At 69.3% G+C, this 84,653-nt stretch carries 79 protein-coding genes, 1 tRNA gene, 1 pseudogene and 1 riboswitch; of the genes and pseudogenes, 50 read left to right on the top strand and 31 right to left on the bottom strand.

The features are described from left to right. Positions 1-986 (bottom strand): zinc-dependent alcohol dehydrogenase family protein (locus tag TSO221_RS15585; RefSeq protein WP_109119424.1); only part of this gene is annotated, 986 nt, incomplete at its 3' end. A gap of 126 nt (positions 987-1,112) precedes the next feature. On the opposite strand from TSO221_RS15585, the gene atpD reads away from it, so the two are divergent. The 13 genes from atpD (at position 1,113) to TSO221_RS15525 (ending at position 13,322) form a co-directional block, all read left to right on the top strand. Next, positions 1,113-2,546: a F0F1 ATP synthase subunit beta gene (gene atpD, locus TSO221_RS15580; protein WP_109119423.1), complete on the top strand. Its 1,434-nt coding sequence runs from the start codon at positions 1,113-1,115 to the stop codon at positions 2,544-2,546. After that, positions 2,546-2,995, top strand: coding sequence for a F0F1 ATP synthase subunit epsilon (locus TSO221_RS15575; RefSeq protein WP_109119422.1), 450 nt, complete (start codon positions 2,546-2,548; stop codon positions 2,993-2,995). The genes atpD and TSO221_RS15575 overlap by 1 nt, the downstream gene beginning before the upstream one ends. Then, positions 2,992-3,279 carry an AtpZ/AtpI family protein gene (locus TSO221_RS15570; RefSeq protein ID WP_247878069.1) on the top strand — a complete coding sequence of 96 codons (288 nt, stop codon included), beginning with the start codon at positions 2,992-2,994 and terminating at the stop codon, positions 3,277-3,279. Before TSO221_RS15575 ends, TSO221_RS15570 begins: the two co-directional genes overlap by 4 nt. A 3-nt stretch (positions 3,280-3,282) precedes the next feature. Continuing rightward, complete coding sequence (locus TSO221_RS15565; protein WP_109119421.1) at positions 3,283-3,534, top strand: ATP synthase subunit I; 252 nt, start codon at positions 3,283-3,285, stop codon at positions 3,532-3,534. Further along, positions 3,534-4,208 carry a F0F1 ATP synthase subunit A gene (locus TSO221_RS15560; RefSeq protein WP_109119420.1) on the top strand — a complete coding sequence of 225 codons (675 nt, stop codon included), beginning with the start codon at positions 3,534-3,536 and terminating at the stop codon, positions 4,206-4,208. The genes TSO221_RS15565 and TSO221_RS15560 overlap by 1 nt, the downstream gene beginning before the upstream one ends. A 3-nt stretch (positions 4,209-4,211) precedes the next feature. After that, complete coding sequence (locus TSO221_RS15555) at positions 4,212-4,451, top strand: F0F1 ATP synthase subunit C (protein WP_109119419.1); 240 nt, start codon at positions 4,212-4,214, stop codon at positions 4,449-4,451. 10 nt (positions 4,452-4,461) lie between these two features. Further along, positions 4,462-5,208: an ATP synthase F0 subunit B gene (locus TSO221_RS35955; protein WP_199229496.1), complete on the top strand. Its 747-nt coding sequence runs from the start codon at positions 4,462-4,464 to the stop codon at positions 5,206-5,208. Next, the gene (locus TSO221_RS15550; RefSeq protein WP_199229495.1) at positions 5,183-6,649 is read left to right on the top strand and encodes a F0F1 ATP synthase subunit alpha; all 1,467 of its coding nucleotides are present in this window, start codon (positions 5,183-5,185) and stop codon (positions 6,647-6,649) included. The genes TSO221_RS35955 and TSO221_RS15550 overlap by 26 nt, the downstream gene beginning before the upstream one ends. Then, positions 6,649-7,512 carry a FoF1 ATP synthase subunit gamma gene (locus tag TSO221_RS15545; RefSeq protein ID WP_109119418.1) on the top strand — a complete coding sequence of 288 codons (864 nt, stop codon included), beginning with the start codon at positions 6,649-6,651 and terminating at the stop codon, positions 7,510-7,512. The genes TSO221_RS15550 and TSO221_RS15545 overlap by 1 nt, the downstream gene beginning before the upstream one ends. A 238-nt stretch (positions 7,513-7,750) precedes the next feature. Next, positions 7,751-9,352 (top strand): HlyD family efflux transporter periplasmic adaptor subunit, encoded by a 1,602-nt coding sequence (locus tag TSO221_RS15540; protein WP_247878068.1) that lies wholly within the window; start codon positions 7,751-7,753, stop codon positions 9,350-9,352. A 41-nt stretch (positions 9,353-9,393) separates the two neighbouring features. Beyond that, the gene (locus TSO221_RS15535) at positions 9,394-9,918 is read left to right on the top strand and encodes a hypothetical protein (protein ID WP_109119417.1); all 525 of its coding nucleotides are present in this window, start codon (positions 9,394-9,396) and stop codon (positions 9,916-9,918) included. Between the two features lie 35 nt (positions 9,919-9,953). Further along, complete coding sequence (locus tag TSO221_RS15530; RefSeq protein WP_109119416.1) at positions 9,954-13,067, top strand: efflux RND transporter permease subunit; 3,114 nt, start codon at positions 9,954-9,956, stop codon at positions 13,065-13,067. 18 nt (positions 13,068-13,085) lie between these two features. Then, positions 13,086-13,322: a hypothetical protein gene (locus TSO221_RS15525; protein WP_109119415.1), complete on the top strand. Its 237-nt coding sequence runs from the start codon at positions 13,086-13,088 to the stop codon at positions 13,320-13,322. A 165-nt stretch (positions 13,323-13,487) separates the two neighbouring features. Here the strand turns inward: TSO221_RS15525 and TSO221_RS15520 are convergent, their stop codons facing one another. From TSO221_RS15520 to paaG, 7 genes are all read right to left on the bottom strand, one after another. Next, entirely contained in the window at positions 13,488-13,685 is a 198-nt protein-coding gene (locus tag TSO221_RS15520) for a DUF2783 domain-containing protein (protein WP_109119414.1), read from the bottom strand. A gap of 15 nt (positions 13,686-13,700) precedes the next feature. Then, positions 13,701-15,359: an FAD-dependent oxidoreductase gene (locus TSO221_RS15515; RefSeq protein ID WP_109119413.1), complete on the bottom strand. Its 1,659-nt coding sequence runs from the start codon at positions 15,357-15,359 to the stop codon at positions 13,701-13,703. Between the two features lie 244 nt (positions 15,360-15,603). Beyond that, a complete protein-coding gene (paaK, locus tag TSO221_RS15510) occupies positions 15,604-16,914 on the bottom strand; it encodes a phenylacetate--CoA ligase PaaK (RefSeq protein ID WP_199229494.1) in 1,311 nt (436 codons plus the stop codon). Between the two features lie 61 nt (positions 16,915-16,975). Then, positions 16,976-18,178 carry a 3-oxoadipyl-CoA thiolase gene (gene pcaF / locus TSO221_RS15505; RefSeq protein ID WP_109119412.1) on the bottom strand — a complete coding sequence of 401 codons (1,203 nt, stop codon included), beginning with the start codon at positions 18,176-18,178 and terminating at the stop codon, positions 16,976-16,978. Positions 18,179-18,183: 5 nt separating this feature from the next. Further along, positions 18,184-18,633, bottom strand: coding sequence for a hydroxyphenylacetyl-CoA thioesterase PaaI (gene paaI / locus TSO221_RS15500; protein ID WP_109119411.1), 450 nt, complete (start codon positions 18,631-18,633; stop codon positions 18,184-18,186). Then, positions 18,626-20,074 carry a 3-hydroxyacyl-CoA dehydrogenase gene (locus tag TSO221_RS15495; RefSeq protein ID WP_109119410.1) on the bottom strand — a complete coding sequence of 483 codons (1,449 nt, stop codon included), beginning with the start codon at positions 20,072-20,074 and terminating at the stop codon, positions 18,626-18,628. The genes paaI and TSO221_RS15495 overlap by 8 nt, the downstream gene beginning before the upstream one ends. Continuing rightward, positions 20,074-20,865 (bottom strand): 2-(1,2-epoxy-1,2-dihydrophenyl)acetyl-CoA isomerase PaaG, encoded by a 792-nt coding sequence (paaG, locus tag TSO221_RS15490; RefSeq protein WP_109119409.1) that lies wholly within the window; start codon positions 20,863-20,865, stop codon positions 20,074-20,076. Before paaG ends, TSO221_RS15495 begins: the two co-directional genes overlap by 1 nt. Positions 20,866-21,039: 174 nt before the next feature. Between paaG and TSO221_RS15485 the strand changes: the two genes are divergently transcribed. Genes TSO221_RS15485 through TSO221_RS15475 form a run of 3 tightly spaced genes read left to right on the top strand, consistent with a single transcriptional unit; the run spans position 21,040 to position 23,849 of the window. Continuing rightward, positions 21,040-21,549 carry a flavodoxin domain-containing protein gene (locus TSO221_RS15485; protein WP_109119408.1) on the top strand — a complete coding sequence of 170 codons (510 nt, stop codon included), beginning with the start codon at positions 21,040-21,042 and terminating at the stop codon, positions 21,547-21,549. Next, positions 21,527-23,218 (top strand): phenylacetic acid degradation protein PaaN, encoded by a 1,692-nt coding sequence (gene paaN, locus TSO221_RS15480; RefSeq protein ID WP_109119407.1) that lies wholly within the window; start codon positions 21,527-21,529, stop codon positions 23,216-23,218. Before TSO221_RS15485 ends, paaN begins: the two co-directional genes overlap by 23 nt. 10 nt (positions 23,219-23,228) lie before the next feature. Then, the gene (locus TSO221_RS15475) at positions 23,229-23,849 is read left to right on the top strand and encodes a phenylacetic acid degradation protein PaaY (RefSeq protein ID WP_109119406.1); all 621 of its coding nucleotides are present in this window, start codon (positions 23,229-23,231) and stop codon (positions 23,847-23,849) included. Between the two features lie 4 nt (positions 23,850-23,853). Here TSO221_RS15475 and TSO221_RS15470 read toward each other — a convergent pair whose 3' ends face one another. Further along, positions 23,854-24,309 (bottom strand): MarR family winged helix-turn-helix transcriptional regulator, encoded by a 456-nt coding sequence (locus TSO221_RS15470; protein ID WP_247878067.1) that lies wholly within the window; start codon positions 24,307-24,309, stop codon positions 23,854-23,856. A gap of 101 nt (positions 24,310-24,410) precedes the next feature. On the opposite strand from TSO221_RS15470, the gene TSO221_RS15465 reads away from it, so the two are divergent. The 3 genes from TSO221_RS15465 to TSO221_RS15455 are packed head-to-tail and all read left to right on the top strand — an operon-like array spanning position 24,411 to position 27,132. Further along, a complete protein-coding gene (locus TSO221_RS15465; protein WP_109119404.1) occupies positions 24,411-25,538 on the top strand; it encodes a homogentisate 1,2-dioxygenase in 1,128 nt (375 codons plus the stop codon). Next, on the top strand, positions 25,535-26,560 hold the full coding sequence (locus TSO221_RS15460; protein ID WP_109119403.1) for a fumarylacetoacetate hydrolase family protein: 1,026 nt from the start codon (positions 25,535-25,537) through the stop codon (positions 26,558-26,560). Before TSO221_RS15465 ends, TSO221_RS15460 begins: the two co-directional genes overlap by 4 nt. Then, complete coding sequence (locus TSO221_RS15455) at positions 26,557-27,132, top strand: hemerythrin domain-containing protein (protein WP_109119402.1); 576 nt, start codon at positions 26,557-26,559, stop codon at positions 27,130-27,132. Before TSO221_RS15460 ends, TSO221_RS15455 begins: the two co-directional genes overlap by 4 nt. Positions 27,133-27,397: 265 nt before the next feature. On the opposite strand, the gene TSO221_RS15450 is transcribed toward TSO221_RS15455, so the two are convergent. The 3 genes from TSO221_RS15450 to paaX form a co-directional block, all read right to left on the bottom strand. Continuing rightward, entirely contained in the window at positions 27,398-28,447 is a 1,050-nt protein-coding gene (locus TSO221_RS15450) for a 2Fe-2S iron-sulfur cluster-binding protein (RefSeq protein WP_109119401.1), read from the bottom strand. A 127-nt stretch (positions 28,448-28,574) separates the two neighbouring features. After that, on the bottom strand, positions 28,575-29,603 hold the full coding sequence (locus TSO221_RS15445; protein ID WP_109119400.1) for a hypothetical protein: 1,029 nt from the start codon (positions 29,601-29,603) through the stop codon (positions 28,575-28,577). A 376-nt stretch (positions 29,604-29,979) separates the two neighbouring features. Continuing rightward, on the bottom strand, positions 29,980-30,933 hold the full coding sequence (gene paaX / locus TSO221_RS15440; protein ID WP_109119399.1) for a phenylacetic acid degradation operon negative regulatory protein PaaX: 954 nt from the start codon (positions 30,931-30,933) through the stop codon (positions 29,980-29,982). Between the two features lie 259 nt (positions 30,934-31,192). Here paaX and TSO221_RS15435 point away from each other — a divergent pair, with 259 nt between their 5' ends. From TSO221_RS15435 to TSO221_RS15390, 10 genes are all read left to right on the top strand, one after another. Next, positions 31,193-32,014 carry a Phenylacetic acid catabolic protein gene (locus tag TSO221_RS15435; RefSeq protein WP_109119398.1) on the top strand — a complete coding sequence of 274 codons (822 nt, stop codon included), beginning with the start codon at positions 31,193-31,195 and terminating at the stop codon, positions 32,012-32,014. A gap of 13 nt (positions 32,015-32,027) precedes the next feature. Further along, positions 32,028-32,438 carry a hypothetical protein gene (locus TSO221_RS15430; RefSeq protein WP_109119397.1) on the top strand — a complete coding sequence of 137 codons (411 nt, stop codon included), beginning with the start codon at positions 32,028-32,030 and terminating at the stop codon, positions 32,436-32,438. Positions 32,439-32,528: 90 nt separating this feature from the next. Continuing rightward, positions 32,529-33,680 (top strand): ABC transporter substrate-binding protein, encoded by a 1,152-nt coding sequence (locus TSO221_RS15425; RefSeq protein ID WP_109119396.1) that lies wholly within the window; start codon positions 32,529-32,531, stop codon positions 33,678-33,680. Between the two features lie 154 nt (positions 33,681-33,834). Next, positions 33,835-34,710: a branched-chain amino acid ABC transporter permease gene (locus tag TSO221_RS15420; protein ID WP_109119395.1), complete on the top strand. Its 876-nt coding sequence runs from the start codon at positions 33,835-33,837 to the stop codon at positions 34,708-34,710. Between the two features lie 13 nt (positions 34,711-34,723). Further along, positions 34,724-35,662 carry a branched-chain amino acid ABC transporter permease gene (locus tag TSO221_RS15415; RefSeq protein WP_109119394.1) on the top strand — a complete coding sequence of 313 codons (939 nt, stop codon included), beginning with the start codon at positions 34,724-34,726 and terminating at the stop codon, positions 35,660-35,662. Between the two features lie 23 nt (positions 35,663-35,685). After that, positions 35,686-36,492 (top strand): ABC transporter ATP-binding protein, encoded by an 807-nt coding sequence (locus TSO221_RS15410; protein ID WP_109119427.1) that lies wholly within the window; start codon positions 35,686-35,688, stop codon positions 36,490-36,492. 12 nt (positions 36,493-36,504) lie between these two features. After that, positions 36,505-37,206 carry an ABC transporter ATP-binding protein gene (locus tag TSO221_RS15405; protein WP_109119393.1) on the top strand — a complete coding sequence of 234 codons (702 nt, stop codon included), beginning with the start codon at positions 36,505-36,507 and terminating at the stop codon, positions 37,204-37,206. A gap of 21 nt (positions 37,207-37,227) precedes the next feature. Further along, positions 37,228-38,178 (top strand): MBL fold metallo-hydrolase, encoded by a 951-nt coding sequence (locus tag TSO221_RS15400; protein ID WP_109119392.1) that lies wholly within the window; start codon positions 37,228-37,230, stop codon positions 38,176-38,178. Positions 38,179-38,231: 53 nt separating this feature from the next. Next, on the top strand, positions 38,232-39,122 hold the full coding sequence (mmsB, locus tag TSO221_RS15395) for a 3-hydroxyisobutyrate dehydrogenase (protein WP_109119391.1): 891 nt from the start codon (positions 38,232-38,234) through the stop codon (positions 39,120-39,122). Positions 39,123-39,125: 3 nt separating this feature from the next. Further along, positions 39,126-40,019 (top strand): 3-hydroxyacyl-CoA dehydrogenase NAD-binding domain-containing protein, encoded by an 894-nt coding sequence (locus TSO221_RS15390; RefSeq protein ID WP_109119390.1) that lies wholly within the window; start codon positions 39,126-39,128, stop codon positions 40,017-40,019. Here TSO221_RS15390 and TSO221_RS15385 read toward each other — a convergent pair. Together TSO221_RS15385 and TSO221_RS15380 are read right to left on the bottom strand one after the other, a co-directional pair. Then, positions 40,016-41,038 carry a Gfo/Idh/MocA family oxidoreductase gene (locus TSO221_RS15385; RefSeq protein WP_109119389.1) on the bottom strand — a complete coding sequence of 341 codons (1,023 nt, stop codon included), beginning with the start codon at positions 41,036-41,038 and terminating at the stop codon, positions 40,016-40,018. The two genes, TSO221_RS15390 and TSO221_RS15385, sit on opposite strands and share 4 nt — an antisense overlap. Before the next feature lies 1 nt (position 41,039). Continuing rightward, positions 41,040-41,285, bottom strand: coding sequence for a hypothetical protein (locus tag TSO221_RS15380; RefSeq protein ID WP_109119388.1), 246 nt, complete (start codon positions 41,283-41,285; stop codon positions 41,040-41,042). Positions 41,286-41,874: 589 nt separating this feature from the next. Between TSO221_RS15380 and TSO221_RS15375 the strand changes: the two genes are divergently transcribed. Beyond that, the gene (locus TSO221_RS15375; protein WP_109119387.1) at positions 41,875-42,336 is read left to right on the top strand and encodes an RNA polymerase subunit sigma-70; all 462 of its coding nucleotides are present in this window, start codon (positions 41,875-41,877) and stop codon (positions 42,334-42,336) included. A 4-nt stretch (positions 42,337-42,340) separates the two neighbouring features. On the opposite strand, the gene TSO221_RS15370 is transcribed toward TSO221_RS15375, so the two are convergent. Continuing rightward, positions 42,341-42,598, bottom strand: a complete 258-nt coding sequence (locus TSO221_RS15370; RefSeq protein ID WP_146208818.1) for a hypothetical protein — start codon at positions 42,596-42,598, stop codon at positions 42,341-42,343. Between the two features lie 83 nt (positions 42,599-42,681). On the opposite strand from TSO221_RS15370, the gene TSO221_RS15365 reads away from it, so the two are divergent. Next, positions 42,682-43,740, top strand: a complete 1,059-nt coding sequence (locus TSO221_RS15365; RefSeq protein ID WP_109119385.1) for an Ldh family oxidoreductase — start codon at positions 42,682-42,684, stop codon at positions 43,738-43,740. Between the two features lie 3 nt (positions 43,741-43,743). On the opposite strand, the gene TSO221_RS15360 is transcribed toward TSO221_RS15365, so the two are convergent. After that, complete coding sequence (locus tag TSO221_RS15360; protein ID WP_109119384.1) at positions 43,744-44,505, bottom strand: HNH endonuclease family protein; 762 nt, start codon at positions 44,503-44,505, stop codon at positions 43,744-43,746. A gap of 180 nt (positions 44,506-44,685) precedes the next feature. Between TSO221_RS15360 and TSO221_RS15355 the strand changes: the two genes are divergently transcribed. The 5 genes from TSO221_RS15355 to TSO221_RS15335 are packed head-to-tail and all read left to right on the top strand — an operon-like array spanning position 44,686 to position 49,352. Next, the gene (locus TSO221_RS15355; RefSeq protein ID WP_109119383.1) at positions 44,686-45,903 is read left to right on the top strand and encodes a 4Fe-4S dicluster domain-containing protein; all 1,218 of its coding nucleotides are present in this window, start codon (positions 44,686-44,688) and stop codon (positions 45,901-45,903) included. A gap of 1 nt (position 45,904) precedes the next feature. Next, entirely contained in the window at positions 45,905-46,378 is a 474-nt protein-coding gene (locus TSO221_RS15350; RefSeq protein ID WP_199229492.1) for a cyclic nucleotide-binding domain-containing protein, read from the top strand. Between the two features lie 25 nt (positions 46,379-46,403). Next, positions 46,404-47,273: an FAD/NAD(P)-binding protein gene (locus TSO221_RS15345; protein WP_109119382.1), complete on the top strand. Its 870-nt coding sequence runs from the start codon at positions 46,404-46,406 to the stop codon at positions 47,271-47,273. Between the two features lie 2 nt (positions 47,274-47,275). Then, entirely contained in the window at positions 47,276-48,058 is a 783-nt protein-coding gene (locus tag TSO221_RS15340; protein ID WP_109119381.1) for an oxidoreductase, read from the top strand. Then, on the top strand, positions 48,045-49,352 hold the full coding sequence (locus TSO221_RS15335; RefSeq protein WP_109119380.1) for a Ni/Fe hydrogenase subunit alpha: 1,308 nt from the start codon (positions 48,045-48,047) through the stop codon (positions 49,350-49,352). Before TSO221_RS15340 ends, TSO221_RS15335 begins: the two co-directional genes overlap by 14 nt. Here the strand turns inward: TSO221_RS15335 and TSO221_RS35440 are convergent, their stop codons facing one another. Further along, complete coding sequence (locus tag TSO221_RS35440) at positions 49,353-49,520, bottom strand: hypothetical protein (RefSeq protein WP_158284105.1); 168 nt, start codon at positions 49,518-49,520, stop codon at positions 49,353-49,355. A 103-nt stretch (positions 49,521-49,623) separates the two neighbouring features. On the opposite strand from TSO221_RS35440, the gene TSO221_RS15330 reads away from it, so the two are divergent. Further along, a complete protein-coding gene (locus TSO221_RS15330; protein ID WP_109119379.1) occupies positions 49,624-50,070 on the top strand; it encodes a hydrogenase maturation protease in 447 nt (148 codons plus the stop codon). Here TSO221_RS15330 and TSO221_RS15325 read toward each other — a convergent pair. Then, positions 50,051-50,980, bottom strand: a complete 930-nt coding sequence (locus TSO221_RS15325) for an NAD-dependent epimerase/dehydratase family protein (RefSeq protein WP_109119378.1) — start codon at positions 50,978-50,980, stop codon at positions 50,051-50,053. The two genes, TSO221_RS15330 and TSO221_RS15325, sit on opposite strands and share 20 nt — an antisense overlap. A 291-nt stretch (positions 50,981-51,271) precedes the next feature. Here TSO221_RS15325 and TSO221_RS15320 point away from each other — a divergent pair, with 291 nt between their 5' ends. From TSO221_RS15320 to TSO221_RS35435, 7 genes are all read left to right on the top strand, one after another. Further along, positions 51,272-51,502: a hypothetical protein gene (locus TSO221_RS15320; RefSeq protein ID WP_109119377.1), complete on the top strand. Its 231-nt coding sequence runs from the start codon at positions 51,272-51,274 to the stop codon at positions 51,500-51,502. 73 nt (positions 51,503-51,575) lie between these two features. Beyond that, positions 51,576-51,929 (top strand): GcrA family cell cycle regulator, encoded by a 354-nt coding sequence (locus TSO221_RS15315; protein ID WP_109119376.1) that lies wholly within the window; start codon positions 51,576-51,578, stop codon positions 51,927-51,929. Between the two features lie 174 nt (positions 51,930-52,103). Further along, positions 52,104-52,179: transfer RNA gene (locus tag TSO221_RS15310), tRNA-Glu, on the top strand. Positions 52,180-52,265: 86 nt separating this feature from the next. Beyond that, entirely contained in the window at positions 52,266-53,813 is a 1,548-nt protein-coding gene (locus tag TSO221_RS15305) for a DUF6538 domain-containing protein (protein WP_109119375.1), read from the top strand. A gap of 362 nt (positions 53,814-54,175) precedes the next feature. After that, positions 54,176-56,329, top strand: a complete 2,154-nt coding sequence (locus tag TSO221_RS15300; RefSeq protein ID WP_109119374.1) for a hypothetical protein — start codon at positions 54,176-54,178, stop codon at positions 56,327-56,329. Positions 56,330-56,891: 562 nt separating this feature from the next. Continuing rightward, a complete protein-coding gene (locus tag TSO221_RS15295; RefSeq protein ID WP_109119373.1) occupies positions 56,892-57,191 on the top strand; it encodes a hypothetical protein in 300 nt (99 codons plus the stop codon). Then, the gene (locus TSO221_RS35435; protein ID WP_158284104.1) at positions 57,191-57,337 is read left to right on the top strand and encodes a hypothetical protein; all 147 of its coding nucleotides are present in this window, start codon (positions 57,191-57,193) and stop codon (positions 57,335-57,337) included. The genes TSO221_RS15295 and TSO221_RS35435 overlap by 1 nt, the downstream gene beginning before the upstream one ends. 224 nt (positions 57,338-57,561) lie before the next feature. On the opposite strand, the gene TSO221_RS35030 is transcribed toward TSO221_RS35435, so the two are convergent. Next, the gene (locus TSO221_RS35030) at positions 57,562-57,843 is read right to left on the bottom strand and encodes a hypothetical protein (RefSeq protein WP_146208817.1); all 282 of its coding nucleotides are present in this window, start codon (positions 57,841-57,843) and stop codon (positions 57,562-57,564) included. Between the two features lie 339 nt (positions 57,844-58,182). Between TSO221_RS35030 and TSO221_RS15290 the strand changes: the two genes are divergently transcribed. From TSO221_RS15290 to TSO221_RS15275, 4 genes are all read left to right on the top strand, one after another. Then, positions 58,183-58,572, top strand: a complete 390-nt coding sequence (locus tag TSO221_RS15290; RefSeq protein ID WP_109119372.1) for a hypothetical protein — start codon at positions 58,183-58,185, stop codon at positions 58,570-58,572. Between the two features lie 915 nt (positions 58,573-59,487). Beyond that, complete coding sequence (locus TSO221_RS15285) at positions 59,488-59,721, top strand: hypothetical protein (protein ID WP_109119371.1); 234 nt, start codon at positions 59,488-59,490, stop codon at positions 59,719-59,721. Positions 59,722-60,550: 829 nt separating this feature from the next. Next, positions 60,551-61,177 carry a hypothetical protein gene (locus TSO221_RS35025; RefSeq protein WP_146208816.1) on the top strand — a complete coding sequence of 209 codons (627 nt, stop codon included), beginning with the start codon at positions 60,551-60,553 and terminating at the stop codon, positions 61,175-61,177. Between the two features lie 202 nt (positions 61,178-61,379). Beyond that, positions 61,380-61,655: a hypothetical protein gene (locus TSO221_RS15275; protein WP_109119369.1), complete on the top strand. Its 276-nt coding sequence runs from the start codon at positions 61,380-61,382 to the stop codon at positions 61,653-61,655. A 6-nt stretch (positions 61,656-61,661) separates the two neighbouring features. Here TSO221_RS15275 and TSO221_RS35020 read toward each other — a convergent pair whose 3' ends face one another. From TSO221_RS35020 to TSO221_RS15240, 7 genes are all read right to left on the bottom strand, one after another. Continuing rightward, a complete protein-coding gene (locus TSO221_RS35020; protein WP_146208815.1) occupies positions 61,662-62,183 on the bottom strand; it encodes a hypothetical protein in 522 nt (173 codons plus the stop codon). Positions 62,184-62,690: 507 nt separating this feature from the next. Beyond that, positions 62,691-63,935: a DUF262 domain-containing protein gene (locus TSO221_RS15265; protein WP_109119367.1), complete on the bottom strand. Its 1,245-nt coding sequence runs from the start codon at positions 63,933-63,935 to the stop codon at positions 62,691-62,693. A gap of 574 nt (positions 63,936-64,509) precedes the next feature. Beyond that, positions 64,510-66,693: an HlyD family efflux transporter periplasmic adaptor subunit gene (locus TSO221_RS15260; RefSeq protein WP_247878066.1), complete on the bottom strand. Its 2,184-nt coding sequence runs from the start codon at positions 66,691-66,693 to the stop codon at positions 64,510-64,512. Between the two features lie 12 nt (positions 66,694-66,705). Beyond that, positions 66,706-68,112, bottom strand: coding sequence for an HlyD family efflux transporter periplasmic adaptor subunit (locus TSO221_RS15255; RefSeq protein ID WP_109119365.1), 1,407 nt, complete (start codon positions 68,110-68,112; stop codon positions 66,706-66,708). Further along, the gene (locus tag TSO221_RS15250) at positions 68,109-68,936 is read right to left on the bottom strand and encodes an efflux RND transporter periplasmic adaptor subunit (protein WP_247878065.1); all 828 of its coding nucleotides are present in this window, start codon (positions 68,934-68,936) and stop codon (positions 68,109-68,111) included. Before TSO221_RS15250 ends, TSO221_RS15255 begins: the two co-directional genes overlap by 4 nt. Beyond that, positions 68,933-70,906, bottom strand: coding sequence for a TolC family protein (locus tag TSO221_RS15245; protein WP_109119364.1), 1,974 nt, complete (start codon positions 70,904-70,906; stop codon positions 68,933-68,935). The genes TSO221_RS15250 and TSO221_RS15245 overlap by 4 nt, the downstream gene beginning before the upstream one ends. A gap of 130 nt (positions 70,907-71,036) precedes the next feature. Then, the gene (locus tag TSO221_RS15240; protein WP_158284103.1) at positions 71,037-77,876 is read right to left on the bottom strand and encodes an Ig-like domain-containing protein; all 6,840 of its coding nucleotides are present in this window, start codon (positions 77,874-77,876) and stop codon (positions 71,037-71,039) included. 88 nt (positions 77,877-77,964) lie between these two features. Here TSO221_RS15240 and TSO221_RS15235 point away from each other — a divergent pair, with 88 nt between their 5' ends. Both TSO221_RS15235 and TSO221_RS35015 read left to right on the top strand, forming a co-directional pair. After that, positions 77,965-80,397 carry a glycosyltransferase family 41 protein gene (locus tag TSO221_RS15235; protein WP_158284102.1) on the top strand — a complete coding sequence of 811 codons (2,433 nt, stop codon included), beginning with the start codon at positions 77,965-77,967 and terminating at the stop codon, positions 80,395-80,397. A 190-nt stretch (positions 80,398-80,587) separates the two neighbouring features. After that, the gene (locus TSO221_RS35015) at positions 80,588-81,121 is read left to right on the top strand and encodes a hypothetical protein (protein WP_146208813.1); all 534 of its coding nucleotides are present in this window, start codon (positions 80,588-80,590) and stop codon (positions 81,119-81,121) included. Between the two features lie 7 nt (positions 81,122-81,128). Here TSO221_RS35015 and TSO221_RS15230 read toward each other — a convergent pair whose 3' ends face one another. From TSO221_RS15230 to TSO221_RS15210, 5 genes and pseudogenes are all read right to left on the bottom strand, one after another. After that, positions 81,129-81,431 (bottom strand): hypothetical protein, encoded by a 303-nt coding sequence (locus TSO221_RS15230; RefSeq protein WP_109119361.1) that lies wholly within the window; start codon positions 81,429-81,431, stop codon positions 81,129-81,131. Between the two features lie 45 nt (positions 81,432-81,476). Continuing rightward, positions 81,477-81,584: riboswitch (SAM-I-IV-variant riboswitch) on the bottom strand. Positions 81,585-81,634: 50 nt separating this feature from the next. Continuing rightward, positions 81,635-83,290 carry a HAMP domain-containing methyl-accepting chemotaxis protein gene (locus tag TSO221_RS15225; protein ID WP_109119360.1) on the bottom strand — a complete coding sequence of 552 codons (1,656 nt, stop codon included), beginning with the start codon at positions 83,288-83,290 and terminating at the stop codon, positions 81,635-81,637. 188 nt (positions 83,291-83,478) lie between these two features. After that, positions 83,479-83,832 carry a DUF6867 family protein gene (locus TSO221_RS15220; protein ID WP_109119359.1) on the bottom strand — a complete coding sequence of 118 codons (354 nt, stop codon included), beginning with the start codon at positions 83,830-83,832 and terminating at the stop codon, positions 83,479-83,481. Then, a complete protein-coding gene (locus TSO221_RS15215; protein WP_109119358.1) occupies positions 83,832-84,542 on the bottom strand; it encodes an ABC transporter ATP-binding protein in 711 nt (236 codons plus the stop codon). Before TSO221_RS15215 ends, TSO221_RS15220 begins: the two co-directional genes overlap by 1 nt. Beyond that, a pseudogene (locus TSO221_RS15210) lies at positions 84,535-84,653 on the bottom strand (hypothetical protein); the annotation flags it as partial. The pseudogene TSO221_RS15210 and the gene TSO221_RS15215, both read right to left, overlap by 8 nt.

Here is an 84,653-nt window from a genome sequence, read left to right as displayed (position 1 = left end):
TATCCGCCCGTCAGCACCGCCGCTCCGGCCAATTGCCCGGCGCGCAGCCGGTTCACCGCCTCGTTGGCCCGGGCGAGCGGGAAGGTCGTCGTCGTGGTGCGCACCGGCACCTTGGGCGCCAGTTCCAGGAACTCCTCGCCGTCGCGGCGCGTCAGGTTGGCGACCGAACGCACCACCCGTTCGCCCCACAGCAGGTCGTAGGGGAAGGACGGGATGTCGCTCATGTGGATGCCGGCGCAGACCACGGTGCCGCCCTTCACCACCGCCTTCAGCGCCAGCGGCACCAGCGCGCCCACGGGCGCGAACAGGATCGCGGCGTCGAGCGGCTCCGGTGGCGCCTCTTCCGACCCGCCGGCCCACTTGGCACCCAGCGCGCGCGCCAACGCCTGCGCCTCCGCGTCGCCGGAGCGGGTGAAGGCGTGGACGGTGCGCCCCTGCCACACGGCCACCTGCGCCACGATGTGCGCCGCCGCGCCGAAGCCGTATAGCCCGAGCCGCTTGGCCTCGCCCGCCATGCGCAGCGCGCGGTAGCCGATCAGGCCGGCGCACATCAGCGGCGCCGCCTCCACATCGCTGTAGGAGTCCGGGATCGGGAACACGTAGCGCTCGTCCGCCACCGTCAGCTCTGCGTAGCCGCCGTTCACCTGATAGCCGGTGTAGCGCGCCCGGTCGCACAGGTTCTCGCGCCCCGAACGGCAGTAGCCGCACTCCCCGCAGCTCCAGGCCAGCCACGGCACGCCGACGCGGGTGCCCACGCCCAGCCGCCCCACGTCGGGCCCGGCGGCGACCACGGTGCCGATGATCTCATGCCCCGGCACCAGCGGCAGCGCCGGGTGCGGCAGCTCGCCATCGATGACATGCAGGTCGGTGCGGCAGACGGCGCAGGCGTGCACCTTGATGAGCACCTGGCGCGGGCCGGGCACCGGGTCGGGCAGGGCGGTCTCGACCAGCGGCGTGTTGGGGCGCGTGAGGACCATCGCCTTCATCGTGGGGCCTCCTTCCCAATGCCGCACTCTAGCACGGGATGGCTGGGGCGAGCATGCCGCATTCCCGATATCCGGCCCAAGGGTATAGGATAATCGTCATCCCGCCCCGAGCCGTCCGGCCGGCCCATGACCCAGACCATCCCCACAGAGCCCCCCGACGCGCCGCCCCCCGGCCGGGTGGTGGCGGTGCGCGGCTCGGTAGTCGACCTGAGCTTTGCCGAGGGCGGTCTCCCCGACCTCATGGAGGCGGTGGAGATCCTGTGGGACGGGCCGGAGCGCCTGATCGCCGAGGTGCAGCTGCACCTGGACTCCGGCACCGTCCGCGCCATCGCCATGCAGGGCACCTCCGGCCTCGCCCGCGGCACCGCGGCGCGGCGCACGGGGGCGGCGCTGACGGCGCCGGTGGGCGAGGCGGTGCTCGGCCGGCTGCTCGACGTCATGGGGGCGGTGCGCGACGGCGGTCCGGAGCTGCCGGCCGACGTGCCGCGCCTGCCGATCCACCGCGCCCCGCCGCCGCTCGCCCGCCGCAGCGGGCGGCGCGAGCCGTTCGAGACCGGCGTCAAGGTGATCGACCTGCTGGCCCCTCTGGCGCGCGGCGGCAAGGCGGCGATGTTCGGCGGCGCCGGCGTCGGCAAGACCGTGCTGGTCATGGAGCTGATCCGCGGCATGGTCGAACACTACACCGGCATCTCGGTCTTCGCCGGCATCGGCGAACGCTCCCGTGAGGGGCAGGAATTGTGGGAGGAGATGGCGCGCTCCGGCGTGCTGGACCGCACCGCGCTGGTGTTCGGCCAGATGAACGAGCCGCCGGGTGCCCGCTGGCGCGTCGGCCTGACCGCGCTGACCATCGCCGAGCACTTCCGCGACGCGGCGCGGCGCGACGTGCTGCTGCTGATGGACAACGTCTTCCGCTTCGTGCAGGCGGGGGCGGAGGTGTCCGGGCTGCTCGGCCGGCTGCCGTCGCGAGTGGGCTACCAGCCCACCCTGGCCAGCGAGATCGCCGAGTTGCAGGAGCGCGTCGCCTCCACCGAGGGCGCGGTGGTGACGGCGATCCAGGCGGTCTACGTGCCGGCCGACGACTTCACCGATCCGGCGGTGGCCGAACTGTTCAGCCACCTCGACAGCTCCATCGTGCTGTCGCGCGCCATGGCGGCGGAGGGGCTGTACCCGGCCATCGACCCGCTGTCCTCCAGCTCCAACCTGCTCGACCCCATGGTGGTGGGCGAGGAGCACTACCGGCTGGCCGAGGAGGTGCGGCGCACCATCGCGCACTACCGCGAGCTTCAGGACGTCATCGCGCTGCTGGGCGTCGAGGAACTGAGCACCGCCGACCGGCAGGCGGTGAAGCGCGCCCGGCGCCTGCAACGCTTCCTCACCCAGCCGTTCCTGGTGACCGAGGTCTTCACCGGCCATGCCGGCGTCAGCGTGCCGCTGGCCGAGACCCTCAAGGGCTGCCGCGCCATCCTGGCGGGCGAGGGCGACGACTGGGCGGAGGCCTCCTTCTTCATGACCGGCACGCTGGATCAGGTGCAGGCGCGGGAACAGGCGGGGAGGGCGTGATGGACCTCGTGATCACCACGCCCACCGCCGTCGCCGCCCGCGTGCCGGACGTCGTCCACCTGCGCGCCGAGGACGCCAGCGGCGGATTCGGCGTCCTGCCCGGTCACGCCGACCTGCTGACGGCGCTCAGCGTCTCGGTGGTGAGCTGGCGCCGCGCCGACGGGCGCGAGGGACACTGCGCGGTGCACGGCGGCGTGCTGACGGTGTCCGGCGGCGCCCGGATCGCGGTGGCGACGCGCGAGGCGGTGGTTGGCGACGACCTTGGGGCGCTGGAGCACGACGTGCTCGCCCGCTTCCGCCAAGCCCGCGAGGAGGAGGGGGAGGCGCGCACCGGCGCCCGGCGCATGCATCTGGCGGCGGTGCGCCACATCCTCGCCTACCTGCGGCCCGAGCGGCGGCCGACAGGCCCGTTGCAGGCCACCCGCGATGGTCTGGAGGAATCGCCATGACCGATCCCAGCCACAACGGCCACCGCATGGCCGAGCCCATCCGCCGCCGCCGCGAACGGCGCGAACGCTGGGCCAGGGAAGGCGAACGGCCGGTCGGCCGCAACCTCGCGCTGATCGGTGCGCTCGGCTGGCTGGTGGTGGCGCCCACGCTGGCCGGGCTGTTCGCCGGGCGCTGGCTGGACGGGCTGGCCGGCGGCGGGATCTTCTGGACGGCCTCGCTGATCTTCGCCGGGGTGGCGGTCGGCGGCTGGCTGGCCTGGAAACGCATCGAGCAGGAGCGCTGAGCCATGGTCCTGCACGTCCTCCTTGGATTTCTCGCCGGCGCCGGGTTGGGCTACGCGTTCTTCCGCGGGCTTGCGACAGGAACCCGGCTGACCCTGAATGGCGACGCCAGGCGCACCGTCCCGTTGCATCTGCTGCGCATCGGTGGAGCGGTCACGGGCTTCACTCTGGCGGCGATGTTCGGTGGGGCGGCGGCGCTGCTCGGCATGCTGGCTGGGTTTCAGGCGGCCAAGGAAATCGCGGTGCGGAGGGCGTGATGACGGAATCCCCGCTCACCGCCCCCGTCGTCTTCACGCTCGGCCCCGTGCCGGTGACGCTGCCGGTGGTGACCACCTGGGGGCTGATGGCGCTGCTGACCCTCGCGGCCGTGCTGGCGACGCGGCGGCTGACGGTGGAGCGGCCGGGGCGGGTGCAGGCGGTGCTGGAACTGATCGTCCAGACGCTGCAAAAGCAGATCGGCGAGACCATGCAGGCCGACGCCACGCCGTTCCTGCCGTTGCTCGGCACGCTGTTCCTCTACCTCGCCACCGCCAACCTGTCCGGGCTGATGCCGGGCCTGAAGGCGCCGACCGCGTTCATCGAGACCGCCGCGGCGCTGGCGCTGATCGTGCTGCTGGGCAGCCAAGTCTACGGCATCCGGGCGCGCGGGCTGTGGGCATACCTCAAGGGCTTCGCGCACCCCACGCCGCTCCTGCTGCCGCTCAACCTGCTGTCCGAGGTGACGCGGGCCTTCTCGCTGTCGGTGCGCCTGTTCGGCAACGTCATGAGCGGAGAGTTCGTCATCGCCATCGTGCTGTCGCTGGCCGGGCTGTTCGTGCCGGTGCCGCTGATGGCGCTCGAACTGCTGCTCGGCCTCGTGCAGGCGTACATCTTCACCATCCTCGCCGCGGTGTTCATCGGCGGCGCCGTCGGTTCCATCGAGAGGGGATAAGCCATGGACGTCCATGCCATCAGCATCCTGGGCGCGGTGATCGCCGTGTCGGTCGGGGCCATCGGACCGGCGCTCGCCGAAGGCCGCGCGGTCGCCGCCGCCATGGAGGCCATCGCCCGCCAGCCGGAAGCGGCCAACACGCTGTCGCGCACGCTGTTCGTCGGCCTCGCCATGATCGAGACGATGGCGATCTACTGCCTCGTCGTGGCACTGCTGCTGCTGTTCGCCAACCCGTTCGCCTGAGAGGCGCGCCATGCATGTCGACGGCTGGACGCTGCTTCTCCAGGCGGTCAATTTCCTGATCCTGGTGTGGCTGCTCCGCCATTTCCTGTACCGTCCGGTGCTGGCCGTGATCGCCGAACGGCAGGCCGCGACCGAGCGCGTGCGCACCCAGGCCGAGGCCATCCGGCAGGAGGCCGACGGGATGCGCCACGGCCTGGAGGACGCCCGCGCCGGCCTCGCCGCCGAGCGCGACCGCCTGCTCGCCGCCGCCCGCGCCGCGGCCGAGGCGGAACGCGCCGCGCTCCTCGACGGGGCGCGGGCCGAGGCCGACCGCCTGCTCGCCGATGCCCGCGCCCGGCTGGAGGAGGAGCGCCGACAGGCGCTGGCCGCGCTGCACGGGCAGGCCGCGGCGCTCGGCACCGATCTGGCCGGCCGGCTGCTGCGCGCCGCCGGGGGCGACGACGGCCGCTTCCTGGACGCCGCCTGCCGCAGCGTCGAGGACTTGCCGGAGGCGCAACGCCACGCCCTGGCCGGCGGAGAGACGCCGGTCCCGGTGCGCCTCGTGACGGTCACACCGCTCGACCCGGCGCCGTGGCGGGAGCGGCTGGCGGCGGCGCTCGGCCGGCCGGTGGCGCTGGAGGCCGCCGAGGATCCCGGCCTGATCGCCGGGGTGGAACTGCACTTCCCGCACACCGTGCTGCGCCACTCATGGAAGCAGGCGCTGGCCGAGGCGACGGAGGAGCTGACCCGCGATGACGACGCTCACGCAAGCGCTTGACGCCTGGGTCCCCGCGGCGGCGCGCCGGCTGGACGGCGTGCGGGCCGAGCCGCGCTTCGAGTTCGTCGGCCGCATCGTCTCGGTCGGCGACGGCATCGCGCGGGTGTCCGGCCTGCCGGAGACGCGGGCGGACGAACTGCTGCTGTTCCCCGGCGGCGTGGCCGGGCTGGCGGTCGACCTGGACGGCGAGATCGGCTGCATCCTGCTGGGCGAGGACCGCCACCTGTCGGCCGGCGCGCCGGTGCACGGGACCGGCGCGGTGGTGCGGGTGCCGGTCGGCGACGCGCTGATGGGGCGGGTGCTCGACCCGCTCGGCCAGCCGCTCGACGAGGGCGCGCCGGTGGCGGCGGAGCGCTTCGAGCCGGTGGAGCGTCCCGCCCCCTCCATCGCCGACCGCGCCGCGGTGACCGAACCGCTGTTGACCGGCACCGCCATCATCGATGCTCTGTTCCCGCTGGGCCGCGGCCAGCGCGAGCTGCTGATCGGCGACCGGGCGGTGGGCAAGACCTCCATCGCGGTCGATGCCATCCTGAACCAGAGGGACGGCGACGTGTTCTGCGTCTACGCCGCGATCGGGCAGAAGGCGTCCGGCGTGCGCGAGGTCATCGAGGCGGTGCGGCGCGGCGGCGCCTTGGGCCGCACGCTGTTCGTCGTCGCCCCGGCCGACGCGCCGCCGGGACTGCAATGGCTGGCCCCCTACACCGCCTTCACCATGGCCGAGCATTTCCGCGACAGCGGCCGGCACGCCCTGGTGATCGTCGATGACCTGACCAAGCACGCGGCCGTGCACCGCCAGCTTTCCCTGCTGCTGCGCCGCCCGCCGGGGCGGGAGGCCTATCCGGGCGACGTGTTCTGTCTGCATTCCCGCCTGCTGGAGCGTGCCGCCAAGCTGTCGCCCGCCCGGGGCGGCGGCTCACTGACCGCGCTGCCGATCGCCGAGACGCAGGCCGGCAACCTCTCCGCCTACATCCCGACCAACCTGATCTCGATCACCGATGGGCAGGTCTACCTGGACGCCAAGCTGTTCCACGAGGGGCAGAAGCCGGCGGTGGACGTCGGCCGCAGCGTCTCGCGCGTCGGCGGCAAGGCGCAGCCGCCGGAGCTGCGCGCGCTGGCCGAGCCGCTGCGCCTGCAATACGCGCAGTTCCTGGAGCTGGAGGTGTTCACCCGCTTCGGCGGCATGGTCGACGAGAAGACCCGCGCCGCCGTGGCGCACGGCCAGCGCATGCGGGCTTTGCTGGCGCAGCGCCATTCAAATCCGCAACCGCTCGCCTTGCAGGTGGCGCAACTGACGGCGCTCTCCGACGGCACGCTCGACCGGCTGCCGGTGGAGGCGGTGCCGCGCTTTCGAAGCGCGCTGGCGGCGCTGCTGGAGACGCGGCCGGATCCAGACCTGAAGGCCCTGATGCGTGAGGCCGCCGCCGGCCTGGGAGGCTCCTGATGGTCGAACGCCTCTCCGAGGTCGAGTCCCGCCGTGCCAGCGTCGAGGAGCTGGGCACGGTCACCGACGCCATGCGGTCGCTGGCCGCGGTGCGGCTGCAGCAGGCCTCGGCGATGCTGGCCGGCACCCGAACCTACGCCGAGGTGGTGGCCGGCGCACTGGCGCAGGCGGTGGCGCTCCGACGCGGCACGCCCGGCCGCTGGCCGTCGCGCAACGGGCGGGGCAGGCCAGCGCTGGTGCTGTTCGCGCCCGAGCACGGCTTCGTCGGCGCCTTCGCCGAGCGACTGGCCGACACCGCCCGGACCGCCTCGCCGGGGCACGCCCTGTGGGTGGTCGGCAGCCGCGGCGCGGCGCTGCTGGAGGAGCGCGGGCGCCCGGCCGACTGGTGGCTGCCGATGGCCACCCACACCGACGGCGTGACGGCCACCGCCCGCCGGGTCGCCGAGGCGCTCTACCGCGCCGCCGCCGAGGACCGGTTGAGCCGGGTCGAGCTGCTGTACGGCCGCACCGTGTCCGGCGGGGCGCCGGATGTCGTCCGCGAGGCGCTGCTGCCGCTCGACCTCGCGCGCTTCCCGGCGGCGGGCGGGGCGGTGCCGCCCTTGACCAACCTGCCGGCGGCCGATCTGGTGGCGCATCTGGTGGACGAGTACGTCTTCGCCCTGCTGGTCCGCGCCGCCATGGAGAGCTTCGCCGCCGAGAACGCGGCGCGGCTGCTGGTGATGATGGCGGCGCGCCAGAACATCGAGGCGACGCTGGACGAGCTGACCGGCGTCGTCCGCCGCCTGCGACAGGAGCAGATCACCACTGAGTTGATCGAGCTGGCCACCGGGGCCGAGGCGCAGGCCGGCGGCGCGGCGCATTAATCGTCCGGTCACCACTTCCGTCGCACGCTCGGCCGGAGCAGCCATCCCGGTTTGGACAGTTTCGTTCGCACGATATCCTTGCAAGGGACGATTGCTTTGCCCATGAAGGTCGAATGAGGCAAAATCGATCGGGCTAGAAGGGCGGGCAAGAGTGGAGCCGAACGTGTGCGACATGGGTTCCGAGCGACCCTCACGCTCCTGGCGGAGAGGAACCGCCGTCCTGCTGGCGGTTGGCCTGATGCTCGCCGATTCCGCGCACGCCGGGCGCTGGACACAAGGGCCGGCCGAAGACCTCGACGAGACGCTGGCGCCGCCACGCGCCGCGACGGCGCGCCCTTCTGCGGCTCCGACTGCTCCCGCCGTGTCCCTGCCGGCCGTCGCCGGCTGGGTCGGCGGCGTCGCCGGCGGGGTGGCCGGCTGGGTCGGCCAGACCGCGTCGAGCGCCGCCACCACGGTCAGCGACGCCGCGGGCGCCGCGGGGGAGGCGGTCGGACACCGCCTCGGCGTCACCGCCGAGGCGCTCAAGCAGTTCACCTGGGAGGTGGAGTACGTCTTCGGCATCAACGGCACGCCGGTGGCGCCGGTGCACGTGTCCGACGGCGCGCGCGCGGTCGTGGCGGATACCATGGCCACGGACGGAAAGGCCGCTCCCGCCCCGCCTCCGGGCGAGACGGCCGCAGCGCCCACACCGGCTCCCGCCCCCAAGGCTGCCGAGCCGAAGCCGCCGGCGGAGCCGCCACGGCTGCGCACCTCTGAACCGCCTCCAGCGGCGGCACCCGCCCCGGCGCCCGAGCCGGTGGACACGCGCACGCTGGCCGGTCTGGCGCTCGACAAGTCACAGCGCCGCCCCGACGGCTCGTACTTCGTGCCGAAGCCGCTGCAGCGGCTGTTCGAAATCCGCACGCAGAAGGCCGACACCCGGCAGAGCGCGCTCACCGTGCGCCTGCCCGGCCGCATCGTCCCCGACCCCAACGCGCACGGTGACGTCGAGGCCAGCCTGCTCGGCCGCATCGAGCCGCCGCGCACCGGCTTCCCCGTTCTCGGTCAGACGGTGAAGCAAGGCGAGGTGCTGGGCTACGTCACCCCGGCCGTCGGCGTGGTCGACCGCAGCCAGGTGAAGCGCGAGGTCGCCCGCCTCACCAACGAGATCCGCATATCCGCGGAGAGCCTTGAAATCCTTAAGCAGTTCTGGTTCGTACCGTTCCGCGACGGCAAGATCCTGCAGGCCGAGACCAAGCTGGACGGCCTGCGCCGCGAACGCGCCGCGCTGCTGCCGATGCTGCAGACGCAGGAGGTGCTGCGCGCCGCCAGCGACGGCGTCATCAGCCTGTCCAACGCCATCAACGGCCGCGTCGTGCACCCCGGCGAGAAGATCTTCGAGATCGTCAGCCCGCAGCGCCTGTGGATCGAGGCGGTGGCCGCCGATCCGGACATGGTCCGCGACGCCGTGGCCGGCATCTCCGCCCTGGCGGTGACGCCGGAGGGGCAGACGCTCGACCTCACCTACATCGGCAGCGGCCTCGCGCTGCAGCAGCAGTCGGTGCCGGTGATGTTCCGCATCGACACGCCCATCGAAGGGCTGCGCGTCGGCCGGCCGGTCACCGTGTCGGTGCGCAACCGCAACAAGCTTCAGCAGGGCATCCCGCTGCCGCGCGAGGCGCTGGTCGCCGATTCCAGCGGCGCCGAGCAGGTGTGGGAACTGGTGGAGCCCGAGGTCTTCATGCCGCACACGGTCAAGACCGAGGTGCTGGACGGCCGCAACGTGCTGATCGTCGCCGGGGTCGAGCCCGGTGCCCGCATCGTCACCCGCGGCTCGCGCCTGCTGTCACAGCTTCAGTAAACCCGGCGGCCAAAACGGACGCGGGCAGGGGGAGAAACGACATGACGAACAGACACGGTCCGCTGGTCGCCCTGCTGGCGCTGCTGGCCCTGCTCACCGCGGGGGTTACGGCGCGTGCCGAGGCGCCCGGCTCCGCCGTGCCGCTGCCGCGCGTCGCGCTGACGCTGGACAACGCCAGCGTCGTCGTCATCGCCGCGCACAAGAAGCTGTACGCCTTCCTCGACGGGCTCGACGACAACGCCCCGGTGCGCGGGGCCGCGGTGCAGATCGCCACGGCGCGCACCACCCTGCCGCTCCAGGAGATCTCGCCGGGCATCTACGTCTCCGGCCCCTACCTGCCGCCGGCCGTGCGCACGCCGCTGACGGTCAGCGTGGCCCTGGACGGCAAGACGGCGCGCGGCGCCGCCGACCTCGTTCTGTCCGAGGTGCCGGACCCGGGCACCGCCGGCTCGTCGCGGCTGGGCCTGAGGCTGTTCATCCTGGCGCTGGTGGCCGGCGCCGCGTTCGGTCTGTTCCGCTACCTGCGGCCGGGTGCCGTGTGGTGGTGGCCGGGGCGCGCGGCGTGACGGCGCTCTCCCCCGGCGCCCGGGAGGCGTAGCCCATGTTCCAGGCCCTCGTCGGCTTCAGCCTGCGCCAACGGCTGTTCGTGTTCGTCGCCACGCTGCTGATGACGATCTGGGGCGTGTTCGTCGCCCGCGACATGCCCATCGACCTGCTGCCCGACCTGCACCCGCCGATGGTGACCATCGTCACCGAGGCCAGCGGCTTCGCGCCCGAGGAGGTCGAGCAGCTGATCACCCAGCCCCTGGAGCTGGTGCTGAACGGCATGCCCGGCGTGTCGCGCGTGCGCAGCGCGTCGAGCCCCGGCTTCGCGCTGGTCTACGTCGAGTTCCAGTGGGGCACCGACCCCTACCGCAACCGCCAGCTGGTGAACGAGCGCATCGCCATGGCGCGCGAACGCCTGCCGCAGGGCGCCGCACCGCACCTCGCCCCGCTGTCGTCGGTGATGGGCGTGGCGATGCAGATCGTGGTCAGCGGCCCCAGCCTGGACCCCATGGCGCTGCGCGAGATCGCCGACTGGACGATTCGCCCGCGGCTGATGGCGGCGGAGGGCGTGTCGCAGGTCTACGTGGTGGGCGGCGACGTCCGGCAGTTCCGCTTCACGCCCAACCCGGGCGCCATGAACTCGCTGGGCATCTCGCTGTCGCAGGTGGAGCAGGCGTTGACCGCCTTCGGCGCCAACAGCAGCGGCGGCTTCAACGACCTGTTCAACACCGAGTTCATCATCCGCAACGTCGCCCGCAGCCGCAGCCTGGACGACATGCGCAACCTCGTCGTCTCCTACCGCGAGAGCCGGCCGGTGCTGCTGAGCCAGGTCGGCGAGGTGAGCTTCGCCGCCAAGGTGAAGCGCGGCGAGGGCAGCTTCAACGGCGCGCCCGCCGTGCTGATGTCGGTGCTGAAGCACCCCTCGGCCAACAGCGTCCGCCTCGCCGCCGAGGTGGAGGAGGTGCTGCGCGGCCTCGCCCCGTCGCTGCCCCAGGGGGTGCGCGCCGACCGGGTGTCGTACAGCCAGGCCGACCTGATCAGCGCCTCGATCCACAACGTCGAGGACGTGCTGCGCGACGCCATCGTCATCGTTGCCGTGGTGCTCGCCGCCTTCCTGATGAGCGTGCGGACCACCGCCATCTCGCTGCTGGCGATCCCGGTGTCGCTGATCGTGACGGTGCTGGTGCTCCATCTGATGGGCGCCAGCATCAACACCATGACGCTGGGCGGCATCGCCATCGGCATCGGCCAGCTGGTGGACGATTCCGTGGTTTACGTGGAGAACATCCTGCGCCGCCTGGGCGAGAACCGCCGCCGCACCCGGCCGCTGGAGGTGATGCACGTCATCCTCAGGGCGTCGAACGAGGTGCGCTCGGGCATCCTCTACGCCACCGCCATCGTGGTGCTGGTGTTCCTGCCGCTGTTCGCCATGCCGGGCGAGCAGGGGCGGCTATTCGGCCCGCTGGGCATCGCCTACATCGTCTCGATCTTCGGCAGCCTGCTGGTGTCGGTGACGGTCACCCCGGCGCTGTGCGCCTACCTGCTGCCGAACATGAAGCGGCTGGACGAGTCCCACGACGGCCGGCTGATCGGGGCGCTGAAGGCCCTCAACGCCCGCGCGCTCGGCTGGGCGCTGGACAACCCGCGCCGGCTGCTGGGCATCGCCGGCGGACTGGTGGTGGCGTCGGCGCTGGCGCTGCCGCTGCTGCCGCGCTCCTTCCTGCCGGCGTTCAACGAGGGCACGCTGTACGTCCAGCTGCTCAACCGGCCCGGCATCTCGCTGGCGGAATCCAGCCGCATCGGCGCCCTGGCTGAGGACATCATCATGCAGGTGCCAGAGGTGGTCAGCGTCGCCCGCCGCACCGGCCGCAACGAGGACGACGAGGACGCCGATCCGGTCAACAGCTCGGAGTTCCCGATCCGCGTGCGCCTCGACGGCCGCTCGCGCGCCGAGGTGATCGAGGACATCCGCACCCGGCTGTCGGTGCTGCCGGTGGAGCTGACGGTGACGCAGTTCCTCACGTCCCGCATGGAGGTGGCGCAGAACGGCGTGCGCGGCGCCATCGTGCTGAAGATCTTCGGCGAGGACCTCGGCACGCTGCGGGTGCTCGCCTCGACCTTCCGGCAGAAGCTCGATTCCGTGCCGGGGCTGAAGGACCTGCTGGTCGAGCAGCAGGTGCAGGTGCCGCAGATCCGCATCACCATCGACTACGAGCGGGCCAAGCTGTTCGGCGTCACCCCGGCGCAGCTGGCGCAGGCGCTGGAGAGCCTGTCGAACGGCCGCACCGTGTCGCAGGTGATCGACAGCGGCCGCCGCTTCGACGTGGTGCTGAAGCTGTCCGACGCCGACCGCACGCCGGAGACGCTGGCGCAGATGCGCATGGCGACGCCGGCCGGCTACGTGTCGCTGTCCTCGGTGGCCACCGTCGTCAACGGCGGCGGCCCCAACCAGATCATGCGCGAAAGCGGCATGCGCCGCATCGTGCTGACCACCAACACCGACGGCTCCGACATGGCGGCCATCGTCAAGCGCATCCGCGAGGTGGTCAAGGCGACGCCGCTGCCCGCCGGCTACACCACCTCGCTGGAAGGCAGCTTCCGGCAGGAGGAGGAGAGCCGCATGGTGATGGCCGGGCTGTGCGCCATCTCCATGGCGCTGGTGTTCCTGGTGCTGTACCAGCGCTACCAGTCGGTGGTGCTCAGCCTGATCATCATGGCCAACATCCCGCTGGCGCTGATCGGCTGCGTCATCGCGCTGGTGGCGTTCCAGCAGGATCTCAGCCTCGCCGCGATGATCGGCTTCATCGCCGTGACCGGCGTGGCGGTGCGCAACGGCGTCCTCAAGATCAGCCACTTCATCAACCTGGCCCTGCACGAGAGCGTGCCGCCTGGCCGCGCGCTCATCCTGCGCGGCTGCGAGGAGCGGCTGACGCCGGTGCTGATGACCGCGCTGTCGGCCGGCCTGGCGCTGATCCCGCTGCTGTTCACCTCCGACGCGCCGGGGACCGAGATCCTGCACCCGGTGGCGGTGGCGATCTTCGGCGGGCTGATCAGTTCGACGCTGCTCGACACGCTGACCACGCCGGTGCTCTTCCAGTGCTTCGGCCAGGAGGCGCTGAACCGCCTGCAGTTCGCCGCCGAGGGCGAACTGGCTCACGAAACCTTCTGACGCCGCGCGAGGTCCGCCATGGAACCGTCCCTGACCGCCCTGATCGTCGCCGGTTCGATCCTCGGCACCGTCGTGCTCGACATCGGTGTGAACACGCTGCAGAACTGGTACGATACCTTCTACGCCGACGCCTTCTGGTCGAGCCGCCAGATCAGCCCGGAGCTGCAGGCCCAGCTCGCCCGCGAGGAGGCCGAGATCGACCGCCTGATCCGCGACGGTGAGTTCACCGGCGACGAGGCGGCGCAGCAGCCGTAGCGTCGGATTCCAGTCAACCTGAACGCATGCTCATCGTCATGGCCGGGCTTGTCCCGGCCACCCACGACCCGAACCTTTGCGGACGTTCGAGTGCGTGGATGCCCGGGACAAGCCCGGGCATGACGGTAAGGGAGGTTTCAACACCCAAGCCGGGGGCGTCGCGCCTCACCCCGCCTCGCCGCGGGCGACGATCATCGCCTGCTGAAGCACCTCCATGTCGCCGATGTGGTTGGCGAGCAGCAGGATCAGCTTGGCGTTGACCTTGGCGCTCTGCTCCGGCGTCAGATCCCGGTGGGTTTCGATCAGCGCCTCGTAGAAGGCGTCGGGGCTGGAGAAGCGGTTCTCGGTGATGAGCTGGGCCATGGGTGCGGATCCTGATCAGAGGCCGATGGCGCGGGTGAGCGCGGCGGTGGTCCTGGCGGCATCGAAGCGGCGCCAGCGGGCCGCCACGTGCTGGTCGGGGCGGAACAGGTAGGTGGTACCGGGCTGGGCATCATACCGCTCGCGGAAGCGGCCCTTGTAGTCCACCGCGGTTCCGGGGGCGCCGGTGCGGCGATCGGTGACCACGATCCAGGTTACCGGGATACGGCCGCGGGTCTGCTGGTCCATGGCGTCCGCCACGTCGGCCGGCACCGGGTTGGATCCGGCGTAGTAGACGCCGACGAAGCTGCCGCCCAGGCGGTCGATCAGCCAGCCGGTGTCGCCATCGGTGAACTCCAGCGGTGCGTCGGTGGCCGGCGCGCCCGGCACCATGGCGCCCTGGAAACCGTCCTCGTCCGGCGTGTTGAGGCGGCTGTCGGCGTAGGTGGTCGGCGTGGAGAGCCGGCCGCTGTTGACCAGCGAGCGGGCGAAGGGCTGCGTCGCCGCCAGTTCCAGCGCCGCATCGCGGAAGGTGCGGCTGACCTCGCTCTTCGGCGTGATGAAGTCGGTGGAACGGGTGGAGTTGAGCAGGTTTTCCTTGGCCGCGGCGACGCGCTCGTCGGAATAGGTGTCGAGCAGGCTGTCCGGCGCCACGCCGTCCATCACCAGCTTCAGCTTCCAGACCAGATTGTCGGTGTCCGGCACACCGGAGTTGGCGCCGCGCGCGCCGAACGGCGACACTTGGTGCGCCGCGTCGCCGGCGAAGAAGACGCGGCCGTGGCGGAACTGCTCCAGACGACGGCACTGGAAGGTATAGACGGAGACCCATTCGAGGTCGAACTCGGTCTTCTCGCCCAGCATGGCCTTCAGGCGCGGGATGACGCGCTCGGGCTTCTTCTCCTCCTCGGGGTCGGCGTTCCAGCCCAACTGGAAGTCGATGCGCCAGACGTTGTCGGCCTGCATGTGCAGCAGCGTCGACTGCTTCGGGTGGAACGGCGGGTCGAACCAGAACCAGCGCTCGGCCGGGAAGTCGGCCTTCATCACCACGTCGGCGATCAGGAAGCGGTCCTGGAACACCTGCCCGACGAAGTCCAGGCCCAGCATCTTGCGGATCGAGCTCTTGGCGCCGTCGCAGGCGATCAGCCAGTCGGCCTCCAGCTGATAGACGCCGTCCGGTGTCTCGGCCTGGATCACCACGCGGCCGTCCTCGTCCCTGACGCTCAACGCCCTGGTCTTCCAACGGATGTCGACCAGCCCGGTCTTCATCGCGTCGTCGATCAGGTACTCTTCCAGATAGTATTGCTGGAGATTGATGAAGGCGGGGATCTTGTGGTCCGGCTCCGGCAGCAGGTCGAACTGGTAGACCTGGGAATCGCCGTGGAAGACCTTGCCCACCTTCCACACCACGCCCTTGTCGATCATCCGCTTCGACGAGCCGAGGCGGTTCCACACCTCCAGCGCGCGCTTGGCGTAGCACACGGCGCGGCTGCCGATGGACACGGTGTCGTCGTCGTCGAGCACCACCACCGGCACGCCGCGCCGCGCGAAGTCCAGGGCCGCGGTCAGGCCGATTGGGCCGGCGCCGACGATGACCACCGGGTGGCGCTTCACCGTGCCGGTGCGTTGCTCCTCCGATGGCCGGTAGGAGAAGGTGGGGTATTGGTAGGTGGACAGCATGGCGTTTCCTCGGGATGTTTGTTTTGAGTTCTTCTCAGGCAGCCGACACCTTCCGGATCCGTCATCCCCGCGAAGGCGGGGATCCATAATTCTCAAAGGGAGCGGCTGCGGAACGTATGGATCCCCGCCTTCGCGGGGATGACAGAAAGGAGAGGTTCAGGCTTGTCTTTTCGTTTGTGATAGTTTCATTCGCAACTATATGGGCCAAAGAAAGCCCCGCCGCGCGAACGGCGGGGCCGGGATCTCAGGCCTTCGGCCGCAGGTCGCGCACGCGCTTGGCCTTGCCTTGCGAGCGCTCGATGGTGCCGGGTTCCACCACCTCGACGGCGGTCGAGATGCCGATGAAGGACTTGATGTGGTGGCGGAGATCCTTGGCCTGCTCGGCGCGCGTGCGGCCGTGGCCGGCCGGCGCCGTTTCGACGCGCACCGCCAGCTCGTCCATGTAGCCGTCGCGGGTCACCACCAGCTCGTAGTGCGGGGCCAGCGTCGGGTCCTTGCAGATGATCTCCTCGATCTGCGTCGGGAAGACGTTGACGCCGCGGATGATGAGCATGTCGTCGGAGCGGCCGGTGATCTTGTCCATGCGCCGCATGCTGCGCGCCGTCGGCGGCAGCAGCCGCGTCAGGTCGCGCGTGCGGTAGCGGATCATCGGCAGCCCTTCCTTGGTGAGCGTGGTGAACACCAGCTCGCCGTACTCGCCGTCCGGCAGCACCGCGCCGGTGGCGGGGTCGATGATCTCCGGGTAGAAGTGGTCCTCCCAGATCACCGGGCCGTCCTTGGTCTCGACGCACTCGTTGGCGACGCCGGGGCCCATGATCTCGGACAGGCCATAGATGTCCACCGCGTCGATGCCGAAGCGCCGCTCGATCTCGCCGCGCATGGCGTTGGTCCACGGCTCGGCGCCGAAGATGCCGATGCGCAGCGCCGTCTCCCAGGGGCGCAGTCCCTGCCGCTCCATCTCCTCGGCGATGTTCAGCATGTAGGACGGCGTCACCATGATGATGTCCGGCTGGAAGTCGCGGATCAGCTGGACCTGCTTCTCCGTCTGTCCGCCGGACATCGGGATGACCGTGCAGCCCAGCCGCTCGGCGCCGTAGTGCGCGCCCAGGCCGCCGGTGAACAGGCCGTAGCCGTAGGCGATGTGCACCTTGTCACCGCGCCGGCCGCCGGCCGCGCGGATCGAACGGGCGACCAGCCCGGCCCACATGTCGATGTCGTTCTGGGTGTAGCCGACCACCGTCGGCCGCCCGGTGGTGCCGGAGGAGGCGTGGATGCGCACGACCTCGGTCAACGGCACCGCGAACATGCCGTAGGGGTAGGTCTGGCGCAGGTCGTCCTTCACGGTGAAGGGGAACAGTGCCAGGTCCTTCATCTCCTTCAGGTCGCCGGGATGGACGCCGGCCTTCTGGCACTTGGCGCGGTAGTGCGGGACGTTGGCGTAGGTGTGCTGGATCGACCACTTCAGCCGTGAGAGCTGCATCGCCGCGATCTCGTCGCGGCTGGCGGTCTCGTAGTGGTCGAGCTCATGCCGCAAGGGCGTGTTGAGCATGTACATGGCGTTCCTCCCACAGAATGCCGTTCTTTATCGTTGCGAGCGCGCGCCCCTTTGCGGGTGCTTAGACGCGCTCGATCAGCATGGCGATGCCCTGGCCCACGCCGATGCACATGGTGCACAGGGCGAACTTGGCTTGTCTATCGCACAATTCGTGCATGGATGTTCCGACCAGCCGGGCACCGCTGGCCCCCAGCGGGTGGCCCAGCGCGATGGCGCCGCCGTTCGGGTTGACGTGTTCGGCATCGTCGGGCAGCCCGAGGTCGCGCAGGACCGCGAGGCCCTGGGCGGCGAACGCCTCGTTCAGTTCGATCACGTCGATCCGGGAGAGCGCGATGCCGGTGCGCTCCAGCAGTTTCCTGGTGGCCGGGGCCGGGCCGATGCCCATGACGCGCGGCGGCACGCCGGCCACCGCCATGCCGACCACGCGGGCGCGCGGGGTGAGGCCGTAGCGCCGCACCGCCGCCTCCGACGCCACCAGCAATGCCGCCGAACCGTCGTTGACGCCCGACGCGTTGCCGGCGGTGACGGTACCGTCCGGCCGGACGATGGGTTTCAGCTTGGCCAGCATCTCCAGCGTGGTGTCGGCGCGCGGGTGCTCGTCGCGGTCGACCACCGTGTCGCCCTTGCGGCCCCTGACGGTGACCGGCACGATTTCCTTGGCGAAGCGGCCGGATTCCTGGGCACGCCCTGCGCGCTGCTGGCTGCGCAGGGCGAAGGAGTCCTGGTCGGCGCGGGAAACACCGAAGTCCTGCGCGACGTTCTCCGCCGTCTCCGGCATGGAGTCGATACCGTGCAGCTCCTTCATGCGCTTGTTGACGAAGCGCCAGCCGATGGTGGTGTCGTACACCGCGGTGTCGCGGCTGAACGGGCTGTCCGCCTTCGGCATGACGAAGGGAGCGCGGGTCATGCTCTCGACGCCGCCGGCGATGACCAGATCGGCTTCGCCGGCCTTGACGGCGCGCGCGGCGATGCCGATGGCATCCATGCCCGATCCGCACAGGCGGTTCACGGTGGTGCCCGGCACGTCCACCGGCAGTCCGGCCAGCAGCGCCGCCATGCGGGCGACGTTGCGGTTGTCCTCGCCGGCCTGGTTGGCGCAGCCGTAGACCACGTCGTCCACCGCCGCCCAGTCAACCCCCGGGTTGCGCTCCATCAGCGCCCTGATCGGCACGGCGGCCAGTTCGTCGGCGCGCACCGCCGACAGGGCTCCGGCGTAGCGGCCGATGGGGGTGCGGATCGCGTCGCAGAGATAGGCTTCGGTCATGGCTCTCACTCCGGCAGCGCGACGACCGCGCCCTTCACGGTGGCCGACATGCCGCGGAAGATCCCCACGGTCGCGCCGTCCTGGTTGGTGACGATGCAGTCGTAGACGCCGTTGCGACCCTTGCGGTGCACCTCGCGGCACTCGGCCGTCAACGTGTCGCCGAGCCGGCCGGGCGCCGGGTAGCTGATGTGGCAGGACGCGGCGACGGTCGCCTCGTTGTTGGCGTTGCAGGCGTAAGCGAAGGCGGTGTCGGCCAACGTGAAGGTCATGCCGCCGTGGCAGGTGTGGTGACCGTTCACCATGTCCTTGCGCACGGTCATGCTCATGCGGGCATAGCCCGGCGCGATCTCCAGCAATTCGATGCCGTGCGCGTGGGCGCAGTAGTCACGCTCGTACATGCCGCGGCCGACGGCGGCGGCGACCTCCTGCGGCGAGTGGCGGCCGTGGTCAGCCATGGAATGTCGTTCCTCCCGAGACTCTGCGGCGGATCAGCGCCGATGTGCGGTAGCGGTCCTCGCCGTAGGTGGAGGCCAGCGCGTCGAGCACCCCGGCGACGCGGCCGAGCCCGATGCGCCCGGCCCAGGCGAGCGGACCCAGCGGATAGTTGACGCCTTTGGTCATGGCGGTATCGACGTCGGCGGCGCTGGCGACGCCGTGCAGCACGGCGTCCGCCGCCTCGTTGGCGAGCATGGCGACGGTGCGCATGACCACGAGGCCCGGCGCGTCGTCCAGCACCGACACCTTTTTCCCCTGTGCCTGGAAGTAGCCGACGGCCGTCCGCAACGCGTCCGGCGAGGCTTGGTCGGCCGCGGCGATGGCGACGCGCGGCGTCGTGGTGTAATCGAGCGCCAGATCGAACAACACGAGGTCGGCGATTCCCTCCTCGGCGGCCCGGCGGGTGGCGCTGCGGCCGTCGGTGAGCGCCAGCGTGACGCCGTCCACCACCAGCCGGCTGGACGCCAGATCGCCCTCGACCCCGCGTGGGGCAGGGCAGGGCTCGGCGGTGTGCGGCAGGGGAATCTCGGGATCGGGGGCGTAGCGGTAGAAGCCCTGCCCGGTCTTGCGGCCGAGGCGCCCGGCCTCCACCAGCTCCTGCTGGACCAGCGAGGGCTGGAAGCGCGGGTCGCCGAAATAGGCGCGGTGCACCGAGCCGGTCACCGCGAAGTTCACATCGTGGCCGATCAGGTCCATCAGTTCGAACGGCCCCATGCGGAAACCGCCGGAGTCGCGCATCACCGCGTCGAGCGTCGCCGGGCTGCCGGCCCCTTCCTGGAGCAGGCGCAGCGCCTCGGCGTAGAAGGGGCGGGCGACGCGGTTGACGATGAAGCCCGGCGTCGAGCGCGCGTGCACCGGCGCCTTGCCCCAGGCCCGGGCGGTGTCGAACAGCGTCTCGGCCACGGTTGAATCGGTGGCGATGCCGCGGATCACCTCGACCAGCGCCATCAGCGGCGCCGGGTTGAAGAAGTGCATCCCCGCAAAGCGCTCCGGCCGCTGCAGGGCGGAGGCGATGGCGGTGATCGGCAGCGACGAGGTGTTGCTGACGAGGATCGCATCGGGGCGGACGACCGCCTCCACCTCACGGAACACCGCCTGCTTGACGGCGAGGTCCTCGACGATGGCCTCGACCACCAGCGCGGCGTCGCCGAGGTCCGCCGTGCCGGAGGCCGGCGTCAGGCGCGCCGCGACGGCATCGCGCTCGCCGGCCGCGAGCTTGCCCTTCTCCACCAGCTTGCCCAGTGCGCGGGCGATGCCCTGCACGGCCCCCGCGGCGGCCCCCGGCCGGCTGTCGAGCAGCAGCACCGGATGCCCGGCCTGCGCCGCGACCTGGGCGATTCCCTGGCCCATGGCGCCGCAGCCGATCACGGCCACCGGCGCCGAACGGTCGAGCGCGGCCATCAGCGGCCCTCGAACGCCGGCGCGCGCTTGGCGACGAAGGCGGCGACGCCCTCTTGATAATCGTAGGTGCGCCCGGCCTCGCGCTGCAGATCGCGCTCGAGGTCGAGTTGCTGGTCCAGCGTGTTGGTCGCCGAGTCCCGGATTGCCTTCTTGATGAGGGCGAGGCCCTTCGTCGGTTGCGTCGCCAGATGTCGGGCGAGCTTGGTCGCCTCATCCATCAGCGCGGCATCGTCCACCGCCTTCCAGATCATCCCCCAGGCTTCCGCCTGTTCGGCACTCATCTTGTCGCCCAGCATGGCGAGCGCCATAGCGCGTGCGGTGCCGACGAGGCGTGGCAGAATCCAGGTGCCGCCCGAATCCGGCACCAGCCCGATCTTGCAGAACGCCTGGATGAAGCTGGCCGAGCGCGCCGCCAGCACGATGTCGCAGGCGAAGGCGAGGTTGGCGCCCGCCCCGGCCGCAACGCCGTTCACCGCGCAGACCACCGGCATCGGCAGATCGCGCAGCGCGCGGACCAGCGGGTTGTAGTTGGACTCGAGCGATTGGCCGAGGTCCGGCGTCTCCGATCCGGGTGCCACCGCGCGGTCGGACAGATCCTGCCCGGCGCAGAAGCCGCGGCCCAAACCGGTCACCAGCAGGCAACGCAGCGAGGGATCGGCGCGGATCACCGCCAGCGCGTCGCGCAGCTCGGCGTGCATCTCGCTGGTGAAGCTGTTCAGCTTGTCGGGCCGGTTCAGCGTCAGCGTGGCGACACCGTCGCCCACCTCCAGCCGGATCGTGGCGTAGGTCATAGCGTTTCCATTCCCCATAGGCGCCGCTTTTGCGCAGCATTCTTGGTCCGGAAGGCGGTTCAGCCGCCTTTCAATGAGATACAGTTTGCAGCTTGTATCATAAAATTCCGTATCGCAAAAAGCGGATTTTCGTATAGGGTGGCGCGACCGGTACGGACCACCAGCTGCGGCGCCATGGCGGACATCCTGATCATCGTTGGAACGGAAGGCGGAAACGCCCGCTTCGCGGCGGAAGCGGCGGGCGAAGCGCTCTCGTCCAAAGGACACACTATAGAGCTAACTTTCGGGAACGATAGTATCGCGAACGCGCTCGACCGGTCCCGGCCGCTGCTGGTCTGCACGTCCACCTACGGCTACGGCGACCTGCCGGAGAATCTGGCGCCCTTCGTGCGACGGCTGGGCGTGCTGCGGCCGGATCTGCGCGGGCTGCCCTACGGGGTGATCGCGCTCGGCGACCGCACCTACACGGAGACCTTCTGCATGGCCGGGCGGCGCGTCGACGCGCTGCTGGCCGAACTGGGCGGCCGGCGGCTCGGCCCCCGGCTGGAGATCGACACCTGCGCCGACCCGCTGCCCGACACGGCGGCGCAGGCGTGGGCCGAAAACTGGGCGTCGCTGCTGGACGCCGAACAACAACGAATGCACCTGTGTGGAGGAAAAGATGACGCCCCAAGAGCTTTTTGAGCGGCACCGCGCAACGCTGGAGCAGGCGGTCGCCACCGCCCGCTCGCGCGGCTACTGGTCGCCGTTCTCGGAGATGCCGAGCCCGCGCGCCTACGGCGAGACCGCTGCGGCTGACGGCGAGGCCGCCTACAAGGCCCGCCTCGACAAGCCGTTCGCGCTGCCCGGCCAGCCGGCCGGCACCAGCGCGGTGGGCGGCGAGCGCTCGCCCTTCGGCCCGGTGCTCGGCGTCACCTATCCAGAGGCCGCCATCGACGCGGTGCTGGCCTCGGCCAAGGCCGCCATGCCAGCGTGGCGCAAGGCCGGGCCGGATGGCCGGGCTGGCGTCTGCCTGGAGATCCTCACCCGCCTCAACCGCCGCACCTTCGAGATCGCGCACGCGGTGATGCACACCACCGGGCAGGCCTTCATGATGGCCTTCCAGGCCGGCGGCCCGCACGCCCAGGACCGCGGGCTGGAGGCCGTCGCCTACGGCTGGAAGGCGATGACCGACCAGGTGCCCGCCGCCCGCTGGGAAAAGCCGCAGGGCAAGAACCCGCCGCTGATCATGGACAAGCGCTTCGAGGTTGCCGGCCGCGGCGTCGCCCTGATGATCGGCTGCGCGACGTTCCCGACCTGGAACGGTTACCCCGGGCTGTTCGCCAGCCTCGTCACCGGCAACGCCGTGGTGGTGAAGCCGCACCCGGCGGCCATCCTGCCGCTAGCCATCACCGTGGAGATCGCCCGCGACGTGCTGCGCGAGGCCGGCTTCGATCCGAATCTCGTCACCCTCGTGGCCGACCGCGTCGAGGCGCCGGTCACCAAGGAACTGGCGCTGCGCCCGGAGATCGCGCTGATCGACTTCACCGGCTCGTCGGAGTTCGGCGACTGGCTGGAGGAGAACGCGCGGCAGGCCCAGGTCTTCACCGAGAAGGCCGGCGTCAACACGGTGATCATCGATTCCGCCGACGACCCGAAGGGCATGGTGCGCAACCTGTCCTTCTCGCTCAGCCTCTATTCCGGCCAGATGTGCACGACGCCGCAGGTGATCTTCGTGCCGAAGGACGGCATCCAGGCCGCCGGCGCCCGGATGTCGTTCGACGAGGTGGTGCAGGCGCTGGCCGGCGGGGTGGACAAGTTCCTCTCCGACCCCGAGCGCGCGGTCGAGGTGCTGGGCGCCATCCAGTCCGACGCCACGCTGAAGCGGCTGGAGGACGCGGCCTCGCTCGGCCCGGTGGCACTGGCGTCGAAGGCGATCACCCACCCGGCCTATCCCGAGGCCCGCGTGCGCACGCCGCTGCTGCTGGTGCTGGACGCCAAGGACGAGGCGGTGTACGGGCGCGAGATGTTCGGCCCGATCGCCATGGTGGTCAAGGTGGAGAGCACCGCCGACGCGCTCGCCCGCGCCGCCGCGCTGGTGAAGGGCAAGGGGGCGTTGACGGCGGCGCTGTACTCCAGCGACCCGGCGGTGATCGCGGCGGCCGAGGACGCCTTCGTCGACGCCGGCGTGGCGCTGTCGGTGAACCTGACGGGCGGCGTGTTCGTCAACCAGTCGGCGGCGTTCAGCGACTTCCACGGCACCGGCGCCAACCCGGCCTGCAACGCCGCGCTGTGCGATCTGGCCTTCGTTGCCAACCGCTTCCGCGTCGTGCAGAGTCGCGTTCCGGTCCCGGTTCCGGTGGCCGCCGCGTAAGGGAAGCGCCATGCCGAACGGCCTGCGGCCGCGTGTCTACGCCATCGACGGCGTGACGCCGGTCATCGACCCCACCGCCTTCGTCCACCCCTCGGCCGTGCTGATCGGCGACGTGGTGGTGGGGCCGCGCTGCTACGTCGGGCCTTGCGCCAGCCTGCGCGGCGACTTCGGCCGCATCGTGCTGGAGGAGGGCGCCAACGTGCAGGACAACTGCACCGCGCACGCCTTCCCGCGGCTCGACGTGATCGTCCGGGCGGACGGCCACGTCGGGCACGGCGCGGTGCTGCACGGTTGCGTGGTGGAGCGCGGTGCGCTGGTCGGCATGAACGCCGTGGTGATGGACGGCGCGGTGATCGGCGAGTCGGCCATCGTCGCCGCCTGCGCCTTCGTCAAGGCCGGCTTCCAGGTGCCGCCGCGCACACTCGCGGCCGGCACCCCGGCGAAGGTGGTGCGCGCCCTGTCCGACGACGAGGTCGCCTGGAAGATGGAGGGCACCCGCGAGTACCAGCGCCTGACGGTGCGCTCGCTGACCACCATGGTGGAGTGCGACCCGCTGGAGGCGCCGGAACCGAACCGCGGCCGGGTGGACGCCGGCACGGTGGAACCGCTGCACAAGGTGAAGGGGAAGTAATTCCCTAAGGCGACGTGGCCAGCGCGTCGGCCTGGAGTTGCAGCTTCGCCAGCAGCCGGTCGAGCATCTCCACCTCGGCCGGGTCCAGCACGCTGGTGATGCGCGTCTCGTAGGCCAGCGCCAGCGGCGCGATCTCGGTGTAGATGGCACGCCCCTTCGCCGTCAGCGTCAGGTCGGCGCGGCGGCGGTCACGGTCGCCGGTCTCGCGCAGGATCAGGCCGGACTCCAGCATGCGGCTGATGGCGCGGCTGACCTGCACGCGCTCCATCGCCGTGGCGGCGGCCACCTCGCCGGCGCTCATGGTGCGGCCGGAACCCAGCACGGCGATCACCCGCCATTCCGGGATGGTGATGCCGAACCGCGTCTCGTACAGCCGCGCCACCGTGTGGCTGATCGTGTTGGACAGCACCGACAGCCGGTAGGGCAGAAAGCGCGCGAGGTTGAGGTCGGGAGTCGTCATGCCGGCCATGGTGCCCGGGATTTTTCCGTTTGCAATTGTTTCAGATGAAACTATCCTGCCCGCAGGCCCAGGCCATAACGATACAAAATGGGAGAAATGCCATGAAGAATTGGATCGGGTTTCCGCGGGTGGAGGGTGTTGCGACGCGTCAAGCGCACGTCGCGCTGCCGCCCGGCACCTTCGAGCGCGAGGTGGGGCGCGAGGGCTTCTTCGGCCCGGCGACGCAGATCCACCACGCCCACCCGCCGACCGCGTGGGAGAGCTGGGAGGGCGACCTGCGCCCGCGCGCCTTCGATACGGTGAAGGCCGCCGAGATGCAGGCCAGCCCGTTCGACGCCTACCGCCTTATGGGCAATGGCGCCACGCAGGTGCGGTTCTGGCGCTTCAAGGGCAAGATGGACCATCTGGTCCGCAACGCCGACGGCGACGAGCTGCTGTTCTTCCACCAGGGCGGCGGCCACCTCTACTGCGACTACGGCCACATGGAGGTGTTCGAGGGCGACTACGTGATCCTGCCGCGCTCCACCGCGTGGCGCCTGGAAAGCGATACGCCGGTCGGCGTCCTGATGATCGAGGCGACGAACGACGCGTATCAGCTGCCCTACAAGGGCCTGGTCGGCAACCACGCCATCTTCGACGAGGCGATGCTTGAGGCGCCGCGCATCGACGACGCCTTCAACGCTCAGAAGAGCGAGCAGCGCACCACCATCCGCATCAAGCGCAACAACCGCCTGTCGGCCGTCACCTTCCCGTTCAACCCGCTGGACGCGGTGGGCTGGCACGGCAACCTCGCCCCGGTGCGGCTGAACTGGCGCGACATCCGCCCGCTGATGAGCCACCGCTACCACCTGCCGCCCAGCGCGCACTGCACCTGGGTGTCCAGCCGCTTCATCATCTGCACCTTCGTGCCGCGGCCCATCGAGTCCGATCCAGAGGCGCTGAAGCTGCCCTACTACCACTCGAACGACGACTATGACGAGGTGTTGTTCTACCACCGCGGCCAGTTCTTCTCGCGCGACAACATCCACCCCGGCATGATCACCTATCACCCCGCCGGCTTCCCGCACGGCCCGCACCCCAAGGCCTTCGAGGTCGCCCAGAAGTACGAGCGCAAGGAGACCGACGAGGTGGCGGTGATGCTCGACACCCGCGACCCGCTGACGGTCCTGGGGGACCTGGAGAAGGTCGAGTGGGCGGGCTACGTCGATTCCTGGAAGGCGAAGCCGTGAAGCTGGCGACGCTGAAGCAGGGCGGGCGCGACGGCATCCTCGCCGTCGTGTCCCGCGACCTCGCCCGCTGCCGCGCGGTGCCGGAGATTTCCGGCACCCTGCAGCAGGCCCTGGACGACTGGACCGAGGCCGCCCCGCGGCTGGAGGCGGTCTACCGCGCGCTGAACGCCAGCGAGGCGTACGGCCAACCGTTCGATCAGGGCGCCTGCGCCTCGCCACTGCCGCGCGCCTACCAGTGGTGCGACGGTTCGGCCTACGTCAACCATGTGGAACTGGTGCGCAAGGCCCGCGGCGCCGAGATGCCCGAGAGCTTCTGGACCGACCCGCTGATGTACCAGGGCGGTTCCGACAGCTTCCTCGGCCCCCGCGACCCGATCCCGGCGGGCAGCGAGGACTGGGGCATCGACTTCGAGGCGGAGGTGGCGGTGGTCACCGGCGACGTGCCGATGGGCGTGCCGGCGGAGCGCGCCGGCCAGTACGTCCGGCTGGTGATGCTGGTCAACGACGTCAGCCTGCGCAACCTGATTCCGGCGGAACTGGCGAAGGGCTTCGGCTTCTTCCAGTCCAAGCCGTCCTCGGCCTTCTCGCCGGTGGCGGTGACGCCGGACGAACTGGGCGACGCCTGGGACGGTGCGCGGGTGCACCGGCCGTTGCGCAGCACGTTGAACGGGGATCTCTTCGGCACGCCGGACGCCGGCGTCGACATGACCTTCGGCTTTCCGCAGCTGATCGCGCACGCGGCGAAGACGCGGCCTCTGGCGGCGGGCAGCATCGTCGGCTCCGGCACCGTGTCGAACAAGCTGGACGGCGGGCCGGGCAAGCCGATCGGGCAGGGCGGGGCCGGCTACTCCTGCATCGCCGAGATCCGCATGATCGAGACCATCCAGGCGGGCCGGCCCGCCACCCCCTTCCTGCGCTTCGGCGACCGCGTCCGCATCGAGATGCCGGACGCCGACGGCAACAGCATCTTCGGCGCCATCGAGCAGGAGGTGGTGCCGCACCGCGGGGAGAGTCAGGCATGACCGACGCCGTCGCCGTCATCAAGACCGAGCACCGCAACCTGATGCGGGTCGTCAACACCTTCGACGCCGTGCTCCGTGGCGTGGAGTCCGGCCGCGCGCCGGACTTCGCGCTGCTGGACGCCATCGTCGACTATCTGCGGACCTTCACCGATCAGCACCACCACCCGAAGGAGGATCGCTTCCTGTTCGCGTCCCTGCGCGAGCACAGCGCCGACGCGCACGCCATCCTCGACGAGTTGGAGGCCGAGCACGACCAGTGCTACGCCGCCACCGCCGGGCTGGCGACGGCGCTGGACGCCTACAAGGCCGGCGCCCCGGGAGGACGGGAGGGCTTCGCCGAGGCGGCCAAGGCGTACCGGCACCTGCAGCTGCGGCACTTGCAGAAGGAAGAGGGCGTCGTCATCCCGATGGCCCGCGAGGCGCTGACGGTCGAGGACTGGGAACGCATCAACGCCGCCTTCGCCGACAACAAGGACCCTCTGTTCAGTCCGGAAGCGCAGGAGGACGCGCGCTCGCTCTACTCGCGCATCGTGAACCTGGCGCCGGCGCCGTGGGGATTGGCGGACGCGTAGTCCCGAAGGTCGTGGCGACGCGGGCAACATTCACACGGATTTTGGGGATTTGAACACGGATTACACGGATTTTTCTTTTCTTCGTGCTGCGCGGCCGTCGTCCGGAAACAGGACGCTCTGCACGATCAAAGACAATCCGTGTAATCCGTGCCTCAATCCGTGCAATCCGTGTGAACGGTTGCCCGCGACTCTTCAGCTCCCCACCAAAAGAAATGGCGCCGCAAGCGAAAGCCCACGGCGCCGAGGTCAGCGGAACGGGAGAGAGCTATGCGACAGCGGTCAGGCGGTCGGCCGAGGGATACTCGGGCTGCTGCTGGGCGAAGTAGCCTTCGGTGTGGATCAGCTCGTCACGCGCGCCCAGCGCCTTGGCGGCCTTGACGCAGTCCTCGACGAACTCCGGGCTGCCGGCGATGAAGACGCTGTGCTGCGACAGGTCGGTGAACAGCGACGGCAGCACTGCCGGGATCCGCCCGCACAGGCCCTCATGCACCTCGCGGGTCAGGGTGGCCTTGTATTCGAAGTTGCGGTGCTTCTGCCGCCAGTAGGCCATCATGCCCTGCTCGTACAGGTCGGCCTTCTCGCGCGCCGAGAACAGCAGGGTGACCGGCAGGCGGTAGCCGCGGCGCAGCGCCGCCTCGGCCAGCGCCAGGATCGGGGCCAGGCCGGAGCCGGCGGCCATGCACAGCACCGGCGTCTCCACCGAGGGGTCGCCGATGAAGGTGCCGTACGGCCCGTTCAGCGACACCACGTCGCCGACCTTCAGCGTGTCGTGCACCCAGGTGCTGGTGGAACCGCCGTCGACGCGGGTGACGTGCAGCGCGATCTCGCCGTCCGGGCGCGGGGCGTTGGCAATGGAATAGCAGCGCGGCGAGGCGCCGGCGCGCTCGTCGCCGAGCTGGACGTACTGCCCCGGCCAGTAACGCAGCGGCGTGCCGAGCGGGCGCAGCAGCAGCTCGACGATGCGCGGCGTGCGCGGGATGCGGTCGGTGACGACGTACAGCACGTTCTCGCGCGGTGGAAACAGCTTCGGGCGGGCGTCGGCGGTGCCCCACTCGATGACCAGTTCCTCGCTGATCGGCTTGGCCATGCACATCAGGCCGTAGCCGTCCTTCCGCTCGGCCTGGGACAGCGCCATGTCGAGCACCATGCCCTGGTCGAACTGGCCGGAGAGGACCTTCACCTTGCATTCGCCGCAGGCACCGGCGCGGCAGTTGTTGGGAAGCGCGTAGCCGGCCTTCTCCAGGGCCGACAGCACGGTATCGCCTTCCTGGCACTCGACCTCGCGGCCCGAGGGATGCATGCGGATGCGGCTCACGGGACGAACTCCCCCAATCAAGACGTGCAGACAAAGATGGGCGGCGGGTCATCCCCGCCGCCCCAGTTCAGCGGGACGCGCCCCCGACGCCCGCCGCGGGCGGACGTCGGGGCTCGCAGCATCATCCTCAGAACACGGGGATGATCTCGTCCATGTCGATGTCCCGGATCTCCTCGCCGGTGATGCCGACCTCGGGGATGGCCGGGAAGGGGATCGCGTACTTGTCCAGCACGCCCTTCAGGTTCAGCATGGCGTTGCGCCAGTTCTCCTTCTTCATCTCGTAGGTCGGGATGCCGAAGCCGGCCTTGCGGGCGACCTCCTCGGCCTCGCGCTGCACCGGGATGAAGTCCTCCGGCAGGTCCCAGAAGTCCGCCGGCGGCTCGAACAGCACGGCCGACAGGAACAGGTAGCCGGCGCGGATCTGCTTGGTGATGATCGACTTCTCCTCGGGCGGCAGCTTCGGATAGTCGCGCTCCATCACCGACATGCAGATCGCCATGTGGCGGCCCTCGTCGCGGCCGACGTTCTTGAAGGCGGCCTGGAACACCGGCTCGCGCGACTGCGCGGCCATCTGGTGGAAGATCGTCGCGGCGGCGATCTCGCCCATCAGGAACGAGCTGAACAGCACGGCCAGCGGGTACTTCGGCACCGCGGTCTTGTAGCCGTTCCAGTAGCGGCCGCCGTTGTAGTAGAGCCAGTGCGCGTTGCGGCGCAGCTTCTTGCCCAGCTCGGTCTTCGGCTCGTAGGTCAGCGGGTCCGGATGCTCCAGCAGCTTGGTGATGGACAGGCCGCAGAGCTGCTCGTGGTTCTGCTCGTCGCGGGTGACCGAGAAGAAACAGCGGCGGACCGGGTCTTCCTCGTGCACCTCGTAGGTCTTGATCAGCGCCTCGGCGAACACCGGCGGAGCGGAGGCGTCGAACACCGACAGCAGCGTCCACCAATAGGCGATGCACTCGCGCTCTTCCCACGTGTACTTCGAGGGATCGAAGCTGTCCCACGGCAACTTGGCCGGATCCCAGTTCTCGCGCTGCGCCGCGGCGTAGATCTCTTCCAGCTTCTTGGTGTGCGAGTGCCAGGACAGCGGATAGACGTTCGGCTGCGGCGTCGGCGGCGGCATGTCCATGGTGTTGGCGAGACGCACGAAGTCCTTGGCCATGGGGCGGTTTCCTCCTTGGGGATGCGGTGGCCGCGGCGCTGCGCGCCCGGCCTGTTTCTTCGGTTTTTTTCTGGAAGGCGCCGCAGGTGGCGTCCCCTCTGGGAGCGCCCGGCCGCCTTGCACCCTCACAACGTGACGCATTATTTTCGGAGAAGCAACATGAAAATGTATCGCTTTCGACGACAAGACCACGAGCGTTGGAATTATACCATTTAAAAACAATGCGATAATCGGAGTTTCAGCCGCGTTGGCACGCATCGACACGATGCGCGGAATGGCGCTTCATAGGCATTGTTGTATCGTGGTGATTCGTTCCGGGCGGATACGAATGTCTCTCGCCGCGCCCCCACCTCCAGGCAGGGAAGGGGAGTGCGCCTCAGCCCACCATCCGTCCCGGCTCGTCCGCCAGCCCGCCGAATCGGTCGAGGAACGCCGGCGCGGCCTCCGGCAGCGGCCCGTCAGCCGTCGTCAGGCTGTTCATGACGAACGATTCGGACGCCCCGAGGATGAGCCGGTAGATGTTGCGCGTCAGCATACGCGATGCCTGCCCCGGCCAGTCGTGCGGCAGCAGGTCCGGCGGCAGCAGCGGGTCGCGCAGCAGGATTCGCCGGAAGTCGTGGATCATCAGCGTGCGCAGCAGGAAGCACTGGCGCGGGTCCAGTCCGTCCGCCCCCTCCAGCGCCTGCCACACCGGGCGGAAGCGCGTCAGGAATCCGGCGTAATCCGCCTCCAGCCGCTCGATGTCCCAGCAGTCGCGCACCAATTCGCGCATGGCGCCGAATCCGCCGGAGCGATCGTGCTCGGCGCGCATCACCACCACCTTGTCGGCGACGCCCAGCTCACGCAGCAGGCGGTGCAGGGCGGCCTCGTCGTAGGCGGGGTGGGTCAGCACGTTGGGCGCCACCGCGCCGAAGCCCAGCCACGCCAACTCGCTGCGCAGCTTTTCGCGCAGGTCCGGACCGATGGAGGGCTGGCCGATCAGCACCATGTGCCAGCCGCGGTCCCAATAGCGCACCAGTGGCGCGTAGATCCGCCGCTCGGCCGCCGCGAATCGCTCGCGCCCGCTCTCGGTCACCCGGTAGAAGCTGCGCCGGCCGATCTGCGTGTTGGTCAGCCAGTCGTCCTTGCCCAGGCGGAACACCGAGGTGCGCACGATGCGCTCGCTCATGTCGAAGTGGGCCATCAGGTCGATCAGGCTGCCCAGCCAGGCCGAGCCGCCGTGCGGCAGGATGGCGTCGCCATACACCGTGATGATCAGCGACTTGGCGCGCGGCGCGATGGCCTGCAACAGGTTGGCGACAAGATCCTCGGTGCGGCGGGGACGGGCCATGGTGGTCTACCGGTTTGGGCGTTGCGGCGGTTCGGGCATGGACTGGGAAAACAGCCGCTTCAGCGTTTCGACACAAGCATGTAACGCATGCGGCACCCTCGTGACCATAGGCGAGGCGCCGCGACTCTCCGAAAAACCGTTTGACACGTCAAAATATGATACATTACGGTTCGTGAAAACGGAATTTGTGTGTCACATAATGTCGCGCCCCAAGGTCGCGGCTTGACACGCCGGAGGAAACGACAAGAGGGGGAACGCCATGTCCAGGACATGGAAGACCTACGACAAGGGCGATCCGCTGCCCGAGGCGTACCGTGCGATGCTCATCCACCTGATGTCCTTCCAGGGGGATTCGGAGTACGCGGGCGCCCAGCGCGTGGCGGAGAACATGCGCTTCGCGCCGCGGCCGGAAGAGGCCTACCGCCTCTCCAAGAAGGTCATGGAGGAGATGGGCCACGCCTACTACGTCTGGAACCTGATGCAGGACCTGGGCGTGGACGTGGACGCGCGGCTGGCCGAGCTGGTGCGCAACCCAGAGGAGCCCGATGCACGCAAGGTCTGCGTCATCAACGGCTTCCGCAAGGAGAACTGGTCGCGCTGGTTCGACAGCTGGTCGGACGTGGCGCTGTTCTCGGGGGTGGTGACGCCGGCGGCGGTCGCCTTCCTGGGCCAGTACCGCGACTGCTCCTATCTGCCCTGGGCGCGCGTCAACAGCCGCATCCACAAGGAGGAATACGGCCATCTCGCCTTCGGCGTCTGGGCGGCGAAGCGGGTGATCGAGTTCGGCGGCGAGGCCGCGCGCGAGGACCTGCAGGCCCGCGTGCCGAAGTTCCTGCGCATGGGCCTGGGCTTCTACGGCCGGCCGTCCACCGGGCCGGACCGCTCGGCCACCTTCGACCAGTACTACGACGTCGGGCTGAAGACGAAACGCCCCGAGGAACTTCAGGCCGAGTACCTGGAGCTGCTGGAGGCGCGGCTGAAGGAGATCGGGCTGGAACTGCCGGCCGGCGTCGAGCCCGACTACGACATGCGCATGAGTTACGACGCCGGCGAGGCGCAGCTGACCATGCTCGTCGGATAGAGGGGAGGGCGCCATGGTCCCGGTCCAGGAGCTTCCGAACCGCCTGCTGATCGACGGTCGGGCCGTGCTGGCCCGCTACGGCTACCGCCATATGGAGGCGATGCCGGACGCCGGCGCGGTCGACTGGGCGGCGCTGTGGGACCAGCTGCGCGGTGACTTCGCCACGCACGACCATCCCACCGTGCCGCTGCTGGGCGCCCTGTCCGGCGAGGCTGCCGCCGCCGCCCGCGCCTACATGGTGTGCGGGCTCGACGCCGATCTGAAGCTCGACCGATGCGAGGCGCTGCACGTCCGCCTGTTCGGCGAGGGCATCGCCACCGATCTGGTCGAGAACTATGCCGTCGCCCGCGACGCCTACGAGGACGCCGTCGAGGCGTTCGGCGCCGCCGGGGCGCGGCTGACCCGCCTTCTGTTCAGCCACTGACAACCGGGAGGAGCCAACCCCTCACCGGCCTGCGCGTCTCAAAAAAGTTTCGTTTGAAACGATAACAAGAACGACCTATGGGAGTGAATCATGCTCAAGCGCATCGTGGGCGTCCTCGCGACGGCCACCGCCGCCGTCGGCCTGCTGGCCGGCACCGCATCGGCCGCGGATCTCATCCGCATCGGCTCCTTCCTGTCGGCCACCGGCCCGGCCTCCTTCCTCGGCGATCCGGAGAAGAAGGTGCTGGAGCTGTACGTCGACAAGATCAACAGGGACGGCGGCATCAACGGCCGCAAGATCGAACTGATCGTCTATGACGACGGCGCCGACGCCGCCAAGGCCGGCAGCTTCGCCAAGCGCCTGATCGAGAGCGACAAGGTCGACGTCATCGTCGGCGGCACCACCACCGCCGCCACCATGGCCGCGGTGCCGCTGGCCGAGCGCGCCGAGATTCCCTTCATCTCCCTGGCCGGCGCCGTCGTCATCGTCGAGCCGGTGAAGAAGTGGGTGTTCAAGACCCCGCACACCGACCGCATGGCCGCCGAGAAGGTCATGCTCGACCTGAAGAAGCGGGGCTTAAGCAAGCTCGCCCTGCTGTCGGAGGATTCCGGCTTCGGCAAGTCCGGCCGCGAGGAGACGCTGAAGGTCGCCAAGGAGCGCGGCATCGAGATCGTCGCCGACGAGATCTACGGCGCCAAGGACAACGACGTCACCGCCCAGCTGACCAAGATCCGCAACAACGGTCAGGCGCAGGCCGTGCTGGTGTTCGGCCTGGGGCAGGGGCCGGTGGTGGTGACGCGCAACTACCGCCAGCTCGGCATGTCGCTGCCGCTCTATCACGGCCACGGCGTGGCCTCGAAGGACTTCATCAAGCTGGCCGGTGGTGCTGCCGAGGGCGTGCGCCTGCCGGCGGCCGGCCTCGTGGTGGCCGAGCAGCTGTCCAACGCCGACCCGCAGAAGAAGGTCGTCATGGCCTTCACCGAGACCTACCAAAAGCAGTTCCAGGCCGAGCCCTCGACCTTCGCGGGCCACGCCTACGACGGGCTGATGCTGGCGGTCGAGGCGATCAAGCGCGCCGGCACGACCGACAAGGCCAAGGTCCGCGACGAGATCGAGAAGACCAAGGGCTACGTCGGTACCGGCGGCACCGTGACCATGTCGGCGACCGACCACATGGGCCTCGGCCTCGACGCCTTCCACATGGTGGAGATCAAGCAGGGCAACTGGCAGCTGGCCGACTGAGGCTTGTCCACGACGCCACTCCTAGCCCCTCTCCCTCGACGGGAGAGGGGTCGGGGAGAGGGTGGCGCCGATGAAACCGGCCAAGTTCCTTGCCCCCTCTCCCCAACCCCTCTCCCGCGAGGGGAGAGGGGCTCTCTCTGGAGACGCCATCACCATGGGCGCCGATTTCCTGCAATTCCTGGTGTCCGGGATCACCGTCGGCGCGATCTACGCGCTGGCCGGCCTGGGCTTCGCGATCATCTACAACGCCAGCACGGTCATCAACTTCGCCCAGGGCGAGTTCATCATGATCGGCGGCATGAGCGCGTCAACGCTGACCGCCGCCGGAGTGCCGCTGCCGCTGGCCATCCTCGCCGGCTGCGCCGTCGCCATGCTGGGCGGCGTGCTGCTGGCCAAGTTCGCCATCGAGAAGGCGCGCAACGCCTCCGTCGTCACGCTCATCATCATCACCATCGGCGCCTCCATCTTCCTGCGCGGGCTGGCCGAGGTGGTGTGGGGCAAGGAGTTCCACCAGCTCGCCTCGTTCTCCGGCGACACGCCCATCCTGTTGCTGGGCGCCGCCATCCTGCCGCAATCGCTGTGGGTGGTCGGCGTGGCGCTGGTGCTGATCCTGGTCATCGGCTTCTTCTTCACCCGCACCCTGGCCGGCAAGGCCATGCTGGCGACCTCGTACAACCGGCTGGCCGCCCAGCTGGTGGGCGTCAACGTGCGCAAGGTCGTGCTGGCCGCCTTCGCGCTGTCGGCCGCCTTGGGCGCCGTCGGCGGCGCCGTGGTGACGCCGATCACCTTCTCGTCCAGCGAGATGGGCATCATGCTGGGCCTCAAGGGCTTCACCGCCGCCGTGCTGGGCGGCCTGGGCAACGGGCTGGGCGCCGTGGTCGGCGGCCTGATCGTCGGCATCGCCGAGGCGCTGTCCGCCGGCTACCTGTCCTCCGCCTACAAGGACGCGGTGGCCTTCGTCATCATCCTGCTGGTGCTGGTGTTCATGCCGAACGGCCTGTTCGGCAAGCGCGGCACCGAGCGCGTGTAAGGGGAAAGCCGGGATGTCGTCGCATCGACTTGCCCCATTGGCCGTCTTGGCCGTCGTCGCCGCGCTGCTGCCGCTGGCGCTCACCAACAACTTCCTGCTGAACATCGCCATCGTCGCCGGCTTCAACGCCATCGTCTGCGTCGGGCTGAACCTGCTGATCGGCTTCGCCGGGCAGATCAGCCTGGGGCACGCCGGCTTCTTCGGACTGGGGGCGTACGCTTCGGCGGTGCTGGTCTCCACCTACGGCTGGCCGCCGCTGGCGGCGCTGCTGGCCGGCGCGGTGGCGGTCGGCCTGCTGGCCTTCGCGGTGGCGAAGCCGATCCTGCGTCTGAAGGGCCATTACCTCGCCATGGCGACGCTGGGCATCGGCATCATCATCTCCATCGTGCTGAAGACCGAGACGAAGATCACCGGCGGCCCGGACGGCATGCCGGTGGACAGCTTCGCCGTCCTCGGCTTCCAGGCGTACGGCGAGAAGGTCTGGTACTGGATCGTCGCCGGGTTGCTGCTGGTCGCGGTGTGGGCGGCGCTGAACCTGATCGACAGCCCGGCCGGCCGGGCGTTGCGCGCCGTGCACGGCGCCGAGGTGGCGGCCGAGACGCTGGGCGTCGACACCGCCGGCTACAAGGTGATGGTGTTCGTGCTGTCCGCCGTGATGGCGAGCATCACCGGCAGCCTGTCGGCGCACTACCTCGGCTTCATCACGCCGTCGGCCAGCGACTTCTTCCGCTCCATCGAGCTGGTCACCATGGTGGTGTTCGGCGGCATGGCCTCCACCTTCGGCGCCGTGGTCGGCGCCGTTGTGCTGACCGTGCTGCCGCAACTGCTCACCGCCTTCCAGGACTACGAGGCGATGGTGCTCGGCGCCATCCTGATGCTGACCATGGTGTTCATGCCCAAGGGGCTGGTGCCCACGCTCTCCGCCCTGATCGCGCCGCGGAGGCGGGTATGATCAACGCCGCGTCCCCCGCCATGATGGACACCGTCGCCCAAGCGGCCCCCGCCGTCGCCGAACGGACCTCCCCCCTGCTGCGCGTCGAGAACCTGAGCCGCGAGTTCGGCGGCGTGCTGGCGATCCAGGACCTCAGCTTCACGCTGCCGAAGGGCAGGATCGTCTCGATCATCGGCCCGAACGGCGCCGGCAAGACCACGTTGTTCAACCTGATCACCGGCGTCTACACGCCGACCTACGGGCGCATCCTGTTCGACGGCCGCGACATTTCCGGCCTGCCGCCATTCAAGCTGGCGGCGCGCGGCATGTCGCGCACGTTCCAGAACCTGCAGATCTTCTTCAACATGTCGGCGCTGGAGAACGTGATGGTGGGACGGCATCTCCACCTCGACCGCGGCGTGCTGGCGGCGCTGTTCCGCCTGCCGCGCCTGGTGCGCAAGGACAAAGAGGCGCGCGAGCTGGCCGCCGAACTGATGCGCGAGGTGGGCCTGTCCAAGTACATCGACGCCCAGGCCTCGGCCATGCCCTACGGCGCCCTGAAACGGCTGGAGATCGCCCGCGCCCTGGCGGCGGAGCCGAAGATGCTGCTGCTCGACGAGCCAGCCGCCGGCCTCAACGGCACCGAGAGCCGCGAGATCGACGAGCTGATCAAGCGGATCGCCGCGCGCGGCATCACCGTGGTGCTGGTCGAGCACGACATGAAGATGGTCATGGGCATCTCCGACCACATCCTGGCGCTGAACTACGGCCGCAAGCTGGCCGAGGGCACACCCGCGGAGGTGAGCGCGAACCCCGACGTGATCGCCGCCTACCTCGGCTCGATGGCATAAGGAGATCCCGCCGTGCTTCTCGAGATCAGCGGCATCAACACGCATTACGGCCGCATCCACGCGCTCAAATCCGTCGACCTCGTGGTCAACGAGGGCGAACTGGTGGCGCTGGTCGGCGCCAACGGCGCCGGCAAGACGACGCTGCTGCGCACCCTGTCCGGCGTGCAGAACGCCACCAGCGGCACCATCAAGTTCGAAGGCGTCGACATCACCCGCATGACGCCGCACCAGCGCGTCGCCGAGGGCATCCTGCAGGTGCCGGAGGGACGGCAGCTGTTCGGCCCGCTGTCGGTGGAGGACAACCTCCGCCTCGGCGCCTACCGGCGCGGCGGCAAGCCGAACGACGACATCGAGCGAATGTACGCCAGCTTCCCCATCCTCAAGCAGAAGCGCCACCAGCCGGCCGGCACCCTGTCCGGCGGCCAGCAGCAGATGGTCGCCATCGCCCGCGCGCTGATGGCGCACCCGCGCCTGCTGCTGCTCGACGAGCCCAGCATGGGCCTTGCCCCGCTGCTGGTCGGCGAGATCTTCAACGCCGTGCAGGGTCTGAAGCAGCAGGGGACCACCATATTCCTGGTCGAGCAGAACGCCTACGCGGCGCTGGCCATTGCCGACCGCGGCTATGTGCTGGAAACCGGCGAGGTCACACTGCACGACACCGGCGAGGCGCTGCTGGCCAGCGACCGCGTCAAGCAGGCCTATCTCGGCCTCTGAGCCAATCCCTGGGAGAATCGCATGTCCGTTGCCTTCGCCTCCACCGGTGACCTCGAGGAAAAGAAGGTCACCTTCTCGCAGCTCGCCCCCGGCGCCTACGCCTACACGGCGGAGGGTGACCCCAACACCGGCATCATCGTCGGCGACGACGGCGTCATGGTCATCGACGCCCAGGCCACGCCCGCCATGGCCGAGGACGTGATCGCCAAGGTGCGCACCGTCACCGACAAGCCGATCAAGTACGTCGTCCTCACCCACTACCACGCGGTGCGCGTGCTGGGCGCCTCGGCCTACGGCGCCGAGCAGATCATCGCCAGCCGCGACACTTACGACACCATCGTCGAGCGCGGCCAGCAGGACTACGAATCCGAACTCGGCCGCTTCCCGCGCCTGTTCCGCGGCGCCGCCAGCATTCCCGGCCTGACCTGGCCGACGCTGGTGTTCGAGGGCTCGATGACGCTGTTCATGGGCAAGACGCGCGTCGACATCATGCAGCTCGGCCGCGGCCACACCAAGGGCGACACGGTGGTCTGGCTGCCGGAGCAGAAGGTGCTCTACGCCGGCGACCTCGTGGAGTTCGGCGCCACCCCCTACACCGGCGACGCGTACCTGGAGGACTGGCCGCAGACGCTGTACCGGCTGGCGGCGCTGGGGCCGCACCGGCTGGTGCCCGGCCGCGGCGAGGCGCTGATGACGCCGGAGCTGTGCGGCAAGGCACTGCAGGAGACCCGCGACTTCGTCACCGCGCTGTTCCAGAACGTGAAGCAGGCCCGCGCCCGCGGCGCCTCGCTGAAGGAGGCGTTCGCCGAGACCCGCAAGGCGCTGGAGCCGCGCTTCGGCGGCTGGGTGATCTTCGAGCACTGTCTGCCCTTCGATGTGTCGCGCGCCTACGACGAGGCCGGCGGCCTGCGCGATCCGCAGATCTGGACCGCCGAGCGCGACCGCCAGATGTGGGCGTCGCTCCAAGGCTGACGGTCCCCCCGTCCCTGTGTCAGGATGACGGAAAAGCAGGGGAGGGAAACCGCATGGCACGCATCGCCTTCATCGGCCTCGGCAACATGGGCGGGCCGATGGCCCGCAACCTGCTGAAGGCCGGGCACACCGTCGTCGGCGTCGACCTCGCGCACGCCGCCTGCGCGGCGCACGCCGCGGCCGGCGGCACCGTCGCCGCCAGCGCGGCGGAGGCGGTGCGCGCCGTCGACGCCGTCGTCACCATGCTGCCGGTCGGCCGCCACGTGCGCGAGGTGGTGCTGGGGGAGGGCGGGGTGCTCGCCTCCGCCGCCCCGGGCACACTGCTCATCGACAGCTCGACCATCGACGTGGAGACGGCTCGCGCCGTCGCGGCGCAAGCCGAGGCGGCGGGCTTCCCGATGGTCGACGCACCGGTGTCCGGCGGCACGGTGGGGGCCGAGGCGGCAACGCTGACCTTCATGGTCGGCGGGCCGGAGGAGGCGTTCCGCCGCGCCGAGCCGCTGCTCCAGCCGATGGGCCGCACCATCGTGCACGCCGGCCCGTCGGGCAGCGGGCAGGCGGCGAAGATCTGCAACAACATGATCGCCGGCACCACCATGATCGCGGTCGCCGAGGCGTTCGTCCTGGCCGAGCGCCTCGGCCTCGACGCGCAGAAGTTGTTCGACATCGCGTCCAAGTCCTCCGGCCAGTGCTGGTCGCTGACCACCTACTGCCCGGTGCCCGGCCCGGTGCCGACCTCGCCGGCCAACCGCGACCACAAACCGGGCTTCGCCGCCGCGCTGATGTGGAAGGACCTCAAGCTGGCGCAGCAGGCCGCCGCGGCGACCGGCGCCGCCACGCCGCTCGGCGCCCAGGCGGCGGCGCTGTACGCGCTGTTCTGCGGCAGCGGGCACGGCGATCTGGACTTCTCCGGCATCGTCCGCATGCTGCGTGGTGAGGGCTGAGCGGTGCGCGTCGCCGTCATTGGCTGCGGAACCGTCGGGGCGAGCTGGGCCGCCCTGTTCCTGGCGCACGGTCTGGACGTATCCGCCACCGACCCGGCGCCCGGTGCGCGGGAGCGGCTGGAGCGCTTCGTCGAGCGGGCGCTGGCGCAGCTCGCTGACCTCGGCTGCGCGGGCGGCGGGCGGCTGTCCTTTCATGAAACCATGGCGGACGCCCTGGAGAGCGCCGGCTTCGTGCAGGAGAACGCGCCGGAGGACGAAGCGCTGAAGCGCCGCCTGCTGGCGGAGATCGACGCGCTGGTCCCGCCGGAGGTCACCGTCGCCAGCAGCACCTCCGCCCTGCTGCGCAGCGCCATCGTGGCGGAGTGCCGGACGCCGGGCCGGCACGTCGTCGCCCATCCCTTCAACCCGCCGCACCTGCTGCCGCTGGTCGAGATCGTCGGGGACGACCCGGCGGTGGTCGAGGATGCCTGCGCCTTCTACCGCGGACTCGGCCGCCATCCGGTGGTGCTGAGGCGCGAGATGCCGGGGCACATCGCCAACCGGCTCAGCTCCGCCCTCTACCGCGAGGCGGTGCATCTGGTGGAGCAGGGGGTGGCGAGCGTCGCCGACATCGACGCGGCGATCAGCCACGGCCCCGGCCTGCGCTGGGCGCTCATGGGGCCGCACATGACCTATCACCTGGGCGGTGGCGAGGGCGGCATCGCCCACTACCTCGCCCACCTCGGGCCGAGCCAGGTCCGCCGCTGGGCCTCGCTCGGCGATCCCGGCCTCGGGCCGGAGGTGCAGGCGCGCATCGTCGAGGGCGTCGCCGAGGAAGCCGCCGGCCGCTCCGTCGCCCAGCTGGAGGCGGAGCGCGACCGCGCGCTGATGGCGTTGCTCCGGGCGCTGGGGCGTTAGGCGTCGGCCACCCGCACGCCACCGCCGCCGTCCAGCAGCGCCTCGATCAGCCGGTGCACCTTCAGCGCCTCGCGGCCGTCGACGCGCGGCCGCCCGCCGCCGTCGAGCGCGTCGAGGAAGTTCGCCAGCACGGCGCGGTGGTGCAGGTTGGGGAAGTTCATCGGGTCGGCACCGCCGCCCAGCGTGCCCTTCTCGCCACCTTCGCGGATCGCCTCGCCGGTGTGCAGGTCGACCTCCAGCGTGTCGCCGGACAGCACGGCGGAGCCGGCGGTGCCGGCGATCTCGATGCGCTCGGGGAAGCCGGGGAAGGCGGCGGTGGTGGCGTTCACCGTCGCCAGCAGGCCGTTCTCGTAGCGCAGCGCCGCCGCGACCACGTCCTCGGTGTCGATGGTGCGCAGCGGGCTGGTGGCGGCAAAGCCCGCCACCTCGCGCGGCAGGCCCAGCAGGCTGACGAACAGGTCCAGCGTGTGGATCGCCTGGGTCAGCAGCACGCCGCCGCCGTCGCGCGCCTTCATGCCGCGGCCGGGCTGCGCGTAGTAGCCGGCGTCGCGCCACCAGCGCACCGACACCGCCGCGGAGACGGGCCGCCCCAGCACGCCGCGTCCCAGCAGGTCAGCCAGCCGCTCCGCCGAGGCGCGGAAGCGATGCTGGAAGACCACGCCGAGGGTGAGGCCGGCGCGCTCCATGGTCTCGACTACGGCTCGGGCACCCTCGGGCGTGGCGTCCAGCGGCTTTTCCAGCAGCACGTGTTTGCCGCCGGCGGCGCAGCGCGCCACCACGTCGGCGTGGCTGTCGGGCGGTGTCAGGACCAGCACGGCCGACACTGTCGGGTCGTCCAGGATCGCCTCCATCCGGTCCACCACCGGCAGGCGGAAGGTCTTGGCGAACGCCTCGCGACGCGACGGGGTGGGGCTGAAGCAGCCGGCCACGTCGACGCGGCCGGACAAGTCGATGAGGCTCTGGGCGTGCGGCGCGGCCGCCATGCCCAGGCCGATCACGCCGATGCGGCGACGGGTCATGTCAGCGGTCGCCCAACTCGTGCTCGATCTCGACGACGAGGCGCTCGGCGATCGCCACCGATGTGCGGCGGTCCTCCTCGTCCATGCCCTGCTGCGGGTCGCGGCGGGCGACGAAGGACTCCGAGCGGCACAGCCGGCGGCCGGAGGCGCAGACCATCACCTCGTAGCTGCGGGAATCCTCGTTGAACAGGCATTCGGATTCAAAGCCCTTGGCGTCGGTCTCGGCCCACATGATCGACTTGCTCATCGCACTCGGATCCCCTGTTGCATGTTGCCGCTGATCGGGCGGCGCTTCGCTTTCGATCGCGTTGAGGACGGCCTCCGGGGGACGCCCCGCGTGATCCCGCTCAATTCTTGGCCGACCGCGGTGCGAACGTCCAGCCGTTCGACGATGGCGATGGTCGGCGTGCGATGATCGTCCATACCGACAGAACCGGGTCGGCGGAAATCCGTTCCCGGTAGAGGTGCCAAGCCAATGTTTATACAAAAGGTGAGAAAAACATTATAATACATTGTATTATATGCATTTTCCATGGAATCATGCCATTACTCCATGCCTCATGCCCGCGAAGGTGGGGATCCATGAAACGCCTGCAAGGCTCTGACTTTGCGGAACTCTCTGGTTCTCTGCCTGCGCGGGGATGCCGGTAAGGAGAGGTTTGGGGATCGCTGGCGGCAGCCTTGAAAAATTTACACGCAAGGCATTGAAATAACACATTTTATTGCAGAACAGCAGTTTTGCGAACGTCGTTACCGTCACTAACAACAAAACAAGAACTCGCTATCTCGGCAAACGCCCCCATCTCTAATCCGGTGCGCATCGGCAGGAGGCTCGGATGGCGACGCTGAAGGAGTTCGAAGAGGCGCTGAAGGCCGCGGGCAACACCGCGGCGCTGGAGATCCTGGAGAGGCTCCGGGAGCGCGACCGTGCCAACCGCTCGATCCGCCCGGCGCGGCGGCTGACCGGGCGGAAGATGACGCCGGAGCTGGCTGCGGAGATCCTGCACCTCCACCACACCACGCAGATGACGCAGCAAGAGATCGCCTTTCAGCTCGGCGTCAACCAGGGCCGGGTGAACGAGGTGATCAAGCGCGGCAAGTGGCTGGACGGCGATCCCGCCGCCCCGGAGGCGGTCGCCCGCGACAAGGCGGTGGACCGCGCCAAGCGTGGAGTCGGCATCGCCCCGCGCCGGCCGGCGGCCCGCCCCAAGGTCACGCCCAAGGCGGCGAAGCCGACCAAGACGCCACCGGACAGCAAGCCGGCGCCCCCGGCGCAGCTGCTGTTCGACGGGCTGTGAGACGTCAGCGCTTCGGCGACTCCTGGGTGCCCCGCGGGTCGCGGGCGGTGCGCTCGATGGCCTCGCCCGCGTCCTGCAGCATCCGGCCGGCGCCGCGGGCTACGTCGCCCGTGGCCTCGCCGACGCGCTCGGCCGCCTGATCCACCGCGCGGCCGGCCTCGGCGCCAGCCTTCTCGGCGGAGTTCTGGTCGTCGCACGCCGCCAGCGGCAGCATCAGCGCCGCCGCGATGGCCAGCATGCGCAGGAATGGGTTTCCAAACATCGCTCGTCCTTGCAAAGCTTCCTTGCTGACAAAACGTCTGTCGGGGCGAACGGTGCCCGGACGGGAGTGCAGGGGAGGGACGCATGGAGACGCAACGGCCGTCGGCCGACACGCTGCGCGGCTGGGCCGCGGCGCTGCTCACGCGGGCCGGGCTGGCCGAAGACCGCGCGCGCGTCGTCGCCGACGTGCTGGTGGAGGGCGACCTGCTCGGCCACGACACGCACGGTCTGCAACTGCTGGCCCCCTACCTGGATGAGATCGCCGCCGGCCGCATGGCGACCCGGGGCGAGCCCGAGGTGGTGTCGGACGCCGGCGCGCTGGCGCTGTGGGACGGCGGCTGGCTGCCCGGGCCCTGGCTGGTGCGCCGCGCCATCGACGCGGCCTCCGCCCGCGCTGCGGAGCACGGATCGGCCACCATCGTGATCCGCCGCAGCCACCACATCGCCTGCCTCGCCGCCTACCTGCGGCCGGTGGCGGAGGCCGGGCAGCTGATCATCCTCGCCTCATCCGACCCGGCGGTGGCCAGCGTGGCGCCGTTCGGCGGGCTATCGCCGGTGGTGACGCCCAACCCCATCGCCGCCGGCATCCCGACCGAAGGCGGGCCGATCCTGCTGGACGTCAGCACCTCGATCACCACCAACGGCATGACCGGGCGCCTGCACCGCCAGGGCGGGCGTCTGCCGCACGCCTGGGTGCAGGACTCGCACGGCCAAGCGACCGATGACCCGGCGGTGCTGTTCACCGATCCGCCCGGCACCATCCTGCCCATCGGCGGCCAGGACCACGGCCACAAGGGCTTCGCCCTGTCGCTGCTGGTCGAGGCGCTGACCGCCGGCCTCGGCGGCTACGGCCGGGCGGAGCCGGAGAAGCGCTGGGGAGCTGCGGTGTTCCTGCAGATCGTCGATCCGGCGCGCGGCGGCGGGCAGGGCGCCTTCCGCCACCAGATGGAGACGCTGGCGCAAAGCTGCCGCGAGTCCCGCGTACCGGGCGGCGCGCCGCCGGTCCGCCTGCCCGGCGAGCGCGGGCTGGAGCGGCGTCGACAGCAGCTCGAGTCCGGCGTGGCGCTCTCCGCGGCGATCCTCGACGCCCTGCGCGCCAAGTCGGCGGCGCTCGGCGTGCCGGTGCCGGAGGGGCTGGGCTGAGCCCTACCGCGCCGCCCGCCGGCAGCCGTCGAGCACCTGGTCGATGCTGGCGCGCTCGCGGGCGTCCACCGCCAAGTCCCAGCGCAGCTTCACCGCCACCCAGTCGGCAACGTAGCGGCAGAGCTGCGTGCGGTCCGGTGGCAGCCAATCGTCCGGCCCCTTGGCCCCCTTGGCCCGGTTGACGGCGGCGGCGACGGTCACCAGCGTGCGGCGGTCGGTGAGGTCGTTGGCGTAGGCGGTGCGGCGCTCGCGGCTCCAGGCGTGGCCGCCGCTGTCGTGCGCCTCGTCCAGCGGCACGCGGTGGTCGATGTCCAGCTCGTGCGGGTCGCGGAATTCCTGGCCGGTGTAGGAGTCGCGCCAGCGCCCGCGAATCACCCGGCAGCCGTCGGAGGACAGCTGCACCGGCTCCAGGCTGTCGCGGATCAGCGCCGCCGCGCGCACGTCGCGGCAGCTGCCGGGCACCTCGGCCCAGTGCGGCCAGTCCTCGCGGTGGTAGCCCTTCTGCTTCTCCGCCACCACCCGGATGCGGGCGAGCCAGCCCTGCACCTCGGCCACGTCGACTCGCGCGGCGTCGGGCGGCACCGCCGGCACGTGGTAGGCCGGGCGCTTCGGCTCCTGGCCGAGCAGCCGTTCCACGGTCCCGGACGGCAGCAGCTCCAGCCGTTCCAGCAGCGCCGCACCACCCAGCAGAGCCAGCACCAGCAGCAGCGCGCCCGGCGACAGGCGCCGCCACGACCGCCGTCCGCCGCCGTTCCATCGATCCATCGCCGATCCCCCGTCCGTCCGCCTGGCGATCATTACGGCGCGCGCTCGCCGTTGAAAAGATCCAAGCCGTCCGAAAGGCGCAGGGCGTGAAACCTCCGGCTGCGGCTATTTGCGCAGCGTGACGCGCCGTGACACGCGTATACTCGTGCCCGTCGGAACGCTTCGCATCGGACGGAGCCCATGGTTCACAACGACATCCACGCGACGCCCGCCGCCGGCCACCGGCTGATCGTCGGCCGCGACGGCCTCGACGCCCTCATCGCCGCGCTGCGCGGCGAGGGCTACGCGGTGATCGGGCCGCGCGTGCGCGACGGCGCCATCGCCTACGAGCCGGTCGACAGCACGGCCGACCTCCCCATCGGCGTCATCGACGAGCAGAACGGCGGCCATTACCGCCTGAACACCGGCCCTGAGGAGACGCTGTTCGGCTACACCGTCGGCCCGCACAGCTGGAAGCGCGCGCTGTACCCGCCGCGGCAGTCGCTGTGGACGGCCGCGCGCGACGCGGAGAAGGGCTTCACCATCGAGAAGCCGGACGGCACGCCGCCGCGCCAGGCGTTCCTCGGCGTCCGCCCGTGCGAACTGAGGGCGCTCGGCATCCACGACCGGGTGTTCGGCGTGCAGCCGCACGACGCCGGCCACGGTGCCCAGCAGTTCACCGACCAGGGCTACGCCGCGCGGCGCGCCGAGGCCTTCGTGGTCGCGGTCAACTGCGGCCGGGCGGGCGGGACCTGCTTCTGCACCTCGATGGGCGGCGGTCCCCAGGCGGAGGGCGGCTACGACCTCGCCGTCACCGAGATCAACCGCAACGGCTGGCACGACTTCCTGGTCGAGGCCGGCAGCGAGCACGGCCGCGCGATCCTCGACACGCTGCCGGGCCGGCGGGCCGAGGTGTACGACGTGCAGGCCGCCCAGGCGGTCACCGACGCCGCGCGCGGGCAGATGGGCCGCGCCATGGTGCCGGACGTCGCCGACCTGCTGGCGAAGAACCTGGAGCACCCGCGCTGGGCAGAGGTGGCGAAGCGCTGCCTGTCCTGCGCCAACTGCACCATGGTGTGCCCGACCTGCTTCTGCTCGACCATGGAGGACGTGACCGACCTGACGGGTGAGCGGACGGAGCGGGTGCGGCGCTGGGATTCCTGCTTCACCCTGGACTTCTCCTACATCCACGGCGGCAGCATCCGCCAGAGCACGGCGTCGCGCTACCGCCAGTGGATCACCCACAAGCTGTCGACCTGGCATGAGCAGTTCGGCACCTCGGGCTGCGTCGGGTGCGGGCGCTGCATCACCTGGTGCCCGGTCGGCATCGACATCACCGAGGAAGCCCGCGCGATCCACGACAGCACGCGTGGAACGGCAGGGGGCACCCCAGAGGGCACAAACGAGGGGAGGGCGTGAGATGGTGGCGATCGAGGGGCTGGGCCGGCTGCTGGCCGAACACCCGTTCTTCCAGGACATGACGCCGGAGGTGCGCGACATCGTCGTCGGCTGCTGCGCCAACGCGCACTACCGCCCCGGCGAGTACCTGTTCAAGGAGGGCGGCAAGGCCGACCACTTCTACCTGATCCGCCAGGGCAGCGTCGCCGTGGAGGTGCACGCGCCCGGCCGGCCGGCGGTGGTGGTGGAGAACATCGGCGAGGGCGACATCATCGGCTGGTCCTGGCTGGTGCCGCCCTACGTCTGGACCTTCGACGCCCGCGCCATCGAGCAGGTGCGCGCCATCACCATCGACGGCGCCTGCCTGCGCACCAAGCTGGAGGCCAACCACGAGCTCGGCTACCAGCTCTACCAGCGCTTCATCCCGATCATGGGGCGCCGCATCTCCGAGGCGCGGCTGCGCATCGTCGAGCTGACCACGGACGCCGTCTACTGAGCACCACCGCTGCGGAGCGACCGTCATGGACGGCACCCTACCGACCCGCGTGAACGCATCTCCCGCCCCGGCACCCGATCCGATGGACACGCGGCCGTTCCGCATCGTCCGCCGCATCGCCGAGGTGGACGGCTGCTTCACGCTGCACCTGCGCTCGCTCGACGGCCGGCCGCTGGTCTACCAGCCCGGGCAGTTCAACATGCTCTACGCCTTCGGCACGGGCGAGGTGGCGATTTCCATCTCCGGCGACTGCCGCGACCTGACCACGCTGGTGCACACCATCCGCGAGGTCGGCACGGTGACCAAGGCCCTGGCGAAGCTGAAGGTCGGCGACGTGGTCGGCGTGCGCGGCCCCTTCGGCCGGGCGTGGCCGATCGAGGAGGCCTACGGCAACGACATCCTGTTCGTCACCGGCACCATCGGCCTCGCCCCGTTGCGCCCCTTGATTCACGAGGTGCTGCACCGGCGCGAGCACTTCGGCAAGGTGGTGATCTGCTACGGCTCGCGCGGCACCCACGACATCCTGTACGAGAAGGACCTGCACCGCTGGCGCGGGCGCTTCGACCTGCAGGTGCACGTCACCGTGCACTCGGCCCCAAGCGGCTACCGCGGGCGGGTGGGCAGCGTCGCCAACCTCGTCAAGATCGCCCGCTTCGACCCGGAGCACACCACCGCCTACGTCTGCCGGTCGGAGACCATGACCCGCCCCGCCGTGCAGGCGCTGCACGAGCGCGGCGTCACCTCGGACCGCATCTACGTGACGCTGGAGCGCAACATGAAGTGCGGCGTGGGTTTCTGCGGGCATTGCCAGATGGGTGGCTCCTTCATGTGCAAGGACGGGCCGGTGTACCGCTACGACACCATCGAGGACATCTTCACGGTGCGGGAGCTGTAGCCATGGCCGCCTCACGCAAACCCAAACTCGCGGTGTGGAAGTTCTCCTCCTGCGACGGCTGCCAGCTCTCCCTGCTCGACTGCGAGGACGAGCTGCTGGAGGTCGCCGGGGCGGTGGAGATCGCCTACTTCCTCGAGGCGACGCGGGTGGAGATCAAGGGGCCGTACGACGTCTCGCTGGTCGAGGGCTCCATCACCACGCCGCACGACGCCGCGCGCATCCGCAAGATCCGCGACCAGTCGAAGATGCTGGTCACCATCGGCGCCTGCGCCACCGCGGGCGGCATCCAGGCGCTGAAGAACTTCCGCGACGTCGACGGCTTCATCAAGGCGGTCTACGCCCACCCCGCCTACATCGACACGCTGGCGACCTCCACCGCCATCCAGGATCACGTGGCGGTGGACTTCGAGCTGCGCGGCTGCCCGGTGAACAAGCACCAGCTGCTGGAGGTGCTGAACGCCACGCTGAACCGCCGCAAGCCGGTGATCCCCGCGCACAGCCAGTGCGTGGAGTGCAAGATGGCCGGCACCGTCTGCGTGACGGTGGCGCACGGCACCCCGTGCCTGGGGCCGGTGACGCAGGCCGGCTGCGGCAACCTGTGCCCCGGCTTCGCGCGCGGCTGCTATGGCTGCTTCGGGCCGAAGGAGAACCCCAACACCGCCAGCCTCGCCAAGCACATGGCCGAGCTGGGAGTAAGCAGCCGCGACATCGCCCAGGCCTTCCGCTCCTTCAACGCCAACGCCGAGGCCTTCCGCAAGGAGGGTGATGCCCATGACGATCGCTGAAACCGCCAGCCGCACCATCAAGGTGGACGCGCTCGCCCGCGTGGAGGGGGAGGGGGCGCTGACCGTCCGAGTCAAGGACGGGGTCATCACCGACGTCAAGTTCCGCATCTTCGAGCCGCCGCGCTTCTTCGAGGCGCTGCTGAAGGGCCGCCCCTACGGCGACGCGCCGGACATCACCTCGCGCATCTGCGGCATCTGCCCGGTCGCCTACATCGCCGGCGCCAGCCAGGCCATGGAGGACGCGCTGGGCGTCGACATCGGCGAGGGAATCCGCAAGCTGCGCCGCCTGATGTACTGCGGCGAATGGGTCGAGAGCCACGTGCTGCACGCCTACCTGCTGCACGCGCCGGACTTCTTAGGGATGGAGGACGCCCTCCAGATCGCCAAGGTGCACCCGGAGCTGGTGGAGCGCGGGCTGCAGTTGAAAAAGCTCGGCAACCGCATCCTCGAAGTCATCGGCGGCCGCGCCATCCACCCGGTCAACACCAAGGTCGGCGGCTTCTACAAATCGCCCCGCAAGGCCGAGGTGCGGGAACTGATCGAGCCGCTGAAGCGCGCGGTGGACGAGTCGCTGGCGACCGTGAAGGTCTTCGCCGGCCTGGAGTTCCCGGACTACGAGCACGACTACACCTTCGTCGCCCTGCACCACGACGAGGACTACGCCATCGAGCGCGGCCGGCTGATCTCCAACCGCGGGCTGGACATCCCGGTCGCGGCCTTCGAGGAGCACTTCGACGAGGAGCACGTCCGCCACTCCAACGCGCTGCACGGCGTGATGACGGACGGCAGCGGCCCCTACATGGTCGGCCCGCTGGCGCGCTACGCGCTGAACCACGCGCAGCTGTCGCCGCTCGCCCGGCAGGCCGCCTACGACGCCGGCCTGGGGCCGGTCGAGCGCAACCCGTTCAAGAGCATCGTCGTCCGCGCGGTGGAAACGCTGTACGCCTTCGAGGAGGCGCTGAAGCTGGCGGAATCCTACGAGGAGCTGGCGGTCCCGGCGCCGCCGATCACCCCCGGCGCCGGGCGCGGCCACGGCTGCACCGAGGCGCCGCGCGGCCTGTGCTGGCACCGCTACGACCTGGACGGGGAGGGGCGCATCACGCACGCCCGCATCGTTCCGCCCACGGCGCAGAACCAGAAGCAGATCGAACGCGACCTGTGGGGCGTGGTGCAGGCCAACCTGCACCTGCCCGACGAACAGCTGAAGTGGCGCTGCGAGCAGGCGATCCGCAACTACGACCCCTGCATCTCGTGCGCCACCCATTTCCTGACGCTGACCGTGGAGCGCGCGTGATCAGCGCTTCGTCAGCACGTCGATGAACATCGGCGCCCACATGACGAAGCACCAGACGACGCCGAGGAAAACGCCCCGGGTGAGGTCGTCGAAGGTCGGTTCCTCCAGGCGGAACAGCCGCCAGGTGGCTTCGCGGTTCTCGTCCTCGCGATTGCGGGTGATGGTCATCGGATCGTACCCTGTGCTGCCGTGGTGTGCGGGATGGGCTCGTTGAGAACGGGTGCGGGCGGCCGCCGTTCCGCCCCTGTCCGAAGGGTGAGGGGGCCATGCGATGACGCTGGTGCTGGGAATCGGGAACCGCTTCCGCCGCGACGACGGCGTCGGCCCGGCGGTCGCCGACCGGCTGGCGGCGCTGGGAATTCCGGCGCAGGAGCACTCGGGCGAGGGCGCTGGTCTGATCGAGGCGTGGCGCGGCCGAATCCGCGTCATCGTGGTCGACGCCACGCAGTCGGGCGCCGAAGCCGGCACCGTCGTGCGGCTGGACGCCGTGGGCGCCGCGCCGCCGCGCGGCCTGTTCCGTTATTCCAGCCATCTGTTCGGCCTCGCCGAGGCGGTGGAGACGGCCCGCGCCCTTGGCCATCTGCCCGGAAGCCTGGTGATCTGGGGCATCGAGGGAGCCGACTTCGGCTTCGGCGACGCGCTGACCCCCGCCGTGGCCGAGGCCGCGGACGCGGTGGCGCAGAGCATTGCCGCCGAGATCACAGCACCGCCCAGCTGACCGTGGCGCCCAGCCCCTCCAGCAGGCCGGTGCGGCAGGTCAGCCCGTAGGCGGCGCGCGCCTTCGCCGGATCGCCGATGGAGACGCGGATGTCGCCCGGCCGTGCCGTCCGATGCAGGCGCCGCGCCTTCTTGCCGCACAGCTCCTGCAGCACGTCGAGCAGCATCAGGATCGAAGTCGGCCGGCCGGTGCACAGGTTGTAGACCGCCGCCCCCTGCGGGCGCTTCCGCATGGAGGCCATCAGGAAGCGCACCACGTCGCCGACGTAGACGAAATCGCGCACCTGCTCGCCGTCGCCGTGGATCTCCACCTCCTCGCCGCGCGCCACCCGGCGGGCGAAGATCGAGATGACGCCGGAGTAGGGCGACAGCGGGTCCTGGCGCGGCCCGTAGACGTTGAAGAAGCGGAAGCCGACGGTGGGCACGTTGTGGATCTCCCACGCCACGCGGGCGTGCAGCTCGCAGCCCAGCTTGTCCACCCCGTAGGCCGAACGCGGCTGCGGCACGCAGTCCTCGCCCAGCGGCGTGTTCGGGTTGTCGCCGTACACCGCAGCGGAGGAGGCGTAGATCACCGGCACCGACGCGCCGTCGCGGATGGTGCGCGCCACCTCGAACACGGTGACGGCGCCGCCGACGTTGGTGCGGTGCGTCTCGGCCCACAGCTCCTTGGAACGCTGCACCGAGGCCACGGCGGCGAGGTGGAACACGCCGTCCACGCCGTCCATGGCGTGCCGCACGGCGTCGGCGTCGGCGACGTCGCCGACCACCAGCTCGGCGCGCGCCGGCTTGTTCTCCAGCCGGCCGGTGGACAGGTCGTCGAGGATGGTAACGGCGTGCCCGTCGCCCAACAGGGCATCCGCCAAGTGCGAACCGATGAAGCCGCAGCCGCCAGTGACCAGATAGTGCGCCATCGCGCCAGCTCCTTCGCCTACCAACGAAGACTGATATGGGGCAGGGGAGGCGCTCCCCTACCTCTTCTTCGGGGTTAGTGGCGGGCGCAGGATGGGCGCCTCTCCCCGGCCCCGGACGGCGATTCGCCCACCCACCCCGCACACCGCGCCGGACAGCGGAGACCGCGGGTTCAACAGGCTTATCCACGGAGCTGTCCACCATTTTGTGGATAACTCCGGTCAAGCGCGCTGTCCCATCCTTGTCGCGGTCCAGCCATTGCCCGCCGCATGCATTTATGGTAAATACGGACCATGGACTCGATCCGCCGCACCGGAGACCGCAGCAGCGACCCGATCCGCCCCGACGGTGGCGGAGCCCGTGCGCTGTCCGCCGGCCGCGGCGGTGGCCGGGTGGGGGAGGTCGGTACCCCGGGGCGCCAGCGCATTCCCTCGGTGCGCCAACTCGCCAGCCTGATGGTGAACGGTATCCTGACGCTGCCGCGCAACTACCGTCGCGGCATGTTCCTCGACATCACCGCCTGATTTTCGGCAATCGCAGGAAACCAAGCGCGGCCTTGAGCGTTGAGCGTTCAAGACGTGCGAGGGGACACACGACATGCCGTGGGATGCGCGGGCCGGCGGTTGGCCGGCGTCGAGGGAGATCCTGGAACAACTCTTCGTCCATGAGCGGCGCTCGTACAGCGAGATCGCCGACCTGTTCGGCACGACGCGCAACGCGGTGGCCGGACGCTGCCACCGCCTGGGGTTGGCGTCGAACGACGGCGTCGGCGGCTACGCGGTGCAGCGGCGGCGGGAGGAGGAGCGCTCGACGAAGGAGCCGCGCGGCTGCCGCTGGATCCACGGCGACCTGGGCGACGAGGTCTGGACCTACTGCCAGCAGCGCCGCCGGGCGGGCTCCTCGTATTGCGAGCACCACCACCGGCGCGTCTTCGTGCGGCGCAGCCCGTGAGAGGGCAGCCGCCCGGAGCGCGCCTGATATCGCATAAGATATATTATGGAAATTATGCATGGTGGCTGGGGCAGCCCATCTCCCTCGAGCCGGCCGTCATTATAATTTGGATAAAGTTCCTCTTGCGTCCAAGCCACTGGTCCGATATTTACGGCGCCCTTGCCGGTGAACGATGTCCCCATCGTCTAGAGGCCTAGGACACCGCCCTCTCACGGCGGCAACCGGGGTTCGAATCCCCGTGGGGACGCCATCCGCCGCTAAGGCGTTGATTTTGCTGCAATTCTCCAGAGCCCAAAATTCGCGCGTGCCACACGCTTGTGCCACACGCGAGGCTCCATGTCCGGCATCCCTTACATTGAGCGGCGGCGCCAAAAACTCTATCTCCGCGTGCGCGTCCCGGCAGACATAACCTTGCTGTCCGGTAAGAAAGTTTTCGTGAAATCCCTCCAGACTGGCGACCCTCGGCGCGCTCGCGGCGAGGCTGCTCGCCTGCTGGCCGGGCTGCATGCGGGATGGCAAGAGGTGAGGCGGGACGTGATCCGGATTGCAGGGAAGCGCCTGGACGAACTCACTGGCGATGACATCCCGACTCTGCGCGCCAGCGACCTGGACGAGTTGACGCCCGAGGAGAAGGATGCGGTGCTGGTTCGGCTGGATGCGCTGATCGCCACGGAAGAACTGGCGGTCGCGCGGAGGGAAGCCGAGGCAGCGCGGGTTCAAGCGGAGGCGGACCAGCATCGCGCGGTGACCGCGGAAATCAAGCGCCAGAGGGAACGACGCGAAACGCTGGCACTTGGCCGGGCGCTGGCGCTGTCACTGTCCCGGCAGCAGCCCGCCAACCCGATGCCACCGGCACCGCCTCTGCCGGCCGAAGCCAGGCAGCCATGGCCGGACCTCGTGGAACGGTTTTTCACCGACCGGCCGTCCATTGGACCGTCCGCCCGGACCAGCCACCAGCAAGCGTTTCGCGAGCTTGAGGCCCTGATTGGGCGCAAGGCGTTGGTGGAGGTGACCAAGACCGAGATCAAGGCTTTTGCGGACCACCTCCGCGACCGCCCAATCAACAGGGCTGGAAAAGAGCGGATGGCAAGGACATCCATCGTCAAGATGCTCAGCCATTTGAAGGGGTTCTTTGGTTGGGCAGCCGGGTCCGGCTTCATCACCATCAACCCGGCCGACGGCGTGCAGCCTCGCACCGAGACGCGGGAGGAGCGCGACGGCAAGGATAAACGGCGCGAATTTACCGTGGCCGAGCTGACCATGCTGTTCAGCAGCCCGCTGTTCACCGGGTGCAAGTCCCGTTCCCGCCGCTCGGAAGTTGGACCCCATGTCTACCAGGATGAGCGCTACTGGTTTTGGCTGCTTGCCCTTCTGACCGGCGCTCGTCCGGAGGAAATCGCTGCGTTGCCGTCTGGGCTCATAGAGTTGGAGGGCGGCATCGCCTGCCTAAATTTCCTACACGCCACCAAAACCAGTGCAGGCGCTCGGCTCGTTCCGGTGCTCCCTGAACTCCGGCGGCTCGGGCTTGAGCAGTGGGCCGAAGAGCAGTACAGACGCGGTCGGAAGATGGTGGAGGGGCCGAACGGCTCCAAAGATTGGTCGAAATGGACGAATCGCTATCTTGACGACATCGGCATCGACGATCCGACGGTTGTTGCGTACAGCCTGCGTCACAACTTCCGTCAGCAACTCCGCGCGGCCGGACTGCACCCGGAAATTGTTGACAAAGTCTTTGGGCACGAAGGGGAATCGGTCGGAGCCGGATACGGCCGCGGTTTGTCGCCTGACGAGGCCCGCCAAGTTGTTGAGCGCGTCAAGTCTCCGATACCGCTGGAGCACCTCTATCCGCTGCTGCCCGCCGGCTTGCGAAGGCGGATGCCCTAAGGGCGGGGCGGCAGCCCTTGACGCTTGCAGTGAGGAGGGCAAACTTGGGCGGTGGACTCCGCAGCGCCGTTATCGGGCGGCAACCCTCAGCGCTGCGGGCCCTGGCTGATGAGGGTCAATATGGCTGACCTATTTCGCGCCGTCAACTCGAGCGTTGCCGCCTGCCTCGGCGGTAGGTGAAGGCCCGGCTGCATATCCCGGCGGCCGACCAACACCTTCCCCTACCTGCCAGTGTCAACAGATTTGGCGTCCCGTCCGCCGGGACATGGCGATCAGCACGTCTCGACCTCACCCTTGGTGCTGGGGGCGGCCTCGCCGACATCTGGCCGTATCCGGCGCCGCCTTCGGCCAGGGCCTACGCCGTGCCGCACCTGCTGATGCTCCGGACCCAGCCCGGCGACCGCCGCCACCCCGGCAAGTCCTACGCGCTCCGCGACGGCCGCGTGGACAAGGCGAAGCCCGCGCGCATCACTGCGTACGCGCCGTACCCGATACCGATGCCGTCCACTGTCGAGGGGCTGGGGCGCGTCCTGCACGCCGTAGCCGGCGGCGAGTTCGGTCCCGGTTTCTTGATCCTCGGCGGCTTGTCGCACCCCGGCGCAGCCGAGACCTCGCGCCGCAAGTCGGCGGCCGTGTCGAAGGAGGGCGACCCTGAGGGCTACATCGTCGACATGGCCACCACGGTGTCCGTGGCGGATGCCGATGGCTGGCCCAACCTCCGCAGGTTCACCGCTCGGCAGTCCGACGATGCCGCCAGGTGGATCGCCCGGCACGTCCGCACCGCCTGCCCGGACGCTGGGGCAGTCGTGGCGTGGTCCTCGTCCGCGTTCCTGATCGGTCCGGATGGCCGCCCGCTCGGCCCCGACGAGGTGCCCGCGACCCTGTCCGCGCATGTCTGGATGCTGTGGACCCGCCCGGTGGCCGAGAGCGAGCGTAAGGTTATCGTCGGGCGCCACGACGCCGCCGTCCGCGCATCGCTGGCCGCGGAGTGCCGCGCGCTCGGGCTTGGCGAGTCCGTGATCTGGTCCATGGCGAAGGTGCTGGACCCGGCCGCCGCAATATACCAGCAGCCGATTTACGAGTTGGCCCCGCGCCTCGCTGGGCTGGACGACCCCGTCGCCGGCCGCCGTCATATCGTGCTCCCCGGCGCGGCCGTGGACCCCGACGCGCTGGCCGCAGCCTGCCCGGAGCCCGTGGCGAAGGCCGTGCCGGCGAAAGCGAAGAAGGCCCGGCCGGACGGCACGGTCGCCCGCGCCGCCGCCCGCGCCCTCGCGACACCGCTCCCAGCGTTGACGCGGGCCGACATCGACTTCATAGACCGCCGGATCGCCGCCCTGGCCACGCAGGCCAAGCGCCTGTGGGGTGGGCCCGTGCCCGGTGACGAGTGGCAGGCCGAGGATTGGGAGGCGTCCGGTTTCCTTCTGCATCAGGCGCGCCGCGTTCGCGACATCGTGCGGTTGGTCGAGGGCCGGCGCGCCGACGGCGTGGCAGGGTGGGAGCACGGCATTCCCGAAGGCCACCGCAACACCACGCTGACGATCATCGGTTCGGACCTGAGTTGCGTCTGCCCCGGCGGTTGGAGCGAGGCCGCGCCGCTTCTCCGGGCGATTGGTCACCGGCTCGTCGGCGCCTACATCACGGAATGGATGGACGGCGATGGGCGCGCCGCCTGCCTCGCCGCCCGCGCCGCCGAGGCCAAGGCCGGGGTAACCCGCACCTTGATCGACAGCGCCGGGCGCGAGCGCGTCGTGGACGCCCGCATGACCTACAGTCGCCGTCGAGTGGCGGGCGAACTCGGCGTGACCGAGGCCGAGATGATCCGCTACGGTTTGGGTGCTCTCCGCTCAGAGGCGGTACGGGCCCATCAACGCCGCCGTGACCGGGGCGTCCCGTCGATGAAGGAGCGCCGGGCCAAGCAGGCCGCGACCTCCGCCGAAGCGCTGAAGCCGTGGGAGGCCGAAGGGGTTTCCCGCGCGACTTGGTACCGCCGCCGCGCGGCGGTTGAGACTCCTCGCGACCGACTACTAGCCTTCGGTTCTTCGGGAGCCCCCCACACGGCGGAAACCGGAACCCGGAAGGAAGGGGAGCCCGGTGTCGATGCACGGCCGGCACCGCCTGCGGTTCCGATTGCCGTGCTCCGCGTGGCGCCCGTAGACCCGGCGGTCCACGCCACGGACAATGCTCGCGACGTGCCCCTCAGCATGGGCCACGAGGGAGCGGCGGACGAGGCTCGGCCTTTGGACGAGCCGACCCCGTCGCGACCCGGCTCGGCAGAAGATGAGCAGGCGCACGGTCGGCAGGCCGGGCAGGCATGGTTGTCGGAGCCGGAGGAAATGGGGCGCGGGGGCGCAGGCCCGGAGGGCCGAAGCCCCTGGACCAAAACCGAACAGGTCATCCGACTTCCGGCCTTCGTCGCCCGACGGGCGGCCATTGTCGCGCCGGCGCCCAGATCCGGGCGCCCGGCGGCGGACGTCTGCCTTGTGCCCGGCCCCTTGTTCGCCTCCCGGAGGTCGTAGGACGGCGTGATTTTAGGGGGTAGTCCTACCCTTGGGTGCCCTCGAAGCACCGTCCTACGGCCAAAAGGGTCGCTCCGCGGGGCGTCCTCGAGTGCTCGGACGGCTGGAATCGCGTTGGAGGAGCCCATTTCCACCCCGCCGGCTGCCCCGGTGGGTCCACAAGCATGCCCCCGGCCCTACGCCGCCTCGTAGGTGGCGCTCCGGGCCGGGGACGGCCTACGGCCTATGCCTGTGGACTACCGGGACAGCCTGCCGCGCAGGCGGTGCCACCGAATAGGCAGTCCTAAACGCCCACTTCGCATCCCGGAGCGGGCGTTCGTGCCTGGGCGGTCCCGGCCGCCGCGTCACGGGACGAAAGGGTGCTGCCCCTGACGACGCAGCGGCCCCTCCCGTAATGGTGGATCCCGTCGTCACCGTCCCGTGAAGGCGTCCCGTACGCGCCGGCTCGCCCCACAGCCGGCGGGCCAGTGCCGGAAGTCGAAACCTCTGACGGCGAAGCCTTGGCCAAGCGAATCAACGGGCTCAGAGTGCAGAAAGTCGGTGCCAAAGCGGGGAGGGCATCATGGAGGAGATTAGGACCTACGGTGACCTGGACCAGGTGCTTCGCCCCCGCGTCGGCCGGGAGATCAGGTTCCAGGCGGGCGAATGGGCGATCGAGATGAAGTCGCGTGGTGTCGGCGTCGGCCTCATCGTCGGCGTCGTGTGGGATTGGGCTGTCCGACGCCGGGGGGAGACCCCGCCCGGCTGCCCCGTCGCTGTCAGCGGGCGAGGCCTGCCGGACGCGCCGAACTTGGCGCTCAAGCGCCAGATGCTGCGCGAGGCCGAGGCAATGGACATCCGCCACCGCAAGTGGGCGCGGTGATGAAGGACGAGCAGGACCCGGGAACCATCGACTTGTTCGGCGGTGTGGTGGCGGTCGGGCGCCTGCTCGGCTACGCCCGCGTGTCCACCGACAGCACCGCCGGGCGGCGCGGGACAAAATGGTGCGCGTGTTTGTCCCAGTGCTGACGATGTGGCAGTGCCATGGAGACGTTGAAATCTTGCTTGGCGTGATCGTCACCGGCCGTGCGCCGAGCAGACACGGTGGTCGTCAACGTGGGGCGCGCCGCCCCCTGCACTCGCTAGGATCGACGTAGGACGGTGTGACTCCGGGGGTACCCGTACCCTTGGCGCCCTCGCGATCTCCAAAGAATAGGGCAAAAGCGCGCATCGGAATCCACGGCGGCCCCCAGTCAGGGCCGGATTCGACCCTTGGCTCGGGCGATTGCCCTGGTGATCGTCCGTTCCGACACGCCATACTGAACCGACAGCGCATGGCGCCAGCCCAGCATCGCGCCGCCGATGAGGTCCCAGCGCCGGCTGTCCGGCTTCGTGGTCATCACCGCTACGACATCCGCCAGAGCGGCACCGACAAGCTTTCGTGGCCGACCCGGTGGACGGCCGGCGGCGCGGGCCGCCTCCATTCCCGTTCGGATTGCTTCCCTCCGGCGCAACCGCTTGTCGTCGTCCACCATTCCCGCTCCCTTTTGTCCCGCGCCGTTCCGGCCGCGCGGACAAGGTGGGTCCGTATGGCCGTGTTGGGAAGATCTTGGGTGCGCCCGTTCGTCATCGTCGGCGCCAAGCGTCGCGGTACCCTTTTGTCCTGGGGCATCGCGGCCGGAAAAAGCATGGTGCCTTGCGTGAGGGCGCCGCAACGTCACCGAAAGTGGGTAGCCAGCCATACCCGTATCCGCGCGGATACGGGTAGCTGGCCAGGAGGGGCTTGCCCCTCCGTGGACCTCCCCGGCCGCGCACGGCGCGGCCCAGCACCGGGGGCGTGCATGGCGGGACGGCGCGGGTCCGAGCGGCGGGTTATGGCGGGACAGGTGCTCGTGCGCCTGCCCACTACCTTGGCCGCCCGCGTCGCCAGCGCAGCCGAAGCCGACGGCCTGACGGCTGCGGCGTGGCTCCGCGCCCTCGCCGTCGCCGCCGTCGGCGCCCGTCCGGAAGACGCCGCCCCAGTGCGTGCCTACCGTCGGCCGGCGCCGCCCCCGCCGGAGCACGTCGTCGAGATCGCCCGGCTGCGCGAATCCGTCGGCGAGCTAGCCGGCGCGATGGTGCAGGCCGCCATCGCGTCCCGTGTCGCGGGACGGGGTGCTGATCACGCGGCGATCGAGGCCGCATTGCCCGGCGTCCGGCAGGTTGCTCGCGACCTGGACCGCCTCAAGCGCGCCATGCTCGGCGATTCCGGGGGCGGGCGGTGATTGGCGGTGCAACCCGCGGCGCCGGAGGCCGCGCTCTCGGCAGGCACCTTGCCGACACCCGCCACGGCCAGACGGTGCGTCCCGGCGCGTCCCGCGGGCTGATCAGCGCCGCGATCCGGGAGCAGGTCGCCGAGATTGGCGACATCGCAGCCCACGCCCGCACCCAAACCCCTCTGTACCACGTCCATGCCGACCCGCCGCCCGGTGCCGGATGGAGCGAGGGGCAGTGGGCGCGCTACTGGACGCGCTTCGAAGCCGAGTTCGGCCTTGCGCACCAAGCATTTTTCGAGGCTGTCCATCTCAAGGGCGGCCGCGAGCACCGGCATCGCGTGTATTCGCGGGTCCTCACAGACGGGAGGGCGATCCGGCTTGACCACGATTTCCTCCGCCGGGAGAAGATCCATCGGATCACCGAGCATGACGAGGGCTTGCCGTTCGTCACCGGGCGCCACAACCACGCTGTGGCCGCCGCCCTGGAGCGCGAGGGACGCCACGATGTCGCCGAGGCAATGCGGGCCGCCGGACTGCTACACCGCGTCCGTCCCGTCGCGCCGGCGACGCCGAGGGAAAGGGCACAGGCCGAGCGGACGGCGGTGTCCCTCACCGATGTCCGGCGTGCCGCGTGGGAGGCGTATCAGGCGCCCGACCTTGAGGCCGCACTTGGATGGCGCGGGCTGCGGCTCGCTGCCGGAGTTGAGGGACCCGTCGTCGTCGACGGGACGGGCGCCGCGCACCCGTGGGCGCGTGCCGTCAACGCAGGGGCGAAGGCCGCGGGCGTCAAGGGGCCGGGTGCACGGGCTGCACGTGAGGTCGTGGCAGCGCTGGCCCTGCCTCCGCTGGAGCAAGCCCGCCGGGCCATCCGTGATCGCGCCGGCACGCTGCCGGACACCATGCAGCCGCCGCAGGAGACAGCACATGACCACGCAGCAGTCCCGGCCGCCGTCGTCAGCCGTGATCGCGCAGACGATCACGGCGACGAAGGTCGACACGTCGAAAATCATCGAGTTGCTGACGGAGACTGGAGCCGGGGAGGAAGATCGGATCGAGAAAATTTTGCAGGCACTCGCGATGCTCCTGGAGATGGTGACCGCGATGCAAGCGGACCTCGCCCGCCTCGCCTCAGCCGCCGCGGCGAAGCCGCCGCACTGACCGGAGGAGCGGCGCGGCCGGGCGACGCCGCCCTCGCGCACGCTTTGACGGCCGCCACCGCGACGGCCGGCACGCACGGGACGTCACGGGACGCCCGACGGGAAGCCCTGCCGTCCCGCGAGGGACGGGGCGCACCGCGGCGGGCCTCCCGCGATGGCCGGCGACGCGCCGAGGCCGCCGTCCTCGCCGGGGGATCGCCCCGGCCGGGTGACACCGTGTTGGCGGCGGCAATGGACGCCGCCGGGGCACAGGATGCCGCGCTCTCGGCGATCCGGCGCGGGATGGAGGAGATTGAAGCGCGTCGCCGACAGCGGGCGGCGGCGCTGGCCGCGGAGGCTGCGACTACAGCGCGGCTTCGCGACGCCGAGGAAGTCCGGCGCGGCGCCGGACGGGCACTCGACAAGCATGACGAGCGTCGGCCGTCCGGCCTGTGGGCAGCGATCACGGGACGGACGCGGTGGTGGCGGCAGGAGAGGGAGCGGCTCGAGGCCGTCCATGACGCCGCCGTCAGGGCGGAGCGGGCGGCGGAGCGGGACGCCGCCGTGTCCTGCCGGACTGTCGCCGCCGTCGGACGGGACGGACGACGGGACGCCGAGCGACGGGAAGCCCTCCGCCGGGTGGAGGCCGCTGTCCTCGCCGGCCGGCGCGCTGTGACGGAGACCGCGGGACGGGGCAACATCGACGCCGCAGTCCGTCTCGTCCGGCCGCCGCGTCCCGCGCCGCGGGACGGCCACGGGACGGTGCCGACGCCGGAGCCGGACGCTCCTGGTCCTCGGCTCATCCCGAAATGGGTCGGCAACGCTGACCATGATGAAGGAGGGCGGAAGTGATGGATAAAGCATTGATTTGGGGTGGACGCGCCTTCATTGAACGCCCCCTTGAGGATGTAGGTGATGACTGGTTCTCCTTCGGAGAAGGGGAGACAATCTATTGGCCAATCAACGGTGGCGACATGGCGAGATACACGGAGGCCATGCGGATAAATCCACGCGTGCGATGCGCCATGGGACCCGTACTCCACGGATTTGAGCCGTTCACCCCAATAATCGAAGGAATGAACGAAGGATTTCTAAAAGAACACGGGGCGAGAAGGTGGCGGCCCTCGCATTCGACGGGGCGGTGCGATTATCTCAAAACGTCCATAGTGGTCGGGTTCTGTGGCGGCTTTAATCCGCTCACTACATTGTACCACGAGCTATTTCATTCAATTTACGACAGATTCAGCGATGACGAACTGGAGTCAGTGGAGAGGCATGGGAATAAAATACGGGAAGAGAACACAAGGAGAGATCTGTGTGAACAATTTCCGGTCTACTGGATAACTAGAAATGAGGAGGCTGAGGCATTGGCGTTCGACCACTGGGCGACCAAGAAGGGCGCGCCACACGGGATTGAAGCGGGACGGGATGTTGTCAACATATGGGGAAGAGTGATAATGGGTAGGTATGCGAAATGAAATTCTGATAACAGGCCAAAGCGCGGGAAGGCCAACCCCATGTGAATGGTAATTCAACATGACGATAACGGCACGAACAGCAGCCTAAATGTTGACAATTCCTCAAAAAATATTTTAGATAATTCGTTATTTCCCATTGACAGCAGGCTTTGATGCCTGTTTATCGTTGCATCGCACTCACGATTATAGATGAGGTGGCGAGATGCACAACACGTACGTAGAGATCAATACCGCCGGATTTCCGATGATTCCAGTCGGAACCGAGGAGAAAATCGCCGACCGCATTGATCTATATACTGCGGCGGTACTCATGCATGACCCAGCGGAGCCTTATGAGATCGAGTCTCTGATTGGCGATATCGTTTCTGATATCAGCCATATCGAAGCCGCCATCAACGACGACGGCGACGTCGAGGTAATCGTTGCCCACGGATGGAGCGATCCGCGGCAGGCGAATGAAGTATTCGAGTGGCGGTGAGGAAGCTCAAGGGGCGGCCTCCTCCGGTGCGACGTCGGGCGCCGCGTCTGGCGGCGGCTCGACGGGCGGCGGCGCGTATTCTCCGGCCACGATCGCCGGAATCAGCCGTGCCAGCCTCTCCCGCGGCAGCGTGGCGAGATCATCCCGCGCCGCGGGATCGAGACCGACCAGCGTGGCACGCAGAGCCGGCGTGAGCCGGGCCGTGGCGCCCTCGTCACCTGCCAGAGCGCGGCGCAGCCACCGCGCCTGCGATCCGGCCGCCGCCCGGTAGCGGGCAGCCGCTGCTGGACGATGGCGCGCTTGGTATTCGGCAAGAGTCTCGCCAGGGAGCGCATCCGCGAACGCCAGCAACCCGTGGACCACCTCCGGCCGTCGAGCCGGCGTCGGACGACGGGACGGTGGCGGGACGGCCGGATGCGGCGCTGGCCGGCGCCACGGCCCGGCTGCCATCTCGACGGCAGCCGTCGCCAGCGTTACCGCCAGCGCGATGAGGACCTGCCCCTCCAGCCCCGTGACGAGATCCCGCACGACCGCCGAGGCCGTCAGCGTGCCGCCCCGACTGCGCCCCCGGCGGCGCCGCTCCCGTGCCTGCGCTGCCCGGCGATGTGCAATTTCCCAACACGTTCGTTTGCGGTATGGCGGCGTGGATGACGATACTGGCGACATGGTGGCCTCCACGACAGGTGCGCACCATTTGAGCTTGGCGACTTGCAAGCAACCTCACCTATTTACGAACTGAAGCCAAACGCTCCCGAGTGGGTGGGTTATCTTTGTATGGAGTCACTCTTTCTTGAGTTGCAAGTAAAGCATAGCAGTTGCAAGTTATTCCACGTTGTAAGGCCACCTCTCGAATAAGGAAGAATATGGTCGCCACGAAGCATTCTAATGCCACGTGGCCCTCGAAAAACACCTTTGCATAGAGGGCACACGTACCCATTTTCTGCCTTACTAAAGTGCAACCTGTAGTACGCATCTATCCAAGAAGCCGGAAACAGTCGGGCATATGGATCGCAGGAAGGGAGCCCAGTAGGCAGATTATTTGACAATGTTCTTCATCACCTCAATTGCCTTCTCAAATTGAATTTTTTGACCTTTTTGCCCTAGCCATCGTCCTTTTGGTTCCGGGTATCCATCCCCACCGAGAATTTGTTTTCCAGCTTCTCGAGGATTTTGAATAAAGCTTCCAATTAAATTCCAATGGGTGTCCGTTAGGGCATCGCTGTCAATGTTAAGCTCTGTCGCTGCCGCGATAAATATCGCGAGCTGTCGATATTTTTCGATGCTCAATCGAGGTAGCTTTTCCCCAAGTACGATGCCCAGCCACTTGGCAAAATTGTCGAATAGTTTGCCAGTTATATCGTCAGCTCCAGGAATAAGCTTTTCGGAAGAGGTGTTTGTGTCCTGATAATAAAGCTGCGCACAGTATATATCAAGTGCTTCATCTATAGTGCCTCTAAAGCTAATGTTTAGATAAGCCGGGTTTTTCAATATCCTGTCTAGTACTTCGCGGTGAAGGGCAACAAGATACCAGAGATACATGTGGGAAGGCGTCTGCCCTTTGGTGCGATCTCTTTCAGACCACCAATCCTCCCAGTACTCTTGTGGGAGCGCATGCCTCTCCCAAGGATATCCGATTCCAATTTTTTCTGCTCTCTCAATCATTCTTCTGGCAGAATTTGCTTCTTTTTTGTATATTCCTGCGACGCGAATTCCGTAAACGCTCTTGGACTCGCTATAGTAGGCAAGGCGAATGTCTTGCCCAGTTAGCGGAGTCCCGCCCTCATTGATCCTTCTAAAAACTTCAAGCTTTGCACTCAGCTTCATTGATGAAGGTAGGAATATCAGAGTTAGCGGATACTGAAGGAATATTCTCTTTAGGCGAATATCAAGTTCAGAATATTTCTTTCCAGCATACTGTATTGACGCCGGAATTAGGTAATTCACCTCTTCGGCTTCAGACATCCTCATCTGATCATTAAAAAATTTTCTGAGTGTGCTTAGCCTTTGTTGGCCATCTACTACTTCATGCCGTCCATCTTCGTTTTCATATAGAAAGAAGGCCGGGATCGTTAAATTATTAACGATTGATTCTATAAATTTCGATTCTTTCTCAAGATCCCATTGATCGCTGTCGCGCTGGTAATCAGGAATAAAGTACTCATCCCTGTTTAGCCTGTTTATTACTGTTTCAACGCTTTCACTCTGCGAGCGAGTTGGCTGCGTTACCAAGGGGACTGAAAGAGATTGGGGATCGACGCTGCCACTCTCAGCACTACTCATATGCCTATTCCCTAGTAAAGATTTTGGTGAAAATATACCCCGATCTGTACCACCAGGGAAGGGTCAAGTTCGACTGAGTTCCCTCTGTCGTTAGCGACTCCACAGAATTGACAAGCAGATGTGCGTCCCATCCTCCGCCGTGAGGCGCGGGAGCCGCACCCCACGCCAGCCGGCCGCGAGCATGGTGGTCGGCGGGTTCCGGCACTGGGATCGACGGTGCAAACGACTATGTACACAAGGTGACAGTACAGTTGTTGACAAGGGCATCGACGTGTGACACACGTCGGTGCAACACGCGCCCATTTCCTAAATCTGGTGGCGGAAGCAGTAATCTCATCAGCATGTTGCGGCGTGGCGTTCGAACTCTCCCCGTGGGGACGCCAACCAGATCCATGCCGGGCGGATGGCTTATCGATGGCTGTCCTTCTCTAACGCCCGATGCCAACTCGCCGCAACCTCGACACTCCTTCGCACCTCCGAGCCAACCAGCATCTCTCGTGGACCTCTGCCATCCTTGCGGAGACGATAGTGGGTCGGCGTGCAGCAACGCGGCATGGACGGTTTGGGAACCCGTTCAGAAGCCGGTCTCGCGGATGAAAACGGCGGCGGCGCTGCGCCAGAAACGCTCGGCGATGCTGCGGGCATCGCCCTCGACGCGGGCGATGCCGCGCGTCACATGGGCCGGGCCGTTTGCCGCCTCGACGTCGAGCACGATGCGGTAGACCGCCTCCACCGGGCTCAGCGCCGCGCGGCCGGCGGAACTCGCGGGGTTGCCGGCCCCTCCCCCGGTGCCCCCGTTCTGTCCTTCCACCGCCACCGGCCCACCGTTGATCGAGGCAAGCGCCGGAACATCCAGAACCGCGACGCTGACCGGGTTGACCGCCCGCACCCGGGCGTCCAGCCGGGCATGCAGCGGGTCGTCGGGATGAAAGCGCGCCACCGCCCCCGGCCGCAGCCGATCCAGGTCGGCCTCGGCGACATAGCCGATCAGTTCGCCCGGCCCCGGCGCCACGATCGTCGCCAAGCCCAGTTTCGGCCCCAGCCAGCGGCCGGGCAGCAGGGCATCCTCCATGTCGGTCACCACGCCGGACAGAGGTGCCCGAATCTCCAGCCGGTTCCGGCTGTCCAGCAGCCCCTGCCGCTCGGCCAGGGCGCCCGCCAGATCCTCCTCCATCGCGCGCAGGCGGTCGAGTTGCTCACGGCTGGACGACAGGCGGGCGATCTGCTCCTGCATCCAGTCGATGCGCAGTTCGGTCTGGCGCAGCTTGCCCTCCAGGTCAGGGGCGGCGAGCCGGAACAGCGGGTCGCCCTCCCCCACCCGCTGGCCGGGCTTGACCAACGTCTCCTCCAGCCGGGCCGGGAACGGCGCGTAGACGGTGGTGAAGCGCGCGGCCCGCCACACCGCCGGCACCGGCACCGTGCCGGTCACCGGCAGTACGGTCAGCCCGACCAGGGCGGCCAGCCCGATGCCCGTCATCAGCAGGCGGGTGTTCAGACGGAACCGGTCCCGCAATTCCCAGCATGCCTTGGCCTCGGAAATGAAAGGCCGGGCAACGAACCAACCGATCTCGATGGCGAACAGAAGGATGCCCAGCACCTTGACGGCAACGTGGTAGACCAGCAGCGCGATGCCGAGGAACAGCACCAGACGGTAGATCCAAGTGGCGTAGGAATAGACCAGCAAGGTGCGACGCAGGCGGGGCGACATCTGCTCCGGTGGCGGCTCCCCCAACCCGAACAACCATTCCCGAAGCTTCCAGCGCGCCAACCGGAAGGCACGGTCCTGAAGATTCGGCACGTCCAGCGCGTCCGACAGCAGATAGTAACCATCGAAGCGCATGAAGGGGCTGAGGTTGATCGCCAGCGTCGCCACCCAACTGACCGTCGCCAGGAAATAGGCGGCGCTGCGCAACGGCCCGTCGGGCAGGAAGCTCCAGGCCAGGGTCGCAAAGACCGCCAGCGTCAGTTCGGCCAGCATGCCGGCGGCACCGACCGCCAGCCGCTGCCGGCGCGACACCAGCCGCCACGCGTCGGTGGTGTCGGTGTAGAGCACCGGCCACATCACCAGGAAGGCAACGCCCATCGTCGGCACCCGGCATCCGAAGCGCTTGGCGGTGTAGGCGTGGCCCAACTCGTGGACGATCTTGGTGCCCGTCAGGGCGGCGCCGTAGAGGACCAGCCCCTCCGGGCTGAAGAAATGCTGGAAGCTGTGGAGGAAGGCGTCCCATTGCCGCGCCAGCAGCAGCCCCCCGGCAAGCCCCGACAGCAGGACGAAGACCAGCCACGCCCGGCTGTAGAAAGGCGCCACCCAGCCCGACGTTGCGGACAGGAAACGGTCGGGGCGGACCAGGGGAATGCGGAAGAACAGGTAGTTGTGGATCAGCCACCAGAACCAGCCCTCCTTGCCTGCCGCCGCCTGGCGGGTCAGGTAGGCGGTGTCGGTGGTCTCGACCAGGTTGTTGGCCGCCAGGAACTGGCAGAAGCCCATCACGTCGTCGATGGTCGGCTCGAACAGGGACTCCGCCGCCACCGAAGCCGCGATGGTGCGAGGATCGGCGTGATGCCAGTGGGCGATCAGCGCGAAGGCTTCAGGCCCGATCCGGAAATAGCGGTTGCGGACCGGGTCATGGATGGTCCAGCCCGGCGCTCCGTCGAGCCCGGTGGGGGCCGGCAGCAGCGCCAGGTCGTCGCGCAGGGCCGGCAGCCGCCGGGCGGCCTGCTTGTCGCGGGCGGGCTTGGCGGCCGGGGCGAGGGGCACGGGATGCACGTCTCACACCCCCAGCGTCTGGCGCAGCATGGCCAGCGGCCGGCGGAACAGATAGAAGGCCAGCGGCACCCGCTCGCCCAGGATCTTCGCGGTGCCGCGCAGACCGATGCGGGGCGGGGGCTGTGCCGGATCCCGAGCCGGCTCCAACGCCGCCTTCACCCGGTAGGACAGCACGCCGGCGGCCGAGAGCCCGGCCTCGTAACTGGCGTGGGTCAGCCGGGCATGGACCGGGCGCAACGGATCGACGTTGAGGTACAACTCGACCTTCGATCCTTCCTCCAGCACCAGCGCGTCGCCGACCGCCACCTGGATGTCGATCTCCGGAACGGCGGGGTCGGCCAGGGTCAGCACCCGCTCGCCGACCGTCACCGGCTTGCCGAGCCAGTCGTTGACGTCGGTGAAGACGGCGAGGCCGGCACGCTCCGCCTTCACCGTCACCCGGTCCAGCAGATCGCGGGCAAGAGCCATCTCGGCGCGGCGCAGTTCGACCTGGGCGCGGAGTTGGGCAACGCGGGCCTTGGTCTGGGGATCGGCGAAAGCGGCCTGGCTGGCGGTCAGCAGCTCCGCCTCGGCCTGGGTCAGCCCCTTCCGGGCGACCTCGTAGCGGCTGCGCAGGACGGTGGATTCGAAACTGAACAGCGGCTGCCCGACGGTCACCGGCTCGTTGGGCTGAACGTGAAAGCGCTCGATCACACCGTCCAGCGGGGCTGCGACGATGACCGGGGCGCTCGACCGGATCTCGGCCGGGGCCAGGGTGGACATCGGCACCGGCAGGGACAGCACGCCGCCGATCCCCAGCAGCACCAGCAACGGCAGCATCAGCCGCCGCAAGCCGCGCCGCCGCGTCCGCTTGCCGGAGAGCGCCCACCAGGCATGGCCATAGCATTCCGCCAGTTGGCCGAGCAGCAGGATCTCGCCTTCGGTCCAGGGATCGTCGCGGCCCAGCCACAGCCCGGCCAGCGGCTTGCCGTCCGGACCGGCGAGCGGGCACCACAGCACCTGCGCCGGCCCCCATTCCCCCCAGGCGCCACGGATTGCCGGTGGCAGAACGGAGGGATCGACGATCCGGACAGCCATGGCCTCCACCCCGCCCGCGTCCCGGGCGGCAACGGCGCGGACCGCATCCTCCAGCCAGCGGGCGAAGGGGGCGTCCGGCTCCAGCACGGCGATGTTCGACACCGCTTCCAGCGTCGGACGGCCGCGACCGGGCAAGCTCGGGGGCAGGGTCAGAAAGGCGGCCTGCCGGTAGGCGATCAGCCGACGGGTCTGGTTGACGATGTGGTAGCGCAACTCGGGCGTGCTCGCCGCCCGCCGCGCCTGCCGCTGCAACTCCAGCAGCATAAGAAGGCCGTTCAGCGGATGCGCGGCCTCGTCCATCATCGACGGCGCCTCCACCGACGCCGCGCTCATGGCGCCGCACCGGCCTTGGTCGGCAGCGCGGACAAGACCGCCGGAGGGAAGATCGCCGTGCCGCTCATTCCAGCGGTGAGGCCGGCGATGAGCGCTGAATCGCCGCCGACCAGACGGGCGGTGATCTTCACCGATTGGCTCGCCGGATCGACCTTGGCACCGGGCTGCACCACCTCCCCGGGCAGGGTGGCGCCGGTCTCGTCGACCCGCAGGTCGAAGCGCTGCCCCGACTTCAGCCAGACCAGCCAGGAAGACGGCACGATCAGCTCGACCTTCAGGTCGCGGTCGGACAGGATCTCCAGCAGCGGGGTGCCGGCAGGAACCGACTCATGCTCCTGGATGCGGCGCTCGACCACACGCCCGTCGAACGGGGCCTTGATCTCGCAACGGCGGGTCTGGATTTCGGACTTGCGGACGTCGGCACGGGCGACCTGCGCCTTGGCCTCGGCCAGCTGCACTTCGGCCTCACCGATCGAGCGCAGGCTGTTGAGCCGACGGTTGACCCGCACCGTCACATCGGCGGCGTTGAGCTGGGCGCGGGCAGCGTCCAGCTCGGCCTGATAGCTGGCGCAGTCGAAGGCGATCAGCACGTCGCCGGCCTTGAAGCCCTGCCCGGCATCGACCGCCATGCGGGCGATGCGGCCGGGAATTTCGGCCGACAGCACCGCATGACGCCGCGCTTCGATCAGGGCCCGCACCTGCCCCTGGCTTGCGTCCTGGGCAGAGGCCGGGGCAAAGGCCGGGGCCATCAGGCCGACCGACAGGATGGCGGCCCCCAGCAGGGCGCGCGTGCACGCCGCGGCAGGCGCCCGATTCCCAATCACGACAGCGCCACGGACGCCGGGGATAGCGGCAGAGCCTGCATGGCCGTAACGGTGAGAATGATGCATTCCTGCTGCTTGCCCCTCACGCCCTTACAGAAACGCTCCGCTGCGGCGCGGTTGTTGAAGCCGCGAACCCGCAACTGCACGATCGTCTGACCGTCGACGCTGCGCCGGGAGGTGAGGAACAGGGCGTCCTTGCCCTCGGCCCCCGCCCCCAGGCGTTTGGCGATGGTATCCCAATCGAGCTGCGCCAGCTTGTGGCTTGTGTAGGCCCCGAGATCGACCTGTATGGTCGGCGAGAACGAGCCGGTCGCGGCCGCCGGAGCCGGCAGGGCCGCCACCTCCGCCACGGGCGCGGCCGCGGCCGGCTGAGGCTCGGGATTCGCAGCACCCTTCTGAGGAGCGGGCTCCTTCTGGACGAGGTCCTTGACGCGCAGCACGCTGTTGGCGCGGCCCTGCCAGCTGTCCAGCCCCTGGTCGATGGCCTTGGTGAGGCTCGCGAGATCGGTCGACGGCACCATGTTGTCGGGCAGCGGATCGACGCCCGCTGACACCATCACCCGGGCATAGGCGTTGTGCAGGTCGGCAAACACCAGATCGCGCCGCAGATCCGACAGAAGGGCCATCACCTCGGCCTGGATCACCCCAAGCTCGCCGATCTGCCCGGCCTCGCCGCTGTTGGCGTATTGCGTGCGGATGCGGTCGTCGAGGTCCGCCTGTTCCGCCGTCAGGCCGAACTCCTGGTGCAATTCGCGGAACTGCAGCATCGCCACCCGCACCTGGCTCAGCACCGCCACACTCAGCGCCTGCCGGCGGAACGCCACCAGATCCTCCTGCGCCTCGGCGTAGGACTTGGTGGCCGGCGCCGAGACAATGTTGATCAGGTTCCAGCTGATCCGCGCCCCATAATCGGCCCAGCGCTGGTTCACCAGGAAGCTGTTGCTGTCGTAACGCAGGGCGGCATTGACGTCGATTCCCGGCAGCAGCCTCAGCAGCGACCGCCAGGTCTCATCCGCCGAAATGCGCTGGTTGTAGCTCTCCTCCAGCAGTTCCGGCCGGTTCAGCAGCGCATAGGTCTCCAGCGCCTCGACATCGAGGTTGAGCTTGGGCGGCGTCTTCAGCGTGTCCAGCGGCGGCAGTTCGACCTCGAAGGGCTCGCCCGGCGGCAGCCCCATCAGCGCGCCGAGCTGCGACTTCGACGCCACCAGCTCGCGCCGCAGCGACTGCAGCTGGCGCAGCGTCTCCACCAGGGAGCGGGTGTAGCCGAGCGCCTGCAGTGGTGCCTGGAGGCGCAAGGCTTCCAACGTGCGGGCGTCGTGGCGGGCGCCTTCGACCCGCTTCTCCAGCGGTGCGATGCGCTCCAGCAGCCGCATCGCCGCCACCGCACGCCAATAGGCGGTGCGCACGTCCTGCAGGATGCCCTGCACCACCCGGCGACGGCGCTCGTCGGCGATCAGCACCAGATTGGCGTTCTGCCGAGCCCGCAGGTAGCTGACCCCGAAGTCCAGCACGTTCCAGGTGAATCCAAGGTCGCTGGTGCGGCGGTGGCGGTCGACCGCCGTCGTGCTCTCGCCGGTGCGCCGGCCGGTGACCAAGTTCAGGCTTTCCGACCCGGCGTCGTTGTTGCGCCCGGCATAGCCGGCCGACGCCACCACCCGCGGCAGCATGTCGTACTGCGACAGGTCCAGCTGCTGGCTGGCCACCGCCGTCTCCATGATCTTCACGCGCTCATCGAGGTTGTACTTGATGGCGCGGGCCATCGCCTCGTGCATCGAGATCGGCTTGGACACCGGTTCCTGGGGGGCGAGCACGACGCTGAGGTCCTTGCGCACCCGGGCCAGATTCTCCTCCGCCGACAGGGGTTCGGGCTTGATCGCACAGCCGGCGGCCAACAGGGAGGCCGACAGCACAGCGATCGGAACCACCGGTGACAGCCGGTAGCGGAGAGAGCGGGCGGGCAGAATCTTCATGGGGCGGGCACGTCCGTCTGGCAGGGTGAGGCGGCGGCGGGAAAAAAGGCTGCGGCACGCAGCCCCGTGAGCTGAGTGTCCCCGGAGTTCGATCTCCGAGGTTTCGTTGCTTGGAGCTTTGGGTCGGACATCAGGCGGCCCGGCTGCCGGGCAGGATATGGTTGGCAAGCGCCGCCAGCAGAGCCGAAGCGTCGGCCGGACCGCCATGGGCACGGGCAACCTGATGGGCGAAGCCCGGAGCGGAGCGGCCTGCAGGGACGGCGTCGGTGCGTTCGCCGGTGCCACGGCCCTGCGGCTGCGCACTCCCATCCGGCGCGCTGTCGGTCCCTCCCTGGTCGCTGCCCTGGTTGTTTGCGGGTGTGCCGTTCGGCTGATTTTGGGGTTGGTTCTGGGGCTGATTCTGGGGTTGGGGCTGATTCTGGGGTTGGTTCTGATTTTGCGGCTGGCCGTTCGGCTGGTTGCCGCCCTGGCCTGCACCGGCTGCCGGGTTCCCCTGGTTCTGCCCCTGCCCTTGGTTGGACGTGGTGCCGGGAGCCGTAGCGCCGGGCGTACCGTTACCGGTCTGGCGTGTCTCTCCATTGCCCGTGCCAAGCCCCGCACCGGTCCCGGGTCCGGTGCCCATTCCAGTGCCTGGACCGCCAACGCTGCCGCCCAGCGCTCCGGTGCCCGCACCGAGACCGCCGAGGTTCCCTCCCCCGAAACCACCGCCTCCGAGACTCCCGCCCAGGCTGGCGCCCAGCGCGCCTCCCAAGCCATTCCCACCGCTGGAGCCGATGCTGCCGGTGTCGCCCGACAGGCCGCTCGAACTGCTGCTGGAACCGCCGCTGCTCTGGCCGCCGACGCTGCTCAACGTCACCGAACGGCCGGCGTCGCTGCTCGACGAACTGCCGCCGACGCTGCCCAGCGTCACCGAGCGACCGGTGTCGCTGCTCGACGATCCGCTGCCGCTTGACAGCGACGGCATGCCGGACGACCCGTTGCCCGTCAAGCCGCCCGTCAAACTGGTGGAAGAGCTGGAAGACGAAGTGTTGGAGGATGGGCCGTTGCCGGAGCCCGTCGTCGAGGTCGTCGTAGTGGTGGTGGGCGCCACCGTCACCGCGTTGTTGACCGACACGGTGAAGGTCTGGCTGGACGACCAGGCGGTGTTGCCGGCCCGGTCGGTCGATGCCGCCTGGACGCTGTGGTTACCGTTGGCCAGGGCCGTGGCGACGGTGAAGCTCCAGGTTCCGTCGGCTCCCGCCGTCGTCGTGCCGATCACGCTCCCGTCGAGGATGACACTGACCGTATTGCCGGCCTCGGAGGTGCCGGTCAGGGTCGGTCGCGTCACGCTGGTGATCCGGTCACTGGTGGAGGTCCCGTCGTCGGATCCGGCGGCGAGGCCGGGGGCCGACAGTGCGGGCGGTGTCGTGTCGATGGTCAGCGCCAGTGCCGGCGAGGTCAGGCCGACGTTGCCGGCCGCATCGGTTGCCATTGTCGTGATCGTCCGCACTCCGTCGGCGAGAGCGGTGGAGGGGGTGAAGCTCCAGGCTCCGCCGATGCCGGCCGTTGCGGTGCCGCTGCGCACCCCGTCGACCAGGACGGTGACGGTCGAGCCGGGCTCTGCCGTACCGGTCAGGGTCGGCCGATTGACGTTTGTGACCAGATCGCTGCTCGACGTGCCGGTGTCCGAGCCCGGCGCCAGCACCGGTGCCGAGGGCGCGGTCGGCGGCCTGGTGTCGATGACGATGTTCTTGTTGGCGCCCAGCGATCCGCTGGCACCCGGCGACGCCAGGGTCAGCGTCGCGCTGTTACCGACCGTGTCTGCGATCGTCCCCGACAGGGCCGAGGCCGAGGCGTAGTCGAGGTCGGCCGACGTGTCGCCCGCCTGCACCGTGTAGGTGAAGGTCAGCGTGCTGGTCCCCGCCCCGCTGCTGTAGGTCGCCGTCCGGCCGGTGCCGAGCGCCAGCGTCGGCGTACCGGTGACGGTGACCGCTTCGGAGAAGGTCACCGTGATCGAGATGGTGTCCCCCGCCTTGTAGGTTCCGTCGGCGGTCGGGGAGGTCACCGACGACACCATCGGCGCGGTGGCGTCGATGGTCACCGACAGGCTGGACGAGGCGGTGGAGGTGTTGCCGGCGGCGTCGATGGCTTTCGCCGTGATGGCGTGCGTTCCCGACGATAGGGTCGACGCGGTGATCGAATAGTTGCCCGACCCGTCGGCGGTGCCGGTGCCGATCACCGTCGAGCCATCGGTGTCGTACAGCTTGACCGTGCTGTTCGCCTCCGCCGTGCCGGTGAAGGTCGGCGTCGTGTTGCTGGTGATGTTGTCGGTCGAGGAGGCGCCGCTGTCGGTGCCCGCCGTCATGTCCGGCGCGCCGGGCGCGCTCGGCGCCGTCGTGTCGATGACGATGGTCTTGTTGGCGCCCAGCGAGTTCGCCGCGCCCGGCGTCGCCAGCGTCAGCAGCGCGGCCAGGCTGTGGCTGTCGACGATGCCGCCGCCGTTCAGCGACAGGGCCGAGGCCGAGGCGTAGTCGAGGTCGGCCGACGTGTCGCCCGCCTGCACCGTGTAGGTGAAGGTCAGCGTACTGGTTCCCGACCCGCTGCTGTAGGTCGCCGTTCGGCTGTTGTTGCCGAGCGCCAGCGTCGGCGTGCCGGTCACCATCACCGACCGGTTGAAGGTAACGGTGATCGCAATGGTGTCGCCCGCCTTGTAGGAGCCGTCGGCGGTCGTCGCCGACACCGACGACACCGTCGGGGTCGCCACCGAGGTCAGCGTCACGTCGTTGCCGGTCCCGGACGCGTAGCTGACGGTGTAGATGTCGCCGTTGGTGGTGGTGGCGGTGCCCTCGGCGATGGAGCCGAAGGTGCCGGACGAGCCGCCGACCGCGTCGGTGCTGTCGTTGTCGATGATCCGGAAGACCGTCCCGTCGGCCGCCGCGTAGCTGTTGACCCGGCTGACGCTGAGGGAGCCGCCGTTCAGGCTGACGGTGCCGTTGACCGCCACCTGGTCGAAGTCGGTGCCGCCCACCCCGCCGTTGCCGCCGACCTCGGCCGTCAGCCCGCCGCTCAGCCGCAGGTTGCCGTTGATGGTCAGCTTGCCGATGCCGTTGTTGGTCCCTGCCACGCCCGGCGCCAGGGTGGCGCCGCTGTCGATCGTCACCCCGTTGGCGTTGGAGGTGGTGATGCTGCCGGTGCCCCCCAGTGTCGCTCCCGACGCCACCGAAACGGTGGTGGCGCCGGTCAGCGCCCCGGTCACCAGCAGCGTGCCCGCCGACACGGCGGTGGTGCTGGAGTAGCTGTTGCTGTTGTTCGACAGCGTCAGTGTGCCGGTGCCGGTCTTGGTCAGCGATCCGGTGCCGGTGAGGCTGCCGGACAGGGCGACGGCCGTGCCGGAGCCCACCGAAACAGTGCCGCCGCCGCCGTTCAGCGTGATCGCGTTGGCGAGGGTCGCGTCGGCGGTGACCGACAGCGTGGCGCCGTTCAGCTCCACCGATCCGGTTCCGATGTTGCTGGCAGCGCCGATCGACAGCGTGCCGTCGTACACCTGGACCTTCCAGCTTTGCGTCCCGTTGGCGCCCGACAGCGTCAGGGTGCCGGTGCCGTCCTGCGTCAGGGTGCCGGAGCCGGTGATCGCGCCGGAGAAGCTGCTGCTGACGCCGTCGGTCCCGACCTTCAGCTCCCTGGTGCCGAGGGCCACCGTGCCGGCGCCGGACAGCCCGCTGATGGTCTCGTCGGCCGCAACGGTCATGGTCGCGCCGGAAGCCACCGTCACCGACACGCTGTCGTTCAGCGCGCCGCTGGTCCCGTTGAGCGCCAGCTCTCCCGCCGACACCGTGGCCGCCCCGGTGAAGCTGTTGTTGCCGGTCAGCGTCAGGGTCCCCGCTCCCGCCTTGGTCAGGCCGCCCGCCCCGGACAGGACGGAATTGATCGTCACCGTCCCGGTGCTGTTGGTGACGGTCAGCGTGGTGCCGGAATTGAGGGTGATGGTCTTGGTGCCGTCCTGAACGATCCAGCCGTTCGCCGAATCGGCGTTGACCGTCAGGCTCTCGCTGAGCGTCAGGTTCCCGGCCAGGGTCATGGCGCCGGTGAAGCCGCTGCCCATGATCAGCGTGTCGGCGCCGGACTGGGCGTTGGCGATCGCCACCGCTTCGGAGAAGCTGACCCCGCCGGTGACGTCGACCGTCGCGCTGTCGGTCGTGGTGGTGACGTAGATGTCGGAACTCGTCACCGACACGTCGGCGCTGGTGCTGTTGCCCGAACCGTCGGTCAGGGCGAAGGTGACGGTCGCGTTGCCCGCCGGCGTGCTGTTGCTGTAGGTGACGCCCTTGACGACGCTGGTGACCAGCGCCGTGGTGGCGCTGCTGTTGAAGGTGATGCTGAGGGTGCCCCCGCTGTTCGTCGCCGTGCCGATGGTGGTGGAGCCGCTTTTCAGGTCGCCGCTGCTGATGGTGATCCCGGACGCCCCGGTGAAGCCGAACACGTCGGACGACCAGGCGCCGTTCGCCGTGCCGGCGGTGGCGGTGCGCTTCACCGTCAGCGTGGCACCATTCCAGGTGGCGCTGTCGTTCTCCGTATCGCCGGCGGTGGCGGTGGCGTCGACCAGACCGCCCGCGGCACCCGCCAGCGTCACCGTATTGCCGGTCCCGCTGCTGCCGGCGCCGTTCAGATCGAGGGTCGGGACCGCGTTGGTGGTGAAATCGAACAAGGTCTTGGAGGTCAGGCCCATCGTCGCGTTGTTGATCATGTCCACGCGGCCGAGGGTGGCGCCGTCGCTGTCGAAGAAGGCGCCCTTGTCGATCTGCAGGTAGTATCGGGTGCCGCCGCTCAGCGTGACGCCCGGCGTGATGGTGATGGTGGAACCGGAGCCGACGCCGGAAACCTTGCTGGTGTCGGTGGCGGTGATGGCGCTCCCCACCAGGGTGCCGGTGCCGTAGTCGCGGATGGAGATGGTGCCGGTGCCGGCCGACTGGATGCTCTTGTTGAACGTCAGCGTGATGGTGGGCGTGAGGCTGGCGCCGGTCGGGTTGTCCACATTGTTGACCGTCACCCCGCCAACCACCACCGAGGTGAGCTGTGGTGGCGTCAGGTTGTTGAGGAAGGTGCCCCTCCCGGCGGAACTGGCGAGGTTGGCGATGTCCAGGTCGCCGTCGCCGTCGATGTCGACCGTGGTCATCAGGTCGTAATTGAAGTTCGCGTTTGCCCCGCCGCAAAAAATGATCGCGGAAAAGGGGCTCGCCGAGCTGGCCAGCGCGAAGGTGCCGCCGCTGGCGCGGTAGAAATCGATGCCCGTGCCGGACCCGTTGCGGAACGCGATGTCGGTGTCGCCGTCGCCGTCGAAATCGCCGGCCGCGAACTGGCCGCTGGCGGATGCCGTCGGCAGGCTCCCTGCGCTCACGATCGAGAAGACGCCGCTGTTGTTCAGCCAGATCCCCCGGCCCGGGTTGGCGGAGCCGGTCATGTTGATGACGTCGATGTCGCCGTCACCGTCGACGTCCCCCGCGGCCATGAAGCGGGCGTCGAAATTGGGGGCCGAGGCGGCGAAGGTGATGGCGGAGAAGGGGTTGGCCGAGACGTTGCCCGAGATTTTGGTGAAGGTGCCCCCGTCGTTCCGCCAGAAATCCACCCCGCTCGGCGCGGCGGTCTGGTTGCGCAGGATGACGTCGATGTCGCCGTCGCCGTCGAAGTCGCCCGCCACCGACTGGGTGTTGGCGGTGACCGTGGGCAGCGTCGGGCTGTTGGTTGCGTAGGTGAAGATCCCGCTGTTGTTGAGCCAGATCCCCTTGCCGTTCGCCGACGCCATGTTGACGACGTCGATGTCGCCGTCGCCGTCGACATCGGTCGCCACCATGGAGAAGGGGGAGAAGCCGGCGGCGAGCGCCGTGGAATTGGGCCCGCTCCAGGTGATGGAGGAAAAGGGGTTGCCCGAGACGGCGCCCGAGAATCTGGTGAAGACTCCTCCGCTGTTGCGCCAGAAATCCACCCCGGTGGGGCTGGTCGAGTTGTTGCGGAAGATGAAGTCGTTGTCGCCGTCGCCGTCGAAGTCGGCGGCGATGAAGGTTTTGGTCCCCACGGTGCCCATCGTCGAGACCGGATTGGCGGTTCCGGTCTGGAAGGTGAAGGTCGCCGTCATCAGCGCGTCGTAGCCGTCCTGGGCCTGGGCGGTCAGCGCGACCGTCGATTCGATGGTTCCCGCCCGGGTTTCCAGCGCCCAGTTGCCGCCGAGCGCCGCAGCGCCGGTGTTGTCGCCGGACGCCGCCACGTCGGCGCCGGTCGCCGCCGCCAGATCGATGACGAAAGCCTGACCGTCGATGCCAGCGCCGGTGTTGCAGGCGTAGATCAGGATATCGCCGTGCTCGGCCAGCGCCCGGCCGATGGCCGCCAGCTCCGCGCCGTGGGTTTCCAGCGTGCCGGCGTTGACGTCGACGGCCCCCAGGGCGAAGCGGCCCGCCGAGCCGTGGGCCATGATCTGGACGCTGTCGATGCCCGAACGGCCGTTCAGATAGTCGGCCATCTGCACCAGCCCGTCGCGGGACGGATCGAGCACCACCACCTCGACTCCCGGACGGGCGCCTTCGACCAGCGTTTCGTAGTGCGCGACGGTGGGGTCGATGAACATCACCTCGTGACGCCCGGCCCCATCCGGCGCCGGTGCGGCGGCGGGTGCGCTATCCGCAACGGGCGGAGCGGCAACGGGAGCGTCCGCCGCACGGGCCGGGGCGGTGTCGGGACGGGCCGCCGCAGCCGGGACCGATTGCGCCAGGACATCCAGAAAGGCGGGATCGGCGGCCGGCTGCGTATGATCGGCCTGGGGGGAGGCCGCGTCGTGCTGGCCGGCACCCTCGCTCGCCACCGCCACACCGGCGGCATCGAACATGAAACGCGGCTCAAGGGCGATGATCCGGTTGGCGATGATCCGGTTGGAGACAGCCCCGCGCTTCCCCGGCTGGCCAGCACGCGGACTCTTCGCCTGCGAAGCAGTCAGATCGGTCATGGCCGCTCTTTCTCTCCCCAAACCCCGACTCTCCCAGAGGGACATTAACGGCGGAGGCGCTAAGAAACCTTTACCGCAAATTCTACATATGTCTGAAAAAATCCAGGCTCGCGCCTATGAAGAGTTGAGGCGCTGGAAGCCGCTCTGGCTCTCCCGCCGGATGGCCGCACGCTCTTCCCACCTCATGGCTGGAGCCCGCAACGGCATTGGAACTGTCCTGAACCGGATCCATGTCGCTGCCAATGGCATCCGGAAAGGTAGTAAGCTGCAACGGATTACGCCCCAGGTCACGGCCAGCATGAGCAACGCCCAGCTTCGTCCGCTCCAGACATCCCTCTCCTTGGAACAGGCCCTCGCCCAGGTTGACGGTCTCCTGGCGGAGGGACGCTGGAACGATGCCCGCCGGCACTGCTCGGCGATCCTGGGCCTGCGGCCGGACCATCCCGACACCCTGCTGCGCCTGTGCCGGATCGCCGGCAAAGCCGATGCGCCGGCCGCTGCGCTGGAGAAAATCCGGCGGGCGGTTGCCGCGCAGCCCGGCTTGATGGAGGTCTACGCCCATCTCGGTGCGACGCTGAAAGGGCTTGGACGGGTGGAGGAGGCCGTCGCCGGCTACGCCCGCGCGATCACGATCGACCCGACCGGCTCCGCGGACATCCTTTACAACCTGGGCAACCTGTTGCGGACCACGGACCGGCCGCAGGAGGCGACGGCGCGCTACCGTCAGGCCATCGCCCTGCGGCCCGATTTTCCGGAAGCCTGGTTCAACCAGGGCGTCGCCCTCCGGTCCCTCGAACGGCTTGAGGATGCGGTGGCCGCCTACCGGGACGCCATTGCCCTGCGCCCGGACTATTCCAGGGTACGGATCAACCTTGCCAACGCCCTGATCACACTGAGGCGCTACGCGGACGCCGTCCCTCATTACGAAGCCGCGCTCGCCTTGGGAATGGACGAGGCCGCCCATTACGGCGCCTTGGGCGGTACCCTGGAAAAGCTGGGGCGGATGCGGGAGGCGGAAGCCGTTCTCCGGCGGGGCCTGCTCCGCTGGCCGGAGGCCGCGGAACTCCATGGCCTGTTGGGCAAGATCCTCTTTTTCCAGGGGCGTCTGGCCGAATCGGAAGCATGCTACCTCAAGGTGGCCGGCCTGCCGCCGAGCAATCCCAACTACGACCCCAACGTCCTCATCGGCCTCTGCAGCATCGAAAACGCCCGGGGCGCCCCCGGCAAATCCAGGGACTGGTGCGACCGGGCCCTGGAGGCCGATCCAGATTTCGAGGTTGCGATGCGCAACCTCCTCCTCACCCTCGCCTACGAGTCCCATGACCCCGCGATGGTCTTTGCGGAGCACCGGCGGCACGGAAACCGTTTCGCCCGCCCCCATCACGCCGAGGTCAAGCCGCACGGCAACCTTCCCGACCCGGACCGCCGGCTGCGCATCGGTTATCTGTCCTACGATTTCCGGAACCATGCCGTCGCTCGGAACCTGCTGCCGGTGCTGACGGCCCATGACCACCGCGCGGTCGAGGTCTTCTGCTATGCCTGTTCCGACATTTCGGACAGCATCACCGCAAACTTCCAGCACCATGCCGATCACTGGCGCCCGGTGGCCGAAGCCAGCGACGACGCCATTGCCGACAGCATCCGCGCCGACGGCATCGACATTCTGGTGAGCATGGCCGGCCGCTTCGACGGCAACCGGCCGCTGGTGTGCGCCCGCTGCCCGGCGCCGATCCAGATCAGCTTCCACGACATCGCCACCAGCGGCATGGAGGTGATGGACTATCTCATCGCCGATCCCACCCTCTGCCCGCGGGACAGCGAGGAGGGCTTCACGGAACGCATCCTCCGCCTGCCGAGCTTCTACGTCACCACGCCGCTGCGGCACGCGCCGGCTCCCATGCTGCCCCCGATGGCGGTCACGGGACAGCCGACCTTCGGCTGTTTCAACAACCCGGCCAAGGTCACGGGGGAGGTTCTCGACCTCTGGGCGCGGCTGCTCGACCGCCTGCCGACGGCACGGCTGGTCCTGAAATACATCGACCGGTACGAGAACCCCGAACTGCGCGACCGCACCCTGTCGCGGCTCACCGCCGCCGGCGTGGACACCCGCCGGGTCCAGCTGCTGGCCTCGATCGACCGGGTGGTGTCGCATCTGGCGCTCTACGACCGGATCGACGTCGCGCTCGACCCCTTCCCTTTCTGCGGTTCGACGACGACCTTCGAGGCGCTGTGGATGGGGGTGCCGGTGGTGACGCTGCCGCGCGGCACCATGGTCAGCCGCTGGTCGGCCGCCATGCTGAAGACATTGGGGATGGCCGACCTGATCGCCGGCGATGAGGAGGAGTATGTGGCGATCGCCGCCCGGCTGGCATCCGACCTGCCACGGCTGGCCGCGATGCGGTCGGGACTGCGGGCACACGTCAAGGCGTCCCCCCTCTGCGACGGGCCGCTCAAGGCCCGGCAGATGGAACGTCTCTACCGCGCCGTCTGGCGGCGCTGGTGTGCCACCCGGCGTGCCTGAGGGTCTGTATCGCCGACTGCCTCCCGGTTCTCAGTTTCATCACCTGTGGGGCGCCACTCTCCGCACCTGTTCCGCGGGGGTATGCCGAACGCTCCATCTCCTCGCTTTTTCCCGGGGAATACTGCCGAGGACGGCTTGTATGTCTTCGGTGGAGACGCCGCGGTCGAGACGGCGAAGGGAGGAAGTCGACATGGCGCGCGTGCTTCGATGCTGCGCATTGGCGCTCGCGGTGTTTTCGTTCGTGTCCGTGTGCGGGGCGGAAACGCTGGACTGCTGGCTCCTGACGGGGAATGCGCTGGATCGGGCCCGGCAGCAGGGGATGTGCCTGGACACCTTCGCCCGCAACACGAACGACGCGACGCCTTCCCACGGGGGGAAGGTCGCCAGCTCGAAAGGCGGAAGCAAGCATGCCGCGGGCGCCGACGGCTTGAAAACGACGGCGCTTCCTCCGAAGCCCAACCGGGCAGGCGCTGGAGACGACGACGATACTCGCCCCATGTCCTCCCAACCGCCCGGCGTTGATCCGGAACCGATGCAGACGTACACCGCCGAAGTGCGGCCTCCGGTTCCGCGAGATCCGGTGGCGGACGCCCTATCCGCCGTTCAGCGAGAGCTTGAACGGTTCACCCGGGACGTCGAGCGGGACTTCGGGTTGGTCGGGCGAGCCCTGCTGCAAGGCGGTTCCTCCGGGACACCCTCGCATTCCCCGCATTCAGGACGGTGAGCAAGGCTCATCTTTCCAGGCTCGCGGACCGCGCCCAGCCCCGCGCCTCATCCAGGCGGTCGCCGGTGAAGACCTTGTCCAGGTGCACCTGCATCCGGCCCGGCCGGTCCTCCTCGAGAACCCGGTAGACGTGCGTCCACAGCCCGAAGCGGCGGTGCACCACGACGTACACCGTGCCGCGCACGAAGCGGCGGCCGTTGCCCGGCAATGGACACGGGCCAACGGCGACAGCGGTGTCGTCCGGGCCGAGGATCAGCGACAGGTCGGGCTGCGACAGGTCGAGCGGGGCGATGGAAAGGCTGTCCGGCATAAAAAATCCCTCCTCTGGTTCGGCGAGGAGGGCTGACGCGGCGGCTCGGTCCCGTTTGGTTGCCGGTACGGCCACATCCTCCCTCGCGGGAGCACCACCTTGCCCGGGTCGGCAGGTTGGTGTTGGGCGTCAGCCCAACTCTTGATGCTGGGGTCTGTATACAGGCTGGAGCGCAGCGGCGCAAGCGCCGCGCTCCAGGCTGCTCATGCGGCCTGGGAGCGCACCTCGTCCAGGAAGCCCGCCATCTCGGCGGACAGCGCGCCGGTCCGCTCGCACAGGCCGCGCGCCGCCGACAGCACGGCCGCCGCGGTGCCGCCCGCGCTTTCGGCCGTGTGCGCCAGCCCGGCGACGGCCGAGGAGACGCCCTGGGTGCCGAGCGCCGCCATCTCCACCGCCCGCGCGATCTCCCGGGTGGCGGCGTTCTGCTCGCCGACCGCGGCAGTGACGGAGCCGGCGATGGAATCGATCTCGGTGATCGTCGCGGCGATGACCTGGATCGCCGCCGCGGCCTCGCGGGTCACGCCCTGCATGGCGACGACGTGCGCGTTGATCTCGCCGGTCGCCCTGGCGGTCTGGTCGGCAAGGCCCTTCACCTCGCTGGCCACCACCGCGAACCCCTTGCCGGCCTCCCCTGCCCTGGCCGCCTCGATGGTGGCGTTGAGGGCCAGCAGGTTGGTCTGCTTGGCGATGGCGTGGATCAGCTCGACCACCTGCCCGATCCGCTCGGCACTGGCGATCAGGCCCTGCACCGTCTCGTTGGTGCGGCCGGCGTGCGCCACCGCGGCGCCGGCGATGCGCGCGGAATGGCCGACCTGCTCCTCGATGCCGTGGATGGAACCGGCCAGTTCGGTCGCCGCCGCCGCTGCGGAGCGGACGTTGCCGAGGATGGCGGTCGCCTCCCCCGCCGCCTCCTGCGACCGTACCGAGGCACCGCCGGCCTCCTCCGCCATGGTGCCGGCGCTGCCGGCCATGCCCTGCGCGGCGGCCGCGATGCCCTCCACCAGCCGGCTCACCCGGCTCTGGAAGCGGTCGGCGAGGGCGCGGAGCGCGGCGCGCTTGTCGCGCTCCGCGTGGGTGGCCGCCTCGACCTGGTCGGCGTGCATCCGCTGGATGGCTTCGGCGTTGTCGCGGAAGACGCGCAGCGAGTCCGCCATGTCGCCGATCTCGTCGCGCCGCCCGGCGCCGGGCACCGCTACGCCGGTGTCGCCGCGCGCCAGTTGCGCCATCACCGCGGCCATGGCGCGCAGCGGCGTCACCACCACGCGGCCGAGCAGGACGTTGAGCAGCAGGATCTGCACCGCCAGCGCCAGCAGCGCCGCGGCCACCTGCCCGCGCATCTGGCCCTGGATGGCGGCGGCCTGCTCCTCCAGGCTCCAGGCGATCTGGAGGACACCGATCAGCCGGTTGCTCTTGCCGCTCACCACCGGCACCGCCACCACGATGTGCCCGTTGCCGGAGCGCACCTGCACCCCTGCCCCACCCTTCGCGGCCTCGGCCAGATCCGCGTCGGCGCCGAGGTCGTAGCGGGCGAAGCGCGGGTTGGCGAAGTCCACCAGCGTCCCGACCGACACCGACAGCGCGCGCAGCGAGGCCAGTTGCACCTCGTCGGAGTTGGCGAGCGGCATGAACTCGCTCTCCACCGCGGCGCCGTCGCCGGCCAGGATGCCGACGCGCACGGCGTTGGCGAGCATCTCCGTCTTCACGCGGGCGTCGTGCGCGGCGAGCCGGACGGCGTCGCGGTACTGCATGGCCGCCTGCATGCCCATGATGGCGACGAAGCCGCCGAGCAGCGCGGCGACGAAGGCGGCGGTGACCTTCCGCCCGATGGTCCAGAAACTGCGGCGCGTGTCCCCAGGCATGCTCGACCCTCCCGTATGCTGTTCAGGAAAAGGCCGCCGGCCGCCGCACCCCGCGTTGGAGGGGCGGCCGGCGCGCGAGTGTCCCCCTTCCCGCCCGGAGAGGCTCCGGCGGGTGCGGAAAGGGGGTGGACGCTCCGTGACTTGCCCCCACCCTCCCCTGCGACAGCGGGGTCGGGGGGCAATGGGTTCTACGCGAGTTGCCGGCGCCGCTCGCGCCAGCCGAACAGGCCGATGCGCTCGTACAGCCAGGGATACTGGCGCACCATGCGCCGGGCCATGCCGGCCGAGTAGGACAGCCAGACGATCACCGCCAGCACGCTGGTGTGGAACAGGTAGCCCCAGCCCGACAGCAGTTCGCCGCCGAACAGCCCGAAGACCAGGAAGCGGTCGCCGGCACCGAGCAGCGCGGCGTAGCCGAACACCGCCCCCAGCGGCTTCCAGCCGGACGCCAGGGACTGGCCGGTCAGCCAGCCGCAGCCGCCGAACACCACCAGCGTCAGCCCGATGAAGACGCCAGGCGAGGCGCCGAGAAGGTTTTCCATCAGTGGCCTCCCTCGAGATAGGCGGCGCGGACTTCCGGATCGGCCAGCAGCTCGGCCCCGGTGCCGCTCATGGTGACGCGGCCGGTGACTATGACGTAGCCGCGGTGGGCGAGCTTCAGCGCGTGATAGGCGTTCTGCTCGACCATGAAGACGGTCATCTTCTGCTCGCGGTTGATCTCCTTGATGACCTGGAAGATCTGCTTCACCACCAGCGGCGCCAAGCCCAGCGACGGCTCGTCGAGCAGCAGAAGTTTCGGCTGGCTCATCAGCGCGCGGCCGATGGCGAGCATCTGCTGCTCGCCGCCCGACATGGTGCCGGCGCGCTGGTGCATGCGTTCCTTCAGGCGCGGAAACAGGTGGAACACCCGCTCCAGCTCGCGGTCGAAGCTGCCCGGCTGCGCGGTGATGGAGCCCATCTGCAGGTTCTCCAAGACCGTCATGCGCGGGAAGATGCGCCGGCCCTCGGGCGACTGGGCGATGCCGCGCCGCACGATCTCGTAGGTCGGCAGGCGGGTGATCTCCTCGCCCTCGAACAGCACCCGGCCCTGCCGCGCCTGCGGCGTGCCGCACAGCGTCATCAGCAGCGTCGACTTGCCGGCGCCGTTGGCGCCGATCAGGGTGACGATCTCGCCCTGGTGAATCTCCAGGTCAATGCCCTTCAGGGCCTGGATCGAGCCGTAATAGGTGTGAACGCCGGACACGCTAAGCATGGCGGGGGACCTCCGTGTTCTGGGCCAGATCCTTGGCGATCTCAGGCGGCAGGTCTTCGCTCTCCTCCTCGCCGAGGTAGGCGCGGATCACCGCCGGGTCGTTCTTCACCT

The sequence above is a fragment of the Azospirillum sp. TSO22-1 genome (genome assembly GCF_003116015.1).
GTDB lineage: Bacteria > Pseudomonadota > Alphaproteobacteria > Azospirillales > Azospirillaceae > Azospirillum.
The sequence above is the reverse complement of the archived record's forward strand: the minus strand, read 5'-3'. Positions and strand labels throughout refer to the sequence as shown.

Bases quoted from the DNA above. Each gene is read 5' to 3' on its own strand.
- TSO221_RS15380 (WP_109119388.1), bottom strand. From the start codon at position 41,285: ATGAGCAAGTCGATCATGTGGGCCGAGACCGACGCCAAGGGCTTTGAA.
- TSO221_RS15560 (WP_109119420.1), top strand. From the start codon at position 3,534: ATGACGGAATCCCCGCTCACCGCCCCCGTCGTCTTCACGCTCGGCCCC.
- TSO221_RS15355 (WP_109119383.1), top strand. From the start codon at position 44,686: ATGGTTCACAACGACATCCACGCGACGCCCGCCGCCGGCCACCGGCTG.
- TSO221_RS15475 (WP_109119406.1), top strand. From the start codon at position 23,229: ATGCCGAACGGCCTGCGGCCGCGTGTCTACGCCATCGACGGCGTGACG.
- TSO221_RS15240 (WP_158284103.1), bottom strand. From the start codon at position 77,876: ATGACCGATCTGACTGCTTCGCAGGCGAAGAGTCCGCGTGCTGGCCAG.
- TSO221_RS15470 (WP_247878067.1), bottom strand. From the start codon at position 24,309: ATGACGACTCCCGACCTCAACCTCGCGCGCTTTCTGCCCTACCGGCTG.
- TSO221_RS15330 (WP_109119379.1), top strand. From the start codon at position 49,624: ATGACGCTGGTGCTGGGAATCGGGAACCGCTTCCGCCGCGACGACGGC.
- TSO221_RS15320 (WP_109119377.1), top strand. From the start codon at position 51,272: ATGGACTCGATCCGCCGCACCGGAGACCGCAGCAGCGACCCGATCCGC.
- TSO221_RS15235 (WP_158284102.1), top strand. From the start codon at position 77,965: ATGTCTGAAAAAATCCAGGCTCGCGCCTATGAAGAGTTGAGGCGCTGG.
- TSO221_RS15275 (WP_109119369.1), top strand. From the start codon at position 61,380: ATGCACAACACGTACGTAGAGATCAATACCGCCGGATTTCCGATGATT.
- TSO221_RS15340 (WP_109119381.1), top strand. From the start codon at position 47,276: ATGGCCGCCTCACGCAAACCCAAACTCGCGGTGTGGAAGTTCTCCTCC.
- TSO221_RS15445 (WP_109119400.1), bottom strand. From the start codon at position 29,603: ATGGCCAAGGACTTCGTGCGTCTCGCCAACACCATGGACATGCCGCCG.
- TSO221_RS15290 (WP_109119372.1), top strand. From the start codon at position 58,183: ATGGCGGGACAGGTGCTCGTGCGCCTGCCCACTACCTTGGCCGCCCGC.
- TSO221_RS15540 (WP_247878068.1), top strand. From the start codon at position 7,751: ATGCTCGCCGATTCCGCGCACGCCGGGCGCTGGACACAAGGGCCGGCC.
- TSO221_RS15360 (WP_109119384.1), bottom strand. From the start codon at position 44,505: ATGGATCGATGGAACGGCGGCGGACGGCGGTCGTGGCGGCGCCTGTCG.
- TSO221_RS15295 (WP_109119373.1), top strand. From the start codon at position 56,892: ATGGAGGAGATTAGGACCTACGGTGACCTGGACCAGGTGCTTCGCCCC.
- TSO221_RS15245 (WP_109119364.1), bottom strand. From the start codon at position 70,906: ATGAAGATTCTGCCCGCCCGCTCTCTCCGCTACCGGCTGTCACCGGTG.
- TSO221_RS15315 (WP_109119376.1), top strand. From the start codon at position 51,576: ATGCCGTGGGATGCGCGGGCCGGCGGTTGGCCGGCGTCGAGGGAGATC.
- mmsB (WP_109119391.1), top strand. From the start codon at position 38,232: ATGGCACGCATCGCCTTCATCGGCCTCGGCAACATGGGCGGGCCGATG.
- TSO221_RS15345 (WP_109119382.1), top strand. From the start codon at position 46,404: ATGGACGGCACCCTACCGACCCGCGTGAACGCATCTCCCGCCCCGGCA.
- TSO221_RS15375 (WP_109119387.1), top strand. From the start codon at position 41,875: ATGGCGACGCTGAAGGAGTTCGAAGAGGCGCTGAAGGCCGCGGGCAAC.
- TSO221_RS15335 (WP_109119380.1), top strand. From the start codon at position 48,045: ATGACGATCGCTGAAACCGCCAGCCGCACCATCAAGGTGGACGCGCTC.
- TSO221_RS15455 (WP_109119402.1), top strand. From the start codon at position 26,557: ATGACCGACGCCGTCGCCGTCATCAAGACCGAGCACCGCAACCTGATG.
- TSO221_RS35025 (WP_146208816.1), top strand. From the start codon at position 60,551: ATGGATAAAGCATTGATTTGGGGTGGACGCGCCTTCATTGAACGCCCC.
- TSO221_RS15465 (WP_109119404.1), top strand. From the start codon at position 24,411: ATGAAGAATTGGATCGGGTTTCCGCGGGTGGAGGGTGTTGCGACGCGT.
- TSO221_RS15420 (WP_109119395.1), top strand. From the start codon at position 33,835: ATGGGCGCCGATTTCCTGCAATTCCTGGTGTCCGGGATCACCGTCGGC.
- TSO221_RS15575 (WP_109119422.1), top strand. From the start codon at position 2,546: ATGGACCTCGTGATCACCACGCCCACCGCCGTCGCCGCCCGCGTGCCG.
- TSO221_RS15215 (WP_109119358.1), bottom strand. From the start codon at position 84,542: ATGCTTAGCGTGTCCGGCGTTCACACCTATTACGGCTCGATCCAGGCC.
- TSO221_RS15410 (WP_109119427.1), top strand. From the start codon at position 35,686: ATGGACACCGTCGCCCAAGCGGCCCCCGCCGTCGCCGAACGGACCTCC.
- TSO221_RS15415 (WP_109119394.1), top strand. From the start codon at position 34,724: ATGTCGTCGCATCGACTTGCCCCATTGGCCGTCTTGGCCGTCGTCGCC.
- TSO221_RS35955 (WP_199229496.1), top strand. From the start codon at position 4,462: ATGCATGTCGACGGCTGGACGCTGCTTCTCCAGGCGGTCAATTTCCTG.
- TSO221_RS15565 (WP_109119421.1), top strand. From the start codon at position 3,283: ATGGTCCTGCACGTCCTCCTTGGATTTCTCGCCGGCGCCGGGTTGGGC.
- TSO221_RS15220 (WP_109119359.1), bottom strand. From the start codon at position 83,832: ATGGAAAACCTTCTCGGCGCCTCGCCTGGCGTCTTCATCGGGCTGACG.
- TSO221_RS15570 (WP_247878069.1), top strand. From the start codon at position 2,992: ATGACCGATCCCAGCCACAACGGCCACCGCATGGCCGAGCCCATCCGC.
- TSO221_RS15430 (WP_109119397.1), top strand. From the start codon at position 32,028: ATGGTCCCGGTCCAGGAGCTTCCGAACCGCCTGCTGATCGACGGTCGG.
- TSO221_RS15265 (WP_109119367.1), bottom strand. From the start codon at position 63,935: ATGAGTAGTGCTGAGAGTGGCAGCGTCGATCCCCAATCTCTTTCAGTC.
- TSO221_RS15545 (WP_109119418.1), top strand. From the start codon at position 6,649: ATGGTCGAACGCCTCTCCGAGGTCGAGTCCCGCCGTGCCAGCGTCGAG.
- TSO221_RS15325 (WP_109119378.1), bottom strand. From the start codon at position 50,980: ATGGCGCACTATCTGGTCACTGGCGGCTGCGGCTTCATCGGTTCGCAC.
- TSO221_RS15435 (WP_109119398.1), top strand. From the start codon at position 31,193: ATGTCCAGGACATGGAAGACCTACGACAAGGGCGATCCGCTGCCCGAG.
- TSO221_RS15400 (WP_109119392.1), top strand. From the start codon at position 37,228: ATGTCCGTTGCCTTCGCCTCCACCGGTGACCTCGAGGAAAAGAAGGTC.
- TSO221_RS35440 (WP_158284105.1), bottom strand. From the start codon at position 49,520: ATGACCATCACCCGCAATCGCGAGGACGAGAACCGCGAAGCCACCTGG.
- TSO221_RS15425 (WP_109119396.1), top strand. From the start codon at position 32,529: ATGCTCAAGCGCATCGTGGGCGTCCTCGCGACGGCCACCGCCGCCGTC.
- TSO221_RS15285 (WP_109119371.1), top strand. From the start codon at position 59,488: ATGACCACGCAGCAGTCCCGGCCGCCGTCGTCAGCCGTGATCGCGCAG.
- TSO221_RS35015 (WP_146208813.1), top strand. From the start codon at position 80,588: ATGGCGCGCGTGCTTCGATGCTGCGCATTGGCGCTCGCGGTGTTTTCG.
- TSO221_RS15530 (WP_109119416.1), top strand. From the start codon at position 9,954: ATGTTCCAGGCCCTCGTCGGCTTCAGCCTGCGCCAACGGCTGTTCGTG.
- TSO221_RS35030 (WP_146208817.1), bottom strand. From the start codon at position 57,843: ATGGTGGACGACGACAAGCGGTTGCGCCGGAGGGAAGCAATCCGAACG.
- TSO221_RS15305 (WP_109119375.1), top strand. From the start codon at position 52,266: ATGTCCGGCATCCCTTACATTGAGCGGCGGCGCCAAAAACTCTATCTC.
- TSO221_RS15225 (WP_109119360.1), bottom strand. From the start codon at position 83,290: ATGCCTGGGGACACGCGCCGCAGTTTCTGGACCATCGGGCGGAAGGTC.
- paaI (WP_109119411.1), bottom strand. From the start codon at position 18,633: ATGGCTGACCACGGCCGCCACTCGCCGCAGGAGGTCGCCGCCGCCGTC.
- TSO221_RS15555 (WP_109119419.1), top strand. From the start codon at position 4,212: ATGGACGTCCATGCCATCAGCATCCTGGGCGCGGTGATCGCCGTGTCG.
- TSO221_RS15350 (WP_199229492.1), top strand. From the start codon at position 45,905: ATGGTGGCGATCGAGGGGCTGGGCCGGCTGCTGGCCGAACACCCGTTC.
- TSO221_RS15515 (WP_109119413.1), bottom strand. From the start codon at position 15,359: ATGCTGTCCACCTACCAATACCCCACCTTCTCCTACCGGCCATCGGAG.
- atpD (WP_109119423.1), top strand. From the start codon at position 1,113: ATGACCCAGACCATCCCCACAGAGCCCCCCGACGCGCCGCCCCCCGGC.
- paaG (WP_109119409.1), bottom strand. From the start codon at position 20,865: ATGACCTACGCCACGATCCGGCTGGAGGTGGGCGACGGTGTCGCCACG.
- TSO221_RS15370 (WP_146208818.1), bottom strand. From the start codon at position 42,598: ATGTTTGGAAACCCATTCCTGCGCATGCTGGCCATCGCGGCGGCGCTG.
- TSO221_RS15385 (WP_109119389.1), bottom strand. From the start codon at position 41,038: ATGACCCGTCGCCGCATCGGCGTGATCGGCCTGGGCATGGCGGCCGCG.
- TSO221_RS15485 (WP_109119408.1), top strand. From the start codon at position 21,040: ATGGCGGACATCCTGATCATCGTTGGAACGGAAGGCGGAAACGCCCGC.
- paaN (WP_109119407.1), top strand. From the start codon at position 21,527: ATGACGCCCCAAGAGCTTTTTGAGCGGCACCGCGCAACGCTGGAGCAG.
- paaK (WP_199229494.1), bottom strand. From the start codon at position 16,914: ATGTACATGCTCAACACGCCCTTGCGGCATGAGCTCGACCACTACGAG.
- TSO221_RS35435 (WP_158284104.1), top strand. From the start codon at position 57,191: ATGAAGGACGAGCAGGACCCGGGAACCATCGACTTGTTCGGCGGTGTG.
- TSO221_RS15365 (WP_109119385.1), top strand. From the start codon at position 42,682: ATGGAGACGCAACGGCCGTCGGCCGACACGCTGCGCGGCTGGGCCGCG.
- TSO221_RS15230 (WP_109119361.1), bottom strand. From the start codon at position 81,431: ATGCCGGACAGCCTTTCCATCGCCCCGCTCGACCTGTCGCAGCCCGAC.
- TSO221_RS15550 (WP_199229495.1), top strand. From the start codon at position 5,183: ATGACGACGCTCACGCAAGCGCTTGACGCCTGGGTCCCCGCGGCGGCG.
- TSO221_RS15495 (WP_109119410.1), bottom strand. From the start codon at position 20,074: ATGGCCGCGCTCGACCGTTCGGCGCCGGTGGCCGTGATCGGCTGCGGC.
- TSO221_RS15525 (WP_109119415.1), top strand. From the start codon at position 13,086: ATGGAACCGTCCCTGACCGCCCTGATCGTCGCCGGTTCGATCCTCGGC.
- pcaF (WP_109119412.1), bottom strand. From the start codon at position 18,178: ATGACCGAAGCCTATCTCTGCGACGCGATCCGCACCCCCATCGGCCGC.
- TSO221_RS15535 (WP_109119417.1), top strand. From the start codon at position 9,394: ATGACGAACAGACACGGTCCGCTGGTCGCCCTGCTGGCGCTGCTGGCC.
- paaX (WP_109119399.1), bottom strand. From the start codon at position 30,933: ATGGCCCGTCCCCGCCGCACCGAGGATCTTGTCGCCAACCTGTTGCAG.
- TSO221_RS15520 (WP_109119414.1), bottom strand. From the start codon at position 13,685: ATGGCCCAGCTCATCACCGAGAACCGCTTCTCCAGCCCCGACGCCTTC.
- TSO221_RS15255 (WP_109119365.1), bottom strand. From the start codon at position 68,112: ATGAGCGCGGCGTCGGTGGAGGCGCCGTCGATGATGGACGAGGCCGCG.